This window comes from Pseudomonas sp. NPDC098740, assembly GCF_044760065.1.
Classification (GTDB): domain Bacteria; phylum Pseudomonadota; class Gammaproteobacteria; order Pseudomonadales; family Pseudomonadaceae; genus Aquipseudomonas; species Aquipseudomonas rossensis.
The window spans coordinates 1-115,343 of sequence record NZ_JBIWAM010000011.1 but is presented as its reverse complement, the minus strand read 5'-3'; the positions used below and the strand labels follow the sequence as shown (position 1 = coordinate 115,343).

82 protein-coding genes and 1 pseudogene (1 of these 83 running past the window's edge) are annotated in these 115,343 nt (G+C 58.7%); 44 read left to right on the top strand and 39 right to left on the bottom strand.

The genetic code is table 11. The features are described from left to right. Window positions 1–2,110, top strand: partial view of a response regulator gene (locus ACIQU2_RS15745; protein ID WP_347802856.1) — the 3' portion only. 665 nt of this gene lie to the left of the window's left edge; the window shows 2,110 of its 2,775 coding nt (coding positions 666–2,775); the start codon falls outside the window, past its left edge; its stop codon occupies window positions 2,108–2,110. A gap of 62 nt (window positions 2,111–2,172) precedes the next feature. Here the strand turns inward: ACIQU2_RS15745 and ACIQU2_RS15740 are convergent, their stop codons facing one another. Continuing rightward, window positions 2,173–2,871 (bottom strand): hypothetical protein, encoded by a 699-nt coding sequence (locus ACIQU2_RS15740; protein WP_403142317.1) that lies wholly within the window; start codon window positions 2,869–2,871, stop codon window positions 2,173–2,175. A gap of 61 nt (window positions 2,872–2,932) precedes the next feature. Further along, on the bottom strand, window positions 2,933–3,718 hold the full coding sequence (locus tag ACIQU2_RS15735; protein WP_347802854.1) for a hypothetical protein: 786 nt from the start codon (window positions 3,716–3,718) through the stop codon (window positions 2,933–2,935). Window positions 3,719–3,976: 258 nt separating this feature from the next. Here ACIQU2_RS15735 and ACIQU2_RS15730 point away from each other — a divergent pair, with 258 nt between their 5' ends. Next, entirely contained in the window at window positions 3,977–4,573 is a 597-nt protein-coding gene (locus tag ACIQU2_RS15730; protein ID WP_007937197.1) for a MarC family protein, read from the top strand. A 112-nt stretch (window positions 4,574–4,685) separates the two neighbouring features. On the opposite strand, the gene ACIQU2_RS15725 is transcribed toward ACIQU2_RS15730, so the two are convergent. The 6 genes from ACIQU2_RS15725 to ACIQU2_RS15700 form a co-directional block, all read right to left on the bottom strand. Continuing rightward, window positions 4,686–11,762: a TcdA/TcdB pore-forming domain-containing protein gene (locus ACIQU2_RS15725; protein WP_403142314.1), complete on the bottom strand. Its 7,077-nt coding sequence runs from the start codon at window positions 11,760–11,762 to the stop codon at window positions 4,686–4,688. A gap of 507 nt (window positions 11,763–12,269) precedes the next feature. Beyond that, complete coding sequence (gene cobJ, locus ACIQU2_RS15720) at window positions 12,270–13,973, bottom strand: precorrin-3B C(17)-methyltransferase (RefSeq protein ID WP_403142311.1); 1,704 nt, start codon at window positions 13,971–13,973, stop codon at window positions 12,270–12,272. Next, window positions 13,973–14,704 carry a precorrin-2 C(20)-methyltransferase gene (locus ACIQU2_RS15715; RefSeq protein WP_033053597.1) on the bottom strand — a complete coding sequence of 244 codons (732 nt, stop codon included), beginning with the start codon at window positions 14,702–14,704 and terminating at the stop codon, window positions 13,973–13,975. The genes cobJ and ACIQU2_RS15715 overlap by 1 nt, the downstream gene beginning before the upstream one ends. Beyond that, window positions 14,704–15,330: a precorrin-8X methylmutase gene (locus tag ACIQU2_RS15710; RefSeq protein ID WP_403142310.1), complete on the bottom strand. Its 627-nt coding sequence runs from the start codon at window positions 15,328–15,330 to the stop codon at window positions 14,704–14,706. The genes ACIQU2_RS15715 and ACIQU2_RS15710 overlap by 1 nt, the downstream gene beginning before the upstream one ends. Then, window positions 15,323–16,630 carry a precorrin-3B synthase gene (gene cobG, locus ACIQU2_RS15705; protein ID WP_403142307.1) on the bottom strand — a complete coding sequence of 436 codons (1,308 nt, stop codon included), beginning with the start codon at window positions 16,628–16,630 and terminating at the stop codon, window positions 15,323–15,325. The genes ACIQU2_RS15710 and cobG overlap by 8 nt, the downstream gene beginning before the upstream one ends. A gap of 156 nt (window positions 16,631–16,786) precedes the next feature. Further along, complete coding sequence (locus ACIQU2_RS15700; RefSeq protein ID WP_403142304.1) at window positions 16,787–17,440, bottom strand: hypothetical protein; 654 nt, start codon at window positions 17,438–17,440, stop codon at window positions 16,787–16,789. Window positions 17,441–17,689: 249 nt separating this feature from the next. Between ACIQU2_RS15700 and cbiE the strand changes: the two genes are divergently transcribed. From cbiE to ureC, 24 genes are all read left to right on the top strand, one after another. Next, complete coding sequence (gene cbiE / locus ACIQU2_RS15695) at window positions 17,690–18,901, top strand: precorrin-6y C5,15-methyltransferase (decarboxylating) subunit CbiE (protein ID WP_403142302.1); 1,212 nt, start codon at window positions 17,690–17,692, stop codon at window positions 18,899–18,901. After that, window positions 18,894–19,991: a cobalt-precorrin-5B (C(1))-methyltransferase gene (locus tag ACIQU2_RS15690; protein WP_403142300.1), complete on the top strand. Its 1,098-nt coding sequence runs from the start codon at window positions 18,894–18,896 to the stop codon at window positions 19,989–19,991. The genes cbiE and ACIQU2_RS15690 overlap by 8 nt, the downstream gene beginning before the upstream one ends. Next, window positions 19,988–20,713, top strand: a complete 726-nt coding sequence (locus tag ACIQU2_RS15685) for a cobalt-precorrin-6A reductase (protein WP_403142297.1) — start codon at window positions 19,988–19,990, stop codon at window positions 20,711–20,713. The genes ACIQU2_RS15690 and ACIQU2_RS15685 overlap by 4 nt, the downstream gene beginning before the upstream one ends. 56 nt (window positions 20,714–20,769) lie before the next feature. Next, complete coding sequence (locus ACIQU2_RS15680) at window positions 20,770–21,105, top strand: type II toxin-antitoxin system RelE/ParE family toxin (protein WP_347805644.1); 336 nt, start codon at window positions 20,770–20,772, stop codon at window positions 21,103–21,105. Between the two features lie 4 nt (window positions 21,106–21,109). Next, the gene (locus ACIQU2_RS15675; RefSeq protein ID WP_008153779.1) at window positions 21,110–21,433 is read left to right on the top strand and encodes a DNA-binding protein; all 324 of its coding nucleotides are present in this window, start codon (window positions 21,110–21,112) and stop codon (window positions 21,431–21,433) included. A gap of 117 nt (window positions 21,434–21,550) precedes the next feature. Beyond that, window positions 21,551–21,949, top strand: a complete 399-nt coding sequence (locus ACIQU2_RS15670) for a DUF2946 domain-containing protein (RefSeq protein WP_403142294.1) — start codon at window positions 21,551–21,553, stop codon at window positions 21,947–21,949. 48 nt (window positions 21,950–21,997) lie between these two features. Then, window positions 21,998–22,477 (top strand): copper chaperone PCu(A)C, encoded by a 480-nt coding sequence (locus tag ACIQU2_RS15665; protein WP_403142292.1) that lies wholly within the window; start codon window positions 21,998–22,000, stop codon window positions 22,475–22,477. Window positions 22,478–22,497: 20 nt separating this feature from the next. Next, entirely contained in the window at window positions 22,498–22,947 is a 450-nt protein-coding gene (locus tag ACIQU2_RS15660) for a DUF2946 domain-containing protein (RefSeq protein WP_403142290.1), read from the top strand. Between the two features lie 190 nt (window positions 22,948–23,137). After that, window positions 23,138–25,255 carry a TonB-dependent copper receptor gene (locus tag ACIQU2_RS15655; RefSeq protein ID WP_403142287.1) on the top strand — a complete coding sequence of 706 codons (2,118 nt, stop codon included), beginning with the start codon at window positions 23,138–23,140 and terminating at the stop codon, window positions 25,253–25,255. Window positions 25,256–25,386: 131 nt separating this feature from the next. Then, window positions 25,387–26,766, top strand: a complete 1,380-nt coding sequence (locus tag ACIQU2_RS15650; protein WP_403142286.1) for a PepSY-associated TM helix domain-containing protein — start codon at window positions 25,387–25,389, stop codon at window positions 26,764–26,766. A gap of 176 nt (window positions 26,767–26,942) precedes the next feature. After that, window positions 26,943–27,731 carry an ABC transporter ATP-binding protein gene (locus ACIQU2_RS15645; protein WP_403142285.1) on the top strand — a complete coding sequence of 263 codons (789 nt, stop codon included), beginning with the start codon at window positions 26,943–26,945 and terminating at the stop codon, window positions 27,729–27,731. Further along, window positions 27,728–28,675: an ABC transporter substrate-binding protein gene (locus ACIQU2_RS15640; protein WP_403142283.1), complete on the top strand. Its 948-nt coding sequence runs from the start codon at window positions 27,728–27,730 to the stop codon at window positions 28,673–28,675. Before ACIQU2_RS15645 ends, ACIQU2_RS15640 begins: the two co-directional genes overlap by 4 nt. Further along, window positions 28,672–29,682: an iron ABC transporter permease gene (locus ACIQU2_RS15635; RefSeq protein WP_347803749.1), complete on the top strand. Its 1,011-nt coding sequence runs from the start codon at window positions 28,672–28,674 to the stop codon at window positions 29,680–29,682. The genes ACIQU2_RS15640 and ACIQU2_RS15635 overlap by 4 nt, the downstream gene beginning before the upstream one ends. A gap of 253 nt (window positions 29,683–29,935) precedes the next feature. Further along, entirely contained in the window at window positions 29,936–31,201 is a 1,266-nt protein-coding gene (gene urtA, locus ACIQU2_RS15630) for an urea ABC transporter substrate-binding protein (protein WP_403142281.1), read from the top strand. Between the two features lie 159 nt (window positions 31,202–31,360). Beyond that, complete coding sequence (gene urtB, locus ACIQU2_RS15625; protein ID WP_403142278.1) at window positions 31,361–32,863, top strand: urea ABC transporter permease subunit UrtB; 1,503 nt, start codon at window positions 31,361–31,363, stop codon at window positions 32,861–32,863. Beyond that, entirely contained in the window at window positions 32,863–33,942 is a 1,080-nt protein-coding gene (gene urtC, locus ACIQU2_RS15620; protein WP_403142276.1) for an urea ABC transporter permease subunit UrtC, read from the top strand. The genes urtB and urtC overlap by 1 nt, the downstream gene beginning before the upstream one ends. Then, entirely contained in the window at window positions 33,939–34,811 is an 873-nt protein-coding gene (urtD, locus tag ACIQU2_RS15615) for an urea ABC transporter ATP-binding protein UrtD (RefSeq protein ID WP_008146480.1), read from the top strand. Before urtC ends, urtD begins: the two co-directional genes overlap by 4 nt. A 175-nt stretch (window positions 34,812–34,986) precedes the next feature. Then, window positions 34,987–35,685: an urea ABC transporter ATP-binding subunit UrtE gene (gene urtE, locus ACIQU2_RS15610; RefSeq protein ID WP_403142272.1), complete on the top strand. Its 699-nt coding sequence runs from the start codon at window positions 34,987–34,989 to the stop codon at window positions 35,683–35,685. Between the two features lie 30 nt (window positions 35,686–35,715). Beyond that, window positions 35,716–36,555: an urease accessory protein UreD gene (locus tag ACIQU2_RS15605; RefSeq protein WP_403142270.1), complete on the top strand. Its 840-nt coding sequence runs from the start codon at window positions 35,716–35,718 to the stop codon at window positions 36,553–36,555. Between the two features lie 164 nt (window positions 36,556–36,719). After that, window positions 36,720–37,022: an urease subunit gamma gene (ureA, locus tag ACIQU2_RS15600; protein ID WP_123367600.1), complete on the top strand. Its 303-nt coding sequence runs from the start codon at window positions 36,720–36,722 to the stop codon at window positions 37,020–37,022. A 9-nt stretch (window positions 37,023–37,031) separates the two neighbouring features. Next, complete coding sequence (locus tag ACIQU2_RS15595; RefSeq protein WP_403142265.1) at window positions 37,032–37,565, top strand: GNAT family N-acetyltransferase; 534 nt, start codon at window positions 37,032–37,034, stop codon at window positions 37,563–37,565. Window positions 37,566–37,571: 6 nt separating this feature from the next. Further along, the gene (locus tag ACIQU2_RS15590; protein WP_095127352.1) at window positions 37,572–38,105 is read left to right on the top strand and encodes a GNAT family N-acetyltransferase; all 534 of its coding nucleotides are present in this window, start codon (window positions 37,572–37,574) and stop codon (window positions 38,103–38,105) included. Next, the gene (locus ACIQU2_RS15585; protein WP_008011171.1) at window positions 38,105–38,413 is read left to right on the top strand and encodes an urease subunit beta; all 309 of its coding nucleotides are present in this window, start codon (window positions 38,105–38,107) and stop codon (window positions 38,411–38,413) included. The genes ACIQU2_RS15590 and ACIQU2_RS15585 overlap by 1 nt, the downstream gene beginning before the upstream one ends. Before the next feature lie 172 nt (window positions 38,414–38,585). After that, window positions 38,586–40,286 carry an urease subunit alpha gene (ureC, locus tag ACIQU2_RS15580; protein WP_347803743.1) on the top strand — a complete coding sequence of 567 codons (1,701 nt, stop codon included), beginning with the start codon at window positions 38,586–38,588 and terminating at the stop codon, window positions 40,284–40,286. An 82-nt stretch (window positions 40,287–40,368) separates the two neighbouring features. Here the strand turns inward: ureC and ACIQU2_RS15575 are convergent, their stop codons facing one another. The 3 genes from ACIQU2_RS15575 to ACIQU2_RS15565 form a co-directional block, all read right to left on the bottom strand. Then, window positions 40,369–46,437, bottom strand: coding sequence for an NEL-type E3 ubiquitin ligase domain-containing protein (locus tag ACIQU2_RS15575; RefSeq protein WP_403142260.1), 6,069 nt, complete (start codon window positions 46,435–46,437; stop codon window positions 40,369–40,371). A 91-nt stretch (window positions 46,438–46,528) separates the two neighbouring features. Next, the gene (locus ACIQU2_RS15570) at window positions 46,529–51,685 is read right to left on the bottom strand and encodes an NEL-type E3 ubiquitin ligase domain-containing protein (RefSeq protein WP_403142257.1); all 5,157 of its coding nucleotides are present in this window, start codon (window positions 51,683–51,685) and stop codon (window positions 46,529–46,531) included. A gap of 443 nt (window positions 51,686–52,128) precedes the next feature. Further along, window positions 52,129–56,946, bottom strand: a complete 4,818-nt coding sequence (locus tag ACIQU2_RS15565) for an NEL-type E3 ubiquitin ligase domain-containing protein (RefSeq protein ID WP_403142254.1) — start codon at window positions 56,944–56,946, stop codon at window positions 52,129–52,131. Between the two features lie 427 nt (window positions 56,947–57,373). Between ACIQU2_RS15565 and ACIQU2_RS15560 the strand changes: the two are divergent. Continuing rightward, window positions 57,374–57,849, top strand: a pseudogene (locus tag ACIQU2_RS15560) (sensor histidine kinase); the annotation flags it as partial. A gap of 87 nt (window positions 57,850–57,936) precedes the next feature. Here the strand turns inward: ACIQU2_RS15560 and ACIQU2_RS15555 are convergent. Both ACIQU2_RS15555 and ACIQU2_RS15550 read right to left on the bottom strand, forming a co-directional pair. After that, a complete protein-coding gene (locus tag ACIQU2_RS15555; RefSeq protein WP_140677264.1) occupies window positions 57,937–58,242 on the bottom strand; it encodes a chaperone modulator CbpM in 306 nt (101 codons plus the stop codon). Between the two features lie 23 nt (window positions 58,243–58,265). Then, complete coding sequence (locus ACIQU2_RS15550) at window positions 58,266–59,213, bottom strand: DnaJ C-terminal domain-containing protein (RefSeq protein ID WP_403142252.1); 948 nt, start codon at window positions 59,211–59,213, stop codon at window positions 58,266–58,268. Window positions 59,214–59,668: 455 nt separating this feature from the next. Here ACIQU2_RS15550 and ACIQU2_RS15545 point away from each other — a divergent pair, with 455 nt between their 5' ends. After that, complete coding sequence (locus ACIQU2_RS15545; protein ID WP_347803738.1) at window positions 59,669–60,943, top strand: Hsp70 family protein; 1,275 nt, start codon at window positions 59,669–59,671, stop codon at window positions 60,941–60,943. A 117-nt stretch (window positions 60,944–61,060) separates the two neighbouring features. On the opposite strand, the gene ACIQU2_RS15540 is transcribed toward ACIQU2_RS15545, so the two are convergent. From ACIQU2_RS15540 to ACIQU2_RS15525, 4 genes are all read right to left on the bottom strand, one after another. Next, complete coding sequence (locus ACIQU2_RS15540) at window positions 61,061–62,074, bottom strand: hypothetical protein (protein WP_347803737.1); 1,014 nt, start codon at window positions 62,072–62,074, stop codon at window positions 61,061–61,063. Window positions 62,075–62,298: 224 nt separating this feature from the next. Beyond that, window positions 62,299–62,604 carry a PsiF family protein gene (locus ACIQU2_RS15535; protein WP_347803736.1) on the bottom strand — a complete coding sequence of 102 codons (306 nt, stop codon included), beginning with the start codon at window positions 62,602–62,604 and terminating at the stop codon, window positions 62,299–62,301. Window positions 62,605–62,689: 85 nt separating this feature from the next. After that, window positions 62,690–67,117: a dermonecrotic toxin domain-containing protein gene (locus tag ACIQU2_RS15530; protein WP_403142246.1), complete on the bottom strand. Its 4,428-nt coding sequence runs from the start codon at window positions 67,115–67,117 to the stop codon at window positions 62,690–62,692. A 208-nt stretch (window positions 67,118–67,325) separates the two neighbouring features. After that, a complete protein-coding gene (locus ACIQU2_RS15525) occupies window positions 67,326–68,108 on the bottom strand; it encodes a helix-turn-helix transcriptional regulator (protein WP_347803734.1) in 783 nt (260 codons plus the stop codon). A gap of 96 nt (window positions 68,109–68,204) precedes the next feature. Here ACIQU2_RS15525 and ACIQU2_RS15520 point away from each other — a divergent pair, with 96 nt between their 5' ends. Continuing rightward, window positions 68,205–69,092, top strand: coding sequence for a DMT family transporter (locus ACIQU2_RS15520; RefSeq protein WP_347803733.1), 888 nt, complete (start codon window positions 68,205–68,207; stop codon window positions 69,090–69,092). 84 nt (window positions 69,093–69,176) lie between these two features. On the opposite strand, the gene ACIQU2_RS15515 is transcribed toward ACIQU2_RS15520, so the two are convergent. From ACIQU2_RS15515 to ACIQU2_RS15505, 3 genes are all read right to left on the bottom strand, one after another. Further along, window positions 69,177–70,067, bottom strand: coding sequence for an alpha/beta fold hydrolase (locus ACIQU2_RS15515; RefSeq protein WP_403142242.1), 891 nt, complete (start codon window positions 70,065–70,067; stop codon window positions 69,177–69,179). A gap of 109 nt (window positions 70,068–70,176) precedes the next feature. Next, window positions 70,177–70,482, bottom strand: a complete 306-nt coding sequence (locus tag ACIQU2_RS15510; protein ID WP_347803731.1) for a multidrug efflux SMR transporter — start codon at window positions 70,480–70,482, stop codon at window positions 70,177–70,179. Continuing rightward, entirely contained in the window at window positions 70,483–71,121 is a 639-nt protein-coding gene (locus tag ACIQU2_RS15505) for an FMN-dependent NADH-azoreductase (RefSeq protein WP_403142236.1), read from the bottom strand. Between the two features lie 110 nt (window positions 71,122–71,231). On the opposite strand from ACIQU2_RS15505, the gene ACIQU2_RS15500 reads away from it, so the two are divergent. Next, window positions 71,232–72,188, top strand: coding sequence for a LysR substrate-binding domain-containing protein (locus tag ACIQU2_RS15500; RefSeq protein ID WP_403142233.1), 957 nt, complete (start codon window positions 71,232–71,234; stop codon window positions 72,186–72,188). 73 nt (window positions 72,189–72,261) lie between these two features. Here ACIQU2_RS15500 and ACIQU2_RS15495 read toward each other — a convergent pair whose 3' ends face one another. Then, complete coding sequence (locus ACIQU2_RS15495; protein ID WP_403142230.1) at window positions 72,262–74,337, bottom strand: AsmA family protein; 2,076 nt, start codon at window positions 74,335–74,337, stop codon at window positions 72,262–72,264. Between the two features lie 387 nt (window positions 74,338–74,724). On the opposite strand from ACIQU2_RS15495, the gene ACIQU2_RS15490 reads away from it, so the two are divergent. The 7 genes from ACIQU2_RS15490 (at window position 74,725) to ACIQU2_RS15460 (ending at window position 80,060) form a co-directional block, all read left to right on the top strand. Further along, window positions 74,725–75,279, top strand: coding sequence for a hypothetical protein (locus ACIQU2_RS15490; RefSeq protein WP_347806295.1), 555 nt, complete (start codon window positions 74,725–74,727; stop codon window positions 75,277–75,279). Window positions 75,280–75,435: 156 nt separating this feature from the next. Then, entirely contained in the window at window positions 75,436–76,068 is a 633-nt protein-coding gene (locus tag ACIQU2_RS15485) for a TetR family transcriptional regulator (protein WP_046044801.1), read from the top strand. A 251-nt stretch (window positions 76,069–76,319) separates the two neighbouring features. After that, entirely contained in the window at window positions 76,320–76,820 is a 501-nt protein-coding gene (gene ureE / locus ACIQU2_RS15480) for an urease accessory protein UreE (protein ID WP_403142226.1), read from the top strand. Next, entirely contained in the window at window positions 76,817–77,491 is a 675-nt protein-coding gene (locus ACIQU2_RS15475) for an urease accessory protein UreF (protein WP_403142223.1), read from the top strand. Before ureE ends, ACIQU2_RS15475 begins: the two co-directional genes overlap by 4 nt. 36 nt (window positions 77,492–77,527) lie before the next feature. Further along, window positions 77,528–78,142 (top strand): urease accessory protein UreG, encoded by a 615-nt coding sequence (gene ureG, locus ACIQU2_RS15470; RefSeq protein WP_403142221.1) that lies wholly within the window; start codon window positions 77,528–77,530, stop codon window positions 78,140–78,142. 35 nt (window positions 78,143–78,177) lie between these two features. Continuing rightward, window positions 78,178–78,750, top strand: coding sequence for a HupE/UreJ family protein (locus ACIQU2_RS15465; RefSeq protein ID WP_403142219.1), 573 nt, complete (start codon window positions 78,178–78,180; stop codon window positions 78,748–78,750). A 176-nt stretch (window positions 78,751–78,926) separates the two neighbouring features. Beyond that, window positions 78,927–80,060 (top strand): AGE family epimerase/isomerase, encoded by a 1,134-nt coding sequence (locus ACIQU2_RS15460; protein ID WP_403142217.1) that lies wholly within the window; start codon window positions 78,927–78,929, stop codon window positions 80,058–80,060. A 119-nt stretch (window positions 80,061–80,179) separates the two neighbouring features. Here ACIQU2_RS15460 and ACIQU2_RS15455 read toward each other — a convergent pair whose 3' ends face one another. From ACIQU2_RS15455 to ACIQU2_RS15420, 8 genes are all read right to left on the bottom strand, one after another. Then, complete coding sequence (locus ACIQU2_RS15455) at window positions 80,180–80,947, bottom strand: SDR family oxidoreductase (RefSeq protein ID WP_056746308.1); 768 nt, start codon at window positions 80,945–80,947, stop codon at window positions 80,180–80,182. Window positions 80,948–81,694: 747 nt separating this feature from the next. Next, the gene (locus ACIQU2_RS15450; protein WP_149631975.1) at window positions 81,695–82,411 is read right to left on the bottom strand and encodes an ABC transporter ATP-binding protein; all 717 of its coding nucleotides are present in this window, start codon (window positions 82,409–82,411) and stop codon (window positions 81,695–81,697) included. Further along, window positions 82,408–83,283 (bottom strand): ATP-binding cassette domain-containing protein, encoded by an 876-nt coding sequence (locus ACIQU2_RS15445; RefSeq protein ID WP_347804593.1) that lies wholly within the window; start codon window positions 83,281–83,283, stop codon window positions 82,408–82,410. The genes ACIQU2_RS15450 and ACIQU2_RS15445 overlap by 4 nt, the downstream gene beginning before the upstream one ends. Continuing rightward, entirely contained in the window at window positions 83,280–84,563 is a 1,284-nt protein-coding gene (livM, locus tag ACIQU2_RS15440; RefSeq protein ID WP_403142212.1) for a high-affinity branched-chain amino acid ABC transporter permease LivM, read from the bottom strand. Before livM ends, ACIQU2_RS15445 begins: the two co-directional genes overlap by 4 nt. Before the next feature lie 3 nt (window positions 84,564–84,566). Then, entirely contained in the window at window positions 84,567–85,481 is a 915-nt protein-coding gene (locus ACIQU2_RS15435) for a branched-chain amino acid ABC transporter permease LivH (protein ID WP_403142210.1), read from the bottom strand. Window positions 85,482–85,650: 169 nt separating this feature from the next. Further along, on the bottom strand, window positions 85,651–86,784 hold the full coding sequence (locus ACIQU2_RS15430; protein ID WP_403142207.1) for an ABC transporter substrate-binding protein: 1,134 nt from the start codon (window positions 86,782–86,784) through the stop codon (window positions 85,651–85,653). A 364-nt stretch (window positions 86,785–87,148) separates the two neighbouring features. Beyond that, complete coding sequence (locus ACIQU2_RS15425) at window positions 87,149–88,432, bottom strand: FAD-binding oxidoreductase (protein ID WP_008153371.1); 1,284 nt, start codon at window positions 88,430–88,432, stop codon at window positions 87,149–87,151. A 158-nt stretch (window positions 88,433–88,590) separates the two neighbouring features. Next, window positions 88,591–90,081: an aldehyde dehydrogenase family protein gene (locus tag ACIQU2_RS15420; RefSeq protein ID WP_347804597.1), complete on the bottom strand. Its 1,491-nt coding sequence runs from the start codon at window positions 90,079–90,081 to the stop codon at window positions 88,591–88,593. A 174-nt stretch (window positions 90,082–90,255) separates the two neighbouring features. Here ACIQU2_RS15420 and ACIQU2_RS15415 point away from each other — a divergent pair, with 174 nt between their 5' ends. Next, window positions 90,256–91,167 (top strand): LysR substrate-binding domain-containing protein, encoded by a 912-nt coding sequence (locus tag ACIQU2_RS15415; protein ID WP_347804598.1) that lies wholly within the window; start codon window positions 90,256–90,258, stop codon window positions 91,165–91,167. A gap of 91 nt (window positions 91,168–91,258) precedes the next feature. Here the strand turns inward: ACIQU2_RS15415 and ACIQU2_RS15410 are convergent, their stop codons facing one another. After that, window positions 91,259–92,068: a helix-turn-helix domain-containing protein gene (locus ACIQU2_RS15410; RefSeq protein WP_403142202.1), complete on the bottom strand. Its 810-nt coding sequence runs from the start codon at window positions 92,066–92,068 to the stop codon at window positions 91,259–91,261. 184 nt (window positions 92,069–92,252) lie between these two features. Here ACIQU2_RS15410 and ACIQU2_RS15405 point away from each other — a divergent pair, with 184 nt between their 5' ends. From ACIQU2_RS15405 to nadE, 3 genes are all read left to right on the top strand, one after another. Continuing rightward, the gene (locus ACIQU2_RS15405; RefSeq protein ID WP_403142199.1) at window positions 92,253–93,713 is read left to right on the top strand and encodes an alanine/glycine:cation symporter family protein; all 1,461 of its coding nucleotides are present in this window, start codon (window positions 92,253–92,255) and stop codon (window positions 93,711–93,713) included. A gap of 802 nt (window positions 93,714–94,515) precedes the next feature. Further along, window positions 94,516–95,751 (top strand): nicotinate phosphoribosyltransferase, encoded by a 1,236-nt coding sequence (pncB, locus tag ACIQU2_RS15400; protein WP_347804602.1) that lies wholly within the window; start codon window positions 94,516–94,518, stop codon window positions 95,749–95,751. A 4-nt stretch (window positions 95,752–95,755) separates the two neighbouring features. Next, window positions 95,756–96,583 carry an ammonia-dependent NAD(+) synthetase gene (gene nadE, locus ACIQU2_RS15395; RefSeq protein ID WP_403142195.1) on the top strand — a complete coding sequence of 276 codons (828 nt, stop codon included), beginning with the start codon at window positions 95,756–95,758 and terminating at the stop codon, window positions 96,581–96,583. 194 nt (window positions 96,584–96,777) lie between these two features. Here the strand turns inward: nadE and azu are convergent, their stop codons facing one another. After that, window positions 96,778–97,224 (bottom strand): azurin, encoded by a 447-nt coding sequence (gene azu, locus ACIQU2_RS15390; RefSeq protein WP_403142192.1) that lies wholly within the window; start codon window positions 97,222–97,224, stop codon window positions 96,778–96,780. Window positions 97,225–97,567: 343 nt separating this feature from the next. Here azu and ACIQU2_RS15385 point away from each other — a divergent pair, with 343 nt between their 5' ends. Both ACIQU2_RS15385 and ACIQU2_RS15380 read left to right on the top strand, forming a co-directional pair. Beyond that, window positions 97,568–98,155, top strand: a complete 588-nt coding sequence (locus ACIQU2_RS15385) for a TIGR00730 family Rossman fold protein (RefSeq protein ID WP_149631985.1) — start codon at window positions 97,568–97,570, stop codon at window positions 98,153–98,155. A 68-nt stretch (window positions 98,156–98,223) separates the two neighbouring features. Then, complete coding sequence (locus ACIQU2_RS15380; RefSeq protein WP_347804604.1) at window positions 98,224–98,415, top strand: hypothetical protein; 192 nt, start codon at window positions 98,224–98,226, stop codon at window positions 98,413–98,415. Between the two features lie 220 nt (window positions 98,416–98,635). On the opposite strand, the gene ACIQU2_RS15375 is transcribed toward ACIQU2_RS15380, so the two are convergent. The 4 genes from ACIQU2_RS15375 to ACIQU2_RS15360 form a co-directional block, all read right to left on the bottom strand. Beyond that, window positions 98,636–99,526: a transglutaminase N-terminal domain-containing protein gene (locus ACIQU2_RS15375; protein ID WP_403142187.1), complete on the bottom strand. Its 891-nt coding sequence runs from the start codon at window positions 99,524–99,526 to the stop codon at window positions 98,636–98,638. Further along, a complete protein-coding gene (locus ACIQU2_RS15370) occupies window positions 99,526–102,012 on the bottom strand; it encodes a circularly permuted type 2 ATP-grasp protein (RefSeq protein ID WP_403142184.1) in 2,487 nt (828 codons plus the stop codon). Before ACIQU2_RS15370 ends, ACIQU2_RS15375 begins: the two co-directional genes overlap by 1 nt. An 88-nt stretch (window positions 102,013–102,100) precedes the next feature. Beyond that, window positions 102,101–105,376: a DUF2126 domain-containing protein gene (locus ACIQU2_RS15365; protein ID WP_403142181.1), complete on the bottom strand. Its 3,276-nt coding sequence runs from the start codon at window positions 105,374–105,376 to the stop codon at window positions 102,101–102,103. Between the two features lie 387 nt (window positions 105,377–105,763). After that, window positions 105,764–108,079 carry a YgiQ family radical SAM protein gene (locus ACIQU2_RS15360; RefSeq protein ID WP_347804608.1) on the bottom strand — a complete coding sequence of 772 codons (2,316 nt, stop codon included), beginning with the start codon at window positions 108,077–108,079 and terminating at the stop codon, window positions 105,764–105,766. A 225-nt stretch (window positions 108,080–108,304) separates the two neighbouring features. Between ACIQU2_RS15360 and ACIQU2_RS15355 the strand changes: the two genes are divergently transcribed. Beyond that, on the top strand, window positions 108,305–112,270 hold the full coding sequence (locus tag ACIQU2_RS15355) for a dermonecrotic toxin domain-containing protein (protein WP_403142178.1): 3,966 nt from the start codon (window positions 108,305–108,307) through the stop codon (window positions 112,268–112,270). A 32-nt stretch (window positions 112,271–112,302) separates the two neighbouring features. Here the strand turns inward: ACIQU2_RS15355 and dnaB are convergent, their stop codons facing one another. From dnaB to rpsR, 4 genes are all read right to left on the bottom strand, one after another. Next, entirely contained in the window at window positions 112,303–113,697 is a 1,395-nt protein-coding gene (dnaB, locus tag ACIQU2_RS15350) for a replicative DNA helicase (protein ID WP_140677215.1), read from the bottom strand. Between the two features lie 121 nt (window positions 113,698–113,818). After that, window positions 113,819–114,265, bottom strand: coding sequence for a 50S ribosomal protein L9 (gene rplI / locus ACIQU2_RS15345; protein WP_003197251.1), 447 nt, complete (start codon window positions 114,263–114,265; stop codon window positions 113,819–113,821). A gap of 19 nt (window positions 114,266–114,284) precedes the next feature. Beyond that, a complete protein-coding gene (locus ACIQU2_RS15340) occupies window positions 114,285–115,178 on the bottom strand; it encodes a hypothetical protein (RefSeq protein WP_403142174.1) in 894 nt (297 codons plus the stop codon). Between the two features lie 36 nt (window positions 115,179–115,214). Continuing rightward, a partial coding sequence (gene rpsR / locus ACIQU2_RS15335; RefSeq protein ID WP_403142466.1) for a 30S ribosomal protein S18 occupies window positions 115,215–115,343 on the bottom strand: 129 nt, incomplete at its 5' end.

Genomic DNA, 115,343 nt, shown 5'->3' with positions numbered 1-115,343 from the left:
CCCGTGGTTGCCGGACTGGCATGCGGTCCAGACACCGGGCGCTTACCTCGCCCTGCTGCTGACGGCACCCTGCGGCCTTATGTTCGCCTACCGGTTCTTCGCCCCGCTCGGCCCGCACCCGCTGAACAAGCTGCTGCTGGGCGACATCCTGTTCATCAGTGTCTGCGGCTTGCTGCTGTTGTTCGTCAACACGCTGCCGCTGAACATCATCACCTACGCGCTGGTCGCCCTCGCGGGACTGACCATGTTGTTCGTCAGCGCCTATCACTGGCAAAAAGGCTATCGCCCGGCGCGTCTTTTCGTGGCGGCAATGGTGGTGTTCAACGCCGGTACGCTGATTATCCTGCCCGCCCTGCTGGGGCTGACCCTGGTGGAGCCTCAAGGCCTGATCACCACGTTGCTGGTGTTCATCTGTATCAGCGGCCTGTTGATGAGCATTGCCTTGAGCGAACGTCAGCGCAGCATCACCGAAGACCGTTTCAGCGTCAGCCGCGACCTGGCCGCCAGCAACGCCGAGATCAACGCCAAGGCCGAATTCCTGGCAAAAATCAGCCACGAAATCCGCACCCCGATGAATGGCGTGCTGGGCATGACCGAGCTGCTGCTGGGCACGCCGCTCTCGGTCAAGCAGCGCGACTATGTACAGACCATCCACAGTGCCGGCAACGAACTGCTGACACTGATCAACGAGATTCTCGACATCTCCAAGCTCGAATCCGGGCAGATCGAACTGGACGATGTGCAGTTCGACCTCAACGCGCTGATCGAAGACTGCCTGAGCATCTTCCGCGCCAAGGCCGAACAGCAGAACGTCGAGCTGATCAGCTTTATCCAGCCGCAAGTGCCGCGCGTCATCAGCGGTGACCCGACGCGCCTGCGTCAGACCTTGCTGAGCCTGCTGGAAAACGCCCTGAAGAAAACCGACGAAGGCGAAATCCTGATCGTCGTCGCGCTCGATGAGCGCAGTGCCAAACCGCGCTTGCGCATTGCCGTGCAGGACAGCGGTGAGCCGATGGACGCCGAAGAGCGCGACGCATTGATGCACGCCGAACTGCACAGTAAGCACTTCCTCTCGGCCACCCGCTTGGGAGGCAACCTGGGGCTGGTGATCGCCCGTCAGCTGATTCGCTTGATGCAAGGGGAGTTCGGCATCAAGAGCGGTGCCAACCAGGGCAGCACCTTGTGGCTGACCCTGCCGCTGGACCCTGACCGCCTCGAACACCCGACGTCTGACCTTGATGGCCCACTGCAGGGTGCACGGGTATTGGTGGTGGACGATAACGACACGTGTCGCAAAGTGCTGGTGCAGCAGTGCAGCGCCTGGGGTCTGAATGTCAGCGCCGTACCCTCCGGCAAGGAAGCGCTGGCGCTGCTGCGCACCAAGGCTCACTTGCGCGATTACTTCGACGTGGTCCTGCTGGACCAGAACATGCCTGGCATGACCGGCATGCAACTGGCCGCCAAGATCAAGGAAGACCCGAGCCTGAACCACGACATCCTGCTGATCATGCTCACCGGCATCAGCAATGCGCCCAGCAAGATCATCGCGCGCAACTCCGGGATCAAACGCATCCTCGCCAAACCGGTGGCCGGCTATACCCTCAAGACGACGTTGGCCGATGAGCTGAACCAGCGGAACAAGGGCCTTTCCATCTCGCAGCACCTGACCATCGGCCCCACTTTACCGGTGAAAGTGCCAAGCGATTTCCGCATCCTGGTGGCCGAAGACAACAGCATTTCGACCAAGGTGATTCGCGGCATGCTAGGCAAGCTCAACCTGCAACCGGATACCGCCAGCAATGGCGAAGAAGCCTTGCAGGCGATGAAAGCCCAGCGGTATGACCTGGTCCTGATGGACTGCGAAATGCCGATCCTCGACGGCTTCTCCGCGACTCAGCAATTACGTGCCTGGGAAGTCGGTAATCAGCGGATTCGCACGCCGGTGGTGGCACTGACCGCGCACATCCTCGCCGAGCACAAAGAACGTGCACGCCAGGCCGGTATGGACGGGCACATGGCCAAACCGGTCGAGCTGTCGCAACTGCGCGACCTGATCGAGCATTGGGTTGCGCAGCGCGATCAGCAGAACCGCACGGCCTCTACGTTTTGAGCAAGCGGGTATAGCCGCCTTAGCGCCATGACCTGATCAGGCATCGAGCGATGAGGGCGGCACTAGAAAGCAATATCGGCAGTTTTTACCAGCGTCGTCACGTGGTCAGGCAATCGATCCCTGATCTTCAGGGCAAGCGTCTCGCGGGCGAACGCGTAAAGAGTTTCGGACAGATTGGCCCGTGCGTAACGCACACAGACGGGGCCTTGCATTTCTTCGACCTTCAGGCGCTGCGACCATGGGTTCGGAGTCAGCTCCTGCCGAGTCTGAAAGTCGACATACACGCTCGTGAACGACGTCGGATTTTGCGCCAGGATCGCGAGCAAGCGCACAGCCTTCAGGGGTGGGCGAGGCGACACATCTTCTTCACCGGAATACTCCTGCGCGTTGTCACACAGAACATTGATCGCGGGTACAGAGCGCGGTATCCGGGCTGCGTACCGCAAAAAATTATCGAAAGTCTGATCTTGCGCACCGCTGCCCTGCATGGCGGCAACTACCCACTCCAGCGGCGAGGCGTCAGGATTACTTTCAAGCGATAAATCCAGACGAAACTTCAAGTTGCGTATCCAGAAGTCGTCAAGCACGCCCACATAAGCGTCATACCACTGATCCGCTGTTTTGTTCTCGATCTTTTTATTGGCCACCAGTTGCGCAAGCAGAGTTGAGTTAATGAGATCATCATACATTTCACGCCCTTCAACTTTCGAGACAGCAACAACTGCATTACCAACAGCCATTAAAGTACATTGACGTACCATAAACATTCCTTGACTGAAAAAAGGGCCGCCGTGTAAACGGCCGCCCTTTAAACACAGCGAATCAAATATCGTAGTTATCGATCTTGGTTTTTGCGTTCAAACCCAATTTCGTGAGAATAGTCGCACGGGTCTGTTCCACCAATGCAGGGACTTTCCTGAAGACCGAATCGCCGCGATACAGTTTCACTTCGCGTGAATCCCAATCCGCGAACAGCACTTGCGTTGCGGTGTTTTTGCGAATGAAACGGACAGTGCCTAGCGCCAGGGTGACTTCATTATTGATTTCGGTACACGTGCCGGCAGCAATACCGCCCACGCCGTGCTCCAGCAGGTTGCGCTCATAAAGGGTCAAGGCAGTTTCACGTTTTTTCAGCGCGGTGATGGCGTCCCCTGCCACCTTCAGCATCAAGGCGGAAGTCGAGCCCGGCACGGCGATACCGGCAATGACGCCACCCAGAATTTCCAGCACCAGTTGATCCATCCGCACGGTGTTGCCGCCGATGTTCATGTCGTTGTAATACTTCTGGGTCGGTAGCCAGCCCGCATCGGTCAAGACTTGCACAAACAGGTAATACCATTCTTTACCCTGATACTCGTATGGGTATTTCTTGTTCGCTACCAGCGTTGCAAAAAGAAAGGCATGCTGAACATCTTCCCGGTTTTGATCACTCAGATTTCCGGTGAACGACAAGATACCTTCACCGACAACGGAGCCTTTGGCAGGCGCTTCAATAACAGGCGCCGAAAAACTGCGTACACGAAGGGCGGAAACATTATCCACTTCATAGCCTTCCAGACGGCGTACACACTCAGCAATTTTACACTCTTCAATATTATGAACAATCATTATCAATCCTTATTAATTAGACGAGTTCCTCTTGAACCCGCGAGAAAACAATATCCAAACAGAACAGAAACCTCAAACAAGAACATGTAACATTATTAATGTAAGCAATCAAACAACTAATACTTCACCCCCCCCTAAAACTTAATACTGACACTTCAAGACCACGAAACAAATAGAGCGATTTCTCAGTTCACCGCCCCAAAGATTAATTCGACTGATAGACTCCGCTACAACCCTCTCATGCCGCGAGTCGAAACCATGCTCCACGTATTGTTCAGCGTTTACCTGAAGATGCTGGTGCTCTACAGCCCGTTCTTCGTATTGTCCTGCTTCATCAGTCTGACCCGTGGTTATTCGCGCAAGGAACAACGTCGACTGGCCTGGAAAGTGGCGACTGCCACCCTGGTCTCCAGCGTCTTGCTGTACCTGTTCGGGAGGGTGATTTTCAGTGTCTTCGGCATCACCGTGGACGCGTTCCGCATCGGCGCCGGCAGTGTGTTGTTTATCTCGGCGCTGGGCATGGCACAGGGCAAGTCGGCGGTGCAAACCGACAACGTGCAGCAGGACGTAACCATCGTCCCGCTGACCATTCCCCTGACGGTCGGCCCCGGCACCATCGGCGCCTTGCTGGTGATGGGCGTGAGTCAGCCTCATTGGGACGACAAACTCACGGCCATTCTCAGTATTGCCCTAGCCAGTTTCACCGTCGGCGTAGTGCTTTATCTGTCCAACCGCATCGAGCGCATTCTCGGTGACCAGGGCTTGCAGATCGTCAGCCGGTTGATGGGGTTGTTCGTCTGCGCGTTGGCGGCGCAGATCATCTTTACCGGGGTGAAGGGCTATCTGGTTCCGTGACACCCACCTTCGTCATTAGCGCGGCAAGCTGCCTGTCCTCGTCCTTTAGAAAAAAAGAGCCGATAGCCACTCACACATCGAACAGGCGCAATGTGTCAGTGGCTGTCAGAACTCAACCTTCTATTTTTTCAACTATTGCGGTGGGCAAAATATCTTTGAGTAACACACTGCCCTTCCTGGCCAGGGCACTCACCAGTGTTGACACCGCGAAGGACTGATAGCCGCTCATCGTCAGAAATACGTTCCGTTGCAAAACGACATCGCTCGAGAATACGTCGCGAAAGATCAAACTGTGTCCGCTGTCCGCATCCACAATCACCAAGTGCTCATCGACCCGGCTCGCCCACAACTGATCCGCAACCACGATATCCCAGATCAGTTTTCCCGGAACCGAGGGCGAGTGGTCGAGCGAATGGCGGCAATCGACAATGACCGATTCAAGTTTCAACCACGCGGCTCTGGTAAGCCGACAGGTCGTTGAACCTTGACCCAGTTTGAGCACCAGGATGCTGACATCATCGGCAATCAACGGGAGCAGGTCCGTACGCGTTTTCGCCCCCTCGACCACCAGTACTTCGGCGTTTCGCTGGACATAGTCGAGCGGCCCGACCCTGTTGTTTTGCGGATAGGTGTGCAAAAAACCACCCCTGCGGTCATGCAGCATCACATTGGTTTGATGCTGGGTGCCGACGAGTGTGAATTGCGCAGCAATAGCGGTCTTCGGAATGCGGATCAACCGTCCGGTCCGGACCACGAACCATTGTTGGTAGTCAGGGTCTTTGACGGACAGAAAATCGGCGCATCGATGTTCGTTCGCCAGCGCCGCCAGGCCCTCACTCAATTCACCTTCCAGTGCAGCGACCCAATGGCTGTCAACGCCCGTAATCCGTACCGGTTCGTTGTGCTGTAAATCCACCTCCACACCTTCAAGCGTCGTTGCCCTCAGGCCAGAGCCTTCCACTGTTACGTCGCTAAAGGTCCAGCTCGCCCATTCCTGCGTCGGGGCTGGCAATGCCTCAGCCAGTAACAGTTTCGTTCCCTGGGCAAATGCCGTGCTCAAGTGGTCTGGATCGATAAAACCCTGACGGACAATCTTGCCGGTTGAAAGATCAAACAGCCAGGTGGCCTGATTGTCTGGAGTCATACTCAGCAACCGTACTTCTTTGCCGTGCCCCATTTCAGCGAGCAGCAGCCGACCACCCAAGTACCAGGCGCACAAACCGGCCTTGAAACCGGTCAAACCCAGGATGGCAAAACTCGGCACCGGGTATTGCAACGCAACCGTTTCCAGCGCCGACCACCACTGGGTTTTGCCCTTGAACCAGTGCTCGGTCAGCCCGCCGAGTCTCAGATTCCCGTCCGGCATAATGTCAAAGAACAGACCAGAGTCGGTCAGGGCGAGATAGTCCCGCCCAACGGCGACAACATTTTTCAGCCCAGGGGGGGAGATGTTGCTGGACGACCAGTGTGCGCGACCCTCCACCATCGATCTTTGCAGACGCATGAGGCTTCGGCCAGGCCTGTCGTAGGTAACGAACACTTCGCCCTCGACACCGGCGGGAGCGATGAGCAGAAGCTCATTCAAGGCCTTGATCGAATCTGCCCATCCCCGCATATAGTGACGCCTGGCAGGTGCACGAATAATCAACCCATCACTGCTGCGCACCCAGACCAGATCCCGCCACTTGTCATTGATCTGCCAACAAATCGAAACCAGTGCACCGGGACGCCAGTTCACTGTATTGGCGGACTCTGCCAGCACCACATAGTCGCCCAGTACCTGTTTCCAGTCCGTCAGCGTGTCAGCCTCCAAAACAGCCTGCAGTGCAGGATCCTGACTGCGGGTAATCGAGCTGAGCAACACGGCCCGATCATGGATCACATAGGTCAGTTCATCGCGCTGACCGTCCTTTCCAGGGAGCTGCTGCACGATCTGAATGCCGCCATTGGTCACAGCCTCGAAGCGGACAATCGCCAGGCCATCTCTATAAAGCAAACGATAGTGCTGAACCAGCGTCCCGGTGATCGCATCGACCTGCCAGACATTGAAACTCTCGGGGTGATAGAAGTAAGCCGAACCCTCCAACACCGCGCCCAATATCACCTCATCGGACACCAGGACATTCGGGTCGCGGATGTACAGAAAACGATCCTGTGCCGAGTCGTAATACGCGACGACCGTCCTGGGTTCGTCCGGCTTTTCGAACGGCACCACGAAGTTGCGAACGGGGGTGTAAGACGTGGCCAGGCGATGTTCATGGGTCAGTGTCTTGAAGTGATCCAGCAACGCTTGTTCTCCGAGGGCCGGATCGGCCTCTTCTTCGACAACCTCCAGCCGCCGGTCAGCAAGATCTACACGCACGATTTTGTTTTTCGACAGCTTGAGCAACACATGGTGAACGCCACCGCCACTGAACGTCACATCCAGCGTCCCCGAGACAAGGCGCCCCCCGGCTTCTATCCGGATGTCTGTCTCCTCCAGCCATGGAGTCCGCAGCACCCAGAGCATGGCCGTGTGACCGGGCGCGACGAGTTCGAGGCTCACTCCAGGATTGAGCAACAGGGAACATTGAGCCCCTGCGCCTTCTACCCGGTAGGACACCAGCCCGTGCCACACCTTCGGCAGCGCAGGTACCGCCAGTGAACGCTCGACGTTATCGAGACGAACATTGAATACCGTTGGCTTGTAGACCGGGTTCAGCCGGTTGACCACGTACTCACCGGGAAACGAGTAGAACGAAAACAGAAACTGCCATTGCCCCTGTTCGTTCTTTTTCTCCAGTCGACGTGCCGTGTCGTACCCGCCGGCATGACGAAACGTGACAAACGGCAGCAACTTGTATTCGTAGCCGAACCAGGTCTTGGGTCTGCAGGGCAGAACGATTGTCTGCCCTGCCTGTGGTGAAAAACGCGCCGAGTCCGGCAACTCAAGGCCCTGGCGAATATCGACGGCGCGGTTGTAATCCACATCGAAATCCGGAACCCCGAAATGGTCCCGCAGCGGGAACAGTTTCGGACTGTCGAAATGGACGGTGGATGCGCGCAAATCCACTCCGCTGAATACCAGCAAGGGATGCGCAAACCAGGCATTCGCCGCCTTGTCCAGGTGATAGCCGCCTTGTAAATACGCCTTTTCCAGCCCATCAAAAAACCGCGCGACCTCCTTGGCTTCCTCCGCAATGGTCGCAAAACCTTCGGCCAGCGCCGTAACGCCCACCGCCAGCCCGCCAAGAATCACCCCGGCGCCCCCCAGCACCGCGGCCACCGTACCCGCGCCAGCCAGGGCTGCCCCCAGACCAGCTGCGCCTACCACCACACTCGCGGAGTCAAAGGCCAACTGCGTTCCGAACTGCGCCTTTTCAATGTCATTGGTGGCGTGACTTAACTGATAAATATCAAACCCGACATTCACCAGCCCCAGCACAGTACCGACGCCTTCATTGGCGATATGCCCCAAGGCCTTTTGCACCAACGGTGCGCTGGTGCGGGCGATCAGCTTTTCATCGTCCAGTGCCTGACGCACCAGTTTCACAACGCCAATCAAATCCACCACGTTGCCATGGGCCAGCTGGGCATAGTTCACGTAGGCATGCAGGCGAATGGCGGTGGTCAGGGCCTTGTCACCACCGTTCGCTGCACTCTCGTGACGACGCAGTACGTTCATCAAGGCTTGTACGGTGAACCCGGCATTGAGCGTATGAACGCTGCCGGCGTCCGTCGGATCAAGCGGATTGACCGGCGCACGCGGGCGAGCGGCCAATGAATGGAAGGTTTCGGAGAGGAAGTTTTTAATTCTCAGGAAACGGTGATCGCTGGTGGTGACACGCTCAATGGTCTGCCCGGCATCGGTGTTGACGAGACTGATTTTGTATTCCCCTGTTGGGGTTATCTCCAGTGTCTCGAACAACGCAACCGAATCCGACGCCAGCCCGTGTTGCTCCTGCAACTGTCGTGTCGCCTGCGCGATCTGCCCGCCCCACCAGTGCGCGTCCAATGCCAGCAATGAACTGCCCAGCGCCGCGTTGTTGACCAGCGACTGCCCCCGGGCACTGGCCAGCCGTTGCCGAACCCTGGGCAGCGCTTGTTCAGGTAAAGCACCTGGTTCGGACAGGCTTGATACCTCACTGCCGGAGGCAAGCACCATCTTGTTCAGTCTGGCACCATCGAGCTCGATCAGATCAAAGGTCGGCCGTTGCGCATCGCCAAAGGCTGCGTAATGCATGGCCATTTTTTTGCGCAGGAAAAAGCGCGTCAACGCGTCACTGAACGCCAACGACGTGACAACCTGGAAGATCCCAAAATTCGGGTCGTATAGCAGATAAATGCTGTGCTCGCCTTCGAAGATTTTCGCCACCAGCATCGAGTGGTTGTCCGAATTGAGCATCACGGTCGTGCTGGCCGTTTTTGCTTCCAGTAGCGCTACGACCTGAGCCAGATCAGAGCGCATCAATGGCTTGCCTATGTCATTGACCGGCGCGTCACGCAACTCCTCGATCATGCTCACAAACGCCTTTGAGTCCGCGGCCTCTGGCTCGATGACGGCCAGGTAAAAGCGTTCTCTCAAAGTGTTTGCCGCATTGTTGCCTTTGTGGAGCGCTGCGGCCATGGCCAGCGCCAATGGGTAACAGCGTCCGGCAACCCGGTCGCCCGCGCCTTCGAGCAACAAGTCCTGCGGCACCGTTTTGAAACTGTCGAGATCGAAGCTCTCCAGCACCTCATCGATTCGTTCTTTGATCCGGTCGAGGTATTCGAGCTTCGCCACGTGCTGAATTCTGGCGACCAAACGCCCCCATTCCACCAGCGTCAGCGGGCGTTCGAGTGCCTGCTTCTTGAGCTCGACGCTGGTTTCGGACAAGGCCACGGGCGGGTTGGAAGCACTCGTCAACCCGGCAAGGAAAGCCGGATGACTTTGCTTGAACAGCTCCCGTTCAATGGCCCCGTAACGGTGGATGACCCCCAACTCCGACATCGTATTGGCAAGGTTTTCAAGCGTTGCACTGGCGGCATCAAAATGCCGGTTATCCAGGATATTGACCCCCAATAGCCCACCCAGCAACAGACGTTGCAGCGGGTTTAGTTTCACGGTGAGCAGTGGGTCTTTGGGGACCCGGCTCAGCAGTTCATCCACCGACAGGTTTTGTATTTCCGCGTCCAAGGGGGGAGTCGGGGGGTGGATGCGGGCATCCTGAGCGATGATCGCTTGCCGGTCATCGAAGCTCAGGGACAACGGCTTTTCAAACGTCACGTTGCCGTTGTGGCGCTGACGCATTGCCTGGCGAAACGGTTCACCGAGATCATCGGCCAGTTGCTGCAACAGATCGGTGATCAACACATGACGACCTTCGATCACCGGCCAGCCTTCTTCGAAATCAATACTCTGGAACTTGAGCAGCTGTGTGACATCGCCGGCATAGCGGGTTTTGAACTTCCCGGCCTCCCAACGCTGCTTTTCTCTATTCAGCCATTGAGCCGTGTCGCTCTCGTTCTCCTTCCAAGAGTGATCCAGTTCCTCCTCGGTCGCCCGGTTGACGGTTGCGATGGCGGGTATGGCGACTTCAGCTCTCGAAGCTTCAGCGCCCCGTGGGGTGAAATGCATCTTCTCGTAATCCGCCAGCCCATCGCGCATCGCAGCAGGCCCGGTCAGATAAATGGTCACTTCACTCTGTGGACGGATTCCGTCGCTGTAGTAAGCAGCGGCAGCTTCAACCAAAAACCTGACCGCTATTTCTTCCTCCATCGACAGTTCATGCAAGGGCCCGAACCGTTTCTCAACCAGCTCCTCGGCAACGTCACTGACTGCCTGGGCATCGATAAGCGCGATCTTTCTTTCAATGGCTAACCGGGCGGTGGCATCCACCACCTCATAGTTGAACCTGAAACGGTCAAGAACAGCCTTGAGCATCGCTGACCCTGAATGAGCCATCATGAACGCGTTACTCAACGTGCTTTGCTCGGCGACGGCACGCAGTCCATCCGGTCGCACCTGGCGCTCTACCGGGCGCCGGAAAACACTGCTGATATCAGGGCTGCTCTTGGCAAAATTCTCCAGCGCCTCACGGTGCTCCAGGGGAATTTGCTCGAAATAGTTTGTGTACCTGCTGCGTATAACCTGCCGCCCCGGCATCCACTCAGGACGGTGGTCAAGTATCAACTGCAAAACCCCCAGGCGTGCATCCGAGCCAAACTGGCTAATATCCACCCCGCCCAGGTTTTCTAACAGCGGAGGCAGGTTATCCACGTCTGCATAACTGCCACCGTCGCCGAACAGCGCCTCGGCGCGGACAATATCGGAGGCGGCAGCAAAGTTGCCACGCAAGCTGATTTCTCGCTCATAGATGTCCTGCAAGTACAACGGTGTCGCCTCGGTGGCGAGATCGCGAAGAACAATAGCGCCCTCGCCCAACGACAACAGACTCTGACGGTTCTTTTCCCTTAGTAACTTCAACCGTCCTTCATCTTGGCTATAGGCTCGAACCAACAGATCGATCCTGGCGTCGTCGGCGCTCTCACCGTGTTCTACCGCTTTATTAATGTGCGCAAACATCTGCTGCTTGAGCGCGATGACCCGCTCTTCATACTTGTCGCCCAATTCAATAGCCGTGTTATTGGCCTGCCCGCCATTAAGCATGGCGTCAGCCTTGGCTGACTCGACAATAATCCGATTGGTTTCGTAGGCCAGCAATGCATCGCTGTCGTACCAGAGTTTGAGGGTGTAACCCTGCCCAGACAGTGTCTGCTTCCAGATATTGATGTAGTCGCGCTGGATATCGCCCATACCACCGCCGAGCCAGACGAAGTGCAGATTGTCAGGAACGTTTGTTTTGGGAATTAGCAACTGCTGCGTACCGTTCGACAAACGAGCCTCGAAACCTTCGAGCCGTTCGTAGAGGTCAGTTACGTCGGGGCCAGTACTCTCGGGAGGAAGCGACTCAGTCGTTCGTCGTTGTCGACCGGCAGGCCCCGCAGGCCCGGCAAAAGATGCCAAAGCCTGCTTCAACAGGCCCAGCGGCTCCAGCATCCTGGGCGAGCCGAGCAAGTCTATGCAGCCTGAGTAATACCTGAAGACGGCGTCATACTCGTCGGTACCTTTGTGCGAAATTAACGCCTGTTCAAGATCTTTAAGATTAAAGAGTTTTGCGAACTTTACATATTCACCGACATACGGAACATCCAAAAGACTATTAGACAAGACACTCTCCAGCTTCAATATATGCAATTAAATTCTGTCAGCCAGCCGCGCAAATACCGCTCGACGACAACGTCAAACATTCCGTATTTTTGAACGAGACCAGATCAATACGTGAAGCAACCACTTCACAGGAGACAAAACTAAATCGTAAAAGCGGGCACTTCAAACCCGAAGAAATTCAATTAATTTCATTACAATCAAATTTGAAAAAATAAAAACCTTATATTGCCGACTCAAATAAGCGCACTTAGGCAAACAAAATCGTTGGGACCATCAGCAAACAGGCGGCGTTGTGACTCATCGCAACGCCGAAGTTTTCGACTGCAAAAAAAGCACTGGATAAAGGAAGAAAGCAGCGACAGAAAACAGTATTAATTCTTCGTGGCGAGAGTCATAAACCCCACAACGATTGGTGAAATAGATGACGCATCAACGCCAGGGCGAAAGTGCCGACCAGCAGGCGGGAGTCTATTCAGTGACAAACGGCCCACGCGGGGCCGCCAAGGTTCAGGAGGCAGGCTTGATGCCATACCAACGAGGCGTATACACCCACTCACCACCCTCGGCACGAGGGAACACGCAGGTGGTGGAGGAACCGATCAGCACCATGGTGCGCATGTCGACCTGGTCGGGGGTCAGTTCGCCGAGCGTGGTAACCCGTAGCGTCTGACCAGGACGGCCAATGTCGCGACCCAGCACCACCACTGTTTCCGGCGTGCGATGCCGGCCGACGATTTCCAGCGCCTGGCCCAGTTGCCACGGCCGCGCACGGGAGATCGGGTTGTAGAACGCCAACGCCAGATCAGCTTCGGCGGCCAGGTCCAGGCGCTTCTCGATGATCGCCCAAGGCTTGAGGTTGTCCGACAGCGACATCACGCAGAAGTCATGGCCCAAGGGCGCGCCTGCTTGAGCAGCCGTCGCCAGTGACGCGGAAACACCTGGAAGGATCTCCAGATCAACGCTGTGCCAGCTCGGCTCGCTCGACTCATGCAACGCTTCAAGCACCGCCGCCGCCATGGCGAACACACCGGGGTCACCGGACGAAACCACAATCACCGAACGGCCTTGCGCCGCCAGTTCAAAAGCGTGGCGGGCACGCTGCATCTCTTCGCGGTTATCGGTGCAATGCAGCACCTGATCGTCGCGGAACGGCCCGGCCATGCGCACGTAGGTTTCGTAGCCGAGTACGTCGGTGGCCCTGGCCAGTTCGGCCTTGACCGCTGGCACCATCAGCTCGGCGGCGCCAGGGCCCAGACCGATTACCGCCAAACGACCGCGTGCACGGCCGATCTGCGCAACGTCTAGCGGCTGACGGGCTACCGCGATGGTGATGCCGATGTCAGTCGAGACGACGCTCGCATTCGGCACGGCGTGACGAGCCAGCTCGCGAAGCTCTCCGGTAGCGGATGTGAAACGCAGCGCAACGCCCAGTTCAAGCGCTGCTTCGCGTAACGCCGCACTGGCCATGTCCAGATCGCTGGCCAACAGGCACGCCAGCGATTGCACGGCGATGTTCGCCTGATGCAAGGCTGAGCGAATGGCGCCTGGCAGATCCGCGACCTCGGCGCTCACCGCCACCAGCACATTGCGCGGGTAGATCATCAATTCATTGGCCGCAGGCGCACGCTCGGCATGGCCGACATGGATCGACAGCTGCGCGTGAGGATCTTGCGGCAACTGCGCTTGCGCCAGCCACGGCGCAGCACCTTCGACGCGTACGCTTTGGCCAGCGAGCAAATCCGAGACGAAGCGCTTGCCCAGTTCCAGATCGCCGAGGGCGTAACCGCTGGGTGGATTGAGCAGGCAGGTGCCGAAGCGCAATTCACCGCTGGTGGTGATCGCCGCAGCAACCTCGAGACCGGCAGCAATCTCTCGCGCCATGACGTTCACCCCGCCGAGACCGCCGAGCAGCGGCACCACGGCGCTGCCGTCTTCGGCCACGGCCAGCACCGGCGGCTCGGCGCCTTTTTCCAGCAGAAGCGGGGCCAGCGTTCGGATCACGATACCCGCAGCGCACAACGCGATGATCGGCGTGTCCTGTTGATAGAACTCACGCAGGGTGGCACCGAACTCGTGATAGACGCGGTCCGCGCCCTCCACCCGTTCGGCCAGACCATGGATCAATGCGCCAGGGTACAGCTGCGCAATCTTGCGCGCGGTCGCGAGGCTGCCATTGCCCAGAATGACAATCGCCGGAACTGGACGGGCCATCAGCCTTGCCACCTTTCGCCGGGCACAATGATCAGCGAGAAGTACGGCGAGGACATCGGCTCGACCTGATCCAGCGGGACGATTTTCTGGTTGGCCATGGTCGCGCGCTCAACGTACAACGCACGCTCCGCCAGCCCGAGTTCTTCGAGCACCTGACGGACCTTGGGAAAGTTGCGCCCCAGCTTCATGATCACGGCGGCATCGGCATCGGCCAGACGACGCTTGAGATCGTCGGCAGGCAATACGCCCGACAGCACTGACAAACTCTGATTGCGATACACCAGCGGCGCACCCAGCACCGAAGCGCCGCCGAGCATCGAGCAAACGCCCGGCACGACTTCGGCTTCGTAGCGCTCGGCCAGTCGATCGTGCAGGTACATGTAGGAGCCGTAGAAGAACGGATCACCCTCGCAGATCACCGCCACGTCACGGCCAGCGTCCAGGTGCGCGGCCAGTTCTTCGCCGGCCGCATCGTAGAAATCGCTGATCACTTGCTCGTATGACAGCGGCGCCGGCAACGCTTCGGTGGTCACCGGATACACCAGCGGCAGCAGCGTTTGCGCGTCCTGCAAATGCGCCTCGATGATGCCGAACGCGTTGCCCTTTTTGCCCTTGGCGACGAAGTACGCCACCACCGGCGATTCGCGCAGCAGGCGCAGGGCTTTGACGGTAATCAGTTCCGGATCACCGGGGCCGACACCCAGGCCGATCAAACGTCCAGGTTGCTGCATCATTCGATCTCCGTGGCAAGGGCATTGACGGCGGCGGCGGCCATGGCGCTGCCGCCCAGCCGGCCTTGCATGATGACGAAGGGCACGCCGCGACTGTCTGCCGCAAGCATCGCCTTGGATTCGGCGGCGCCGACGAAGCCTACCGGGAAGCCGAGGATCAGTGCCGGTTTCGGCGCGCCAGCGTCGAGCATCTCCAACAGATAGAACAGTGCGGTCGGCGCGTTGCCGATCACCACCACGCTGCCTCCCAGGTGCGGGCGCCACAGTTCCAGCGCAGCAGCGGAACGGGTGTTGCCCAACTCACGGGCCAGTTCCGGAACGCTGTCATCGCGCAGGGTGCAGATGACCTCATTGTTCGCTGGCAAACGCGTGCGGGTCACGCCTTCACTGACCATCCGCGCGTCGCACAGAATCGGCGCACCGGCGGCCAGCGCATCACGCCCGGCCTTGCCCGCGCCGTCGGAAAATTGCAGGCCTTCGATGGCGTCGACCATGCCGCAAGCATGGATCACACGGACCGCGAGTTTTTCCAGGTCGGTCGGAATACGCTCGAGGTTAGCCTCGGCACGAATGATCGCGAAGGAGTTGCGATAGATCTCCTGACCGTCGCGGATGTAATCAAGCATCAAGGGGGCTCCGTGAGCGGGCGTCGAGCAAGGCTGCGACCGCTTCAATAGTAAGGTTGCGTGCGTGCAGCGCGCCGAAACCCGGCTGCGCTGCATCGCGAAAATAGAGGTCGTAGTGACCGGGAGAAACCGCCAGCAATGTGACCGGCGCACTGTGCGCGGCCGCACAGGAACGCGGGCAACCGGACAGGTGCACGTTCAGTGTCTGGCCGTGGCGTTGCAGCAGCGCCGCCAGTTGTCGGGCATCGCCCTTGGTGTCGGCCAGGCCTTTCCCGCAACCCGTCGAGCCGGTGCAGGCGATCAGATGCGCCAAGGCATCGTCGGCCGAGCAACGCAGGCCCAGTTGTTCAAGGTTGTGGATAACTTGCGGCGCATCGTCGACATGGACACCGGGTAACAACAGACTTTGCCAAGGTGTGAAACGCAGGCTGCCGTCGCCCTGATCACGTGCCAGTTGTGCGACGCCTCTGAGCATCGCGGGATTGAGGCGGCCCAGCGGCGGCACGGCGCCGATATACACACGCTCGGCCTCACGCTGTGGATGAGCGCCGATGTGCAAGACACTCGGACTTACCTTGCGCTGCCAACCCGTGATGGGCATCAACGGCACACGTTCGGCCAGACGAGCGAGAAACTCGTCGAGCGAGCACTCAGCCAGCAAATGCCGCATACGTGTCTGATCGGGACGCGCCAGGTCGAGAAACAATTCAAGCACCGCGACCACCAGCGCATGGCCCTGCTCCAGTGACACCGCGCCCGCAGGCGAGTCCACAGGGCAACCTGCCAGACCAAATGCAAAAACCAGTTCGCCGCCTCGCTCAGTGGCGGACAACCACAGGTCATGGGAGTGTTCGAGCATCGCCAAACTTTCACCGCCATCGAGTTGCACCGCAAACTTGGCGCTGAGGTCGTGGAATCGTTCATGGCTTTGCAGCGTGACGAGGATCTGTTCGGCCAGCGGGCGCGTGTCGAACAGCCTCTGCTGATCGATCCCGGCGCTGGGGCTGAGCATCAAATTGCGCACATCGTCGCCAGCGGCGGTGCTTGGCCCCAACCCGGCAGCCATCAGGCCATCGATCAAGGCGTCATGTTCACTGCCGACCCCGCGGATTTGCAGGTTAGCGCGGTTGGTCGCCTCGATCACACCGCCGGCAAAGCGCTCGGCCGCATCGGCCACCGCCCCGGCCTGATCGGCCGTGATCGAACCACCGTTGAGTTTGATCCGACAGATGCCGCCATCCAGCGCCTGGACAATACGCAGCAACCCCGGACAGGCCGAGGGGCGTAAAGCGGTGGACATCGGGCGTTCGTTCAATGAGTGACCGGCTGACTGGATGCACGTGAAGGGCGAAGGGCTGCCATTATGCCTGCTTTGCCCGAGCGCATGAAAAGTCTGCCGGTCGGAAACGCTGTCGAAGTATCAATCAAGCAAAAGAAGGCTTCAGCCTGAGTGGAATCAGAGTGCGTACTCGATGGACTTGAGCGCCAGGGCTACAACGTCTTCTTCCACGTTTTGTCGAATGGCGTCCATGTCCCGACGCTTGATCTCCAACCGCCGAATCCGGATATCCAATTGAGAAAGACTCTGGTCTATTGTCCAGAACAGGTAGGGTGTAGAGATGCCCGACTTGATCAACCTGACATGACTAACCACCATTTCCAGATCTCCGTTGGGCTTATAACTGACCGGCACGATATTGAATCCGAATATTTTCCCACTTAAGCCCGCAAATTTCGTCAGCAACTTGGCGTCACGCTCCAGCTTTCCAAGTACTGCTTCAACCTGTGCTATTTGAGCGCTCGTGAGGTAGGGACGCGCCACATTCAACCAAGCCTGTTTCAAACTGCCCGAGAACTGCGGCTTGATGTACTCGACCGGCTCGGCGAGCTTCCAATCCATTGACCAAAACATACCGGCGTAATGATCGAACCAAGGCCCCGGCTGCGTCTCGCTCTTCGCGACTTTATCCGCGCCATGCTGGGCCAGAAAAATGCAGTTTTTGACAAAATCATTGTCGGCAATAGTCTGGCCGGCAACGCCCGTCAGCAGCACATTATTTATCATCAGCGCATCACGTTCGATGACACCTTTAGCTAAACCGTTATCCATATAAGTTTATTTCATCCTTGATATTGTCGCAGCCAACACCAACTATTGGCCGAACATTTAACACGCATAAGATTGCGCAACCAAAATAAAAACAAAACTACCAAAACTATCATTCCAACAAACAATTTTTCCTCAACATTAAGTGTCTGCAACTCGGAGCTCTCCTGTCCCGGCCATAGATCCGCGTCAGATGACAGAAGCCGCGCTATCATGCCGCCTTTGAACATGACCATTGGATTGAGGAACAACATGGCCTCCTGGCTGACAGTAGTGGGAATCGGCGAAGACGGCTTCAAGGGCCTGGGCAAAAATGCCCGACACGCCCTGCTGCGCGCTTCGCGGATCATTGGCGGCCAGCGACAACTGGATTTGCTGCCGGCCTGCATCCGTGGCGAGCGGCAGCAGTGGCCGAGTCCTTTCTCCCTTGAACCGGTTTTGGCGTTGCGTGGCGAACCTGTCTGTGTGCTGGCCAGCGGCGATCCGATGTTCTTCGGTGTAGGCGCAAGCCTGGCCCGGCAGCTGTCCGGTGATGAAACGCTGATACTGCCGGCGCCCTCCTCTTGCTCGCTGGCGGCGGCGCGAATGGGCTGGCCGTTGCAGGAGGTGGTCACGCTTTCAGTGGTTGCGCGGCCCATCGCCGCACTCAATGCGCAGTTGTTCAGTGGTGTTCGCTTGCTGGTGTTGAGCAACGACGGCAGGAGTCCGGCCGCCATCGCGACGTTATTGCGTGAGCGCGGTTTCGGGGCGAGTCGCCTCACCGTGCTGGAACATCTGGGCGGTGCCGCCGAACGACGCATCGAGGGTGTCGCCAATGACTGGAACAATCCTGTGATCGCCGACCTGAACCTGATCGCCATCGAGTGCATCGCTGAACCCAACACGCCGCGCCTCTCCCGATTGGCCGGCCTGCCGGACTCAGCCTTCAAGCACGACGGGCAACTGACCAAGCGCGACGTGCGCGCCATCACGCTCGCGCGTCTCGCTCCGATTCCCGGTGAACTCTTGTGGGACGTCGGCGCCGGCAGCGGTTCGATCGGCATCGAGTGGATGCGCGCCCATCCGAGTTGCCGCGCATTAGCCATCGAAGCCGATGAAGGCCGACAGTTACTAATCGAACACAACCGCGATGCTCTCGGCGTGCCCGGCCTGCAACTGATTCGCGGCAGTGCACCGCAAGCCTTGGCCGGGCTCGAGCGTCCGGATGCGATTTTCATCGGCGGCGGCGTCACCCGCGAGGGCGTGCTCGAAACCTGCTGGGCACAACTCAAACCCGGCGGTCGACTGATCGCCAACGCGGTCACGTTGCAAAGTGAAATGACCTTGATGGCCTGGCGCGAGCAGCACGGCGGCGAGCTGACGCGCATTCATATCGCTCAGGCGCAACCGTTGGGAGACTTCGATACCTGGCGTCAAGCGTTGCCGATTACCTTGCTGGAAGTGACGAAGCCTTTCGATGCGTGACGAAACCGCCGAACAACCCGCACCGCTGCGCAGTGGCCTGACCACCGGCAGCTGCGCCACCGCCACCAGCCTTGCGGCTGCACGTTTGTTGTTGGAAGGCACGCATTCGGACGCGGTTGACATCGTCCTGCCCAAGGGCAAGCACGTGCAGATGCGCCTGGAGTTCTGTCGGTTGATGGATGACGGCGCCGAGGCCGGAACCATCAAGGACGCCGGGGACGACCCGGACGTGACCCACGGCGCCCTGCTCTACTCCCACGTGCGCCTGAATGCCCGACCGGGTATTCGCTTCAATGCCGGTCGCGGTGTCGGCACGGTGACCCGGCCGGGGCTGGTGCTGGGCGTCGGTGAACCCGCGATCAACCCGGTGCCACGCAAGATGATCACCGATCACTTGACCCTGCTGGCCGAGGAACTCGATTACCGCGGCGGTTTCGACGTCACGCTGAACGTCGAAGGCGGTGAAGCGCTAGCCTTGAAAACCATGAACCCGCGCCTGGGGATTCTCGGCGGTTTGTCGATTCTCGGCACCAGCGGCATCGTCCGGCCGTTTTCCTGCGCGGCCTACATTGCCTCGATCCATCAGGGCATCGACGTGGCAAAAACCAACGGCTACCTACACATCGCCGCATGCACCGGCAATGCCAGTGAAGACACCATGCGCCGGGTCTACGACTTGCCGGAAATCGCCCTGATCGAAATGGGCGACTTCGTCGGCGCAGTGCTCAAACATCTGCGCAAAGTGCCTGTGGATAAACTCAGCCTGTGCGGCGGCTTCGGCAAGATCAGTAAACTGGCGGCCGGGCACATGGATTTGCACAGCCGGCATTCGAGCATCGACCTGCCGCAACTGGCCGAGTGGGCGGCGGTGATTGGTGCCGATGAGGCGTTGCAGCAAGGGATTCTCGAGGCCAATACCAGCCAGCAAGCCTTGGCAATGGCCAGCGCTGCCGGGATCGCCCTGGGTGATGCGGTGTGTCAGCACGCGCTGGACTTTGCCCGCAGCGTGGTGCCGACACAGGTTCAGATTGAAGTATTTGCCATCGATCGCCAGGGCGGGATTGTCGGCCATGCGGGAGCTTTTCAATGAAGCGCGTGTTGTTGCTGGGTGGCGTGACAGAAGCCTTGGCCATCGCCCGGTCCCTCGGGCCGGAACACATCTATAGCCTGGCCGGCGTGGGGCGTGTGCCGACAGATCTGACCTGTCAGGTTCGCGTGGGCGGTTACGGCGGTGCCGAAGGGCTGGCGCAGTTCATTCGGGATGAAAGGATCGAACTGCTGCTGGACGCCACCCACCCCTACGCTGCACAAATCAGCCAGAACGCCGCCACCGCTGCGCGGTTGAGCGGTGTTGCATGCTGGGCGTTAAGGCGCCCGGCCTGGCAACCACAGGCCGGGGATGACTGGCGCGAAGTCAGCGACTGGGCCGAGCTGATCGAAGCGCTGAAACCGTTCCGGCGTCCGCTGTTCACCCTCGGCCGCGAACCATTGCAACATCTGCATGAAATCCCGCCAGAGCAATTCTGGACCTTGCGTGCACTGGACGTTTACCCCGGCAACGAACGCTGCGAAGTGATTGGCGCGCGTGGGCCGTTTCTGATCGAGGATGAACGTGCGCTGTTTGAACGTCGGCAGATTGATGTGCTGATCAGCAAGAACAGCGGCAGCACCGCGACCGAGCCGAAGCTGGAAGTGGCACGGGAGCGTGGGGTGCCGGTGCTTGTTTTGCAGCGACCGGTGTTGCCGGGGGTTGATCGGGAGTTTGTGACGCTTGAAGAAACACTTGATGCGTTGGCGACCTTTGCTCAGTAAGGCAGGATCATCGGCTTGCATGAACAGTAACCTATTTGTTACCTTCAGGGCCGCCTGTGATCACACTCGAAGAATACTTGCAGGAAAACGATACAAGCCCCTTTGGGCGCTGGTTTTCCACCTTAAATGCTCAGGCAGCGCTTAAGGTATCCAACGCATTGGTCCGGCTAGAGCTAGGCCATAGCTCCAACATCAAGTGGTTCGAAGGTCTCGGCGAATACCGAATAAATTGGGGGCCGGGCTACAGAATCTATCTTGTGCAAGAAGGGAAACGCCTGATCATCCTTTTTGGTGGAGGCGATAAGTCCACTCAGAAAGCCGACATTAAAAAGGCAAAAATACTGATAGCTGAATTTCGAACCCGCAAAAAAGCCGAACGACCCCGGAGATAAAGTCATGGCGCTCACCCGAAGCTACAAACACACCATTGCCGAGCGTGCCCAACGTGACCCCGAGTTCGCCCAGGCGTTGTTGGATGAGGCTGCTACTCTGTTTCTTAATGGTGAACCTGAAATGGCCAGGATCATTTTGCGTGACCTAGTCAACGCTACCGTAGGTTTCGAAGAATTGGCGAAAGAAACAGCAAAACCTAGCAAAAGTCTCCATCGAATGTTGTCTGCCAAGGGCAACCCAAGCATGGACAACCTGGCTGCGATATTCGCCGTCATTCGCGCTACGCTTGGAGTCGATATGGAAGTACATGTGGTACGTGCGCACTGATGGCGTAGAAACAAACAGTTTTAACTGCGACACCACACCGCACACCGCTTTTTTACTTATCGGCCCTGATCAGGCTAAATAGCCGCGCCTGATCGCCCACCCAACCGGATTTGTCCCATGTCCCGACAACGGCTCGCATTTGCCTGGATCGCCTGCTTCGCAGTGCTGTTCAACATGCTCGCCATGCCGATGACGGGAGCGATGGCGCAGACGGCGAAATCGCCTGCCGAGCAGTTGTTGTGGGGCAGTTTCTGTTCGTCCAGCGGCACCAAGATGGTGGCGATTTCCCTGGGCGATATCGAACAGAAAACCCCGCAGAGTGACGATCACTCCAACATGCAACATTGCTGGTGCTGCTCAGGTTCCGCGCCACTGGTGGCGTTACCCGGGCATGTGCCGCAACTGTATTTCGCGCGTTTCGAGGCCAATCGAAGCCTGCCTCGTGCGTCTCTCGATACACCGACACCGCGCCAGCAATGGCCGAACCTCAACCCCCGCGCTTCCCCTCTGGTGTGATTCCTTCTCGCAATTGACCTGCGTTTTGAATCGTTCTGGAGAACTGCCATGTTGAACAAACTCATCGTCCTGGCTGTGTTGCTGCTGCCTGCCTGTTTTGCCAATGCCCACGAATACAAGGCCGGGGAGCTGGAAATCGCGCATCCGTGGTCGCAAGAGTTGCCGCCAAACGCGCCAACGGTCGCGGCGTATTTCGTGATTCACAACAACGGTAAAACGGCCGACCGACTGCTCAGCGTCGACTCGCCGATTGCAGGCGAAGCCCAGTTGCACGAGCACGTAATGCAAAACGACCTGATGAAAATGCAGCAGGTGCCGAGCGTCGACATTCCTGCCGGTGGCAACGTCACTTTTGCGCCGATGGCCTACCACGTGATGCTGGTAAACCTGAAAGACCGCAGCCTGCTGAGCGACGGCAAACGCTTCCCGCTGACGATGCATTTCGAGAAGTCCGGTGACGTGACGGTCGACGTCTCGGTGCAGAAGAAGCCGCCGGAAGGCATGCAGATGCACGTCCACGCCCAGTAAGCGACTGAGCAAAAAACGCCATGCGCCTGCTTAGCGCCAGGTCATCCGCACACCGTCGTCAGCCGTTAAGCCTGACGCGCGGTAGCTGGATCAGCCTGTTCGCCATGTTGATGATCTTTATCGGCCCGCTGATTTCTCAGTCGATTCCGATGGATCAACGCGCCTCCTCGATGACCATGAGCATGTCGATGGACATGAGCATGGACATGTCGACGATGGAGCACGCCGACCACAGCGCGCAAACCACCGCCGAACACTGCCCGCCAAAAGCCTCACATCACGCGCTCTGGGAAAAATGCGGCTATTGCAGCCTGCTGTTCAGTTGCCCGGCGCTGACCGGCGGCCAGTCCTTCGTCGCATTCGACACGCCAACAGCCACCACCTTCACCACACCTTCCCCTCGCCTGGGCCACGCCCGGCAAACCTTCTTCCCCGGCGCCCGCACCCGCGCCCCACCCATCGCCGCGTAAACACCCACCTCCGACCTCACACAGTCCGAAGACAGCCAAAGCTACCTGTGGGAGCGAGCTTGCTCGCGATCGCGATGGGTCATTCAACATTGATGTTGGCTGCCCCTCCCTCATCGCGAGCAAGCTCCCTCCCACATGGATTGCGCAGGCTGCCGGCCGTGTCGTTTACGACTGTTCGATGGAAATTGTCATGCCCAGGTTTTCTGCTGACACACGCTTGAGCGCTGCCCAAGCTTCTTTTGCCCCGAACGAATCCAATATTCGTTTCAGGCACGCCACCGCCTTCCTTTGCGGTGCACTGCTGACACCCATGGTGCTGGCCGATGAACACGCCGGTCACAGTGAAGAACTGAGCCCGACGGTGATCACCGCCATCGCGCCGAGTTCGCCGCTGACCATCGTCACCAACCCCAAGGACCCGCGCCAACCGGTGCCGGCCAGCGACGGTGGCGATTACCTGAAAACCATCCCCGGCTTCGCCCTGGTGCGCAACGGCGGCACCAACGGCGACCCGGTGCTGCGCGGCATGTTCGGCTCGCGGCTGAACATCCTCACCAACGGCGGCCAGTTGCTCGGCGCCTGCCCCGGCCGAATGGACGCACCGACCTCGTACATCTCGCCGGAAACCTACGACAAACTCACCGTGATCAAAGGCCCGCAAACCGTGCTCTGGGGACCGGGCGCGTCGGCCGGGACCATCCTCTTCGACCGTGAGCCGGAAAGCTTCGGCGAACTCGGCACGCGGGTGAACGCCAGCGTGCTGGCTGGCTCCAACGGCCGTTTCGACAAAGTGGTGGACGCTGCTGCCGGCGGGCCATTGGGTTACGTGCGAGTGATCGGCAACACCGCGCATGCCGACGACTACCAGGACGGCAACAACGACACCGTGCCGTCGCGCTATGACAAATGGAACGGCGATGTGGCGGTTGGCTGGACCCCGGACGCTGACACCCTGCTGGAACTGACCGCCGGCAAGGGCGATGGCGAAGCCCGTTACGCCGGGCGCGGCATGGACGGTTCGCAGTTCAAGCGCGAAAGCCTGGGCCTGCGGTTCGAGAAGTCGAACATCGGCGATGTGCTGGATAAGGTCGAGGCGCAGATCTACTACAACTACGCCGACCACGTGATGGACAACTACACCCTGCGCACGCCGTCCGGCACCGGAATGATGGCAGGTCCCATGGCCTCCAACGTCGACCGTCGAACCCTCGGCGCACGGATCAAAGCCACCTGGCGCTGGGCCGATGTGCAGTTGATCAGCGGCATCGATGCGCAGACCAGCGAACATCGCCAACGCAGCGCCATGGGCATCGACGTCTACAAGGAATTGCCGCGCAACAAGGACGCCGACTTCCACAACTACGGTGTGTTCAGCGAATTGACCTGGTACGCCGCCGACCGTGACCGGCTGATTACCGGCGCGCGACTGGACCGCGCTTCGGCCAAGGATTTCCGGCAGACCACTGGCTCCGGGATGATGGCGCGCCCTAACCCGACCGCCGACGACACCCGCGCCGACACCCTGCCAAGCGGCTTCGTCCGTTACGAGCATGATCTGGCGGACAGCCCGACCACGTTGTATGCCGGTCTCGGTCACACCCAGCGTTTCCCGGATTACTGGGAGCTGTTTTCACCCAAGTCCGGCCCCGCCGGCTCGGTGAATGCCTTCGACTCGATCAAGCCTGAAAAAACCACCCAGCTCGACTTCGGCCTGCAATACAAGACCGAAGACCTCGAAGCCTGGGCCTCGGGCTACGTCGGACAGGTGCGCGACTACATCCTGTTCAACTACACGCCAACAATGATGGGCATGACCTCGCAAGCACAGAACATCGACGCGCGGATCATGGGCGGCGAATTGGGTGCGGCCTACAAGCTGACCAGCCATTGGAAAGCCGATGCGACCCTGGCCTACGCCTGGGGCAAAAACAGAAGCGACGGCAACGCACTGCCGCAAATGCCGCCGCTGGACGCACGTTTCGGCCTGACCTACAGCGAAGACAACTGGAGCGCCGGTGCCTTGTGGCGGGTGGTCGCGGCGCAAAACCGCATCGACCAGAACAAGGGCAACGTCGTTGGCAAGGACTTCGACAGGACCTCGGGTTTTGGCGTGTTCTCGCTCAATGGCGCCTACCGGATTAACAAAAACTGGAAGGTCAGCACCGGCGTCGACAACCTCTTCGGCAAGGCGTATGCCGAGCATTTGAACCTGGCCGGCAACGCCGGTTTCGGCTACCCGGCCAATGACCCGCAAGCGATAAAAGAACCGGGGCGCACGCTCTGGACCAAAGTGGACATGAGTTTCTAACAAGAAAAGTCAAAAGATCGCAGGCTACGCCAGCTCCTACATTGGAACACGTACCCCCTGTAGGAGCTGTCGAGTGAAACGAGGCTGCGATCTTTCCAAGACAATTGAATCGCCAAAGCGGAGCACAACCGATGAAACAGCCCAAAGTGAATTTCTACAACCTGGCCTGGCGCTGGCATTTCTATGCCGGTCTGTTCGTCGCGCCTTTCATGGTGATGCTGGCCCTGACCGGCATCATTTACCTGTTCAAGCCGCAACTCGACCCGTTGATGTACGGCAGCCTGCTGAATGTCCCGGCCGGGCATCACAGCGTCCCGGCCGATGACCTGCTCAAGCGGGTGAAAGAGGCTTATCCACAAGCCACGATCAAGCAGTATTTGCCACCGGTCAACGCCGAACGCAGCGCGCAATTTGTCGTGCTCAATGGCGGTAACGAGCTCAACGTATTCGTCGATCCCTATCACGCTGACATCCTCGGCGAGCAAGACGCCAAAAAGAATCTGCAAGCCGTTGCGCGAGCGATTCATGGCGAATTGATGATCGGCACCGTCGGTGATCGACTGATCGAACTGGCCGCCGGTTGGGGCGTGGTGTTAGTGGTCTCCGGCGTCTTTCTGTGGTGGCCGCGTGGCCAGGCGGCCGGCATCCTGTGGCCACGCTTGAGCAGTCGCGGTCGAGTGCTTTGGCGTGACCTGCACGCGGTGACCGGGTTCTGGGGCGCGTCGTTGCTGCTGGTGATGCTGCTCAGCGGCATGACCTGGACCGGGTTCTGGGGCAAGCAATACGCCGAAGTGTGGAATGTCTTTCCGGCAGCGATGTGGGATGACGTGCCCAAGTCCGATGTCGAGGCCCGCAGCCTCAACACCGCCACCCGCCAGACCGTGCCTTGGGCGATGGAAAACACACCGATGCCGATGTCCGGCGACCACGCCGAACACATGGCCCACGGTAGCGCACAAGCTGGCCCCGCCGCGCCGACCATCAGCTTGCAGGACGTGCAGAACATCGCCGTGCAACGCCAGGTCGAACCGGGCTACAGCATCACCTTGCCGACCACGGCGACTGGCGTGTTCACCATCGCCGTGTTCGCCGACGACCCGCGCAACGACGCCACGCTGCATGTGGATCAGTACACCGGCGACGTCCTCGCCGACGTGCGCTACGCACAATACGGCACCGTCGCCCGTGCGACGGAAATCGGCGTGATGCTGCACGAAGGCAAGATGTTCGGTGTGTTCAATCAGATCATCGTGCTGCTGATCTGCCTGATGATTCTGCTCAGCGCCGTCAGCGGCGTGGTGATCTGGTGGAAGCGCCGTCCACAAGGAAAATTCGGTGCTCCGCCGCTGCGCCACGACCTGCCGAAATGGAAAACCGCAATGGTCATCATGTTCGGTCTGGCGGTGGCGTTTCCGTTGGTGGGCGCTTCGCTGGTGGTGGTCTGGCTGCTGGATCGGGTGCTGCTGTCGCGATTCAATCGGCAAACTGAATCGGCCTCACCTTCATCATGAAACAGGCGAGATGCGCGATTTAGAGGGATCTGTAGACTTCCCGCGCTTATCTCCCGGTCGGCTACAGGGGCCTCATCGCGAGCAAGCTCGCTCCCACATTGAAATGCGATCAACTGTGGGAGCGAGCCTGCTCGCGAAAGCGTCATCAGCAACACCGAATATTTCAGAGTAAATGCATGACCTCGCTGAATCTCACAAACCTCGCCTGGACACCCCTGGGCCACGGCCATTGCCATCACCAGTTCCAACTGCGGGATGCAACCTTGCACGTGCTCCCCGGTGAGTTCGTCGGTCTGATCGGCCCCAACGGCAGCGGCAAAACCAGCCTGCTGCGCTGTGCCTGGCGTTTCAGCAAACCCGAGCGCGGCGAGGTCAAGCTCGACCACCACAACGTCTGGAAGCAATCCTCACGCTGGTGCGCGCAACGCATCGCCGTGGTCCTGCAGGAATTCCCCGACGCCTTCGGCCTCACCGTCGACGAAGTCGTCGCCATGGGCCGCACACCGCACAAAGGTCTGTTCGACGGCGATACCCTCGAAGACAGAAATCTCGCGACCCAGGCCCTCGAATCAGTCGGCCTCAAAGGCTTCGAGGATCATGCCTTCGCCACCCTCTCCGGCGGTGAAAAACAGCGCGTGATCCTTGCCCGCGCCCTGGCTCAGCAACCGCAAATGCTGATCCTCGACGAGCCGACCAATCACCTCGACCCGCGCTATCAGCTCGAACTGCTGCAACTGGTCAAACGCCTGAAGATCGGCACCCTGGCGAGCATTCACGACCTCAACCTCGCAGCCGCTTTCTGCGATCGGTTGTACGTGATCAACCACGGCCGCATCGTCGACAGCGGCACACCCAAAGAAGTCCTGACCGCACCACTGCTGCGCGACGTGTTCGGCGTCGAAGCGCTGATCGATGAACATCCCTTGCACGGCTACCCACGAATTACCTGGATAACCCAACCATGACTTTGCGTTCCCTGCTTTGCGCCGCTCTGTTGCTGGGCAATGCCCAAGCATTTGCCGAGGCCACTCACTACCCGTTGACCGTGCAGAGCTGCAACCGCGAAGTCACCTTCCAGCAAGCGCCGAAACACGCGGTCAGCCACGACATCAACATGACCCAAATGATGCTCGCCCTCGGCCTGAAACCCAGCATGGCCGGGTATAGCGGTGTGACCGGCTGGAAGTCGGTCACGCCCCGGATGCAGACCATCCTTGATGGCTTGCCGGAGCTGGCGGCCAAGTACCCGTCGGTGGAAACCCTGCTCAACGCCAACGTCGATTTTTTCTTCGCCGGCTGGGATTACGGCATGCGCGTGGGTGGTGACCTGACGCCGCAAACGTTGCAGCCGCTGGGCATCAACGTCTACGAGCTGACCGAGTCCTGTGCGTTCGTGATGAAGCGTCCGCCGGCCAGTCTGGAAGACACTTACAACGACCTGCGCAACCTCGGCAAAATCTTTGACGTGCAGGATCGCGCCAACGCCTTGATCGCCCAGATGCAGGCGCAAGTCGCCGAAGTGCGCAAGGATCTGCCGGCAGACAAACCTCGCGTGTTCCTCTATGACAGCGGTGAAGACCGCGCCATGACTTCCGGCCGTCTCGGTATGCCGCAAGCGCTGATCGACGCCGCTGGCGGGCGCAATATTCTCGACGACGTCGACGCAAGCTGGACCCGGGTCAACTGGGAGAACGTGGTCGAACGCAATCCGCAGGTGATCGTCATCGTCGACTACGGCGAAGTCACCGCCGAACAGAAAGAGCAATTTCTGCTCAACAACCAGGCGCTGCAATCGGTGGACGCGATCAAGAACCAGCGCTTCATCGTGATTCCGTATGTGCAGGCCACGCCCGGGATCGACAATGTGCTGGCGGTTGAAACCCTGGCCAAGGGTTTCCACGGCGAATGATCAATCGTCGTTACGCCTTGTTGCTGGTTGCCCTCGGCGCGTTGTTGCTGGTGTCGTGCGTGGTGTCGCTGGGTTTCGGTCCGGCGCGGGTGCCGGTGGACGTGGTGTGGCGGATTTTGCTGCACAAGATTTTCGGTTTCGGCGTGCCGGACTGGGCCGCCGGGCAGGAACACATCGTCTGGCTGATTCGTGTGCCGCGCATGTTGCTTGGCGCGTTGGTGGGTGCCGGGTTGGCGCTGATCGGGGCGGTGCTGCAAGCGGTGACGCGCAATCCGCTGGCCGACCCGCATTTGCTTGGAGTCACCTCCGGCGCGACCCTCGGTGCCGTGATCGTGGTGCTGCATGTCGGTGAAATCGTTGGCCTGCTGACCTTGCCGATCGCGGCGTTTATCGGCGCGTTGCTGAGCATGCTGATCGTGCTGATGATCGCCAACCGCAACGGGCGGCTGGACAGTGACCGGCTGCTGCTGTGCGGCGTGGCGGTGTCCTTCGTGATGATGGCGATCGCCAATCTGCTGCTGTTTCTCGGCGATCACCGCGCGAGTTCGGCGGTGATGTTCTGGATGCTCGGTGGGCTCGGGTTGGCGCGCTGGGAATTGCTGGCAGTACCGGCGGCCAGCGTGTTGCTCGGGTTGGTGTTGTTGCTGGGAATGGCTCGGCCACTGAATGCGTTGATGGCGGGTGAGCAGACGGCCGTGACCCTCGGGCTCAACGCTCGTACCGTGCGGTTGCGGGTGTTTTTGATTGCGTCGCTGATGACCGGGGTGTTGGTGTCGATCAGCGGGTCTATCGGGTTTGTCGGGCTGATGGTGCCGCACATTGCGCGCCGGTTGGTCGGGGCTGAACACCGTCGCTTGCTGCCGGTGTGCGTGTTGCTGGGCAGTGTTTTTCTGGTGTGGGTCGATGTCGCCGCCCGCACCCTGATCGCCCCCGAAGACTTGCCCATCGGCGTCGCCACCGCCGCCATCGGCGGCCTGTTCTTCATCGGCCTCATGCGCCGCCGCTAATCCTGCCGGATCTACACAATCCCCTGTACTCCTACAGAAAATGTGATCGGGCTCCAACTCCTCGCCCCGATGTGGCGCATCCTGACGCACCACCGCCCCGACCCCGTCCCCTTATGGTGCGCCGCAAAACCGCGCAACCGCTCTAATACGACATTTCCCTGCCTTTTGCCGACCAGGCACAGCCCTTGCTAAAGACCCTTCAGTAGTCCGCATCTGCCACCAAGAAAATTCATAAGTTCATGGAGATCGCACAATGAAGCGTCGCAGCTTGATCAAGGCTTTCACACTTTCGGCAAGCATTGCCGCGATGGGCATGACCTGGAGCCTCCAGGCCGCCGAGACCATCAAGGTCGGTATTCTGCATTCGTTGTCCGGCACCATGGCGATCTCCGAAACGTCGCTCAAAGACATGGCGCTGATGACCATCGACGAGATCAACGCCAAGGGCGGCGTCAACGGCAAGATGCTGGAGCCTGTGGTCGTCGACCCGGCATCGAACTGGCCACTGTTCGCCGAAAAGGGTCGTCAACTGCTGACTCAGGACAAGGTGGCGGTGGTGTTCGGTTGCTGGACATCGGTGTCGCGTAAATCGGTGTTACCGGTGTTCGAAGAGCTCAACGGCCTGCTGTTCTACCCGGTGCAATACGAAGGTGAAGAGATGTCGCCGAACGTGTTCTACACCGGCGCCGCGCCGAACCAGCAAGCGATCCCGGCGGTGGAATACCTGATGAGCGAAGAAGGCGGCAGCGCCAAGCGTTACTTCCTGTTGGGCACCGACTACGTCTACCCGCGCACCACCAACAAAATCCTGCGCTCGTTCCTGCACTCCAAAGGTGTGGCGGACAAGGACATCGAAGAGGTCTACACCCCGTTCGGCCACAGCGACTATCAAACCATCGTGGCCAACATCAAGAAATTCTCGGCCGGTGGCAAGACAGCGGTCATCTCCACCGTCAACGGCGACTCCAACGTGCCGTTCTATAAAGAGCTGGCTAACCAGGGTTTGAAAGCCACTGACGTTCCGGTCGTGGCGTTCTCGGTCGGCGAAGAAGAGCTGCGCGGCATCGACACCAAACCGCTGGTAGGCAACCTCGCGGCATGGAATTACTTCGAATCGGTCGAGAACCCGGCGAACAAGAAATTCGTCACTGACTGGAAAGCCTACGCCAAGAAACACAACCTGCCGGGTGCCGACAAAGCGGTGACCAACGACCCGATGGAAGCCACGTACGTGGGCATCCACATGTGGGCGCAAGCGGCTGAGAAAGCCAAGTCCACCGACGTCGACAAAGTCCGCGAAGCCCTCGCCGGCCAGACCTTTGCCGCGCCGTCCGGGTACACCCTGACCATGGACAAGACCAATCACCACCTGCACAAACCGGTGATGATCGGCGAGATTCAGGCGGACGGTCAGTTCAACGTGGTGTGGCAGACCGAAGGGCCGATCCGTGCCGAGCCGTGGAGCCCGTTCATTTCGGGTAACGACAAGAAGCCGGATTATGCGGTGAAGAGCAACTAAGCCACTGGATGTCTGGCCTGAGCACACAGCTAAGGACCGACACAACTCCTGTGGGAGCTGGCTTGCCTGCGATGGCATCACCTCGGTGCATCAGATACACCGAGTCGCCTGCATCGCAGGCAAGCCAGCTCCCACATAGTCCGCGCAAGGCGACTCTCTATGCCCACTGCCCTTTACCGGTTATTCCTCGTCATCGCACTTTTGCTGCCGATGACCACCCACGCCGGCGACGCCGAAGACTTCGTCGCGGCCAATCCCGTGCAACAAGCCAAGCTTCTGGAAGCCTGGGCAGCGCAGCCCGATCCGGCCCGTATCGGGCTGATCAACGCCCTGCAACAAGGCGAGCTGACCGTCGACGGCCAACCGAAAACCCTGCGCCTGAACAACCGCCTGCGGGGTCTGATCGACACCGCTAGGGCCAGCCACCAATTGCTCGCCAGCGACGCCAAAACCCGTCTGGCCGCCGCGCAGCAATTACAGAAAAGCGCCAAACCGGCGCAGTTGAAATTTCTCGACCAGCAACTGGCTGGCGAACAAGACGAAAGCGTTCACGCCGCCCTGAGCCTGGCGCTGGCCAATCTGCAACTGGTGGACACCGACCCGGCCGTACGCCTTGCCGCTGTGCGTCTGCTCGGTGAAACCGGCGACCCACTGGCTCGCACCCGCCTCGAAAGCCTGCTGCAACCCGGTGTCGAAGCCGACGCAGGCGTACGCACCGCTGCCGAAACCAGCCTCGCTCAGGTCAAACGCAAATTGCTGATCGGCGAGATCCTCGGCCAGGCCTTCAGCGGCATGTCCCTCGGTTCGATCCTGTTGCTTGCCGCACTCGGTCTGGCGATCACCTTCGGCCTGCTCGGCGTGATCAACATGGCTCATGGAGAGATGCTGATGCTCGGCGCGTACTCGACGTACGTGGTGCAGCTGATGTTCCAACGCTTCGCCCCGCAAGCCATCGAGTTCTATCCGCTGATCGCGTTGCCGGTGGCGTTTTTCGTCACCGCCGCCATCGGCATGGCGCTGGAACGTACGGTGATTCGCCACCTTTACGGCCGCCCGCTGGAAACCCTGCTCGCCACGTGGGGCATCAGCCTCATGCTGATTCAACTGGTGCGATTGGTGTTCGGTGCGCAAAACGTCGAAGTGGCCAACCCAGCGTGGTTGTCGGGCGGGATTCAAGTGCTGCCCAACCTGGTGCTGCCGTACAACCGCATCGTGATCATCGCCTTCGCGCTGTTTGTGGTGGTGCTCACCTGGTTGCTGCTGAACAAGACTCGCCTCGGTTTGAACGTGCGCGCCGTCACCCAGAACCGCAACATGGCCGCCTGCTGTGGCGTGCCGACCGGACGCGTGGACATGCTCGCGTTCGGCCTCGGCTCGGGCATTGCCGGACTTGGTGGCGTAGCGCTGAGTCAAATCGGCAACGTCGGCCCGGACCTCGGACAGAGCTACATCATCGACTCGTTCCTGGTGGTGGTGCTCGGCGGTGTCGGGCAGTTGGCCGGTAGCGTGCTGGCTGCCTTCGGTCTGGGTATCGCCAACAAAATTCTCGAACCGCAGATCGGCGCCGTGCTCGGCAAGATCCTGATCCTCGCGCTGATCATTCTGTTTATCCAGAAACGTCCGCAAGGCCTCTTCGCACTGAAAGGACGGGTGATCGACTGATGAACCAGCCCCTGATGCTCACGGCCACGCAAAAGGCCGGCCCCAAAGTCACGATCGCCGTCGGCGCGGTGATCCTCGTTCTGCTGCTGACGTTGCCGTTGCTGTCGTTGTTGTCGCCGGACAGCGCGTTTCACGTCTCGGCCTACACGCTGACGCTGGTGGGCAAGATTCTTTGCTACGCGATTGTCGCGCTGGCCCTCGATCTGGTTTGGGGTTACGCCGGTCTGCTGTCCCTTGGTCACGGTTTGTTCTTCGCCCTCGGCGGCTATGCGATGGGCATGTACCTGATGCGCCAGGCCTCGGGCGACGGCTTGCCAGCGTTCATGACCTTTCTGTCGTGGACTGAATTGCCATGGTATTGGACCGGCACCAGCAGTTTCCTCTGGTCGATGTGTCTGGTGGTGTTGGCGCCGGGGTTGCTGGCGCTGGTGTTCGGCTTCTTCGCCTTCCGCTCGCGGATCAAGGGCGTGTATTTCTCGATCATGACCCAGGCCCTGACCTTCGCCGGGATGCTGCTGTTCTTTCGCAACGAAACCGGGTTTGGCGGTAATAACGGCTTCACCAACTTCCGCACCATTCTCGGCTTCGGCATCACTGAACCTGAGACTCGCGCGGTGTTGTTTTTCGCCACGGTGGTGTTGCTGGTGGCGAGCCTGCTCATCGGTTGGCGCCTGGCGCAAAGCAAATTTGGCCGGGTGCTGACCGCGTTACGCGATGCCGAAAACCGCCTGATGTTCTGCGGCTACGATCCACGCGGTTTCAAGCTGTTTGTCTGGGTGTTGAGCGCAGTGTTGTGCGGCCTGGCCGGCGCGCTGTATGTGCCGCTAGTCGGGATCATTAACCCGAGTGAAATGTCGCCGACCAACTCCATCGAGGCCGCCGTTTGGGTGGCGCTGGGTGGTCGCGGCACGCTGATCGGCCCGCTGCTCGGTGCCGGCGTGGTCAACGGAATGAAGAGCTGGTTTACCGTGGCTTTCCCGGAATACTGGCTGTTCTTCCTCGGCGCGCTGTTCATCGTCGTGACCTTGTACCTGCCCAAAGGCGTGATCGGTTTGCTGAAAAAAAGGGGTGAGCAATGAGAGTGACTGCGACGGCTGAATTCATGCTCGAACCGGCGTTTTTTCCGCCACTGGAACCCAACCGGGACGCCGGCAGCAGCCGCGACGCCATCGGCCTCGGTCAACGCGTCGGCCCCGGCCTGAACACTCGCCACGGCACGATCCTGACCCTGGAAGACATCAGCGTCAGCTTCGATGGTTTCAAGGCGCTGAACGATCTGAACCTGTACATCGGCGTCGGCGAACTGCGCTGCATCATCGGCCCCAACGGCGCGGGCAAGACCACGCTGATGGACGTGATCACCGGCAAGACTCGCCCCAGTCACGGCAAAGCCTGGTTCGGCGAAACCCTCGACCTGACGCAGATGAGCGAAGTGCAAATCGCCCAGGCCGGCATCGGTCGCAAGTTCCAGAAGCCGACAGTGTTCGAAGCCTTGAGCGTTTTTGAAAACCTGGAGCTGGCGCAGAAAACCGACAAATCGGTGTGGGCCAGCCTGCGGGCTCGCCTGAGTGGCGAACAGAAAGATCGCATCAGCGAGGTGCTGGACACCATTCGCCTGACCACTTCGGTCAATCGTCCGGCGGGTTTGTTGTCCCATGGTCAGAAGCAGTTTCTGGAAATCGGCATGTTGCTGATGCAGGACCCGCAACTGCTGCTGCTCGACGAGCCGGTAGCGGGCATGACCGACGCCGAAACCGAATTCACCGCCGAACTGTTCAAGAGCCTGGCGGGCAAGCATTCGCTGATGGTGGTGGAACACGACATGGGCTTCGTCGGCTCCATCGCCGACCACGTCACCGTATTGCACCAGGGCAGCGTTCTGGCCGAAGGGTCGCTGGAGCAGGTACAGGACAACGAGCGCGTGATCGAGGTGTATTTAGGCCGATAGCCGACCGCCCCGTAGGAGCTGTCGAGTGAAACGAGGCTGCGATCTTTTGATCTCCAGCGGAGCCAGGAAAGAGCAAGATCAAAAGATCGCAGCCTCGTTTCACTCGACAGCTCCTACAAAAGCAGATCAAGCGCAGATCAAGCGCGGGATGGTGTGCAACAGAAGGAATTTTAAGATGCTGCAAGTCGACAAGCTGCACCAGTATTACGGCGGTAGCCACATCCTGCGGGGCCTGACGTTTGACGTGAAAGTCGGGGAAGTCACCTGCCTGCTCGGGCGCAACGGCGTGGGCAAGACCACGCTGCTCAAGTGCCTGATGGGTTTGTTGCCGGCCAAAGAAGGCGCGGTGAACTGGGAAGGCAAATCAATCACCGCGTTCAAGCCACACCAGCGGGTTCACGCCGGGATCGCTTACGTGCCTCAGGGTCGGGAAATTTTCGGCCGGCTGACCGTAGAAGAAAACCTGTTGATGGGCCTGTCGCGATTTCCCGGTGCTGAAGCCAAGGAAGTCCCGGCGTTCATCTACGAACTGTTTCCGGTGCTGCTGCAGATGAAGCAGCGCCGCGGCGGCGACCTGTCCGGTGGCCAACAGCAGCAATTGGCGATCGGCCGAGCGTTGGCCAGCCGTCCACGCCTGCTGATTCTCGACGAGCCCACCGAAGGCATCCAGCCATCGGTGATCAAGGAAATCGGCGTGGTGATCAAGAAGCTCGCAGCCCGTGGCGACATGGCAATTCTGCTGGTAGAGCAGTTCTACGATTTCGCCGCCGAACTGGCCGATCAGTACCTGGTGATGTCCCGGGGCGAAATCGTGCAACAGGGTCGCGGAGAAAATATGGAGGCCGAGGGTGTTCGCGGTCTGGTTACGATCTAATCTGTAGCGTCCTGACGATAATTAGACATCATGAATTTACCTGTCCCCACTGCCCTGTTTACCCCGAGCTGGCACGCCGAGCTGGAACTCGGCTACGCCCGATTCGGCGACAGCACCCGCCCGGTTCAGCGCCGCCACAAAGGCCCGCTGCGGGTGCAGAAGCACCTGTATGCCGAAGGGCCGGAGGTTTGCCAGCACATCATCGTGCACCCGCCGGGCGGGATTGCCGGGGGTGATCGGCTGGACATCTCGGCCAGTGTCGGCCGCGATGCCTGGGCGCAAATCACCAGCCCCGGTGCGGCCAAGTGGTATCGCGCAGCGGGGCCCGCTTATCAGCAGCTGGATTTGAAAGTGGCGACCGGCGCGACACTTGAATGGCTGCCACAGGAAACCATTATTTTCAGCGCCGCTCAGGCTGAGCTCAGCACCTCGATTGATCTGGAAGGCGATGCGCGGTTGTTTTACTGGGATGTGGTGGCGCTGGGCCGGCCGGCCAGCGGCGAGCGTTTCGACCTCGGGCATTTTCAGGCGCAACTGGACATCCGCCGTGACGGTCAGTTGCTCTGGCATGAACGCCAGCGCATTGTCGGAGGCGATGGTTTGCTTGATTCGCCGATTGGCCTGGATGGGCAACCGGTGTTTGCGACGTTGTTGGTGACGGGGGAGATCGACAGTGATTTGCTGGAGCGTTGCCGTTCGCTGCCCAACGAGGTGCTCGGGGATCTGACGCAATTGCCAGGGCTTCTGGTTGCACGGTGCCTGGCCAGTGAAGCGCTGTTGGCGCGGGGCTGGCTGATTGATTTGTGGCGATTGCTTCGGCCTGCGTTGCTTGGCCGAGAAGCTGTCCCCCCAAGAATATGGAGCACCTGAACACATCCCCCTGTAGGAGCTGTCGAGTGAAACGAGGCTGCGATCTTTTATCGACGCAGCTGAAGATCAGGATCAAAAGATCGCAGCCTCGTTTCACTCGACAGCTCCTACAAAGAGGGTGCAAGACATTCGATTTTCATTCTGCCAACAATGGATTCCAAACGATGGACCTGACCCCACGCGAAAAAGACAAGCTGCTGATCTTCACCGCCGGCCTCGTGGCCGAGCGGCGTTTGGCGCGCGGCGTGAAACTCAACTACCCGGAAGCCATGGCTTACATTTGCGCAGCGCTGCTCGAAGGCGCGCGCGACGGCCAGACTGTGGCCGAGTTGATGCACTTCGGCACCACCCTGCTCAGCCGCGAACAAGTGATGGAAGGCATCCCGGAAATGATCCCGGAGATCCAGGTTGAAGCGACCTTTCCCGACGGCACCAAACTGGTCACCGTTCACCAACCGATCGCCTGAGGCCGCTCCATGACCTACCACATCCGCGATGCAGCGCACGCCGACCTGCCGGCGATCCGCGACATTTACAACGACGCCGTGCTCAACACCACGGCCATCTGGAATGAACAGGCCGTGGACCTGGGTAACCGCCAGGCCTGGTTCAGCGCCCGGCAATCCCAGGGCTACCCGATTCTGGTGATCGTCGACGGCGACAACACGGTGCTGGGCTACGCTTCATTTGGTGACTGGCGGCCGTTCGACGGGTTCCGTCACACCGTCGAGCACTCGGTTTACGTGCGCAGCGACCAGCGTGGCAATGGTCTCGGCCCGCAATTGATAACCGCATTGATCGAGCGCGCCAAAGGCTGCGACAAACACGTGATGGTCGCCGCCATCGAAAGCGGTAACGCCGCGTCTATTCGCCTGCATGAACGAGCCGGTTTCGTGACGACCGGCCAGATGCCTCAGGTGGGCACCAAGTTCGGTCGCTGGCTGGACCTGACTTTTATGCAACTGACCCTCAATCCTGGCGCGGAGCCGCCGACTGCCAACAAGGAGTAATTGCCCATGAACGCCGCCCAACTACGCCGCGTCAATGTTGAAAGCTTTGCGCACTATCGTCAGGGTTTGATTGATCTGCTGCTCGACGCCGTCGGCTATGGCGCCAGTGTCGGGTTCATGGCCAATCTTGACGCCACTCAAGCCCGAGCCTATTTCGATGATGTCCAGGAGAACCTGAACAAGGGCAACGTGCTGCTGTGGGTGGTGGTCAAGGACGAGCAAGTGCAGGCCAGTGTGCAACTGACCCTGTGCCAGAAAGCCAATGGCCTGAACCGCGCCGAAGTGCAAAAACTGCTGGTGCGTGAACATGCGCGTCGCCGGGGCCTGGGCCAACAGTTGATGAGCGCGCTGGAAACGGCCGCCCTCCAGCACAAACGCGGCATGCTCTACCTCGACACCGAGGCCGGCTCCCCTGCCGAAGACTTCTACAAAGCCCTGGGTTACACCCGCGCCGGCGAAATCCCCGACTATGCCTGCGACCCGAGCGGTCGCTACAAACCGACCGCCCTCTATTACAAAATTCTCCAAGGAGCCCATTGATGATTCCCGGTGAATACCAGATCCAGCCCGGTGACATCGAACTCAACGTTGGACGCCGCACCCTCAGCCTGAAGGTGGCCAACAGCGGCGACCGCCCGATCCAGGTCGGCTCGCATTACCACTTCTTCGAAACCAACGACGCCCTGACCTTCGACCGCGCCGCCAGCCGCGGCATGCGCCTGAACATCCCCGCCGGCACCGCCGTGCGCTTCGAGCCGGGACAGAGCCGTGAGGTCGAGTTGGTAGACCTGGCCGGACACCGTCGGGTGTTCGGGTTTGCCGGGCGGATCATGGGTGACCTCGACTGATTTCTGCGGTGCTTCGAAAAGATCGCAGCCTCGTTTCACTCGACAGCTCCTACAGGGGGCGAGAGCAATCGGAAACTTGAGTGAACACCTGTAGGAGCTGTCGAGCGAAGCGAGGCTGCGATAGCGAGCTACGCGAGCGGTCTCAAAATTAATTGAATCCCAAGGCATGCGCATGAAAATCTCAAGACAAGCCTACGCCGACATGTTCGGCCCCACCGTCGGTGACAAGGTCCGCCTGGCCGACACCGAGCTGTGGATCGAGGTCGAGAAAGACTTCACCACCTACGGCGAAGAAGTGAAATTCGGCGGCGGCAAAGTCATCCGCGACGGCCAGGGCCAAAGCCAATTACTCGCTGCAGAGGTCGTCGACACCCTGATCACCAACGCACTGATCATCGACCACTGGGGCATCGTCAAGGCCGATGTCGGCCTCAAGGACGGGCGCATCGCCGCCATCGGCAAGGCCGGTAACCCGGACATCCAGCCGAACGTCACCATCGCGGTCGGTGCCAGCACCGAAGTCATCGCCGGTGAAGGCATGATCCTCACCGCGGGCGGCATCGACACGCACATCCATTTCATTTGCCCGCAGCAGATCGAAGAAGCATTGATGAGCGGCGTCACCACCATGATCGGCGGCGGTACCGGCCCGGCCACGGGCACCAATGCAACCACCTGCACGTCCGGACCGTGGCACCTGGCGCGCATGCTCCAGGCCGCCGATGCGTTCCCGATGAACATCGGTTTCACCGGCAAGGGCAACGCCAGCCTGCCGGAACCGTTGATCGAGCAGGTCAAGGCCGGTGCCATCGGCCTCAAGTTGCACGAGGATTGGGGCACCACGCCTGCCAGCATCGACAACTGCCTGAACGTCGCCGACCAGTACGATGTACAAGTGGCGATCCATACCGACACGCTCAACGAATCCGGTTTCGTCGAGACCACCCTCGCCGCTTTCAAGGGCCGCACCATCCACACCTATCACACCGAAGGTGCGGGCGGCGGTCATGCCCCGGACATCATCAAGGCCTGCGGCTTTGCCAACGTGCTGCCGAGCTCGACCAACCCGACCCGGCCGTTCACCCGCAACACCATCGACGAACACCTCGACATGCTGATGGTCTGCCATCACCTGGACCCGAGCATTGCCGAAGACGTGGCCTTCGCCGAAAGCCGCATCCGTCGCGAAACCATCGCCGCCGAAGACATCCTCCACGACCTCGGCGCGTTCTCGATGATCAGCTCCGACAGCCAGGCCATGGGCCGCGTTGGCGAAGTGATCACGCGTACCTGGCAGACCGCCGACAAGATGAAAAAACAGCGCGGCCCATTGCCCGGTGACGGCGAAGGCAACGACAACTTCCGCGCCAAACGCTACATCGCCAAATACACCATCAACCCGGCCATCACCCACGGCATCAGCCATGAAGTGGGCTCTATCGAAGTCGGTAAATGGGCCGACCTGGTGCTCTGGCGCCCGGCGTTCTTCGGCGTGAAACCGACGCTGATCCTCAAGGGCGGCGCGATTGCCGCCAGCCTGATGGGCGACGCCAATGCCTCGATCCCGACGCCGCAACCGGTGCACTACCGCCCGATGTTCGCCAGTTACGGGGGCTCGCTGCATGCCACCAGCCTGACCTTCATCAGCCAGGCAGCACAGGAGGCAGGCCTTCCCGAAGCCCTGGGTTTGAAGAAGAAAATCGCCGTGGTCAAAGGTTGCCGCGAGGTGCAGAAAACCGACCTGATCCACAACGACTACCTGCCGAACATAGATGTCGATCCACAGACTTATCAGGTCAAGGCCGATGGGGTTTTGCTGTGGTGTGAACCGGCGGATGTGCTGCCGATGGCTCAGCGTTACTTTCTGTTCTGACCCGTCTTCCGCATAAAAAAAGCCCCAAGTGCATACCGCGTACTTGGGGCTTTTTGCCTTTTTTGGGTGGCTCAGTGATTGATCAGAAGGGGGTCTGCGCCAGCTCTTGATGGGTCAGTTCCTGGACCAGCGCCGCTTCCTCGATCTGCAGCTGGGCATCCAGATCCAACGATTTCTGCTCATACGCAGCTTGCGAAAGTTCTTGCGCGGCATGCGCCTGGTACAGACTGAGTTGACGCTCAAGGTAAGGCGCCTGCCGAGCCTCGAATTGCGCCTGGTATTTACTGGCCAGATAACGCTTCCAGAATCCGCGCTCCACCAGCGCCTGGATCTCCTCGGGAGAGTTGTCCAGTGCCAGAACCTGAGCTTGCGCACTGTCGAGCATTTCGCTCGAAACATCGCCCAGACGAATAAACCGCACACGCTGGGGTTGACCAGGCAAGCCAAGCCGATCCTTGAGACCAAAGCGATAAGCCAGCTTGATCTCGACCTCTTCCAGCAACGCAATTCGCTGTGCCTTTTGAGCCGAGGTCAGGCCTTCTGTGGCATTGATCGCCGCTGTACGTCGGCCGATATCGGCCAGCGCGATCCTTTCAACGTTATCCAGACGAAACAGCCCTCTGGATAATTTCAGGAGCACAGCGCCTTGCTGCCCCTCCTGTGCCAGGCGGCCAGCCCGGTAGACCATGGCCATGACTTCCAGATTGCTGAACGACAAGGCGGCGCGATCACAACAGGCCGGTCTTGCCGCCCACTCGAACATGTCTTTACGCAGTTGCTCGGACTCTGCGTTGGGTTCAGAGAGGGAATCGATCACCTCCCACACACGTTGCTGCAGGTCCATGGCGCCGGCGCCAGCAGGCTCCAGGTCGGCCAGTACTTTAAAGAACAGCGTTGACTCTTCCAGACTGTAGAGTTTGTCCCACTGGGTTTTCCTGAGCGCCGCTTGATCCGCCGGCAGGCCCAGGATCCAACGCTGCAGAGCGGCTTGCCCATCAGCCGCGACACCCGCTGCCCCGCCCTGACCTGCACCTGGCACTCCAGGCGCCTGATATTCGAACACTCGCGGTTGTTGTCGAAGCTCCGCCCACAAATAGGGGCGTTCACGTACAAGGCGTGCCCAATACTCATCCAGTTGACGCTGGGCCTGTGTCGAAAACGGGTTGCCCTGAATGTGAGTGACGTTGTTTAGGCGGGCTGCCTGCTCCAGGTGTTCAGCGGGCGGCGCGATGACACTGTCCGGGATTGTGACGAGCCGGTTGTGACTCAGGTCGATGACGTCCAGCGCAGGTTGTTCGGCGAGCCCGGTTGGCCAGGTTTCAATGCCGGTCGATCCGAGCGACAGGCTGCGCAAATCCACCATCTGACTGAAGTCAGGCGTTATGCCCAAAGGGTTGTCAAACAGACTCAAGGCTCGCAGCGTCGTCCTCCCTGCCAGGACTTGAGCCGTTTCAGGGGTCAGGCGAATGCGGTTGTGCTGCAAAAACAAACGCGTCAATCCCTCCATTTCACCCAGTGCCTGGGGGACTTCTGTCAGCCGGTTTCCCGACAGATCGAGCCAGCGAACACCACGGTTGCGTCGCAAGAACGCTTCCGGCGTGACGGTCAGCCCCATGTTGCTCAAGTTAAGGGAGCCGACATGACTGAAATCGGCATCCAGTTCCGGCAGGTTCGGTAACCCCAGACCACTGAGGTCCAGTTCAATGCCAATCGGGCTGCCGTCACGCGCGAGTACCTGGGGGGTGCGCAGTTGCCAGCATCTGCGAATGCGCTCGGCGGCCAGGTAACGATGATCCCTGAAATTGCGATTGGCTCTATTGTTTACATGTACATATCGCCCCTGCTGCTCGCCCGAGTACGCCCACTCGGACAACTGACTGTCCAGCCTGGCCTGCTCTGCTTCACGCCCGCTGACCAGCGATTCGATTGCACCCTCGGAGGCAAAACCGCGAAAAAACGCCTCGGTCTGGCCAAACGTTGTGTCGGGGTACAACTGGCGATAACGACGATACAAGGGTGGGTTCACTTCAAAGGCACCCTCGAGCCCACTTTCCCACAGCTCGGGACGTGCCTGTAACAACTGCTGTCGATAGTCCCAGAGCCGAAGCGCACTCGCCCGGGAGAATGGATTGCCCTCCAACAGCGTGACCCGGTTGACCTTGCCAACGGCCTCAACCTGATCCTCTGGCGGGGATAAAAACGCCTCAGGTACTTGGGTCAACTGGTTGTCGCGTAAATCCACACTGCGTAAGCCAGGTTGATTCCGCAAACCTTCAGGCCATTGGTCGATGCCCGTCCAACTCAAGTCAACTTCCCTCAACCGGGGCATAGCGCTGAAATCCGGTAATCGACCGAGCGGATTGAAGTGCAACTTAAGCACTTCAAGGGTACTCAACCCGCCAAGCATGCTGGCGCTGTGCTCGGTCAACACGATAGCGTTCACGCTGAGATCCAGATGGGTCAGGCCGTGCATCTGGCCGATGATGTCGGGCACGAAGGTGAGACGCGTCCGACCGCGGCTAATGGTCAATCGCTTGAGGTTGTCAAACCCCTTGAGGAACGAGTCAGGCGTCTCCTTGAACCATGGGCCCTTGAGTTCAAGCGCCTCGACATGACTGAAACTGGCGCTTAACGCCGGCAGTTCTACATCGCTGTCGATTCTCAGCCTTGCCGCTGTCTGTCGGCGCCAGCAGCGCTTGAGAAGGTTGGCTACCTCGGTGTGAGCCGTTGTTCCTCTCTGAGTATCTGGCGAGCGGTGCTCATGCACCCAACTCTTCAGCTCACGTTTCAAGGTGACATACTCGGCTTCAAGTCGCCTCAGTGAATCTCGCGGGTCGGCCCCCAGCGATTGCACAAACGCCTCTATATCGGTGTCCTTGAAATCGGGATACAACTTGCGAACCCGTGCCCGGTTGGCGCGAAAGAAACTGGCGATCTCCTGCCGGGTTGGCAACGAGTAACCCGCCCCGCCCAATAGTTTGACGCCTGGCGCGAAACTGGGTCGCAACTCACGATGCTTCAGCAATGCCGTCCTGAACGCCTCGCGATTCATGGGTCGTTGTCGCACCGCTTGCTTGAGCCGTGACGCCTCTTGCGCGGTGAACCCCAGCGACACGTGCTCGTCAGGCGACAGCGCCTGCAACACCGCCCAGTAGATATCTGCCGAAGGCTGCTCTCCATAGAGGCCGTTTTCGCCGAACACCACAACCTTGCGCACCGACGCATCCTCACCTCCGATCGAGTCCAGCAAGCGCCCCGTCGCCGAGTATTCACGCAGTTCGACACGGATGCCCGTAGGCCAGCCCGGCAGATTCTCCAGGCTGTGAAGCGCCAGCCGTTCGCTGTCCAGGCGGGCGGATGCATCCAGATAGAACCCTTCATACGCCCGTGCCACGCGTACTTCCTGCTGACACCAACGAGCTTGCTCATAGATACTTTGCGGCAACGGCCCGGGTTTACCGATTTCGCTCAGTTGCTCGGCGCTCATGCCCTCGACGATTCGTCGTGCGACGACAGCGGGCAATTCGGGAAAGAAATACCTGATCCGTTGCTCGGCAGGGTTGGTGGTGGTGTCTTGCGCTCGATAGAGAGACTCGAACAACGTGGTCTTTCGGTTGTTCGCCGCATGGGCGATCTCCTTGCGTAATGCCGCGGCTCGGCTCCCTATCGAGGAACCCGGCCCACCCGATACGTGGGTGAGATCGACACCTTCCATCTCAAGGACCTCCAGCAGCACGTCACGCAACTCGCCCCTGGCCAGTTCCTGATCAGTCAGCACGATGTCCACTCGCCTGGAGGATGCGTCGGACGGCAGCGGGTCCTCCCAGAACACGTTCGAGTGGCGGTCCATCACCCGCAATGGCGGGGTGTCGGGTAGCAGGCCTTGCGCGCGTATGATCTGCAACTGCAAGCGCGGGTCAGCCTTGGAAAATTCGTATCGATCGTCACTGCTGATCTGTTTCTTGAAGGTCTCGATGTCCTGATCGATGCGAAAGCGGGTGAGCGAATCGGCCAGCAGCGCCGAGGGCGGTTCCTGGTCGACATGGGTGCGCCGCAATTGATCATGCTCGACACCGCTTGTCAGGCGAATCTGCTCCAGTTGCGAATCGCTGAAAGCGTTGGTGGAGTAACCCAGTCGCCGCATCAACGTCGGACCTTCCCAGGCCAGTGGTTCTTCACCTTCATGAGCCCAGGCGCCTGCGCCATTGTCCTCGACCACCGGGGTGTAGGCGTCGGGGCGATCGGGGTGCTGGATCCGTCGCTCACCCGACAGCGGGTCTTGCTTGACCACATAGAGTTGATCGGCCAGTGGCAACACGTCCTGACCGGCCACCGCGTGCAAGCCCAGTTCGTTCGGCACCGAGCCCACCGGCAGCCGGACTTTTGCCTGATACGGGGTCAGGTCGGGCTTCCACAGTCGGGTTGTGCCATCCGGCAGCCGAACCGGTTTCAGGCTGTCGACAAAGGGAGAGGCCTTCACCCCTTTCAGCACCCGCCCCCCAACGGCCATCACCCCCATCAGGGCAAGGTTCTCCGCCACATCGATCAGATGAGCCCAGGCCGCTTCGCGGTCGCCTTCGCCCCACTCGACGGCGCCCTCCAGCGTTTCATACATCAGCTGGCCCGCCATCACCGCGAGCATGACTTCGCCCAATACAGGCACGAACATCGAGACCCCGTTGAGCAGCGCCATGGCGCCCTCGAGCAGATGCGCGATCCGGTCGGCACGGGTCTTGGCGTCAGCATCGGCGGTCGGCACCGCCTGGCTGCGAGCGTCGGAAAAGAGCTTGTCCCGCGACCGTTGATAACACTGCGCCCACAGATCACCGTTCTCGGCCCACAGCCCTTCACGGCTGCCATAGCTCACACGCATATCCAGCTCGGTCAGTGGCTCACGCGGCGCCGTTTTTGCGGGGGGAAGTTCATTGGGCAGCAGCAGGGAGCCCCACGATCCTGCCACTATAGGAAGAACAAAATCGGAGACGATCGGTGGCCGAACCACAGCCAACGGATCGGCAGGCGCGTCAGCGACTTTCTGTGTGAAGCGATTGAAAAAATCGGGACGGTCCTTGTAGTCAATGAACTGACTCAGAAACTGTTGATAGCGGGTTGGACGGCCATCGATGTTCTCGGCCGACGTGTCCGGTGCCAGCAACCGTCGGGTCCATTGCTCCTCCATGGCCTTCACGTCCCGGTATTTCTTCAACGGATGTTCAGGATCGTGAGGAATGTAAAGAATGATCTCATCAATCCCATAGGTGTACTTTTTGATCGTCGAGAAGGCCAGGCAACCGGTGAGTCTGCGGCCCATCACCCTGGGTTCCCAGAACCAGACCGGGGTGTTGCCATTCATGATTTTTTGATCGCCGGCTATCGCCGAGAGAATGATCTTGTAATCGTTCTGGTCAATGTCCTTTTTGACCAGCGCTATATTGGCGGCCGAGTGCAACGCGGCCTTCTGGCACGCGATATACGTGGTTGACAACACAGCCTCGGCGCCAGGTTCGTCAGGCTTCAGGATTGATGTGAGGTGGTCCTGATATTTTTGTCCGATATCCAGCGTTCGGCACAGGGTGGTAAAACGCTCGACCGTCAACGGGGTTACGATCGGCTCAAAGCTTGCGCCGGGGTTCGCTTTGATCCCGAAACCCGACGAAGCATCGAACGCCAAGGCTTTGCACTCGAACGCTTCGAAGTTATGCAGGGCCGCGTCCAGCAGCGACAAGGTCATCACCTCAAAGGTGCTGACCTTGACGTTGAAAGCTCCCAGCGCCAATGGTTTATTGAGCCTCAGGAAGGTTGTCTTGACGTCCAGGTGCACGTTGTACTGTTCGGCCAAGGCCTTGATCAACAACGGTTCGGCAAACGCCTTGAGCTCGTCCACGCGGCTCATGATAGTGTCCAGCGCATTCTGCGAGCTGAGGCTCGCCTCGGTCAGGCGCTTCATTTCCTGGCGCTGCTCGGTCGAAGCGTTCGCGTACCAGGGCGGAACCTCCAAAGAGGTGGCTCGTAATGCTGCGCGCCGCTCGGGGGTGGCCTTGATCAGCCAGGCCGGAATGGCATTTTTTATGATGTCGGTATTGGGTCCGTGTTCTTCAGCAGTCAGTGACGCCGAATGATCGGCACCGTTGCTTCCTTGCAACGTAGTCATCAGATAACCCTCAAATATATTGTTTATCGATCGCATCAACGTCCTCAATGCGAAGCATGACGCCTTCGCATTGAGGCTGAACGTGCAGTGATCAGTTGCCCGCGTCGACCGTGAAAGGTATCTCCACCCGATTCAATTTGGCCCGATCCATGGCGTTCTGAGTCAATTGCAGCAACAAGGCTTCACGCTCGCCTCTAATCAAGGCCAGCTCTTGTTCATAGGTCTCGTCCGTCATGACCTGGCCCAGAGCGATAGCACTTTCCGGCTGGCCGAGTTCAGCGGCGAGGACGCGGATTTGCTCTTTCAATCCGGCTTTCTCCTCCGGTGACAAGTTCGCGCTGCGCGCTCTTGCATCCAGGGCTTCCTTGAACTCGGTCGTGGCAACTGTCTTGCGATCGATAGCTCGGAAGCGTGCCCGGTTGGAACTCTCGACAAAAGAATTCCAGAATGGCTGCTCGGCAATCGAATCACGCAGCAAATGGCCCTCCTCCAGCCCCAGAATCCTCTGATAGGCATCTTCGATCATTTCACTGGTGACGCCTGCCATATTGCGAAACTGCATGCCGCGGGCCTGCCACGGCAGGTCCAGCCGTTCTGCCAGATCCGTCATAAAGGCCAGGTGAACCTCGACCTCATCAATCGTTCCGGTGATATCACCGGCGGCATTTTCACGTCTGTATCGCTCCCCCGCCGCCTCTCGGGCCTCGATATGACGCCTGGCGATTCTCCCAAGCTCGTCCAGCCGTGACTTGCCTTTTGCCAGGCTCACCAGCTCAGCTTCGATCAAACCGTTGTTGCCCAGTTTTTTCGCTTCTTGAACCAGCACATCCACACCCAGGACGTTGAAAAGCTGTGTAGCACCGTCGACGCAGCTGGATCGTGCGTTGGCCTCCCTGAAAAACTTTTCCCTCAATGAGGCGTCCTCAGCCATGGTCTCCAGCATTCGCCAAACCTTGGCCGTCAAATCGGCCCGATAGGCGCTGCTGGCGGTGAAGTCTTTAGACCGGGTAAGGATTTCGATCTCTTCGAAAAAATCGAGCGAATTGAATTCATCCTCAACCTCGTTCCAGAGCTCTTGCTTCGCTACCCACTCAGGCCGGCTCATGCCTGCCTCCCAATGGATGCTGCCGCGCACACCTCGGGGCGGGTACGCACGATCAGGATCCATGCCCGCCGACCGAACATAATCTTTGAGGATTTCCAGGTTTTCAGCTGACATCCATCTGGGTTCGCGGCTGAGCCACGTACGCCCCAACAGCTCGGCATCCCATGTCCCCCGAACCACCTGCGGAATCTCCGTCAACGGGTTGTTGCGCAGATCCAGGAAAAAATGCCGAAACCGTGGCCAGGTAAACGTCCCAGGCGGCCAGGTACTGGCCCCTGTGCCCGACAATATCAGGGTATGCAAATCGGGCATGCGACTGATGTCCGGCAACAACCCCAGCGGGTTGTCAGCCAGACTTAAAGACGTCAGTCGAGTACGGTTCCTGAGCATTGCGACGTCCGCGGGCCGCAGCACGATTCGGTTTCTCGTGAGGTCCAGGTCGGTCAAGTGCGGCATCTGGGTAATACTCTGCGGCAGCGCCGTCAGGGAATTACGCGCCACGTCCAGCGTTTGCACGTTGCGAAAGGACTCAAGAAACGGTTGCTCGATATTTGATAACCCTGTGTTGCGTAACCACAGACGCGTGACGTGATCGAAGTTGGCCTCCAGCTTGGGCATGCGATCGATGTGCAGGTGCAAATTGAAGTTACTCAGGTCCAGTGTCTGACCAAGAACGTTCCCATACGCATCTATATGCCTGGGGCCGCTGCGCTGCCAACACCGCCTGATTTTTGCGGCGATGGTGTTCCTGGCGCTCCACTCGGCAACGCCACTGGGACCGAAACGAAAATCCCGGGTCGGCCCGTTCACCCACCGGTCCAGCGTTGAAACCATTTGGTCGAATTCGATCTCAAGCGCATGAATCTGTGGGCCCAGCGATGAGTTTCGCTGGCTCAGGGCCTCAATGAACGTATCGAGTTCTGTATCGGTGAGCCTTGGATAAAGGTTACGCACGCGAAGCCGTGCAGTACTTTCCCCTGCAGCGCGTTGGTAACCGTCCATACCCCCGAGCAGCTTCATGGTTTGCGGGTCGTAAGTCGGCTTACGAATCGGATGCTCAAGCAATGTCGGGGCGAGCTGATCATGGCTCAGGGGTGAGCGATGTACATCAGCCTTGAGTCGTGCGCCATCGTGAATGCCATACCCCAGCGCGTCACGCTGCGCATCCGGCAAGGCGTGCAAGACTGAAGCGTAGAACTCATCGGTACCGTGCAGGTGCTCATCTTCGGCGTCCCGCGTCTGGTAGCGCCCGTCCTCGTCGAGAATCAGTACTTTGCGGATGGGCGCATCTTCCGGCCCCACGCTGGCATGCAGCTTCCCGTCGAATCCCAGCTCGCGAATTTCGATGCGCACCTGGTCGGACCAACCTGGCAGGTTGGCCAGCGAGCCCAGCTCGAGTCTGCGCGAGTCGGCACCGGCCAGTTCCTCAAGATAGAGGCCCTCATACGCACGGTTCAACCGCACCCGGTCGCGCAGGTGTCGGGCCTGTTGGCGCAAACGCAGCGAGAGGCGCTGTTTTTCGGTCAGGTGTCGCAGATCTTCCGGTTCGGCCTGTTCCAGCAGTTCCTGAGCTGAGCTGGCCGGCAGCTCCGGAACCTCATTGAGCACTCGCTGCACACGAGGATCGCTGGAAACGTCGCGCTTTTTATAAAGTGCTTCGAACAGGCTTTTTTTCTGTTTGCCTGCCTGCATGGCCATCTGCTGGTGTAGCGTTTGGATACGCGTCGGTTTATCGAGTGCGACCTCATGGCCCAGCAGGTTGCGAGTTTCGGCTTCATTCAACGACTCAAGCACCCGCTCCGGCAGTTTCCCGGCCGCCAGCTCGGAATGGCTGATCTTGATCGTCATCGGGTCAGTGGCCATTGCATTGCCGTGTCTGACCGAAGGTCCGGTGCGATTCTCTGCCTGAAACACTTCAATGGCGCGACGCTCAGGCCAGCGCGGCAATTCGACCATGGCAGCAGCTTCAACGCCAATCATCTCGTCCGGCACCTGATTGGCCAGGATTTTCTGCGGCAACTGTTCCGCCTCGCCGTAGACGTCGAAACGGGTGACGGTATCGCGCAGCAACGCGGGTGGGGCTTCATGTTCGACATGCAGCCTGCGCAGCACGTTTTCATGAACACCGCTCACTCGCTGAATCTTGGCCAGCGTTTGCGCGGAGTGGTTGGCGAGTCGGCTGTTCATGCGCCGCATCACCCCCTCCGCGTCCCATTCCAGCGGTTGCTCGGTTTCGACCTTCCAGGCGCCGGCGTCGTTGTGTTCCACCCGCGGTTTGTAGGCCGTGGGGCGCTCCGGGTGTTCCAGCCGATGCTGACCGGTCACGGGGTCCTGGCTCACCTCGTAGTGCTTGTCCTCCATGGGCAGCCATTGCTTGGCGTCCTGCTCAATCAGGCCGATGGCATTGGGTTTGGCATTGGCGGGCAGTTCTACCCGCTGCGCATAAGGTGCAACGTCGGGTTTCCACAGGCGGGTCTTGCCGTCGGGCATCTCCACCGGTTTGAGACGGTCCATCAGGGGGCTGGGTTTGATCGCCCTGACTCCCCGAGGCAGGACGTGACCGACCCCCATCAGCGCCAACTGGGCAGAATTGATCAACACACTGTTGATGTGAGACGCGGCCTCTTCCCGATCCCCTTTGCTCCAGTCTTCGATGCCTTCCACCAGCTCATCGACGATTTGCGCAACCATCACCCCCAGCAGGACTTCCCCCAGCACGGGCACCAACATTCCGACAAAGTTGAACACGTTCCAGCCGATGTTCAGATAAGAACTCAGGCGCTTCCACCGTGCGGCCTCATCCTCGTCCCCTGTCGGCACCGCGATGACCCGCGCATCGGCAATGGCTTTGTCGCGTTTGTCGACACACAGCCACTGCCACACGTCATCGGCAATCAGGTTGGTGATAGGCTCGGCATTGGGGTTTTCAAGCGCGGTTTCCCGCCACCAGGGGCCCATGTCCAACGGCTCGCGTTGCTGCCAGACGACACGCGACAAGCGCTCGTTGACCCGCGCGAAGAACTTTCCTTTGTCCTTTTGCCTCACGAAACGGCTGAAATACTCCTGATAGGGCTTACCGCGAAGCTGGCCGAGCAGTCCCTTCATGAAGTCGGCAAGGGAGTTGTACTCTTTCAAGGGGTGCAGCGGATCGTCTGGCACGTAGGCAATCAGCGGTCCGTCGAGACGGCTTTGCTGATAAAGGTCCTCGCGACGCATCATGTCCTCCTGGACGCCGGAAGGACCATTGGTGAAAAACGACAACAGCAGTTTGAACTTCCCGTAATGATCTCCTGGCATCACTGGCGCGCGATGCGAAAAGTCGCTCAAGAATTTAATTTCATCCGCCGTCAATGCGTCGACCAGCAATTTCAGCCTGGACGGCTGGCTGACGGCGCTGAACAGCACGATGCCGTGCAACGGAAAGCCCATCAGCGTTAACCGATGCGGGTGCAGCGGCTGGCCATGGAAATTGATCCCACGCTCGCCATCGTGCACCCGCTGAAGGATGTTATATGAATTCATGCTGATGTCTTTTTTAACGTACGCCATCAGCGCCGCCAGATTGAAACTGGCTTTTTCCGCCGCCAACAAATCCCGTTCCAATAACTTCCTGGCGTTAAAGTCGGGCGGTATCAGGATATTTTTTATATGGGCTTGATACTTCGCACCCACGTCCAGGGTCCGACATAAGGTGGTAACTTTCTCGACAGTCATGGTGCTTTCAAGCTGCAACTCCCCTCTGGCATCCGTCGAATACACACCGGAGCCCGTCCTGAAATAATCCTCAGCGGTTTCGGAGGCTTCAAAGTTATGCAATGCGGCTTCCAGCAGCGAGTAATTGCGCTGATAACTGGCGCCCCCGTCGATGAACTGGAGAATCGTGTCCGGCACATACAGCTTCAGCGTCAGCTTGCTGACGTCGGCACTTGAGTTGAAATTCAAGCGGATCGCCTCGGCCAGCAAAGGCTTGGCAAACGCCTGTATGTCGTGCTCCAGGTCTTTCAGGGAAGCGTCCACCTTGTCTTGCAACCGCCAGCGCACGTCAATCAGCTTTTTGAGCAGTTGCCGATGGGTGCTGGACATTTCCAGATACCAATCGGGGAATTGCGGACTTGCAATGTCCAGCGACAACAGACGGCTCATCGGCGCTTGCGTTATCGCGCGGGGCAGTGACTGGACAATAAGTTCGCGGGGCAGTTTTTTATCAACGCCCGGACGGATCACCGTCAAACCAGCAATTTTATTCAACTCTAATTCAGACATTAGATATAACCCAACCATAACAATAGGAGCGAACAGCTTAAATCGTACCCTCTAAAACAAAAGACTAAAAAACTGCTCGACCGCCCGCAAAAAAACAGAGTGACCGTTCGAATATTGAAGTGCTAAATATATATATATAACGCCATGCATCTGCGCTGCCGTTGCTCATATGCTCCGCAAGGCTGACCGCACTCTGCTTGATAGTGCTTAACGCCCGACGAGCATTAAAAAAGCCCCATACACTGCACAATTGGCAACATATGGGGCAAATCAAGGAAACCCGTATTTATTAGAACGCGACTCGTATCAACCCTGCCGCAGCTTCACTGTCCTGCGTTCAGTTGGGGTAATTCCACCTTTGTCTTGCGCTCAATGAATGTTTGCTCCATCGCGTTGAACTCGCTCTTGAGTTCGTCGCTTTTGAGCTTGTACTCCTGACTCGTCATGCCTTGTTGTGCGTCATCCAACGCATCCTGACGTACCCGCAGTGGCCCTTGATCCAGCAGCAGTTCATCGGTGTATTTGTTTTTCAGGAACGCTCTCCAGAAATCACGCTGAGTGGTCGCCAAAAACTCCTGCGCGGAGTTGTCCAGATTCATTACCCGCTGCTCTGCGGCATCAAGCATCGGCGTCGACACATTGGCAATCCCTGTGAACATGGCCTGTCCAGGTTGCCCAGGCAAGCCCAACCGATCCTTCAAACCGATGCGATAGGCAAGTCGGATCTCCACTCTATCGACCTGCAAGGCTCGTTCAACTTTCTTCAGGAGGGTATCGTTTGATTGCGCAATGACACGAATGCGAGCGTCTATATCCTGCTGCGCGATTCGCTCGACTTCATCCAGTCTGAACAGTCCTTTTGCCAAGGTCGAAAGCTCCTCTTTGGCCTGCACGGCATTGACGCTCTTCAAGCCTTCGTTGGCGAGGTTCCTGACCTCCAACCGACTGAAAATCAAACTGGCCCCATCGGCGCAAGTCTCTACATCTCCTGCCAGATGGAACAAGTCGGTACGCAGTTCCTCGGATTGTGTGGCGGCATCCAGAATCTTCCATACGCGGGCCTGCAAATCCGGGTAGGCATTGCGGTATTCGGCCGTTTCCCCCATGTCCTCCAACAACTTGAAGAACTCGTTCGCATTGTCTTGCGTCTGTTCCAAAAGCTGCCATTGCTCCTCCCTCATTGCACGCTCGCTGTCTGGAATGTCTCGCATCCAGCGCTCAAGCCTCGCACTGGAATTGGCCAGGGGGTCGCGAATCCCATTCGCTGCCATTGGCACATGCATCTCGGGCGGCCGGGAAAGGCGCATCCAGGTCTGTGCATAGTCATCCAGGGCGGAAGGCGTGAGCGGGTTACCGTCCAGAGTGGTGCGTCTAAATGCCCGCGCGGCAGCGGCTGCATGCTCGTCAACAGGGTTAAGGATGTCGGCTGGAACCCGGGTGATCAGGTTATCGCGCAGATCGACGCGTTGCAGATTCGGCAAGGCATCCAGCCCCGCCGGCCACTCGGTGAGCGCAGTGCGGCGCAGGTTGATTTGCTGTAGCGTCGGCATGCGATGGAAATCAGGCACCCGCCCAAGTGGATTACCGCGCAAGTACAATTGCTGTAATGCAGGGCACTCTTCGAGTACCGCAACGGTCTGCGACGTTAACGCAATCTGGTTGTTGGACGCGTCAAAGGCCTCGAGCCAGCGCATATTGCGCAGTGCCGTTGGCAAACCGGTGAGTTGATTATTCTCCAGGTTGAGTTGGCGCATGCGGGGGAACGCGTCCAGAAAAGCATCCGGCACCGCCCTAAGCGCCATACCACTGAGGTCTAACGCCGGGACATGAAAAAACAGCATCATGGATAACTCTGGAAGTTCGCCAACCCGCAGATCGCCCAGGCTGAGCAATCCCTCGGCATAGAAACCCGCCCCCGCCCCTTCCGGTACTGCCACTCTTTGCCAGCATTTGCGGAGCAAGTCCGCCACTCGCTGTTTGTCCTGCAGGCGAACCACCTCAGTTCGACCATCGGGCAAGACGTACGTACTGGGCGTCTCCACCCAGGTTTGCACCTCACTTTTCAGGCGTTCCAGCTCAAGCTCAAGATTGTGCAGATATGCATCAATCGTGAGCGGGAAAGAGGGATGCGCCTGCGCATTCGCCGCCTGCGCCAGAACAGATTCGATGTCTGCGTTGCCATAGGAGGGGTACAGCCTGCGAACCCTTTCACGGCGCTCGGCAAGCAACCTGTGCACATTTTGCCCACGGCCGCTCAACGGATACCCGAAACGGCCATCGCCCTCACGCATCGGCTTCTTGAGGAAGGGTTTGACCGGCTGCATCTTTAGCGCCTGGCGCAGCCCGCTACGTGGCAGGGCATGCTGTCGGATCAGCTGCTTGAGCTGCGGCCCCTGCCCCACATGAGGCAAGCCCAACGCTTTGCGGTGGGCATCCGGCAAGGCATGTTGCAGTGCCGCATACAGGTCGTCGTCGCCATGCAGATGGTTATCCTCACCATCACGGGTTTCGTAGCGCCCATCGTCCTTGCGCAACAGAACCTTGCGCTCGGCACCCTCCTCGGGCCCGACGCTGGCGCGCAGTTCCCCGTGCAAGGAACCCTCCCGGACTTCAATGCGCAAGTTGCCTGGCCACCCCGGCAATGCTTCCAGGGTGTTGAGGGCAAGGCACTCGGTGTCCCGGGTCAGCAGCGCATCCAGATAAAGCCCCTCATAGGCCCGCGACAGACGCACTTCACGTTGAGCGTTGCGTAACGCCTCTGCCAGACGCAGCGGGATGGGCTTGGTTTGTCGAGTGTCCGCAAAGTCCCATTTGGCCATTTGTTCGCGCTCCGCACTCGATGCACCGGCCAACAGGTCTTCGACCATACGGGTGGGGATACCGGTGAAACGGCTTTTAATCAGATTGACCTGTGGGTCTGCGCTCGCGTGCTGGCTGACATAGCGATCATTGAACAGCTCACGCTTTCTGCTCGCGGTAACCGTTGCAGACTCATCGCTGTTCATCTGAGCGATCAAGCGCTCGGTCTGTTTATAGGCGTCAAATCGGCTGAGCGTATCGGCCAACAGCGGCGGCACAGGTTCGTTTTCGACGTGCATTTTGCGCAACACGCCCTCATGTGTGCCGCTGATGTCCAGGATCTGCGCAAGCTCGGCATCGCTGAACGCGTCCGCCGAGTAACCCAGGCGCCGCATCAACCGCTTCGCGTCCCATTCCAGCGGTTGCTCGGTCTCCACCTTCCAGGCGCCGGCGTTGTTGTGTTCCACCCGCGGTTTGTAGGCCGTGCGGCGCTGCGGATGCTCCAGTCGGTGCTGCCCCGTCACCGGGTCCTGGCTCACCTGATAGTTCTTTTCCTCCAGCCGCAGCCACGGCTTGCCGCCGTGCTCATACAGGCCGATGTCGTTGGGCACGGCATTGGCCGGCAGCGCCACCGGGTGCTCGTAAGGCCCGACGTCGGGCTTCCACAGGCGGGATTTACCACCGGGGAGCTCCACCGGTTTGAGGCTGTCGATCAGCGCGCTGGGCTTTACTGCGGCGGCACCCCGGGGCAGTACATGCCCGACGCCCATCAGCGCCAACTGGGCAAAATTGATCAGCACCCCGTTAATATGGGACGCCGCCTCGTCCCGATCGCCCTTGCTCCAGTCTTCGATGCCTTCCAGCAGTTCATCGGCGATCTGCGCCACCATTACGCCCAACAGCACTTCACCCACGCCCGGAATCAACATCCCGACAAAGTTGAACACATTCCAGCCGATGTCCAGGTAGCTGGTCAGACGCTTCCAGCGTGTCGTAGCGTCCTCATCGCCGGTTGGCACCGCAATGACCCGCGCATCGGCGATGGCTTTATCTCGTTTGTCGACATACAACCATTGCCACAGATCTCCGGCAATCAGGTTGGTGATGGGCTCGGCATTGGGGTTTTCGACTGCGGTTTCCCGCCACCAGGGGCCCATGTCCAACGGCTCGCGTTGCTGCCAGACAACACGCGACAGGCGTTCGTTGACCCGGGCAAAGAATTTGCCCTTGTCCTTTTGCCTCACGAAGCGACTGAAAAACGCCTGATACTGCGCATCGCGCAATTGGCCAAGCAGCTCTTTCATGAAGTCGGCGAGGGAGTTGTACTCTTTCAACGGATGCAGGGGATCGTCCGGCACGTAGGCAATCACCGGCCCATCCAGACGGTTTTGCTGATAAATATCCTCGCGACGCAGCATGTCCTCATGGACTTTGGAAGGACCGTTGGTGAAGAACGACCGCAACAGTTTGAACTTCCCGTAATAATCTCCTGGCATCACTGGTGCGCGATGTGACAAGTCGCTCAAGAATTTAACTTCATCCGCCGTTAATGCGTCGACCAGCGGCTTGAGCCGGGACGGCTGGCTCACGGCACTGAACAACACGATGCCGTGCAACGGGAAGCCCATCAGCGACAGTCGATGCCGGTGCAGCGGCTGATCATGAAAGGTGATATCGCTTTTGTTATCGCGCACCTGCTGAAGTTTGTTGTACGCATCCTCGCTGATATCTTTTTTCAAGTAAGCCGTTAACGCATCCAGGTTAAAGGACGCCTTCTGCGCGGCCACCGCATTATCTTGCAATAACTGCCTGGCGTTTGGATCGGACGGTAGCAGAATGCTTTTTATATGGGTTTGATACTGTGCACCCAGGTTCAACCGCCGACACAGGGTGGCGATCTTGGTGATCGTCATTGCTTTCACAAGTTTCAGTTCACCCCTGAAGTTCTTCGAATACACACCGGAACCGGTCCCGAAATGATCGTTTGCGGTTTCCGGTTCTTCGAAGTTATGCAACGCCGCCTCCAGCAGGGTGGATTCACGCAGATAACTGGCGCCACGGTCGATCACCAGCAGAATCCTGTCCGGCACATACAGCTTCACCTTCAACTCGCTGACATCGACATCGAAGTTGAAATTTGACCAGATGAGCAAGGAAAGCAAGGGTTTGGCAAACGCCTGGATGTCCTGCTGCAAGTCTTTCAGAGGGGCATCCACCTTCGCCTGCAACCGCCAGCGCTCATCAACCAGCGCCTTTAGGCGCTGCCGATCGAGGCTGGACGCATTTATGTACCAATCGGGGAACGCTGGACTTGCAATGTCCAGTGATAACAGGCGGCTCATGGGTGCTTCTGTTATTGCGCGGGGCAGTGCCTGGACAATACGTTCATGGTGAGGGCCTTTATGGGTCACTGGATTAACCGGCGCTTGTTCAACACCTTCCAACCCTTTTAATTCAGACATTATGTAACAACCAAAGATAACGATAGAAGTGACCAGCTTAAGCGGCACCCCCTGAAATAAAAGACTAAAAAACTGTTCGACCGGCGGCCGATCAAGAGCGCGATCGTTCAACTATTAAAGAGTTGAACATACATATATAACACCCTTGTTTTCCATTGGTTTTATGCCCTCGCCACACGCTGTTTTACCGGCATGCCATGGCATGTTCACTCACTGGGACATGAGCCATGTGCCTCGCCGAATTCATCGTGGTACACATCGACCGTATCGTCGATGACTGGGAACAGTTCGCCCAATTCATTGCACCATCGAACCGGCACCGATGGACTTGGCCGCCGCCGCAAAAGCGGCGCTGGACGAGGCCGGCGCCGGGCAGCCGGACTGCCACTCACAACTGAACGTCGAAGGCGGCACTCACGGTATCTGGGACCGCGCGCGCCTCGACCAACTGCTACAAAACCTGGTCGGCAACGCTCTGCAGCACGGCGCGCCAATCACCGTCCGGTGACCCTGAGCATCATCGGAGAAAAAGATCAGGTGACGCTGGCCATGCACAACCATGGCGAGCCAATACCCGCCGACGCACTGCCGACGATTTTCGACCCGTTGGTGTGCAGCGCCAGCGAAGAGCTCGCCGCCCCTTCCACCAGACTTGGGTTGGGCTTGCTCATCGTCAAACAAGTGGTGGATGCGCATCAGGGCACGATCGAAGTCAGCTCCAGCGAGGCCGAGGGCACGACGTTTAGCGTGGTATTGCCGAGGGTGTCGCGGGTGGTCTCGTAGCGACGGTTCGAGACGGTATCTACGCCGAGCAGTCGAATCCATACGCAAATCCGGAGCTGCCGCAGGCTGCGATCTTTTGATGTTGAACTACTCGATCACCAACCGCCCCAACCGCTGCTTCAACATGCGGTTCTCGGCCCGCAGTTGCTGGACCTCTTCAAGCAGGTCCAGCGCCAGGGCGACGCCTTCCCATTCCAGCTCCAGATCGTGCCGCAGCTTGGCGGCACGCTTGGCCAGCGCCAGCTCATAATCGTTGAAACGCCAATCCTTGGGCTGGTTGCCCTGAGGTTCGAGGATGCCGTGCTCGACGATCTCGATCACGTAGACGTCCGACAGGTCGGTCGCCTCACAGAATTCTGCCATGTCCAGTTGAACGATCAGGGGGTTGCTCATGATGGGCTACTCCGTCTCTGGGATCAGAAGTGTTCTCTGGGGTTGAAAGCCGCTTTTTTCGCCAGCTCCTGCCACAACGCCTTGACCTCGTCGTCCGAGGTTTTAGGCATGACGGCCTTGAGTTGTACAAACAAATAACCGCGGTGACCGGCCTTGTTCATCAAACCGTGGCCCTTGGCGCGCATGCGCTGGCCGTTCTGGCTGCCGGCCGGAATCTTGAGGTTGATCTTGCCCGTCAGGGTCGGCACGGCAACTTCGGCGCCCAACGCCAACTCCCACGGAGCCAACGGCAAGGTAATGATCAGGTTTTCGCCTTCGACGTCGAACTTGGGGTGCGGCGCAAAACGAATGATCAAGAACAAGTCGCCATTGGCCCCGCCACCCGTGCCCGGTGCACCCTGGCCCTTGAGGCGGATGCGCTCGCCGTCGGCCACGCCGGCCGGGATCTTCACGTTCAGGCTTTTGCTGGTGTTGCTGACATGCTGGCCGGCAGCGTTGTACTGCGGCACCTGGAAGGTGACCTTCTTCGATTCGTTCGAGAGGGTTTCTTCCAGAAAAATCCCGAGTTCCATTTCCACGTCTTGCCCTCGACGCCCGGCGCTACGGCCCGACTGTCCACCACCAAAACCAGGGCCACGGTTGCCGAAAATCGAACTGAAGAAGTCCGAAAAATCGCCTGTGTCCTGACCACCGCCGAAACCGCCTGCGCCACGCCCCTGCCAACCCGGCGGGCCCTGGAACGGTTGGCCGTGCTGGCCGTATTTGCGCAAGTCGTCGTATTCGGCGCGCTTGTCGGCGCTTTTCAGCGCTTCATAGGCTTCCGAGGCGTCTTTGAATTTGGACTCGGCGTCCTTTTCCTTGCTGACGTCCGGGTGATACTTGCGCGCCAGCTTGCGATAGGCGGCCTTGATCGCCTTATCGTCAGCCGTCGGCTCCACACCGAGAATCTTGTAATAGTCTTTGAAGTCCATCGAGGGAATCACCATCCGTTATCGATATCGCGCCACCACCGCCAGCATGCACTCATTGCCAGCCGTCGGGTTGACCGATCTCTAGTGTCCTGCCTCGCAAATACGTTCCTCTTTTGACGAGTGGCTGTTGCTGCCAGGCAAGGCGCCGCGACGAGTCATAGCCCGCTATGGCGAGGAGCGGCAACGCAGCATGGCAGAAACAGACGCCGTCAAAAAGGAGCAGTATTTGCGAGGCAGGACACTATTGTGACCGGGTAGCGCATCAGAAGTTTATCGGCAGCGGAGGACGGTTCTTGCGACCGTCCTGTGGCTGCCAGGCCCAATGCAGACAAGTTTGGGGCGAAGGATAGTCTTTCAAGGCGCTTATAGCTGAGATTTAGCGGATAGTCGGCCTTCGAATCTGCGCCGCACTGACATACACTGCGCGGCCGTTTTTTAACCGGAACTCGAAAGACATGAAAAACGCATCTCCAGCCCGTGCCTGTGGTATCGACTTCGGCACGTCCAACTCCACCGTCGGCTGGCTGCGCCCCGGCATGGAAACGCTGATCGCGCTGGAGGACGACAAGATCACCCTGCCTTCGGTGGTCTTCTTCAACATGGAAGAACGCCGCCCGGTGTACGGCCGCCTCGCGCTGCACGAGTACCTGGAAGGTTATGAAGGCCGGCTGATGCGCTCGCTCAAGAGCCTGCTGGGCTCCAAGCTGATCAAGCACGACACCAGCGTCCTCGGCACGGCAATGCCGTTCAAGGATTTGCTTGGGCTGTTTATCGGCCAACTGAAGAAGCGCGCCGAAACCGCTGCCGGTCGCGAGTTCGAGGAAGTGGTACTGGGTCGTCCGGTGTTCTTCGTCGATGACGATGAATTGGCCGACCAGGAAGCCGAAAACACTCTGGTGGACGTGGCACGCGCCATCGGTTTCAAGGACGTTTCGTTCCAGTACGAACCGATTGCGGCGGCCTTCGACTATGAGTCGACCATCGAAAAAGAAGAGCTGGTCCTGATCGTCGACATCGGCGGTGGTACGTCAGACTTCTCGCTGGTGCGCCTGTCCCCTGAACGCCGTACCCACGACAACCGTCACGATGACATCCTCGCCACCGGCGGCGTGCACATCGGCGGGACCGATTTCGACAAGCAGCTGAGCTTGCAGGGCCTAATGCCGCTGTTCGGCTATGGCAGCCGGATGAAGAGCGGCGCTTACATGCCGACCAGCCACCACATGAACCTGGCGACCTGGCACACCATCAACTCGGTGTATTCGCAGAAGTCGACCCTGGCGCTGGGCAGCATGCGCTACGACATCGAAGACACCGGCGGCATCGATCGCCTGTTCAAGCTGATCGACCAGCGCGCCGGCCACTGGCTGGCCATGGAAGTGGAAGAAACCAAGATCCAGCTGACCCACGCCGACAGCCGCCATGTGCCGCTGGATCGCATCGAACCGGGTTTGAGCGTGGAGTTGAGCCGGGCACTGTTCGAATCGGCCATCGACAACCTGCTGGAGCGCGTGCGCAACAGCGTCACGCAAATGCTGAACGACGCTAACGTACGCGTTGATCAGGTGGACACGGTGTTTTTCACCGGTGGTTCGAGCGGAATTCCGGCACTGCGCAACAGCGTCTCGGCGATGTTGCCGAACGCGCAGCATGTGGAAGGGAACATCTTCGGCAGCATCGGCAGTGGCTTGGCGATTGAAGCGATGAAGCGCTACGGCAACATGGACTGATCCGAAACCGAGGCGCACCCTTCGCGAGCAGGCTCGCTCCCACATTGGAAATGCGTTCCCCTGTGGGTGCGAGCCTGCTCGCGAAGGGGTCAGATCAGGCAATACATACGTACCTGATCAAACCATCCCCACCTGCCTCAACTCACTCTTCAGATACGCGTAATAAATCGGCCCTGCCACCACCCCCGGCAGGCCGAACGCGGCCTCGAACACCAGCATCGCCAGCAGCAACTCCCACGACTTGGCACTGATCTGCCCGCCGACAATGCGCGCGTTGAGGAAGTATTCGAGCTTGTGGATAACAATCAGGTAACCCAGCGCCGCCACGGCGACCCAGATCGACAGCGACAAACCGACGATGGTGATCAGGGTGTTCGATATCAGGTTGCCGATCACCGGCAGCAGGCCGAGCAGGAAGGTCAGTACGATCAGGGTTTTGGTCAACGGCAGCTTGATCCCGAACATCGGCAGGACCACCGCCAGGAAAATCCCGGTGAAGAAGGTGTTGAGCAGGGAAATCTTGATCTGGGCGAACACGATGTTGCGAAACGCCTGGACCAGCAGGTGCAAACGGTCGAATAGCGCGGCGGCCAATGGCTTGCGCTTGGTCACGTCCGGCACGCGCTGCAAGGCAATGATCGCCCCCAGCACCATGCCGATCAGCAGCGTCACAAACATGTGCGCCGCGTCCTTGCCCACCAGTTGCAAGTCGCTGAGGTGCTTGCTCATCCACTCGCCAATCGCCACGCGGAACTCGGCGGCACTGGCCGGCAGATAGACGTCGATGAACGGCGGCAATTGCCCGCGCGCACGGTCGACCACAACCATGAATTTGTCGAGAGAAGCGCCGGGGTTTTCCGCTTCATGCAGCAGAAAGCTGATGGCGCCGGCAAAGATCAGCGTCAACACACTGACCACTAACGTCCCCAATAACGCCACCGCCAGCCAGCGCGCCCGCCGACCTTCGATCAGCCGCTGCAATTGCGGGGTGAGCATGTTGACCAGTTCGAACACCAACAGCCCGGCCAGCAGACTGGGCAACAATCGCAGCGGGATCACCAGCAGCAAACCACCAAAGATGATGACCCAACTGATTAGCAGCAAGACTTGGCGTTGAGAAAACGTTGGCATACAGCCTCAAAACGAACGGCGTAAAAGGATTGGCAGTCTGCCAGCGTTCCGATGCCAGCACTAGGGATTGTGTAGGTCGGCGCTGGCGACTTTTTTCAGCGTCATTGCCGGCCCCTTCGCGAGCAGGCTCGCTCCCACATTTGTCCTGCGTACACAGATCCATTGTGGGAGCGAGCCTGCTCGCGAAGAGGTCCTAACGGCCCCCACATATCCCGCTCCAATGTTTATTTTTTCTTCAGGCAATCGCTCATGAAGGTTTTGCGCGCATCACCCTTGAGGGCCTGGGTGGCGGCGGTGGCGTTGCAGGTTTTCATCTTCTCTTGCTGAGGCGTCAGGGGTTTGGCGGCCTCGGTAGCCGGCGCAGCTTTGAGGCAAGTGCTCATGAAGGCTTTGCGCTCATCGCCCTTGAGGCTTTTTGCGGTAGCGTCGGCGTTGCAGGTGGTCATCTTGTTCTGTTGCTCCGTGGCGGCGAAGCCTTGGGCGCAAAGCAGCAAACCGATCATCAACAAAGGGACACGCAACATCTTCATGGAGTTTTCTCCTTGTTGCCGCGCCGAGCGGCGCGACCTCAAGGGCAGTGTAGACAAGACCTGTTACACCTTCATCCGCCAGCGATTATTCCGCGTTCTCCTGCACACGCAGGATGTCTTCGAACGCTTTCGAGTAGCGGTTATAAGCCTCAACCCGATTCTCAATGACCGAGGCAGGCAATCGCTCGAACGAAACCGGAGTGCCGCCCTCCACGCGGTAGGTTTGGCCTAACTCATTTAAGGATGTCCATTGGGCGTACGCCCCGGACTTGTACAGCTTGTTTATTTTTATCTGCCTGAACGTGTTCGGTTCGGAAACAACAGGCAACGGCGCCGGGCCTGACGGGACCTCATTGATAAACTCGTATTCAGCGACGGCCGGACCGGGCGCGAGTGTCTCCACCGGCGGCATTTCGAACTCGAAGTAGCCCTTGCTGGCCAAATGAGCCGTAGGGAACTCCGGCCAGGAATCAGCGACGACCAGAGCCTCGGGATTACCCAAGTCATCGCCAATGACCACATATTGATGGTCAAAATCAGTGGCTCTGACAATGTGAACGCTCGACGTCCGGGGCTGACTGGCGAGGATCGAAAACGTCACTTTCGAGTTTTCCGAGCAATTGCCGCCCTTGATTTCAATGGCTTTACGAGCCGCTTCAGCGATGGTCAGTTTTGCGGTGAAACCGCCTTCCTCCAGGTTCATTTCCCTAAGACCCTTGATCTTCGCAATCGCCGAACCGCCCTTTTCCCACATGCTCGGCAACTGATTGCCGGACAGGGGGATAAGCTCCTTGGTGCGGCAGATGGCACGCTGTGCCATTTTCAGGTCGGCCATGATTGGCGGCGAAACCTCAATCGGTTCGTCGGACGTCACGACACCACTGAACAGCAGCTCGCCATAGCTTTGCAAATCGGCCAATTCAGGGCTTGGCGTTACAGCGTTTTCCCGGACTGAACGTAACAGCGCCTGATACTCGTCGGTCCGTCCGGTGCGCTCCAGATTTCGGGCATTGATGGCCAGGTTGCGCACGGATTCGGGCAGCGGGATCAGGCCATCCCCGGTGAAAAGTTGCCCGAGCAATGGTTCAAATTGCTCTGGCAACATCAGTTTTTCCAGATCGGGCAACGCCTCAATGCTTTTTACGATACTTGCATTGGCCTCAGCGTCCGCGGCTGTGTTGGCTTCGACCAATGCCTGCCAAAGAGAATAAAAGCACTCATCAGGAAAGTTGTCGTCCATCAGCTTCAAGCCACGCAGGTAGTCATATCTTGCGTATGACGAGACGGAAGGATGAAACGCGCCTGCGACAAGCTCCGAATAGCGATCCGCGATTGCCTGCAACACGACCGCCTCACCTTCGCCGGTCGGAGCGCCGCCACGCAGGCGCATTACCTGGGGATCGAAAGTGAGCGGGTCAAGCGCGGGAAGGTCCGAAAGGACTTTCAGGAACCGATAAGGTTTCAATGCCCGGTTACGAATCGCCTCTTGCAGTTGCCGTCCTTGCCCTATGTGAATGTTCAGGGCATTACGCTCGGCGTCCGGTAGTGCCTGCAGGATCGATGTATAAAAGTCCGATCCGGCATTCAAGGTGTTGCCTTCATCGTCATAGGCCTGGAAGGTCAGGTCTTCACGTTCGACGATAGTGCGTCGAATGGTGGCATCTTCCTTGCCGATGCTGTCCAGCAACGCGCCTCGCAACTCGAACCGGTGAACGTCGATTCGCACGTCAGGATTCCAGCCGGGCAGGTTTTCCAGGGAGTGCAAGGCCAGCCTGCGGGTATCAGGATTGTCGACTGAATCCAGATGTAGCCCCTCATAAGCGCGGGCGCTTCGTACGTCCCGAAGGGCCCAGCGCGCGAGGTTTTCCAACCTGTCGGACAGTTTCCCTCGTGCTATATCCTGCAACTCCGGGCGGGTGGCAATCGCCAGCAACTCTTGCGCAACGGTGCCCGGCAAATCCGGCACTCGGGCCTGGATATTTCGCACCGAGGTACTCTTCGCACTTCGGGCATTTTCAAGCTGACGGTAGCGCGCTTCGAACAACGATGTACGCCTGTTTTTGGCAAGTTTCGCCAGTTCAAGCCTCAGCTTTCGCGCGTTCACATCGACGGCCAATACCGGTGCGCCGAACTCGTCGTTCATCAGTGTTTTTGTTTCGGCTTGATCAAGGTGGGCTAACAGCGTTTTAAGCAAATCACCGTCGATCAAGCGATCCTTTCGTATACGCACAGGTGACGCGTCGGCACGGCCAATAACCCCAAGGACCTGACCGTCAGCACCTACCAGTTCAATTGCCCGACCGGGCCATATGCCATCGAGCAACCGAAACTGAAAGGCGGGGTCGGCTTTTAAATAGTCCTGCGGATGATCACTGCCAATCTGCTCAATAAATGTCTGAATATCGTGGTCGATCCGGAAGCGCGTCACGGTATCGCTCAGCAAGGGTAAAGCGCGCTCCTTGTCGACATACATCCGGCGGATCGCGTTGGCGTCGCTGCGACTGACCGTTCGAATGTCACCGTACGCGTCCGCCAACCCTTCCATCGGCTGACCGAGTCGCGCCATCAACGTATCGTCATCCCACAAATGGGGCTGCTCACCTTCAATCACGAAAGCACCTTCTCCATTACTCTCGACCACCGGTTGATAGGCGTCCGGCCGGGCTGGATGCTGCACCCGGTGCTTGCCGGTCTGCAGGTCTTTGTTGAGTTCGAAGTAGCGCGTATCGAGATTGAGGATCGGCTTGCCCTCATGCCGATGCAGCCATTGATCGTCGGGTTTTGAATCGGCGGACAGCATAAGATCGCGCTGGTAGGGCTCGAGGTTCTGTCCCCACAGACGCTTGTCGCCGTTGGACAGGGTGACCGGCTTGCTCCCTTCGATGAACGACGAAAGCTTGGGCAGCACCACCTCCGATCCGAGCTTCATGCCAGCGCCGAACGTGCCCAACTGGATCAAACTTTCAACGAAGCCGATCAGGTGCTCGGCCCCCTCTAGATAAACACCTTCGGCCAGGTCAACGACGCCTTCGACCACTTCACTGACTAGCTGATAAACCATGTAAGCCATCATCGCCTCGCCCAGAAAAGGCACGAATGGCGTCACGACCAATAATGCGGCATTGAGGATGTCGGACAGCATCTTCTCCAGATTGTCGAACCAGGCCCAACGCTCCATGCGATCGGCATCGACGGTTGAAATCACCATCTCTCGTGCGTCGTTGAGGATTTTGTTTTGCTGGACCTGGTAGAGATAAACCCACAGGTCGCCATTGAAACGGGTTTCGGTATCCTCTTCGAACTTCAGGGTCCCAAAACGAAGGCGCGGGTTGTCCACGGCAGTTTCTCGCCAGACAGGCAGGTCCACGCCCCGTTCCTTTTCATGCCGGGTGATCTCGACAAGTTGACTGTTAAGCTCGGCAAAGAAATGCCCGCGGCGCTGATGGGCGACAAAGCGGCTGAAGAACTGCTGATAACTGCGCCTGTAGGGGAGGCCCTCACGAGCGGGCGCCTGGCCAGCGTCGCGTAACTGGCGGGTGAGTTCGAGCGAGAACTCGCCCAGCGACGCATACTCTTTCAACGGATGCTCGGGGTCGTTCGGCACATAGGCAATGAGTCGCCTCCCTGCACCAGGTGCGTCCAGATCACCGGTGATCAGCACAATGCCGTGCAGCCGGGTGTCCAGCATCGTCAGGTGATAATAACGAACCGGGATGCCTTCCAGTTTCAGGCCTTTAACCCCTTCGAGTATGCCCTTCACCACCCGATAGCCGTTGGCCGAGATATCTTTTCGCATCAAGGCCCAATCTGTGGCGGCGTTCAGCGCGTGTTGCTGACTTTTGATGACTTTGTTCTGCACCCATCCCTGTGCCAGGCCATCGGTGGGACGCAAATAACTTTCGAGGTGTTCCTTGTATTGAGCGCCAACATCCAGCACTCGACACACTGTCTTGAACTGCTCGATAGATATCTTGTTTCGGATGCCCAGTATTTCAAAGTGACCCAGTTCGTCAGGTCTGGAAATAAACTGCGAGTCAGGGAGAAGGACTTCATTGAGTGCAAAGTTGTGCAATGCCGCATCGAGCATGGAGACGGTTCGAGATTTGACACCGCCCGTAATGTTAAGCGCCCACGGGGACAACTTTTCCGGAGAGAACAATTTTAAATAAGTGCTTCTGACATCGACGTCGATTCCGTATTGTTTTTTCAATGCCTGATGCAGTAAGGGTTCGGCAAACGCGTAAACATCCTGCAATTCACCGAGCATTCGGTCGACATCATTTTGGGCTTTCCAACTCGCCACCATCGTTTTTTTCAGACTTGAGTGCAATGCCGAAGGCGCCTCCTTACTCCATCGAGGGATACCGGACAGCCCTAGTTTCAGCGCATGCACTCTTTCCAACGAGGCATCAGCCACCCATGCGGGCATAGCCTCTTTGATAAATTCATGATGAATACCTTTTTCTTGCGCAATTAATACGGACGGTCCGCGAACTAGAACTGAATGCCCCATGACTGACAACTCCAAAGCAAGTTAATAAATGCATACTGGAGCATACAGCGAGGCATAGAAATTTTATTGAGTGTGTTTCCGACAAAACGTGTAAGAGGCTTCGCAAAAAAATAGATGTTAATTAAACAACGCCACAAACACACGACACCGCAATATTTAATTTAACTTTCATTCAATAATTTTTAAGAAAAAATACAACTCAGGAGCATCAGCCTCCCCGGTGTCGCCGATACTGTTCCGGCGTGCACCCTGCCTGGCGTTGAAACATCGCGATAAACGCTGAACCGGTGCTGTAGCCCATGTCGAACGCGATCTCCTGAATGCTGCGGTGGCTGTCCAGCGCTTCGATCGCCGCCAGAAACCGCAACCGCTGCCGCCACTCACCAAAACTCATGCCCAACTCACGCACAAACCGCCGCGCCAGGGTGCGTTCGCTGACATGGATCTGCGCGGCCCATTCCGCCAAGGGCCGGTTATCACCGGGCTCGGCCTGCAAGGCTTCGAGTATCCCGAGCAATCCCGAGCTGCTGGCGTAGGGCAAATAACACTCGTGGATGGGCGCCTGTTGCAGCTGATCTACCAACACCTGAGCCAGACGTTTGTCAGCGTCGTGCTCGGGAATCTTCACATCGCGTGAGGCAAAGTCTTTGAGGATTGCTTTGAGGATGTCGCTGATGGCCAGGGTGCAGGCCTGTTGCGGCAGTTCCTGGCACATCAGCGGAGCCAGGCAGACCGCGCGATAGTTGATGGGCTGATGGCTATAGAAGCTGTGCTCGGTCTGCGGCGGCACCCACACCGCATATTGCGGCGGCGACATGAAGCGGCTGCCACCGATTTCCATGTGCAATACGCCGTGGGCCGAATACTCCAGCGTGCCCCATGGATGACGGTGCGCCGAGGCATAACGATGTGCATCAAAGTCGGCATAACGGAAGTACACCGGGGCAGGCAGTTCGCTGAAGTCGAGCAGATCGATGTGTTTACTGTTCATGCTGTCCGTCATCAGGGGCAGGTTGTCTGGATCGAAGTATAGGCTTGTATCCAGACAAGCGATAATCACCCCTCATTAACGCTCTGGTTTTCTCTGATGCAATACGCTTATCCCCTGCTGGCCATTTTCATTTGGGCCGGCAACACCGTGATCACCAAGATGTCGGCCGGGGCGATCTTCCCCGCCGAGATCGGCTTTTACCGCTGGCTGCTTGCCGGACTGCTGTTCACACCCTTCATGCTCAAACCGGTGATCGCCCATTGGCCAGCGATCCGCCCGAACCTGGGCAAGATCTTTGTGCTCGGCGTGCTCGGCATGGCTGTCTACCAAAGCCTGGCGTACTTCGCGGCGAGCCTGACCTCGGCCACCAACATGGGCATCATCCTGTCGCTGATGCCACTGATGTCGCTGGCCATGGCGATCATTAGCCTCGGCCAGCGCCTGACCATCGGCGCACTGGCCGGTGCGGTGCTGTCGTTCGCGGGGGTTTTGGTGGTCGTCTCATCCGGCAGCCTTGGTGCGCTGCTTGAACACGGGGTGAACCTGGGTGACGCGATGATGCTGATCGCCACCCTGGCCTACGCGATCTACAGCACGCTGCTGAAAAAATGGCAGCTGAGATTACCGCCGCTGGTGTTGCTGTACTTGCAGGTATGGGTAGCGGTGGTGGTGCTGTTTCCGCTGTTCCTTGCTTCACCGAAGATCGGCCCGACGCTGCAGAACATTCCGCTGGTGCTTTACGCCTGCCTGCTGGCCTCGATGCTTGCGCCATTGGCGTGGATGCAGGCCGTGATCCGCCTGGGGCCGAGCCGGACCACGCTGTTTTTCAATCTGCTGCCGTTGATTACTGCGCTGATTGCGGCGGTGGTGCTGCATGAGCAGTTGGCGATGTATCACCTGGTCGGCGGGATGTTGACGTTGGGTGGGGTGATTCTTTCGGAGCGCTGGACCACGGTGTTGGGCCGCAAGATCAGCGTCGCCTGATAGAAAAAGATCGCAGCCTTCGGCAGCTCCTACGGGAGAACGCATTCCAACGTAGGAGCTGCCGAAGGCTGCGATCTTTTGATCTTATAGACCCGCGGTCTTCAGCCGCGCAGCATGCTCGACAAACAACCGGACCGGCTCCGCCCCCTTCCCCACCAAACCCAACGACTGATTGACGATGTCGAAGTGATCCATCGGATACTCATCGCCGATCACTGTCCCCAGATGCGAGCTGTAACGCCCGACCATTCCGTCGCAATGCCCGACTTCTCGAACGAAGGTCCCGGCAAACAAACGACAACTGCGGTTGGTCCCATCAAACAGGTTTCGCCCACGATCGGTCTTGCCCGGCTGCAAGGTCCCGGACCAGGAGTAATACCGCACGCCGTTGACCTCTTCCGGCCCATGCCCGCCCCAGGTTTCAGGCAAGCCCTGTGGATAACGCTGGTTGAACAGCGCCACGCCTTCAGTCGTCAGTGAATGATGGGAGGCATGGATATCCACCGGCAATTTCGGTCCGCGATAACCGGTCTCCAGCAGGCTCATCAGCGCACTGATCCAGCGCAGTAAAACGCTGAGTAAACGCCCCTTGGCGCTGTCTCCCGGATAGTGCTTGTGCAGGTAATCCGCCAGCTCCGAACCGTGATTGGGCCCTGCCACCGACGTCACCGACGCCACCCGATCCGGGCGTTTGGCAGCGGCGTAACGGGCGGTGAGCGAGCCCTGGCTATGGCCGATCAGGTTAACCTTCTCGGCCCCGGTTTCCCGCAGAATCTCCTCGATCCGCGCCAGCAACTGCTCACCACGCACTTCGCTGGAATTGAGCGGAGAAACCTGTACTGCAATCACCGTAGCCCCACCGCGGCGCAACGCCGAGACGATCCCGTACCAATATGGATAAATCAGCAGACGGATAAACCCGAGCATTCCCGGGACCAGCACCAACGGGTAACGCGTGGCAGAACCTTGCGACATGGGCGAACTTCCTTGTGATCGGTGAGGTGACGCAAGGCTGAATGCAAGACATCAGCCAAGCATCGGCATCGAAGATGACAACTCGACGACCAGTCTATGACATCCCGCGCTACTTCAGCCCCACCACCCCCGCCACGATCAATCCGACCGACACCAGTTTGACCGCCGTCAGGCTTTCACCGAGCAACGCAAACCCGAGAAACACCGTGCCCAGTGAGCCGATGGCGGTCCAGATCGGGTAAGCGATGCTCACCGGCAACTCGCGCAGGGCCAGGGTCAGGAAGTAGATCCCGCCCACCGCGGCCACCACGGTGATCATCGACGGCCAGAGCCGGGTGAAGCCCTCGGCGTACTTCATGCCCATGGCAAAGGTGACTTCGAAGCCGGCGGCGATCAGCAAAAACAGCCAGGCCATCTAGAACTCCCTGGCCAGCGCCCGCAAACGCTGCTCGGCCTCGGCGGCGGAGATCTGGAAGGTGCGCGCCTCGGATTCTTCGCCTTCGGCGGCCACGACCGTGATGTCGGTGATGCCGATGAACCCCAATGCCGTTCGCAACAACGGGTCGGCATGGTTCATCGCCTCAAGTTCTCCACCGGGCCCGAAACCGAACCCGCCGCGACTGGTGACGATCAACGCCTTTTTGCCCTGCACCAGCGGCTCGTATTGAGCGACGCCATTGTCCAGGGTGTGATTGAAGGTCAACCCCAACCGCACAATCTGATCGATCCAGGCCTTGAGGCCGCTGGGCACGCTGAAGTTGTGCATCGGCGTGGAAATCACCAATAAATCGTGACCGAGTACCTCGCCCACCAATTCATCGCTGAACGCCAGGTCGGCCTGCATCGACAGCGGCCGTGCATCGGGCTCGGGGTAAAACGCGGCGGCCACAAAAGCCTCGTTGACCGGCGGAATCAACGCCCGACCGACTTCGCGACGGGTCAGGTGCGACTGCGGATTGGCCGCTTGCCAGGCTGAAAGAAACACCTCGGCCAAGCGCCGGGAGTGAGAACGGTCGCCCCGGGGGCTGGCATGCACGGCAAGAATTGTGCTCATCTGAATCTCCTGAAGGACTAAACTAAAACTGCTTGTGGCTTATAGCTTGAAGCGTGTAACCGCCCCTCTTCAAATGAACAAAAATCAGTCTGGATGAATCTATTTCATCCATGGAGCTTTCAATGTTTGCCTCGCTGCCGCTGACCGCCCTGCGCGCCTTTGAATCCGCCTCGCGCCTGCTGAGCTTCAAGGCAGCCGCCGAAGAACTCTCGGTGACGCCGACGGCGGTTTCCCATCAGATTCGTTCGCTGGAGACCTGGCTCGGTGTGCCGTTATTCGAGCGGTTGCCACGGCAAGTTCGCCTGACGGACTGCGGTGAACGGCTGTTCCACAGCTTGCACGGTGCCTTGCTGGAAGTGGCGCAAAGTGTCGACACACTGCGCCCGCAACGCAGCGGCGCGAGCCTGACGATCTCCACCACCGCTGCTTTCGCTGCGTTATGGCTGGTGCCCCGACTGGGCCGGTTCTACGCCCGGCACCCGAACATCAGCCTGCGGCTCGATACCCATTGCGAAGTCATCGATTTGCATCAGGACGCCAGCGTCGATCTGGTGCTGCGCTATAGCCTCGGTGATTACCCGAACCTTTATGGCCTGTGTCTGTTCGACGAATCCTTCGGTGTTTATGGCTCGCCGGAGCAAGTCGCCCTGGCCGCCAGCCGAACGCCGACGCTGATCAGTGTGCGCTGGCATAACTCCAAACTGTACGCCCACGGCTGGGAGGCTTGGTGCGCACAATCCGGCGAGAACTGGCTTGCGGGGCAACCAGCGGTTCGCGAATACGACGAAGAGCATTACGCCCTGCAAGCGGCGATTGCCGGGCAAGGCCTGGTGCTGGCGAGCAATATTCTGGTGTCCGAGAGCGTGGCCAGTGGTTTGCTGGTGGCTTACAAGGGGAAGGTTCAGGTCGATGGTGCCGGTTACGCTGCACTGTGCGTTCCGGGGCGCGAACGGCATCCGCCGGTCCGGGCGTTTTTTGCGTGGTTGCAGGAAGAAGCAGCGTTGTCGGGGCTATTGCCAAGATCGCGGCCTTCGGCAGCTCCTACGGGAGAACGCACTCCAAGGTAAGACATCCTGGCCCAGGAAGAAGACCGCCATCGCGAGCGAGCTTGCTCGCGATGACGTCCTTATAGGCACCTGATTACTTGTTGGGTTTAACGGTCACGGGCGCCTTGCCGGCCTTCATCTGCTCCAGCAACGGCGCGCACTGATTCGGTTCGCCACCGCTTGGTGCCACCAGCGCCAGCAACCCCGCCGCCGGCGCCGCAATCACCCCCAACGCCACCATCCCCGCCCCGCGCAGTATCAGCGGCACAGCCTTCACACCTGCATCAGGCTTGATGAACTTCCCCCGCACGTACAGCGGCGAACGCAGCGATATCAAGCGCCATCCCTTGGATTCCGGGGTGATGGTCAGGTCCAGTTGCTCAGTCGCCATATTGGCGGTGCCATCAATGTAGATGATCGCGTTTTCGGTATCGAAGACGAACAGGCGCGTAGTCGCCAGACCAGTCTTGATGTCGAAGTCGGCGGCAGCGCAGTTGATCTTCACTTCCTTGTCGCCAAAGATCTTGCTCACCACATAGTTGCCGACGTTCAGCCCGGCCAGCTCCATCAACTCACGACTGATAGCGCCATCGTTAATCAGCATCTTCAGATTGCCATTGGCGGTGCCCAGCAGTTTGGCCACCGAGTTGCCACGACCGGTGATGTCGGCATCGCCATTCAGTTCGCCGAAACTGGTTTTCATCGGCTCAAAGGTCGGGAACAGCTGCTTGAGTTTGAACTTGCGTGCGGTAAGTTTGGCCCGGCCTTCCAACGGTTCGGTTCGGCTATTGAGGCGAATCTGAGCATCCAGGTTGCCACCGGCCACGCCGAAGCGCAGGGGCTCAAGGCTCAGCACACCGTCAGTGAGTATCAGGTGGGTGTAGAGATCGTTAAACGGCAGTTTTTCGCTGTGGACGATGCGCTTGCCGGTGAACTCGACGTCAGCATCCATATCGCGCCAGCGCTCGGTTTTGAACTCTTCGACCGGCAATACCTTGTCCGCCGGCTGCTTGCTTTCACCGCCACGGGCCTTTTGTTTGGCGTTGGAATCGGCACCGATCAGCGGGGCCAGGTCGGCAAACAGCAGTTGATTGGATAGCAACGAGCCGCTGAGTTTCGGGCGCGGCTGGCTGGCAACATAGGCCAGGCTGCCATGGATGTCGCTCTGACCGATCTTGCCGTTGAATTCTTCGTAACGGAAAACCGCGCCGCCCGCTTCATTCAGCTTGGCGATCAAGTGCCCGTCAGTCTCGTACGGCGGTGTGTCCGGCAGGGTCACGCCGGTCAGCGGGTAGAGATTGCCCAGGCTGGTGCCGGCCAGTTTCAGGCGCAAATCCAGGGCACCGAGGTTCAGTGGATCGGTGAGGGTACCGGTCAGTTCGACACGGGTGTCGGCGATTTTCACTTTTGCTTGAAGCGGGAACGGTCTGGCCGCGTCCTGCAACGCCAGCAGGCCGCCGATCTTGCCTTCGCCCGCGAGTTTCTGGCCGTGGTATTGGCCTTTGACCTTCAGCGCAAACGCATAATCCTGCGGCGCGGCACCCTTCTCCGACGCGGTTTTCGCGGCTTTGTCACCGACGATGTCACTGAACGGAATCGGCTTGCCCAGCGGGTCGATGATCAAGTCGAGCTGAGTCTTCAGGTTCTGGTCGTCGAGGATCACGTGGCCTTTGTCGAAGCCGATCGCACCGATGTCCACCACCCAGCTGGATGGCTCGGCGTTCGGGTCTTTGGGGTCGAACTTGAAGGTCCAGTTGGCGCGACCGTCGGTAAGGCGCTGGAGGTCGGCATTCGGTTCGGTCAGGTCAATACGCGGGATCACCACGCGCTGCGCCAGCAAGGCCAGGGGCGAGAGGCGCAACTCGACGCGTTTGAGGGTGACCATCTTCGGCTTCTTCGACCAGTCCGGGTTGCCCAGGCTCAAGTCCTCCGCCACAACATGCGGCCACGGCACCCAGGCACGCCAGCCCCCCTCGTCGGGCTCACGCTGCCAGACCACCGCGAGGTTGCCATTGATGGCGAACGGGCGGTGCAGCTCTTCGGAAACTTTGGCGTTAAGCGGTGGTTTGATCCGGTTCCAATCGAAGAACGCGATGATCAGAACCAGTACGGCCAGCAGGACAACCAGGCTGGCGAGGGTCCAAGTAAAAACTTTACGAGTGCGCGTCATTGCACAGGGCTCCTGATACGACTGAGCGCCCTGACTGCGACGCACGTTTGAAACGTTAGGTCAGAACCGGCCTGCCATGGAGTCTAGGACTGGGAAATGGCGCGCAGGTTTAACCGAAATGCCGCTTAACGCTCAAATAATCGGTCGGCGACAGGATGCCCCCTCGATCCAGCGTTACCGGACCCGCACTTTTGCAAGGCGCAAGTGAGTGGAAAATACCCATCTCAGCGCAAAAACGTCCGCCGGAAACGCCCGATTTAGAGCCGTTTCACGGAACAATCAATTCCGTTGATTATTACCATTGCGTTTATGAACTTTTATATCGACTTATCGAGAGTAGCATTGCCCTCGTACCCACTTTATCGCCCTCCTACGGAGCACCTAATCATGAAACGCCAATTACTGCTTAGCCTTACCCTCTCAATGCTGGCCAGCACGGCTTTCGCCCTGCCAGCTGCTGACCAGGCGACCCCACAAGTCAAATCCACCCACTCGGTGTTCAGCCAAACCGTCGCCGAAGGTGGCAATGATCGCCTGAAAGAAAAAGGCCTGATCACCCAGGATGGCTCGGACCGTACTCCACAAGGTCAAACCCTGGCTGCTGACGGTTCCGATCGCACTCCACAAGGTCAGACCCTGGCTGCTGACGGTTCCGATCGCACTCCACAAGGTCAGACCCTGGCTGCTGATGGTTCCGATCGCACTCCACAAGGTCAGACCCTGGCTGCTGATGGTTCCGATCGCACTCCACAAGGTCAAACCCTGGCTGCTGACGGTTCCGATCGCACTCCACAAGGTCAGACCCTGGCTGCTGATGGTTCCGATCGCACTCCACAAGGTCAGACCCTGGCTGCTGATGGTTCCGATCGCACTCCACAAGGTCAAACCCTGGCCGAAGGTGGTGGTGACCGTGTCATCGAACGCAACAGCGCTTTGAGCTGAGCCCATGGCGGCCCTGAAAAAAAGCCCAATCTCCGGATTGGGCTTTTGACGTTATAGATGCCTCACTTCCCCGCTTGATTCCCCGATAGTCATTCGACGCCGGCAAAGCCGATTTGCTAGAGTGCGCCGCTGTCTTATCCAGAAAACACCCTTGCGATGCTGCCCCGCGCCGAACAGAAACAACAGACCCGCAACGCCCTGATGGACGCTGCCCGCCACTTGATGGAATGTGGCCGAGGATTCGGCAGCCTGAGCCTGCGCGAAGTCGCCCGAACCGCCGGGATCGTGCCCACCGGTTTCTACCGGCATTTCGCCGATATGGATGAATTGGGCCTGGTATTGGTGAGTGAAGTCGGTCAAACCTTCCGCGAAACCATTCGCCTGGTGCGCCACAACGAGTTCGTCATGGGCGGCATCATTGACGCCTCGGTGCGGATCTTTCTCGACGTGGTTACGGCCAATCGCTCGCAGTTCCTGTTTCTGGCCCGCGAGCAGTACGGCGGCTCGCTGCCGGTGCGGCTGGCCATTGGCCGCTTGCGCGAAGACATCAGCTCGGACCTGGCGGCCGACTTGTCCTTGATGCCGAAACTGCAACACCTGGACATCGCCGGCCTGAGCGTCATGGCTGATCTGATTGTTAAAAGCGTGTTCGCGACCTTGCCGGACATCATTGATCCGCCGGCGCAGGCGCTGCCCGAGCATCTGACGCCGCAAGCGAAAATTACCCAGCAGTTGCGCTTTATCTTTATCGGCCTCAAACACTGGCAAGGCTTGGGCAGCACCGAGTGACTTCTTAAAAGATCGCAGCCTTCGGCAGCTCCTACATGGATCGCATTTCCCTGTAGGAGCTGCCGAAGGCTGCGATCTTTTTTTGTGCGCCGCAATTTGGTGCGAGCAGCTCTGCACCGCACCAAATTCATCCAAATCGCCGCAGCATCCTGGATGCATTTGCTGAGCTCCGACAGGCATTTCCTACGTTTCACCCGATTGGCAAGCCCCTTGCTCTAGCCTAAGCATTGTCCATTGCTGGAAGCCTTCCGATGCTGGTGATTCATCGCAGAATCGACCCTCAACCCGTCTGGGCCGCCGAGTTGCACCTGACCTTCGAAGCCCGGAGCAAAAGCCGTTTGCGCTGTTTCAGTGCCGAGGGTGAAGACGTCGGTTTGTTTTTGGAGCGCGGTCAGCCACCGCTTTACGACGGCGAGTGCCTGCAAGCCGAAGACGGGCGCATCGTGCGCGTCTGCGCCCGGGCCGAACAATTGCTGCACGTCACTTGCGCCAATGCTTTCGAACTGACTCGCGCGGCCTATCACCTCGGCAACCGCCACGTCGCCCTGCAAATCGGCGACGGCTGGTTGCGCCTGCTCGACGACTACGTGCTCAAGGCCATGCTCGAACAGCTTGAGGCCAAGGTCGAGAACATCGAAGCGCCGTTCCAACCGGAACACGGCGCCTATGGCGGCGGCCATCATCATTCGCGCCACGGCGATGAAGACTTCAACTACCCGCCGAAACTGCACCAGTTCGGCGTGCGGCTATGAACCCGGCCTGGGCGCTGTTGCGCCTGGCCAGTCCGCAGTTGCCGATTGGCGGTTACAGCTATTCCCAAGGCCTGGAAATGGCGGTGGATAACGGCCGCGTCAGCGACTCCAATAGCGCCCGTTGCTGGATCAGTGATCAGTTGCTGCTGAACCTGGCGCGTTTCGAAGCGCCGTTGCTGCTCGCCCATTGCGTGGCCGCCTTTGATGAAAACTGGGGTGAATTGCTGCAACGCTGCGAAGAACATCGCGCCAGCCGGGAAACCCGCGAGCTGCATCAGGAGAGTCGGCAGATGGGTTATTCGTTGCAGCAACTGCTCAACGGTTTGCCGGAGCTTGATGCTCCGGCCCGCGCCTTTCTTGAACAACGTCCCGAGCCGCACCTGGCACTGGGCTGGGCACTGGCCGCTCGCGCCTGGAATATCAGCCCTCAGGACGCGCTGGCGGCGTGGCTCTGGAGTTGGCTGGAAAACCAACTGGCGGTGTTGATGAAAACCCTGCCGCTGGGTCAGCAAGCCGCGCAACGCCTGACCAGCGAACTGCTGCCGCTGCTGCAAGAGGCTCAGCAGAACGCCACCCGAATCAACCCCGAACACTATGGCAGCGCTGCATTTGGCCTGTCCCTGGCGTGCATGGCCCATGAGCGCCAGTACAGCCGTCTGTTCCGTTCCTAGGGCCTTTATTTTGGGCCTGTTATTTTGGAGTAGCACATGAACACACAACCTCTGCGCGTCGGCATCGGCGGCCCGGTCGGTTCCGGCAAAACCGCTCTGACCCTGGCTCTGTGCCTGGCCTTGCGCGACCGCTACAACCTGGCGGTGGTCACCAACGACATCTACACCCGCGAAGACGCCGACTTTCTAGTGCGCAACGAAGCGCTGGCGCCGGAGCGGATCATCGGCGTGGAAACCGGCGGCTGCCCGCACACGGCGATCCGCGAAGACGCCTCGATCAACCTCGAAGCCGTGGACCAACTGAACCGCCGCTTTCCGGGGCTGGACCTGATCCTTGTGGAATCCGGTGGTGACAACCTGTCTGCCACCTTCAGCCCGGAACTGTCCGACCTGACCCTCTACGTGATCGACGTCTCGGCAGGCGACAAACTGCCGCGCAAGGGTGGGCCGGGGATCTGCAAATCGGATCTGCTGGTGATCAATAAAGTTGACCTCGCGCCATTGGTGGGTGCGTCGCTGGAGTTGATGGACAGCGACACTAAACGCATGCGCAACGGCAAGCCATTCGTTTTCAGCAACCAGAAAACTGGCCTCGGCCTGGAAGAAATCATCGCCTTTATCGAACGCCAGGGCCTGCTGACAGCGGCGTGAACACGATCAACTATTATCAACAAGGAAGCTTATCCATGACACTTAAACGCATTCTGGGCGCCATGGCCCTGCTGCTGACCCCGGCCATCGCCTTCGCCCACCCGGGGCATGGCGACAACGGTTTGATCGCCGGCATCAGCCACCCGATCGGAGGCCTCGATCACTTGCTGGCAATGGTTGCGGTCGGTTTGTGGGCGGCGCAGCAGAAAGGCGCTGCACGCTGGGCGCTGCCGTGCACATTCGTCGGCATCATGCTGATCGGTGGATTGCTGGGGTTTGAAGGGCTGAACCTGCCGGCACTGGAGAGCGGGATTGCGGCGTCGGTGCTGGCGCTGGGTCTGGCGGTGGCTTTGGCAGTGCGTCCACCGTTGAGCCTCGCCGTTGCGGCAACCGCTTTGTTTGCGCTGTTCCATGGGGTGGCGCACGGCTTGGAATTGCCGGACATGTCTAGCCCTTGGGCGTATGCCACCGGTTTTGTCGCGGCGACAGCTGCGTTGCATGGGTTGGGTTACGCCGTCGTGCGGGTGTTGCCTCAAGCGGCGGCGCCATTGGTTCGACTGGCGGGTGCAGCGTCGGCGGCAACTGGCGTGTGGTTGTTGGCGGGCTGATTTCTTTATCGCCTGTGATGCCCTCATCGCGAGCAAGCTCGGCTCCCACAGTGGAATGCGTACTCCTGTGGGAGCCGAGCTTGCTCGCGATAGCGGTCTGACAGACACCGCATCTCTCCGGCCGGCCTCTCTGCTAACATGTCGCGCAATCAACCCTGCCGTGACGACGCCAGCCAATGCCGCCTGTTTCCCGCTCCGCCTCCCTGCCTGAACTGACCGCTCTGTTTGCCTCGGTGCAACAGCACTTCCAGGACGTGATCGTGCCGCTCTGGCAAGGTCCCGGCTGGAATGCCGACATGGCGCTGCCCTATGAGGCGCTGGACGCCGAGCACCAACCGCTGCCTCCCCAACGCTATCGGGCCATGGCCTGCGCGCGGCAGCTCTACCTGTTTTCCAGCCTGATCGGCCAGGTACCGGCCGCCGAAGAGCGCGCCGCAGCGCTGTTCCGCTCCCTGCAGCAGCATTTCCACGATGCCGAGCATGGCGGCTGGTTCTATAGCGTCGACCCGCAGGGCGCGCCTCTGGATCAGCGCAAAGACCTCTACACCCACGCCTTCATTCTGTTCGCCTGCGCCCATTACTGGGACAAGGTCCGCGAGCCGCTGGTGGAATCGGTGCTCAACGCCGTACTGGAAGTGGTCGCGCAGCGCTTCGCCACGGGCGACGGCCTGTACGAAGCCAGCCTCGACCGTGACTGGTCCTCGCTCGAGTCCGGGCCGCTGCAAAATCCCCTGATGCACTTGGCCGAAGCCTTCCTCGCCACGCTGTCGATGCGCAAAGACATCGCAGTGCAAGTCGCGCTCGTAGAGTTATGCACAGCGATGCAAAAGCGTTTTATCGACCCGCAACACGGTGTGTTGATGGAAAAACCGCTGGGCGCTGTGGATAACTGGTTTGAACCGGGGCACCAGTTCGAGTGGTATTTCCTGCTGGAATCGTCTTCGTTGCTGCGCGGTTCGGCACTGCATGCTTCTCTGGAACGTGCTTTTGCGTTCACCGAACAACTGGGCGTCGATCAACAGACCGGCGCCGTGCGGGCCATGCTCGACCTGGAACCGAACGGCCCACCTCGGGACGCTACGCAGCGAATCTGGGCTCAGGCTGAATACCTGCGTGCCCTGACCTTGCGACCAGACAGCGAGGCCGCGGTGCTGCACCAGTTGCAGGCGTTGCAACAGCGCTTTCTGCATGCGGGTGGCTGGTATGAGTGCCGTGACGAGAACGGGGATGTGACCCGTCGGGACATGCCGTCGACCACGCCTTATCACTTGGCAACCTGCTATCGCGGATTAGCCGACTATCTCGGCTGACTGAGAGATTGCTATCGCGGGCAAGCCCGGCTCCCACAAGGTTTGTGTCGTTTGCGAAACGGCGATTCAACACAAATCCTGTGGGAGCCGGGCTTGCCCGCGATGGCCGTTACGCGATCTTAAGCCTTGGCATTACGCTCAATCGCAAACCCGCTCCACGTCTGGCTCACCGGCATCAGCTCCAGGCTGTTGATATTGATGTGCGCCGGGGCATTGAGCACCCAGAAAATGGTGTCGGCAATGTCTTGCGGCTGGATTGGCTCGGCACCGGCGTAGGTCGCGTTGTAACGCTCCTGATCACCAGCAAAACGCACCAGCGAAAACTCGCTTTCGCACAGGCCCGGCTCGATATTGCTGACCCGCACACCCGTACCTTGCAGGTCGCAGCGCAGGTTCAGGGAGAACTGTTTGACGAACGCCTTGCTCGCGCCATACACATGGCTGCCCGGGTACGGGTAGTTGCCGGCGATGGAGCCGAGGTTGACGATGCCGGCGCCGCGACCGTGAGCAATCAGGCGGGGCAACAACAGACGAGTGCTGTACATCAGGCCTTTGATGTTGGTGTCGACCATGGTGTCCCAATCGTCGAGGTCGCACTTGGGCGCCGGGTCAACGCCCAGGGCCAGGCCGGCGTTGTTGATCAGCCCGCGCAGTTTGGCGAAGGATGGCGGCAGGTTGGCGATTGCCTCCTCCATGGCCTTGCGATCACGCACGTCGAGCACCAGGCCATGGACCTCAGTCTGCTTCGACAACTCGGCGCACAGCGCATTGAGGCGCTCTTCACGACGGCCGGTCAGCACCAGTTTCCAGCCGGCTTCGGCAAAACGACGGGCGCAGGCTTCACCAAAACCGGAGGTCGCGCCGGTAATAAACAGGGTGTTGGACATCGTGTTCTCCTTGCTTCGGCTGATCGACAGCCACTGGAATAGAAAATCAGCAGGCAGCATGCCCGGCCTTGCCCACAGCGGCAACTACCGCAGAAGCTGTACAAAAAAAGATCAAACGTTGCCACGCCTTGCCTGCCGTGGCTTTCAGCCATGTGCGCGCACCTTATCCACAGGCCGGTCCACAGTTTCCGGGGGCAAGTCGAAAAGCTGTAAGCCGCGGGGCACAAGGCTTTGCGGGCAAATTGGAAATTTTTTTGCTTGACCCTGGAACGCCAGCTGTGCAGCCATGGCATTTTGCACGATTGACCGGCCCCACCGACGATGGCGCCAAGCCAGTAACTACGGCCTTCAGCCGAGTCTTTCCAGAGTTTAACCACAGACTTATCCACAGGCAGCTCCACTCCATTTCGCCCTGCTTTCGTCACCAACAAAAAGGTTGACAAAGCCCGCTCGCGGTCCCGCAAAAACGCCTGATCAAAAAACAACCATAACTCTGCAAGGCACGGTTTCAAAGGCTTTCAGCCAGCTACTCCCACGTTATTCACAGCCAGCTCCACAGCAAACGGGGACAAGTCAAAACCGTGACAAAACAACTATTTGCAGCGGCTTTATGTCGCGCTTTGAGAGCTTGTGAATATTGTTTTCCACAATTTCCAGAAAGCTCGCTCCCACAGGGATTAGTGGTGTTTTGGAGGTGTAAAAAAGCCCCGGGGATTGCTCGTCGGGGCTTGTTGTTGCAGTGCAGACTCAGTGGCCGCCGAGATAGGCGTTACGCACTTCCTCGTTAACCAGCAACTCCTTGCCGGTGCCCGTGAGGCGGATCTCGCCGTTGACCATCACGTACGCCCGGTCCGACAGTTTGAGGGCGTGGTTGGCGTTCTGCTCCACCAGGAAGATGGTCATGCCGGTTTTGGCCAATTCCCGCAGAGTCGCGAAGATCTGTTTCACCACAATCGGCGCCAGACCCAGGCTCGGCTCGTCAAGCAACAGCAGTTTCGGCCGGCTCATCAGCGCACGTGCGATAGCGAGCATTTGCTGCTCGCCGCCGGACATGGTCATGGCCCGTTGGGTGCGCCGCTCTTCGAGTCGCGGGAACAACTCGAACATGCGTTGCATGTCTTCCTTGGCGTACTTGTCACCGATAGGAATGGTGCCCATCAGCAGGTTTTCCTCGACGGTCATGTCGGGGAACACCCGCCGCCCTTCCGGCGATTGAGCGATGCCGTTGGACGCGATGTAGTGGGATGATTTGTGAGTGATATCCACACCCTGATAGATGATCTGCCCATCCGCCGCCCGTGGCTGACCGAAAATCGACATCAGCAAGGTCGATTTACCGGCGCCGTTGGAGCCGATCAAGCTGACAGTTTCACCTTCATTGATGTGCAGCGAGACTTTCTTCAGAGCCTGGATCGGCCCGTAAAACACGTCCAGTTCCTTGAGTTCGAGGATGGGTTGGCTCATAGCACCACTTCCTCTTCATCGGCGCCTAGGTAGGCCGCAATCACTTTCGGATCGTTACGAATCGCATCAGGTCCGCCCTCGGCGATGACGATGCCGTGGTCCAGCACCACGATGTGGTCGGAAATGCTCATTACCATGCCCATGTCGTGTTCGATCAGCACCACGGTCAGATCGTGCTCGTCGCGCAGCAGCCGGATCATCGCGCTCAGCGCTTCGGTTTCCTGAGGGTTGAGGCCGGCGGCCGGTTCGTCGAGACAGATGATCTGCGGCCGGGTGCACATGGCCCTGGCGATTTCCAGACGGCGTTGCTGACCGTAGGACAGCTCACCGGCCAGACGGTTGGCGCAGTCCACCAGGTCCACCACTTCCAGCCAGTAGAACGCGTGGTCCAGCGCATCGCTTTCGGCTTTGCGATAACCCTTGGTGTTGAGGATACCGGCCAACATGTTGCGATTGACCCACATGTGCTGGGCCACCAGCAGGTTTTCCAGCACCGACATTTCCTTGAACAGGCGAATGTTCTGGAACGTGCGCGCCAGGCCTGCCCGGTTCACCAGGTGGGTGCCGCCGAACATCTTGTAGCGGAGCCGGGTGATGAAGCTTTTCGGCGAAACGAAATCGGTGGCTTTGAACGATTCGCCCAGCAGCTGGATGACATCGGTGCGCTCGCCACGGGTATTGAGTTCGATCTTGCCGCCGGAGGCCTTGTAGAACCCGGTCAGGCAGTTGAACACGGTGGTCTTGCCGGCGCCGTTGGGGCCGATCAGGGCGAAGATCGAGTTGCGATGCACCTTGAGGCTGACATCGCTCAACGCCTTGATGCCGCCGAAGTGCATCATCAGCTTCTCGACCGAGAGTACGACTTCGCTCATGGCGCTACTCCTTTACGCGGGGTCACACCGGTACGGCTGATCCGAATCAGGCCGCGCGGTCGCCAGATCATCATCAACACCATCAGCACGCCGAACAGCAGCACGCGATATTCCGCAAAGCCGCGTAGCAGCTCCGGCGCAACGGTCAGCACGAACGCTGCAATCACCACGCCGATGGTGGAGCCCATCCCGCCGAGTACCACGATGGCGAGGATCAGGGCCGATTCGAAGAAAGTGAACGAGGTCGGGTTGACGAAGCCTTGATAAGTGGCGAAGAACACCCCGGCCAGACCGGCCGTCGATGCACCGATGGTGAACGCCGAGAGTTTGACCAGTACGTGGTTCAGACCCATGGAGCGGCAAGCGATTTCATCTTCACGCAAGGCTTCCCAGGCGCGACCGACCGGCATGCGGGTCAAGCGGTGCTTGATGTACAGCACGGCCAGCACCACCAGGAACAACACGGCGTAGATGAAGTAGTACTTCACATCCGAGTTATAGGCGATGCCGAAAAACTCATGAAACGGCACCCCACCCTCTTTAGCCCTTTTGCCGAACTCGATGCCGAAGAAGGTTGGCAACGGAGCGGCCATACCATTCGGGCCACCGGTCAGGGACAGCCAGTTATTGAGGATCAACCGGATGATTTCACCGAAGCCCAGGGTCACGATTGCCAGGTAGTCACCGTGCAGGCGCAACACCGGAAAACCGAGAATGCAGCCGGCAAGGCCAGCGATGATCGCCGCCAGCGGCAGCACCGTCCAGAAGCCCAAGCCAAGGTATTGGTAACCGAGCGCCAACCCATAAGCACCGATGGCGTAGAACGCCACGTAACCCAGGTCGAGCAGACCGGCCAGACCGACCACGATGTTCAGCCCCAGGCCCAGCAGCACGTAGATCAGCCCGAGGATGACCACGCCCAGCAGGTAGGAGTTGGAGAAAAACGGGAACACCACGGCTACGACGATCAACACCGGAATGATCCAGCGCAACCGGGATTTGTAGTCAGGCGGCAATACATGCACCCCGGAACCGGTGCTTTCAAAGCCTTCGAGAATTCTCAGGCCCTTGGGGGTTTGCAGGAACAGGCTCAGGGCGAAGCGGCCCGCCATGACGATGGCGACAATCGCCGCCACACGGGTCGTTTCCAGGTTGAAGCCATAGCCATCGAGGACCACGCCGACAATCGGGCCGAACACAATCAGGGCGACAAGGCCGGCAAGAATCGCGTCAACCAGGCTTCTTTTGAGATCAATGGTTTTTTTAGTGGTTGAAGACATCGCTTACACCTTCGACACAAGAGGACGGCCGAGCAGGCCTTGGGGCCGAAAGACCAGAACGAGAACGAGCAGCGAGAAGCTGAAAACGTCTTTGTAGTCCGAGTTCACCAGACCTGAGAACAACGACTCGGAAATCCCGAGAATGATCCCGCCGAGCATCGCACCGGGTAGCGAGCCAATCCCGCCGAGTACCGCTGCGGTGAACGCTTTGATCCCGATGATGAAGCCGGCGTAGAAGTCGAACGTGCCGTAGTTCATGGTGATCAGCACGCCGGCCAGGGCCGCCATCGCTGCACCGATGATGAACACGTAGGAAATCACCCGATCGGTGTTGATCCCCAGAATCGAGGCCATCTTGCGATCTTGCTGGGTAGCGCGGCACATGCGGCCGAGCTTGGTGTACTTGATGACGTAGGTCAGCAGGGCCATCCCGGCAAACGCTGCGATCAGAATGAAGATTTTGGTGTAGGTCAACTGCACAAAACCTGTACCGATTTCGACGCGCCAGGCACCCGTGAGCAAGGTCGGAACCCCTTGTTGCTTCGCGCCTTGGGCGATCTGTGCATAGTTTTGCAGGATCAGCGAAATGCCGATGGCGCTGATCAGCGGTGCCAGTCGGGTGGAGTTACGCAGGGGTTTATAGGCAACCCGTTCGATGACCCAGCCATACACCGCCGTGACGATGATGGTAAAGATCAGTGTGCCAAGCATCAGCAGAGGGAAGGATTCAATACCGAAGTATGCCAGCAGAGCCAGACTGATCGCCGCCAGGTAAGCAGAGATCATGTAAACCTCGCCATGGGCGAAGTTGATCATGCCGATGATGCCGTAGACCATTGTGTAGCCGATGGCGATCAGGCCATAGACCGACCCGAGGGTCAGGCCGTTGACCAGTTGCTGCAGGAAAATACCATCCATAACGCAATCTCACGCATTTGAGAGACTGCACAGAAGCCGAGTACGACGGACCGGGGTTCAGCCGCCGACGCAAGCGGGTTGTGTGCAGCTCTACGAGAAAAGACAGGTACTGCACGGACATGTTCTTGATTGCCCGGCGCACAAGGCGCCGGGCAATCAGCCGTTCATATCACTTCTGTTTTTCCAGTTGGTGGTATTTGCCGTCCTTGTCCCACTGGTAAACCACGTAGTCGGAGACTTTCAGGTCGCCCTTGGCGTCCCAGGTCTTCTCGCCCATCACGGTTTGAACCTTGTTGGCTTTCAGCCATTTGGCAGCCTCTTCGCCCTTGTTGGACTTGGCGCCATTGAAGGCAGCCGCCAGGGTCTGGACCGAAGCGTAGGCGTACAGGGTGTAGCCTTCAGGCTCGGTACCGGCTTTCCGGAACGCGTCTACCACAGTCTTGCTGTCTGGCAGCATGCGCGGGTCAGCGCCGAAGGTCATCAGTACGCCGTCGACGAATTGCGGGCCACCAGCGGTGGTCACCAGTTCGTCGGTGACGATGCCGTCATCGGACATGAACTTGACGTCTTTGAGGCCTTGCTCACGCAGTTGGCGAACCAGAGGACCGGCTTCCGGGTGCAGACCGCCAAAGTAGACGACGTCGGCGCCAGCGCCGCGGATTTTGGTCACGATGGTGCTGAAGTCTTTCTCGCCACGGGTCAGACCTTCGTACAGCACCGGCTTAACGCCGCGTTTTTCCAGCTGGGCCTTGGTAGCGTCCGCCAGGCCTTGGCCGTAGGTGTCCTTGTCATGCAGGACGACGACTTTCTTGCCCTTGAGCACGTCGACGATATAGTCACCGGCCACGATGCCTTGCTGGTCGTCACGCCCGCACATACGGAACATGGCACTCAGGCCACGCTCGGTAACTGCCGGGTTGGTGGAGCCTGGAGTGATCGCGATGATGCCCGCTTCGTCGTAGATCTCCGAAGCCGGGATCGTCGAGGAGGAGCAGAAGTGACCGACTACGCCAGCGACTTTCTGGTTGGTCAGGTCCTTGGCGACCGTCACAGCCTGTTTCGGTTCGCAGGCGTCATCGCCTTTGACCAGTACGATTTTTTCCCCGTTTACACCGCCCGCTGCGTTGACCGCATCGGCCGCAGCCTGTGCACCCTTCATGTACTGCTCGCCAAATGCCGCGTTGGCGCCGGTCATCGGTCCCGCCACACCGATTTTCACATCAGCCTGTGCAAACGCAGAAACACCCAACGCAGTTGCCACTGCGAGGGCCAGAAAGCCTTTCTTGTAAAACGTCTGGGACATGAGGTGGTGCTCCAAGGTTTTTTTTTAGTTGGCACTGCGACTTCCTGAATGCTCAGAGCAAGGGCCGTGCCATCGGTTTTTTATTCTGAAAAAAGTCGCTGCTTTATTGTTATTTCGACTGTTTCGATCCCATTTTCATTGGGCGTGCAACCGTCTAAACCGCGGAAGGTGAAACCATTTATTTTTAAAGGCGCAACCCGAGCGCGCCATCATTGCAACCGCGGCGCCAAACGACGTGCAACCAGCCTGTAACAACGTGCGTCACCGAAGTGCACACTGCTGGTGCGGAACTGCTACAACCCGCACCTTTTACAGGCTAGTCGCTGCGCGAAAAAGCGCCGCTTTCAGCAACAAATTTCAACAATCAAATAACGATCCGCAGGCACTGGCCTGCGTGATACAGCGAGAATCCGGCCTCGTACAGACAGCTGCGCAATCCCACGCCCGCCAATGGCTGCATGGGCGCAAAGGGAATCGGCAGTGCTTGAGGATTTCCGTTACACAGATAATCGGCAAAGGCTTTGCCGACGACAGTGCCAGTAGTGACGCCCCGGCCGTTGTAACCGGTGACTGCCACCAAACCGGGCGCCGGCTCGAACAAACGCATCAAATGATCGGGGGTGAAGGCGATGCAACCGGTCCAGGTGCACTCCCATTCCACCGGTTTGAGATAAGGAAAATAGTGCTGCTGAACCCGGTCGGCCCAGGCTTTAAGGAACCAGGTCGGCTTCTGATTGCCATTACCGAGACTGCCGAGCAGCAGACGGCCGTCCTTATCTCGACGAACACTGCTGAGGACCTGGCGGGTGTCCCATGAACCCTGGCCACCCGGGAGAATTTGCTGCGCAGCCTCTTCGGTCAGCGGGACCGACGCCACTTGATAGTAATAACCGGGGAAGAAGTTGCGCCGCAATTCCGTCCAGTCACCTTCGGTGTAGGCGTTAGAGGCAATCACGACTTGCTCGGCAAGCACCGAACCCTGAGCGGTTTGTACCGACCAGCGCTGGCCCTGACGTTCGAGTCGGGTCACCGGGGAATGATCGAACAACTGACCGCCGAGACCGATGGCCGCTTTGGCCAGCCCCGTTGTGTAAGCCATTGGGTTGATCGTGCCAGCACGTCGATCGAGCAGCGCGGCGGCAATCTTTTTGGTACCCGTCGCTTGTTCGCAGGCTTGACCGGTCAGCAGTTCAACCGGCGCGCCGCGACGTTTCCATTGTTCTTCACGGCTGCGCAAGTCCGCTTCGCCACGGGCGTTGTGCGCCATGTGCAACGTGCCTTCACGGCGTAACTGGCAATCGATGTTGTACTTATCCACAAGGCTGAACACCAGGGACGGTGCCGCACCGAGCATGCGATTAAGCTGACTGCCGACCGCCTCGCCGAAACCGGCTTCGATCTCGTCCGGTGGAATCCACATCCCGGCATTGACCAGCCCGACGTTGCGCCCCGATCCGCCATGACCGGCGCGATGGGCTTCCAGTACACAGACGCTTTTGCCTTTTTCCAGCAGATGCACCGCCGCCGACAGACCGGTGAAACCGGCGCCGATGACGCAGACATCCACCGTCACTTCGCCCTTGAGCGCCGCGTTGTCAGGCCTTTGCGGCGTCAGTTTTTCCCACAGACATTCTTCGCGTAACGGCATTGCCAGACTCCAACAGAAACCTAACCAACACACCATTTCCCTGTGGGAGCGGGCTTGCCCGCGATAGCGTCAGTACATTCAACATCTAAGTGACTGATAGATTGCTATCGCGGGCAAGCCCGCTCCCACAGTGATCTTCATGGGTTCAAAGGATTTACTTAGTCGAAGGTAATCCCTTGAGCCAACGGCAACTCCAGCGAATAGTTCACGGTGTTGGTCTGACGACGCATGTAGCCGCGCCATGCATCGGAGCCGGATTCACGACCGCCGCCCGTTTCTTTCTCACCGCCAAACGCCCCGCCGATTTCCGCGCCGCTCGGGCCGATGTTGACGTTTGCGATGCCGCAGTCACTGCCCACCGCCGACATGAACTGCTCGGCTTCACGTACGTCAGTGGTGAAGATGCACGACGACAGGCCTTGTGGCACGGCGTTGTTCAGGCGCAGCGCTTCGCCGAATTCCTTGTAACCCACCACGTACAAAATCGGCGCGAAGGTTTCGCTGCAGACCACGTCGCTCTGCTCCGGCATTTCAACGATCGCCGGCGAGACGTAATAAGCGTTAGGGAATTTGTCTTCCAGCTGGCGCTTGCCGCCGAACACCCGGCCGCCTTCGCTCAAGGCCTGCTCAAGCGCATCCTGCATGTTTTCGAAGCTGTGCTTGTCGATCAGTGGACCAATCAGGTTGCCTTCCAGTGGGTTGCCGATACGCACTTTGGAGTACGCGGCCTTCAGGCGGGTGACGATTTCTTCTTTCACCGATTCATGGGCAATCAGGCGACGCAGCGTGGTGCAACGCTGACCGGCGGTGCCGACGGCGCTGAACAGGATGGCCCGTACGGCCATGTCCAGGTCGGCGCTTGGGCCGAGGATCATTGCGTTGTTGCCACCCAGTTCCAGAATGCTGCGAGCGAAACGTGCGGCGATTTTCGGTGCTACTTCGCGGCCCATGCGGGTGCTGCCGGTGGCGCTGATCAGCGCGACACGCGGGTCATCGACCAGCGCTTCGCCGGCATCACGGCCGCCGATGATGACTTGGCTCAGGTGCGGTGGCGCGTCGCTGAAGTTCTTCAGTACACGGTCGAACAACGCCTGGCAGGCCAGGGCGGTCAGCGGGGTTTTCTCCGACGGCTTCCAGATCACCGGGTTGCCGCAGACCAATGCCAGCGCGGTGTTCCAGGCCCAGACCGCAACCGGGAAGTTGAACGCGCTGATGACGCCAACGACACCCAGCGGGTGCCAGGTTTCGCGCATGTGGTGGCCAGGACGCTCGGAAGCGATGGTCAAACCGTACAGCTGACGGGACAGGCCGACGGCGAAATCGCAGATGTCGATCATTTCCTGAACTTCACCCAGACCTTCCTGGGTGATCTTGCCGGCTTCCCAAGACACCAGCTCGCCGAGGTCGGCCTTGTATTCGCGCAAGATATCGCCCAGTTGGCGGACCAGTTCGCCACGGCGCGGGGCCGGGACCTTGCGCCACAATTCGAACGCATGATCTGCACGACTGATGTGCTGCTCGACTTCAGCGGCGCCTTCCCAGTTCACGGCGGCGATCTGGCTGCCATCGATCGGCGAATGCACCGGCACTTTGCCGTTCTGGTACAGGGCCGGGTTCACACCAAGACGATCAAGCAATGCGGCAACCATGGGTCACTCCTCAAGCGGAAAACAGAAAACGTGCAGCCGGATTGATTCGGCTGGTGAGGCCTGTAGTTTTAGCGCTCCCGACGTTACCCAACAAACGACCTTTAAGAGAGATATCATTCCGTTTATTCATGCTGCGAATTGCTGGTAAGAAAGAAACAAGAAAAAGGACAACCCATGCTGAATAAACGCTACTTGCCGTCGATCACCGCGCTGCAGTGTTTTGAGGCCGTAACCCGGCATTTGAGCTTCACCCGGGCGGCTGAAGAGCTGAACCTGACCCAGAGCGCTGTCAGCAAACAGGTCGCGCAACTCGAAGAATTGCTGCAGCACCTGTTGTTCCGCCGGGTGCGCCGACGCCTGCAAATGACCCCGGCCGGTGATTTGTACCTGGTGGAGGTACGAAAAATCCTCACGCAGGTCGAGATGTCGACCCACTACCTGCGCTCCTACGGCGGTGAAACCGAAGTCCTGCGCGTCTCGACGCCTCCGACCTTCGGCGCGCGCTGGCTAGTGCCACGCTTGAAAGGCTGGCGTCTGCGCCATCCCTCGATCCATCTGGACCTGTGCAGCGAACAGGAAGCCGACGATCTGTTGCAAGGTCGCAGCGACCTGGCGTTTTATTTCGGCCAGGGCTCACGCCCCGGCACTGAATGCCTGAAGCTGTTCGGCGAAGAGTTGGTGCCGGTCTGCGCACCGGGCAGCCTGCCGAATACGCCGTTCACCGATCCTACGCAACTCACCGACCTGGTCCTGCTGCAAAACGCCTCCCGGCCCCAGGCCTGGCACGACTGGTTCGACAGTCAGGGCTACCACACCGAACACAGCTACCACGGCCCGCGTTTCGAAACCTTTTATATGTGCATCCGCGCAGCCCAGGTCGGCTGTGGTGTGGCGCTGTTGCCGCGGTTTCTGGTGGAAGAGGAATTGGCCGACGGCAAACTGGTCATACCCTGGCAGCACGCGATGCCCAGCACCGATGCCTATTACCTGGCGTATCCGGAGCATTCGGCGGAAGTGCCGAAGGTGCGGGATTTTGTGAAGTGGATGCTGGAGCAGATTGACAATCCGTATGCGCCGCAGAGTTGAGACCTGACACGACACCTGTGGCGAGGGGGCTTGCCCCCGTTGGGTCGCGACCCTATGAGCCAACAACCCGGTTGTCAGGCTCATAGTGGCGTCACGCAATACCAAAGAGGCCGTCGACGATTTTGGTTTGAGCGAGGCGTCCGCGCAGGTCCTCATCGATGGAGGGATCATCCATTCTGTACAGCCGCACCTTGCGATACGCATTGACTCGATTGATCTCCCGCCCCAAATACTCCCAAACCACCCGCGAACATGCCGGAGTGCGATGGTCGGCCGCTGAAACACCCATCTTCAAGCCATTGAGTCGAATAATCCGACTTTTATAGTTTGGAATAAGAATGGTCTGACTGATCTCGTTGGACGTCAGCGACTCATAGTCGAGCAGGAACAAGCGATCTTGTAGATAGTAGGCAACCCCCACGTATCGATACCGCTCAAATGTCCCCTCTGCCCCAACAATCTGTACCCGCTCATTTCGCTCATACACGAAATGTTGGCCCTCCTCCCTTATGTGCACCAATGAACACAGAATGCAACCTGGCTCTGTCATCGCGTAGTAGTACTCGTAGTAATAACCACAATAGGCCTTGAGCTGCGACGAAGACTGTCTGCGAAGGTGATCAAGCATGCGCTGAGGCGCTGCCATCTCGTCCGAGGGTTTGATTTTCTTGGATTTAACGCCAATGAGCGTGATGAACTGCTCTGTGGGCAAATGTATTTCGTATTCTTCAACCCCAAAAAAATCACAGATCCGTTTAAGGTTAAACGGTGTCGGAAGACTATTCCCACTCAAGTACTTATTAAACTGCCCTCGATTAATACGAAGTTTCCTACAAACCTCCGCGATAGATCGATAGTGGCTGCATAGCTGCCTTAAGTTATTTGGAAAAAATTCACGCATATCAGCTCATTACAATAGTGCTAGAAGGCTCAAACATAGCAGCAACTCGCATCATTTTTAAGCAACTCGCGAAATTGCACTCAGCGATACGATAACCGGATATTACGAGCCTTGAGGTTTTCTCAAGACAGCCAACAAAAGCCGAACAATTCGCCACTACTCTAATAACAGCAGGGAGCACTCAATGCTTGAAGTCATCAATGACTTTCTCTCCGGAAAAATCCTTATTCCATTGGTCCTTGGGTTGGGAGGCTACTTCACCATCCGATCAAGATTTGTCCAGTTTCGGTATTTTTTTCACATGCTATCGGTATTGCGCGTCAGTTGGCGCACAGGCAATCATCATCTGAGCTCGTTACAGGCATTAACCCTCAGCCTCGCAGGTCGAGTCGGGACGGGCAACATCGTTGGTGTCGGCATCGCCGTGAGCATGGGCGGGCCAGGGGCCGTGTTCTGGATGTGGATGACCGCGCTCCTGGGCATGTCGAGCAGTTTTTTCGAATGCGCTCTTGGACAACTCTACAAACGTAGCGACGGAAACGGCCTTTATCGTGGTGGTCCATCCTGGTACATCCAGCATGGTCTCGGTAAACGATGGCTAGGGATAATTGCCGCCCTCCTGTTGTTGGTGACCTTCGGTTTTGCAATCAATGGCCTGGAAGCTCATGCCGTATCGCACTCGCTTAAGGATGCTTTCGACATTTCGACCACTTGGTCGGGGTTGGCATTGTCGGTGATGCTGGCTGTTGTATTTGTGGGTGGAATCAAACGAATAGCAGCTGTCGCCGACCTGCTGGTACCGCTTAAAGTTCTCGCCTACGTCGGGGTCACGCTCTATGTAATTGTCCTGCAATCGGAGCAGGTGCCCTCGATGTTAATGACTATCGTCAAGAGCGCTTTCGGCCTGGACCAAGCGTTCGGCGGACTGCTCGGCACTGCAATAATCATGGGTGTGAGGCGCGGTGTATTTTCCAATGAAGCGGGCCTGGGCAGCGCCCCCAACGTTGCTTCGGTGGCCAAGGTCGAACATCCGATAAGCCAAGGCGTGGTGCAAGCACTGAGTGTCTTTATCGATACCTTCGTCATCTGCACCTGCACAGCATTGGTCATCCTGTTATCCGGTTTCTATACACCCGGTTTCGAAGGCGACGGCATTGCGCTTGCACAAAACTCGCTGGCAGCCATCGTTGGCGAGTGGGGTCGAATGTTTATTAGCGTGGCGCTGACATTATTTGTATTTACCGCAATGCTCTATAACTACTACTTGGGCGAAAACAGCTTGCGGTTCATGTTCGGTGAGCCCCGAAAAACCTTGCTCATCTACCGCGCACTGGTGTTGGCGCTGGTGTTCTGGGGCTCGATTGAAGACCTTTCCACCGTACTCGCATTTGCCGACATCACCATGACACTGCTTGCCTTCGTCAACCTTATAGCCATGGCCTTGCTGTTTAACATCGGCATGCGCATCTTGTACGACTATGACGAGCAACGTCGCGCAGGAGTCAAGAATCCAGTGTTCGACTCCAGCAAGTTCAAGGATCTGGATCTCGATTTTACGGCCTGGCCGGCGAAAGAGAATGACCAGAACACGTTAAAGCATCCTGCCCACCTTTCTCGTAACTGCACATCTCCGCAATCGGCATAAATGAAAAACCCTGAGCCATTGCGAACTCGCAACGGCTCAGCAGCGAAACAATTGTTGGCTATATATAAACAATAGATCTCACTATTCAAACACGATCAAAAACTCTTAAGGAGCTTGTTAATGAATCGTTATCACCCTCTTAAATCCAACACCTCCGAAGTTCCGGTACTTTGTATAGATACACACATAACCCCAAATCACCTCTTTGAAAATGCCTGCTTCAGGATTCGAACCGCTACCAGTCTTTTAGAAACACTCACCTCAATAACCATTAAACATACCGCTGACATTGATCTATTCCGACTAATACTTCCAGCTTATGTACTACTGCAGGATGGTGTCGACACACTAGAACAAATCACATTAAAAGCGGAGTGAGAATCATGGCCACCCCAGCAACCAATGAAATGCTTAAGGCTGCAATGAGAAAAGCGATTGAAACTGGCCTTATCCCTAGTTACTCGCACCTTGATGGCTACTTAAGAAGCTGGGAGAGTCTTGCGTTGGTCGTCCAAGCCGCTGTTGATGCCGCCCCGATAACTTACTCCCTTCCTACGTGTTCAAAACGGTACTGTCGAAAACTGCCATTTCCCAATGATCGCTCCAAGTGAGCAGAGGCTATTGCGATGCTCCCGAAAAAATCCCAGCCTTCGACAGCCCATGGAAATAATCCATGAAAAACCGACGTCAATGCCAAAAAAATGCTGGCAAAACGGGCAGCTGATATGCGCCACTACCCCCATTCATTGAAACAGCTGCAACGTCGCTGCCACGGGCCGCGGCCAGCCTGGAGATCCCCGTTATGAGCGAGAGCGTGTTTGGCGATCGCATCGTGCAGAACCTGCTCGACACCGACTTCTACAAACTGACGATGATGCAGGCGGTGCTGCACAACTACCCGAACGTGGAAGTCGAATGGGAGTTTCGTTGCCGTAACAGTGAAGATTTGCGCCCGTACCTGGCGGAAATCCGCTTCCAGATCGAGCGCCTTGCCGAATTGAGCCTGAGCGCCGACCAGTTGAGTTTCATGGAGCGCATCAGCTTCATGAAGCCGGATTTCCTGCGCTTTCTCGGGTTGTTCCGCTTCAATCTGCGCTACGTCCACACCGGTATCGAAAACGGCGAGCTGTTCATCCGCCTGCGCGGGCCATGGCTGCACGTGATCTTGTTCGAAGTGCCGCTGCTGTCCATCGTCAGCGAAGTGCGCAACAGATATCGCTACCGTGAAGTCGTCCTGGAACAGGCGCGTGAGCAGCTCTACCGCAAGTTCGACTGGCTCACCGCCAACGCCAGCGCGGAGGAATTGTCCGAATTGCAGGTCGCCGATTTCGGCACTCGCCGTCGCTTCTCTTACCGCGTGCAGGAGGAAGTGGTGAACGTGCTCAAGCACGATTTCCCCGGTCGTTTTGTCGGCACCAGCAACGTGCACCTTTCACGGGAGCTGGACATGAAACCGTTGGGCACCATGGCCCACGAATGGATCATGGCCCATCAGCAACTCGGCCCCCGACTGATCGACAGTCAGATTGCCGCCCTCGATTGCTGGGTCCGCGAGTACCGCGGCCTTTTGGGGATCGCCCTCACCGATTGCATTACCACGGATGCCTTTCTCAACGATTTCGACCTGTACTTCGCCAAGCTGTTTGACGGCCTGCGCCATGATTCCGGTGACCCGGTGCTCTGGGCGGAAAAGGCCATTGCCCATTACCACAAGCTCGGCATCGACCCGATGAGCAAGACGCTGGTGTTCTCCGACAGCCTGACGCTGCCCAAGTCGTTGGAGATTTTTCGGTCGCTGCGCGGTCGGATCAATGTCAGCTTTGGCATCGGCACCAACCTGACGTGCGATATTCCGGGTGTCGAACCGATGAGCATCGTGCTTAAAATGGCCGCCTGCAACGGCCAGCCCGTGGCAAAGATTTCCGATGAGCCTGGCAAGACTCACTGCAAAGACCCGAATTTCGTCGCCTATTTGCGACACGTTTTCAAAGTACCTGCCGCCCTTCCCAGTACATCCAGCATTTCTAGCAAGGAGTGAATTCATGCAAGCCGAACAGCGTGAGATTGCTGAACAGCTCAAGGTCCAGCCGCCGTTCGCCGACCAGGCCACCCTCGAGGCTGAAGTCGCCCGGCGGATTACCTTCATCCAGGACTGCCTGGTCAATTCCAGGCTCAAGACCTTGGTACTCGGCATCAGCGGCGGCGTCGACTCCCTGACCGCCGGCCTGCTGGCCCAGCGTGCCATGCGCGAACTGCGCACACGCACCGGCGACAACAGCTACAAATTCATCGCCGTGCGCCTGCCATACGAAACCCAGTTCGACGAACACGACGCCCAGGCCTCGGTGGATTTCATCGCCCCGGACGAGCGCCACACCGTGAACATCGGCCCGGCGGTCAAAGCCCTGGCGAGCGAAGTAGCGGCCTTCGAAGGCAAGCACGCGGTCTCGGTGGATTTCGTGCTCGGCAATACCAAGGCGCGGATGCGCATGGTTGCCCAATACACCATCGCCGGCGCAGCCCACGGTCTGGTGATCGGCACTGACCACGCGGCGGAAGCGGTGATGGGCTTCTTCACCAAGTTCGGTGATGGCGCCTGCGATCTGGCGCCACTGAGCGGCCTGGTGAAAAACCAGGTCCGGGACATCGCCCGCAGCTTCGGCGCGCCGGAGTCGCTGGTAGAAAAAATCCCGACGGCCGACCTCGAAGACTTGTCGCCCGGCAAGCCGGACGAAGCGTCCCACGGCGTGACCTATGCCGAGATCGACGCGTTCCTGCACGGCGAGCCGGTGCGTGAGGAAGCGTTCAAGATCATTTGTGACACGTATAAAAAGACTCATCACAAGCGAGTGATGCCGTTCGCGCCTTGACTCTGCCCCTGTAGAAACTTGTAGGAGCTGTCGAGTGAAACGAGGCTGCGATCTTTTGATTGTGATCTTAAAAGCAAGATCAAAAGATCGCAGCCTCGTTTCACTCGACAGCTCCTACAAGGATTCGGGCTGACCCAAAAATGAGCAAAAAAAAGCGTCCCTCGCAGGACGCTTTTTTTATGCGTTCGATTCGATTACTTCAGGACAACAGTGCCTTTCATCATCGAGATGTGGCCAGGGAACGAGCAGAAGAAACCGTACTTCTCGCCAGCATCGAGCTTCGACACGTCGAAGGTCACCGACTCGGTTTCCTTGGCGCCGATGATTTTGGTGTGGGCGATGACGCGTGCGTCGCCTTCAGGCAGGTAACTCTTCTCGATGCCAGCGGCCAGGCCAGCGGTGGCGATCGGCTGCATGTCAGCTTCTTTGCTCAGCACCCAGTTATGACCCATGACGTTTTTCGGCAGGTTGCCGGAGTGTTTCAGCTCCACGGTGAACGTCTTGCAGCTCTTGTCGATGCTGATTTCCTTGGTATCGAAGGACATCTGGTCAGTCGAGTCGACAGTGACCTTGCACTCGGCAGCCATCAATTGGCTGCTGGCCAGTGTCAGCAGGGATACTGCAACAAGTTTGGCAAACATGGTGAATCTCCAAGGCAGGGTTAACAAAAGTGCGAATGGACAGAAGACTGCCTGAAAACTTCGCAAGTTCCTATGACCTGAATCAAAAATTGTATACAACTTTCGGGCTATGACACCTATCGAAACAATCTACCAGCCAGACGTCTAGGGCGGCCCTATCATCAAGCCGTCATCAATCATCTGGAGCGCCAGTCATGTCCCTTAACAGCCTGTTGCGCAGTTTGCTCGCCGCCTACGCCTGTGGCGCCAGCGGTACCTGTGAAACACCTGAACGTGAAGTGTAGACCTTGGAACGCCGCGTGCCTGCCTTTACTCTGTGGTCATCCTGACCATGGAGTAAGGCATGTCTTTAGCGTCCGTTTGTGTATTTTGCGGTGCCAGCACTGGTACCAACCCGGCTTATCGTGAAGCGGCTGTCGCCTTGGGGCGAGCATTGGCCGAGCGTAAGCTGACTCTGGTCTATGGCGGCGGCGCCGTCGGGCTGATGGGCATCGTCGCCGATGCTGCGCTGGCGGCCGGCGGTGAAGTGATCGGGATCATCCCGCAAAGCCTCAAAGACAAGGAAATCGGTCACAGCGGCCTGACTCGCCTGGAAGTGGTCGACGGCATGCATGCGCGCAAGGCGCGGATGGCCGAACTCAGTGACGCCTTTATCGCCCTGCCCGGCGGGCTGGGCACGCTGGAAGAACTGTTCGAAGTCTGGACCTGGGGCCAACTCGGCTACCACGGCAAACCGCTGGGGCTGCTGGAAGTGAACGGGTTCTACAGCAAATTGACGTCTTTTCTCGATCATATCGTCGGCGAAGGCTTCGTTCGCGAACCGCACCGTGACATGCTGCAAGTGAGCGAATCGCCGCAAACCCTGCTCGATGTATTGGACGCCTGGCAGCCGACAGTGGTGCCAAAGTGGATCGAGCAAAAACCCAGCTAACGGCTGGGCATCGATACAGGGCAGAATACGCGCCGCTCAACCTCACCTTCGACCCCAGAGGATCGCCCATGGCTAAACCCAATTATTCCTTCGCCAAACGTCAGAGAGACTTGGCCAAGGAGCAGAAGAAAGAGGAAAAGCTTCAGCGCAAGAAAGCTACAGCTGAAGAAGAAGCCGCCGCACTGAACCCGGATGCAGAAGGTGAAGTGGCCGCAAAAGATGATGTTGAAGCACCGAAAGATCAGGCGCCCGACGCCTGAGACCCTCAGGGCCCGATGATCTGATCAGGCCCACCGGATCTGTGTCCAGGGTCAGCAACGATGTTGCTGACCCTCACAGGCCAATCTGAAATACCCCTCCAGAAAGCACTGCACATCACCTGTGGGAGCGAGCTTGCTCGCGATGACGGCTGTACATCCAATATTTGTGTGACTGAAAGTCCGCTATCGCGAGCAAGCTCGCTCCCACATGGGATCTCTATTACTCCAGTGGCATCACTGTGACGCGGACTTCGGGATCATGGCTGCCGCCCCCCAGAATCACCCCACGCAACGGCGAAACATCGGAGAAATCCCGGCCCCAGGCCAGGGTTATGTGTTCGAGTGTCGGTTGTACGTTGTTGGTCGGGTCAAAATCGACCCAGCCCAGTATCGGGCAAAACACCGAGACCCAGGCGTGAGACGCGTCCGCGCCGATCAATCGAGGCTGCCCGGGTGGTGGCTGGGTCAGCAGGTAGCCACTGATGTACCGCGCCGCCAACCCACGGGAGCGTACGCAGGCGAGCATCAGGTGAGCGAAGTCCTGACAAACACCGCGCCGGCGCTCCAGCACTTCCACCAGCGGCGTCGCCACTTGGGTCGCCTCGGCATCGAAGGTGAACTCGCTGAAGATCTTCTCCATCAGCGCCTGAACACCCAACAGCAGCGGCCGACCCGATGGAAAACAGCTTTCGGAAAACTCGACGAAGTTGCGCTTCAAATGCACGTAGGGTGATTCGAACCGGTAACGACACGCTTCCAGCAATTCGGGGGAAAGCGGCTGACTGGTGTAAGTCAGCGCGTTACAGGTTTCTTCCCACGCGGGGGATTGATTGAAATCCAGCGCAGGCCGGGCCAGCACTTCGACGGTGAGCCGGGCATTGACCAGCAATTCATCATGCGGCCGCTCGAACGCCAACCGGGTCAGCGGATTACCGAACACATCCAGTTCATCGCGGCGCGAAGTCGGATCGGGACTGATCTGCAATTGCTGCTCGGTGCAGCGCTGCCAGGCACATGCACGCGGCCACAGGTGCGCGAGCTGCTGAGCCAGGGACACCGGGCTGTCGTAGTGATAATGGGTGTCGTGGAGAATCTGGTAATGGGCGCTCATCAGACGGACACCGTGCGCTGGCTGACGTCATCGACATGGGCGAAATGGCGCAAGGCCAGACGATCCGACACTTGCCCGCTAGCGTCGGCGATCTCTTGCAACAGGTCGGCCAGCCCCTCAATGGCTGCCCGAACACTGGTTTCGCCGAACAGCGAGTTCTCCAGGCATCCCAGATCGAACTGCGCCAAGCGTTCCACCAATTGCGGCAACCCCGCTTCGCGAGGCACGCCGAAGTCGTCATTCAAGCGTTTCAAGGTACGAGTCACCAGTTTCAACTGAAACAGCACGGCGTGGGGGTTCTGCTCGTCGAGCAGCAACAGGTCAAGCACCGGGATCAGTTGCGCCACCGCCAGATACCGCGAACGGTAAGTGATGCTGCTGTTGCCCAGCTCCAGCAGCCATTCCAATCCGGCCTGATCGAAAGCACCGGTACCGCGCAGAAATGCCGCCAGGCTGGCGCTGAGAAATTGCAGACGTTCGATCCGGCGGCCGATCATCAGGAAGCGCCAGCCTTCGTCCCGGGTCATGTCGTCGAGGGCGAAACCGGATAACGCCGCCAGGGACATCACCAAACGGTTGAGGAAATCCAGCAATTCGCCGAAATCCGGCTCTTCGGCTTCCAGCTCCAAGGCCTCGCGCTGCAGCTCCACCAGCGCTTGCCAGTTTTCCCGCGAGAGCTTGCCGCGCACCTGCGAGGCCGCCCACTGCAAACGCTGAAGGTTGGAGCGCAGGCTGAACGACCAGTCGTCGCCGAGCAATGCCGCCAGCAAACGCTCCGGCAACTCGCCTTCATCGGGTAACAACATCAACCGTTCGCCCAGATCGACCGCCGCCTCCAGGGCTTGCGGGTCATCGCCATCGACATAACGCGCCAGCATGATTCGCAGCAGCCGCGCGCTGTCATCACAGCGCTCGCAGTAACGCCCGAACCAGAACAGGTTTTCCACCACGCGCGAAGGCAGATACGGATCCCGTCGCACCAGGTCGTGCACACCGATCGTACGCTGGGTTTTCCATTGCTCACCGCTCGGAGGGCGATCGCCCAATACCCAGGTGTCTTTGCTCGCGCCACCGCGCTGCATCGACACCACTTCGGCGTCAGCCTCGGCGGCAACCCGGGTAAGGCCGCCGGGCAGAACCCGATAGCCCTCACGACTGGCCACTGCATACACGCGCATGCCAATGGCCCGAGGTTGCAGATGCCCCTCTTCAGCCTGCCAGATCGGGGCTTGAGAGAGCTGAGCCAATTCTTGCGCGACATAGGCGTAAGGCCGGGCCTGCATGCGTTCAGCCAGTTCCTGACGCTGTTTTTCACTCAAATCGCGCCCAAATACCGGAGTGAAGCTCTGTGACGGGAAAGCCGGTTTGATCAACAACTCCGGCAATTTTTCCAGGGCCTGAGCCAGTACCGGTGCTTCACCGCACCACCAGGTCGCGATGGAGGGCAGAATCAGTTCTTCGCCGAACAGGAATTGATTGATCTTCGGCAGGAAGCCCAACAATCCCGGCGACTCCAGCACGCCGCTGCCGAGGGCGTTGGCCACCAGCACCCGCCCTCGGCGTACGGCTTCCAGCAATCCCGGCACGCCAAGGGCCGAGTCAGTGCGCAGCTCCAGCGGATCGCAGAAGTCATCGTCGAGCCGCCGCATGATTGCGTGGACCCGACGCAGTCCGCTCAAGGTTTTCAGGTAGACCGTGGCATCCCGGACGGTCAGGTCGCCGCCCTCTACCAGCGGATAACCGAGCTGGCGCGCCAGATAGAGGTGTTCGAAGTAGCTTTCGTTGAAACGTCCCGGTGTGAGCAGCACGATCAGCGGCGCTTCGTCATCACTCGGTGCCTGACGGGCCAGGGTTTCCTGAAGCGTGCGGAAGAACCCGGCCAGGTGCTGCACTTTCAAATCGCGGTACAACTCGGGAAAGGCCCGGGACACGATGGTGCGGTTTTCCAGGGCGTAACCGGCACCGGATGGCGCTTGCGTCCGATCCGCCGTCACCCACCAGCGACCGTCAGGCGTGCGTGCCAGATCCACCGCATACAGATGCAGAAAAGCCCCGTCGGGCGGCGTGATGCCCTGACAGGGCCAGAGGAAGTTGTTGTGACCGAAAACCAGCTCAGCCGGGAGTAGACCTTCGGCGATCAACCGTTGCGGGCCGTACAAATCTGCGAGTACGGCATTGAGCAAGCGTGCCCGCTGGGCGATCCCGGCCGATAACTGCTGCCATTCATCCGCAGCAATCACGTGCGGCAACAGATCGAGTTCCCACGGCCGATCGGCACCCTTAGGGTCGGCGTAGACGTTGTAAGTCACGCCGTTTTCCTGGATCTGCCGGGTCAGCAGCGCCTGACGCTGCACCAATTGCGTTGGTGTGCTGCGTTGCAATTGGTCGAACAACCGACGCCAGTGCGGGCGCACCGCGCCGCTGTCGTCGAGCAGTTCGTGATAAGTGCCCGCCGTCAGCGGGTAGCGGTCAAGCAGGTCAGGCATGGAAAGCTCGGCAGACAGCAAAGAACGGTCAGACTAACGCAGGCTCATGACGCCCGGATATACGAAAAATCCGAGCGTCGCGTACGGTTTAGTAACGTCGTAAATCGAGTGTCATCGGCAGCTCGTCGTTCACTTCCACATTCGGTATAGGAAGTTTCCCAGGACTGTGTCCGATGCGGAAAAAACGCGCCATCCGCCGGCTCTCCGCCTCATTGGCGTTCACCGGCAAGCTGTCGTAGTTACGCCCGCCCGGATGGGCAACGTGGTACTGGCAGCCACCCAGCGAGCGCTGCATCCAGGTGTCGAGCAGGTCGAACACCAGTGGCGCGTGGACCGGGATGGTCGGCTGCAGGCAGTTGGCCGGTTGCCAGGCGCGGAAACGCACGCCGGCCACAAATTCGCCGACCCGCCCGGTGGGTTGCAATGGCACCGGAATGCCATTGCAGGTCAGAAGAAAACGCTGCGGCGGCAGACCCGTGAGCTTGACCTGCAAGCGCTCCAGCGACGAATCCACATAACGCACCGTGCCGCCGACTGCGCCCTCCTCGCCCAGCACATGCCAGGGCTCCAGCGCTTGACGCAATTCCAGCTCGATCCCGCTGACGGCGTAATCGCCTACCTTGGGAAAACGGAACTCCAGATGCGCCGCAAACCACTCGGCGCGCACGGGATAACCGGCGGCATTGAGGTCGACGATGACGTCGGCGAAATCCTGTTCGATAAAGTGTGGCAACAGGAAACGATCGTGCAGCTCTGTACCCCAGCGCGCCAGCTTCGGCGGTGCATAGGGCTCGCGCCAGAACCGCGCCACCAACGCCCGCAACAACAACTGCTGCGCCAGGCTCATGCGCGCATGGGGCGGCATTTCAAAGGCGCGCAATTCGAGCAACCCCAGACGCCCCGTCGCGCCATCCGGTGAATAAAGCTTGTCTATGCAGAACTCGGCACGGTGCGTGTTGCCGGTCACGTCGATCAGCAGGTTGCGCAGCAGCCGATCCACCAGCCACGGTGCGCATTCCTCACCCGGCTCAGGCATCTGGGCAAAGGCGATTTCCAGTTCATACAACGCATCATTGCGCGCTTCATCAACCCGTGGCGCCTGAGACGTCGGGCCGATGAACAATCCGGAAAACAGGTAGGACAAGGACGGGTGGTTATGCCAGTAGCTGATCAGGCTGCGCAGCAGATCGGGGCGGCGTAGAAACGGTGAGTCAGCCGGTGTCGCGCCGCCCAGTACGAAATGGTTACCGCCGCCGGTGCCGGTGTGCCGACCGTCGATCATGAATTTCTCGGTGGTCAGTCGGGTCTGGCGTGCCTCTTCGTAAAGAAACTCGGTGCGCTCGACCAGTTCATCCCACGTGGCGGATGGCTGCACGTTGACCTCGATCACACCCGGATCGGGCGTGATACGGAAGTTGTTCAGCCGCGGATCGCTCGGCGGCTCATAGCCTTCCAGCAACACCGGGCAATGCAGCTCCTCGGCGGTCGCTTCGATGGCGCTGACCAGTTCCAGATAATCCTCGACCCGTTCCAGCGGCGGCATGAACAGGTACAACCGCCCCTCTCGCGCTTCGGCGCAGAACGCCGTGCGGGTCAGCCAGTCGGCGGATTCGTCGATCTTTGGCGTGCGTTCATCAGCAACCGCAGGCTCGCCTTGGCTCTGAAGTTGTGCAGTGTCGGGCAGTGCAGGGAAATCCTGATTCGGGTCCGCAGGATGAATGAACGGGTACTCCGACGCTTTCACCCAAGGCTGCGAGCCGAGCGGCAAGCGATAGCCCAGCGGCGAATCCCCCGGCACCAGTCGGCAATGCTCGTCGCGCAGATACCAACGGCCGCTTTGCCACTGATCACCCTTGGCGGTGCGCGCCAGCGGCAGGACCTGACCGATGACTTTGTCCAGACCCTGGCTGAAGACTTTGCGCAGGCGCGCCCGCTCCAAAGGTTCTTCAAGACGCGAGTCTTCGGCGCTGACGTTCTGCGGCAACGTGCCTTCGCGCCAGAGGTAATAGAAATTGTCTTCGTAGGCCGGAAATACAAAGCGTGTCGGAATTTTCAGGCGCTCGGCGACACTCGCCAGAAAGCGTCCGGCCAACTCGCCATTGGCACCGTAGTCTTGCTGCTCATCGGCAATCAGCGCGCTGTTGTGCCAGATCGGTACATCGTCGCGGCGCCAGTAGCAGTTCAGCGACCAGCGCGGCAATTGCTCGCCGGGGTACCACTTGCCCTGACCGAAATGCACCAGGCCTTTGGGGGCATAGTGTTTGCGCATGCGCTGGAACAGTTCGGCGGACAGACGCCGCTTGTCTGGCCCAAGTGCCGCCGTGTTCCACTCGGCGCCGTCTGGATCGTCGATGGAAACAAACGTCGGTTCACCGCCCATGGTCAGGCGCACGTCACCCTCCAACAGGTCGGCATCGATCTGCCGCCCCAACGCCTGGATCGCCAGCCATTGGTCTTCGGTGTAGGGCTTCGTTACCCGTGGCGCTTCCCAAATCCGCTCCACGGACATTTCATGGGTGAATTCGCACTCGCACGGTTCAACCAAGCCACTGATCGGTGCCGCAGAGCCCGGATCGGGGCTACAGGCCAACGGAATGTGTCCTTCACCGGCAAACAGCCCTGACGTCGCGTCCAGGCCGATCCAGCCTGCACCGGGCAAATAAACCTCACACCAGGCGTGCAGGTCGGTGAAGTCCACGTCAGTGCCCGACGGGCCGTCGAGGCTTTTGACGTCGGCGGTCAGTTGAATCAGGTAGCCGGAGACGAAACGCGCCGCCAGACCGAGGTTGCGCAACAGTTGCACCAGCAACCACGCGGAGTCGCGGCAGGAACCGGAGGCATGTTCGAGGGTGTGTTCGGGCGTTTGCACGCCCGGCTCCATGCGGATCAGGTAGCCAATGTCTTCACTCAGGCGCTGATTGAGTGCGACGAGGAAATCCACACTAGGCAGTGGCGTGCGGTCGATGCCATCCAGGTACGCCTTGAACTTCGGTGTCAGGGGCAAGGTTTCCAGGTACGGCGCCAGCTCCTTGCGCTCATCCGCGGCGTAGGCGAACGGGATCTTTTCCGCGTAGGGTTCAAGGAAGAAATCGAACGGATTGAAGACCGCCATCTCTGCCAGCAGATCGACTTCGATCCGCAGCTCATCGGTTTTTTCCGGGAACACCAATCGCGCCAGGTAATTGCCCTGGGGATCCTGCTGCCAGTTGATGAAGTGCTGCTCGGGCGACACTTTCAGCGCGTAGGACAGTATCCGCGTGCGACTGTGGGCGGCCGGGCGCAGGCGAACGATCTGCGGACCGAGCTCGACGGCGCGGTCGTAGCGGTAATGCGTGACGTGGTGCAATGCGACATGAATCGACACGGCGTGCCTCCTGCGAGCCTTAAGCGTTATCGAAAGCGCGCAAGACTTATGCCATCCAGCAGCGCTGGCGCTTTCTCCGGTTGCTTGAGGCAGTACAGCACCAAAATCGGGCGATGCGGGAATTTGGTTTGCATCGATTGCACGGATTTGTGGCGTTCAGCTGCATAGTCGCCACCAACACCGGCCTCTTCGCGGGCAAGCCCGCTCCCACAGTGTTCGAGGTTGTCTCCGGTTCTGTGTTCACAGCAGATCCCTGTGGGAGCGGGCTTGCCCGCGAAGAGGCCGGTTGCCCCAACACAGCTTCCGACCCAGCGCCCCAGTTTTCCGTGGCGCAGAAACGCAAAACGCCAACCCGAAGGTTGGCGTTCTGTTCAGAGCTAGCGAGGTTTAGCGCGGCACTACCGGCTTGCGCGCAGGTTTCGGCCCCTTGCCTTTGGCCGCGTCCTTGCGATCCTTGGCCGCCTGCTGGTTGCGGGCGAACGCCGCTGCCTTGGCCTGTTCACGCTTGTCCCACGGGTTGCCGCCATCACTGGCGCGCGGTGGCAGGCCCGTGTGCTGGGTCAGGATCTTGGTGGTCTTTTCCCCTGCCACTTTATGGCTGCCGGCCGGTGTCGAGTTCTTGCGACGGGCGCTCTGGTAGCTGTCGGTCGCCGGCTGGTGCAGCGGGATCAACTGGTTCTTGCCCGGCCCGATCAGGTCGGCGCGGCCCATGCGGGTCAGCGCTTCACGCAGCATCGGCCAGCCTTTCGGATCGTGATAACGCAAGAACGCCTTGTGCAGACGACGCTGCTCTTCGCTCTTGACGATGGTCACGGCGTCACTCTTGTAAGTGACTTTGCGCAGCGGGTTCTTGCCCGAGTGGTACATCGCGGTGGCGGTGGCCATCGGCGACGGGTAGAACGCTTGCACCTGGTCGGCACGGAAGCCGTTGCCCTTGAGCCACAAGGCCAGGTTCATCATGTCTTCGTCGGTGGTGCCCGGGTGCGCGGCGATGAAGTACGGAATCAGGTACTGCTCTTTCCCGGCTTCCTTGGAGTACTTCTCGAACATGCGCTTGAACTTGTCATAGCTGCCGATGCCCGGTTTCATCATCTGGTTGAGCGGACCTTCCTCGGTATGTTCCGGGGCGATCTTCAGGTAACCACCAACGTGGTGGGTCACCAGCTCTTTGACGTACTCCGGCGACTCGACCGCGAGGTCGTAGCGCAGACCGGAAGCGATCAGGATCTTCTTCACACCCGGCAAGGCACGGGCGCTGCGGTACAGCTGGATCAGCGACGAGTGATCGGTGTTCAGGTTCGGGCAAATGCCCGGGAACACACACGAAGGCTTGCGGCACGCGGATTCGATTTCCGGGGTCTTGCAGGCGATACGGTACATGTTCGCGGTCGGGCCGCCGAGGTCGGAAATGACGCCGGTGAAGCCGGGGACCTTGTCGCGGATCTCTTCGATTTCGCGAATGATCGACTCTTCGGAACGGTTCTGGATGATCCGGCCTTCGTGCTCGGTGATAGAGCAGAAGGTACAGCCGCCGAAGCAGCCACGCATGATGTTCACCGAGAAGCGGATCATGTCGTAGGCAGGGATCTTTTCCTTGCCGTACGCCGGGTGCGGAATGCGCGCATAGGGCATGCCGAACACGTAGTCCATTTCTTCGGTGGTCATCGGAATTGGAGGCGGGTTGAACCAGACGTCGACTTCGCCGTGCTTCTGCACCAGCGCACGGGCGTTGCCCGGGTTGGTTTCCAGGTGAAGCACGCGGTTGGCGTGAGCATAAAGAACCGCGTCACCACGGACTTTCTCAACCGAAGGCAGACGAATCACGGTCTTGTCGCGAGTCATCTTCGGGCTCGCCAGAATCTGCACGACCTTGGCTTCGCTCGGGTCTTCTGCACTTGAAAAAGTCGCACCCTTTTCCTGCTCGATGGTGCACGCCGCAGTGTCCTGGGTGTTCACGTACGGGTTGATGATCTTGTCGATCTTGCCCGGACGGTCGATGCGCGTGGAATCGACTTCGTACCAGTCTTTCGGCGTGTCGCGACGAATGAACGCGGTACCGCGCACGTCGGTGATGTCTTCGATCTTGTGACCGTAGGACAGACGCTGGGCGACTTCGACGATCGCACGCTCGGCGTTGCCGTAGAGCAGGATGTCGGCGCAGGCGTCGATCAGGATCGAGTTGCGAACCCGGTCCTGCCAGTAATCGTAGTGGGCGATGCGGCGCAGGGAAGCTTCGATGCCACCGAGAACGATCGGCACGTTCTTGTAGGCTTCCTTGCAACGCTGGCTGTAAACCAGGCTCGCGCGATCCGGACGTTTGCCCGCCATGCCACCAGGAGTGTAGGCGTCATCTGAGCGGATTTTTTTGTCGGCGGTGTAGCGGTTGATCATCGAGTCCATGTTGCCGGCCGCGACGCCGAAGAACAGGTTCGGCTCGCCGAGCTTCATGAAGTCGTCTTTGGACTGCCAGTTTGGCTGGGCAATGATCCCGACGCGGAAGCCTTGCGACTCCAGCAGCCGGCCGATGATTGCCATGCCGAACGACGGATGGTCAACGTACGCATCACCGGTGACGATGATGATGTCGCATGAATCCCAGCCAAGCTGATCCATCTCCTCCCTGCTCATCGGCAGGAATGGCGCTGGACCGAAACATTCGGCCCAGTACTTGGGATAGTCAAATAACGGCTTGGCTGTTTGCATGACGATGACCGGTGTTGAGATGAAAAATCGCGGGCGCGGAATATAGCACAAAAATTAACCAATTCCGACAATAGCGGTCGGCTTTTACCATCAGGTCTGCCCTTGACCGATACATCACATTTCGCTGAGCACATGTCGCTACATAGATATTCTTCAAGAAAAAAACCCGCGAGTAGTCTGGCGCTTCAACTACCAGACTGGCTTATCCAGAGCCACGGAGCTCCCTTGAACGATTCGACTTTACTCAATACAGTCCTCGCACCTACCCCGCCGCCCCTATCTGCTCATGCAAGCTTCATCCAGAGCAAGCTGCCTGGCTGGCTAGTCGAGGGATCACCTGAACAGCGCAAAACGTTTCGCGCCTGCCTGCTCAAAAGCAATGCAGCCAGGCAGGCGTTGGCCCCCGTCTTCGAAGATCTGAAAAACCCCTTGAACTTTGCCCGAACCTTGTTGAGCGAAAAGCTCACAGGACACCTGGGATCGCTGGACGCTGAAAAATCCACACTGCTACGCGAATGGAAGAACTCCCACCTCTTGGGGCTGATCAAAACACACCATAAAACCACCGAACAAACGCTTGTAGACGCCGCTCTGCAGAACTTCGAACCTTCCGAAGCCCTGAGCGGTGGTTTTGAAGCGGGATCGGCCCTCTATTTGTCCGGGTACGACGAAAAGAAAAAAAGCGCTGTCAGCCCAGAGCACTTCGCCGGGGTTTGTCGCGAGCTGGACATCGGCATGCGGTACCAGAGACACATCAGCGAAATACTGGAACCTTCTGCGACTGCGGGAACAACCGCCACTCGCTCGGCAAACCAGATAAAAGCCCTGATCAGGAACGACGACCAAAATACCTTTGAGGCGGCGATCCACATCGCCCTGATGAAGAAATCCATCAGCACAGATCTTTACGCACTATTACTCGAACTGAGCCACGCCGGCAGCCACAAGGACTTGATCTGTTCACACCTGACCCTGGACGGCATAGCCCTTCCGGGCATCGTGGTACTTCGGGATAAATGGCCTCAGATTAAACACGTTCTTTACATCCCCGATGATCCCGATGACGCAATCAAACGATATGACTCGTATAACGCTCTTCAAACAGCCCTGGCAATTAAACTGGACACACCCTCCTACCGGAAATTCTTCAATCGCTTCATTCCGTTTGAGCGCCAGGGAACGCCGCTGACCACAGGCACTTTGTGGTCAGGCGCAAACCGCCGTAGTAATGCGTCTTTTGCCAAACCCTTGGTGCGCGTGGATATTGCCGGTGACGTCTATGAAACGGTCTTCAAGCAACGCATTGCCCACCTGAAAGCTGACGCACGTGTGCTGGCGGTCCCCACGGCAGATGCCAACACCGCCGGCAGCTTGAAAAAACGTCAGGAGCTCGAGGCATCAGGGGAGTCGCTGTTATTTTTCGCCGCGTCCTTCATACCGATCATCGGTGAAGTGATGTTGGCGGTAACAGCCTTGCAGTTACTCAACTCGGTCTATCACGGCGTTGCCGCCTGGAGTCGTGGCGATACCGATGAAGCCCTGAATGATCTGCTGGATGTCGCAGACGCCGCGGCCCTGGGCATCATCACGGCCGGCGCAATAAAAACCACCGGGATCGCCACCAACCTGGTGAAAATTAGGTTGCGCGACAATAGCGAACGACTCTGGCACCCCGATCTGACGCCCTATCGGACGGCACTTCAACTCCCTGAAAATATCCACCCCAACGCTCAAGGGTTGTATAACCACAACGCAAAAACCTATGTAGCACTGGAAGACCATTTCTATGAAGTAAAGGTCGACATCGCCACCCGGCAGTGGGAACTGCAACACCCTTCTGACCCAAACGGGCATACCCCACAGATGTTACAAAACGATGCCGCCGGATGGCGCCATCTGCACGAGGACCCAAGCACTTGGGATGGATTGAAACTGATCAGGCGTCTTGGCACTGTCGCACGCAATATCCGCCAAGAAGCCGTTGAGCCCATTCTGCTGGTCAGCGGATTAGACAGATTGGCTCTCATTGAACTTCATCAGAGCACCCAACGTCCGCCGGCCCTGCTGACCGATGTATTGAAGCGCTTTGATTTGAGGCAGGAAATAAAAGATTTCAAGATAGAACGTAGCAAAGGCACTAAAACCGGCCCTTACTCACCGTTCATCTTGCTGCACCTGCTCACCACACTGAGCGGCTGGCCAACCACTCGACGCCTGACCGTCGTCGATGGGACTGAAACGCTCTTTGCTTTTGGTGACTCCGCCAATGCAACACTGCCCGAACTTAGATTGACCTACGCCCAACTCAGAAACGGTGAACTGACAGACGCTGTTATCGAGAAGTTGAGAACTGAAGAGCTCAGTGAGCTGTTCAAAGGGCTGGCGCCATCCTCTGCCTCTAACGCAGAGCGCCTGGCGCAGTGTCTTGAGACCCACCTTGCGGCAACAAAAGACCTGCTGTTCCCAAAAACTTATGCGCTGACCGATCAACCGGAAAACCCGATAGAGCAACACATTCGCACGAAGTATCCAACGCTGCCAAAAAGTTATCTACAGCAGTTGACACTCAGCCTCAGCGCACTGGAAAAGCAGCAAATCGTGCGGGAAAAGCAGTTGTTGCCACTCATGGAAAAGGAAGCAGCCGAATATTCCAAAGAAGTTGAAACAGCACGTACTTATGAGGGGCTTTATCTTGATTCCGCCCGCCCTCTTGACACCGACCAACTCATCCTCATGAACTTCAGGCACTTGCCCAACTGGGCCGACTCGGTGCACATCGAAATGCGTGATGCAACCCTCAACGGCACATTGCTGAGCAGCGTCGGCAGTGACACAGCCGCTCATCGCAGAGTTCTGGTTCGAGAAGGCGCGCAGTACAGGGCTTACGATGCTGCGGGAAATCCGCTTAATGGACTGGCCGATCTCTACACCTCGATCAAAGCGGTCCTGCCTGAACCCGAGCGCTTTGCCGCAGCCAATAATTGGTCTGACCGTGTAAAAACCGCGCTCAACAACGTCATAGAGCGTTTGCACAAACAACCTCTGGCTATTCGGGAAGCTGGTGCGTCATGGGCTACCGAGCCCGCAACCCCAGGCTTCCCCCTTGATACCCATTTTGCCCGGAAAGAAACACCGACGAACCTGTCGCTGCGCGCAGACGGCGTTTATGAACAGCGCCCCCTACAAGGTGGCACGTACATGTATTACGTGCTGGAAAACCGCCTGTACTATCAAGTGCAATACGCCAAACCGGGCTGGCAAGTCATTGATGCGCGCAGCCCCTATCGAGCGTACAAGCCCTACGTGCGGCAAAAGGCTGGAGGTGGTTGGGAGATCGATACCGATAGCGGGTTACCGGGCGGCACGCCGGGCGTTGGCTCGTCAAGACACCTCGATATCCCGGAGGAGGCAAGCGGCAGCTATCACAGCGCCACCGAGTACGTCATGCCTGTGCCATTCACTGCCGCCGAACGCGACCGCATGTCCAGCATCAGATCCTTTCAACAGACCTCCAACACACGCGGTAACTATGATCGTGCCAACAACGGCCGCTACCCCCTCAGGGACCTGAAGGGGCAACCGTTACGCATCAAAAAAATTCAGCGGCAGGCCAAATCTGCTGATGGCGGTACCCACTACGAGGCCGCGGCAATCAAACCATACATTCAATGGGAGGGCTTCGAAGGCGTTGCCAACCTGTACGAAGAAAAACTGGCGCTACGCACATTCACCGCCGCCGACTGCAAGGTGCCTGAGGAAAGGACCTTGATCGGGCAAGACATGGTGAGCAGCAAAAAGCCGCTGGTTAAAGGGGAGATTCTTGGGGTTTATGGTGGAGGATTGATACACGGTCATGTCGGTCGCGCCAGACAGGACCCGTTCCTCATCAATGTACTGCCTCGGAAACTGTCCACCCACGCCAGCCCCCCTCCCGTTCTGTTGTCCGGAGACAATGTGCTGTCCCGAATAAATACCCTCTTCGAGTACGAACAGGGCAAGCCGGCACGACAGGCAACAACGGGTTACAACGTCGAAGCCGTGCCGTTTGATGTGGAGGTTCAAGCCCAAGGCGGGGGCAAGGAAAAATACCTGCTGTATGCACTCTTTGCCATTGACGACATTCCCGTCGACAACGAGCTACGCTGGAATTATGGCTACGCCGAGCAAACGATCAAAGACCTGTTCGCCTGAAACACAGCTATCAACCGTCGACACCCTCGACGTTACTCGTCGTCGAAGTTGTAGCTGCCCGGCGCCAGGTTTTCGAAGCGGGTGTACTTGCCGATGAACGCCAGTCGTGACGTGCCGATCGGGCCGTTCCGCTGCTTGCCGATGATGATCTCGGCGATGCCTTTGTGCTCAGTTTCCGGGTGATACACCTCGTCCCGGTACACGAACATGATCACGTCAGCATCCTGCTCGATCGCTCCGGATTCCCGCAAGTCGGAGTTGATCGGTCGTTTGTTCGGTCGTTGCTCCAGGGAGCGGTTGAGCTGGGACAGCGCCACCACCGGGCAGTTGAATTCCTTGGCCAGGGCCTTCAAGGAGCGGGAGATTTCAGAAATCTCGTTGGTCCGGTTGTCGCCGCTCGAACCCGGGATCTGCATCAATTGCAGGTAGTCGATCATAATCAGGCCAACCTCGCCATGCTCACGCACCAGGCGTCGAGTCCGCGCACGCATTTCCGACGGGCTGATACCGGCCGTATCGTCAATGAACAGCTTGCGATCGTTGAGCAAGTTGACCGCCGAGGTCAGGCGCGGCCAATCGTCGTCTTCCAGGCGACCGGCACGAACCTTGGTCTGATCGATCCGGCCGAGGGACGACAACATACGCATGATCAGCGATTCGCCTGGCATCTCCAGCGAGTAAACCAATACGCATTTGTCGCTGCGCAGCACGGCGTTTTCCACCAGGTTCATCGCAAAAGTGGTTTTACCCATGGATGGACGGCCGGCGACGATGATCAGGTCGGACGGCTGCAAGCCGCTGGTCATGCCGTCGAGATCGGTATAACCGGTAGAGAGGCCCGTAATCGCGTTGTCAGTGTTGAACAGCGTATCGATACGGTCGATGGCCTTGGTCAACAGATCATTCACGCTCACCGGGCCGCCGGTTTTTGGCCGGGCCTCGGCGATCTGGAAAATCTGGCGTTCGGCTTCGTCGAGAATCTCTTCAGCCGAGCGGCCTTCCGGGTTGAAGGCGCTGTCGGCGATTTCGGTGGCGATGCCGATCAGTTGGCGCAAGGTCGCCCGCGCGCGGACAATCTGGGCATAAGCCTTGATGTTGGCGACGGACGGCGTGTTTTTTGCCAGTTCGCCAAGGTATCCGAGGCCGCCGACTTGCGAGGTCTGACCTTCCTTGTCCAATTGCTCGGCAAGGGTCACGACGTCGATCGGCGAGTTCTGGTCGGCGAGCTTGGCGATCGCACGGAAGATCAGGCGGTGGTCATGTCGATAGAAATCGCCGTCCGACACCTGATCAAGCACGCGTTCCCAGGCGTTGTTGTCCAGCATCAAACCACCGAGCACAGCCTGTTCGGCCTCGATGGAATGCGGCGGCACCTTCAGGGCAGCGGTTTGCAGATCGTATTGCTCAGGAGCGGAGATATCGTTCATGGCCACTTGAATAGTTTTGTGAAAATCAGGAACTGCAGAAAGACAAAGGGCACGACCTGTAAACAGGATCGTGCCCGATGTTACCGGCAAGCACCCGAGGGTGCCAGCCGACAAGTGCTGCTTAAGCTGCTACCACGACAACGCGTACGGTGGCTTCAACTTCGGCGTGCAGGTGCACGGCTACGTCGAATTCGCCTACGTTGCGGATGGTGCCGTTCGGCAGACGAACTTCGCTTTTTGCAACTTCAACGCCAGAGGCGGTCAGTGCATCAGCGATGTCGTGAGTACCGATCGAACCGAACAGCTTGCCTTCGTCACCGGCAGTGGCAGTGATAGTCACTTCCAGCTCAGCCAGTTGGGCGGCACGGCTTTCAGCCGAAGTTTTACGGTCTGCTGCGGCTTTTTCCAGCTCAGCGCGACGCTCTTCGAACGCGGCCAGGTTGGCAGCGGTCGCAGCGGTAGCTTTGCCGTAAGGCAGCAGGTAGTTACGACCGTAACCAGCCTTAACGTTCACTTTGTCACCCAGGTTGCCCAGGTTGGTGACTTTTTCCAGAAGGATCAGTTGCATGTGAAAATCCTCTTAACTTTTAACCTTCACCGTTCGCGCTATCGACGTCTTTCGGCGTCGAACGACCGCGAAAATCAATCAGGCTGTCGACGATGGCCAAGACCACCAGCAACGGATAGATCAGCTGCATGAACAGCAACAGCGTGACGTACAACCCCACCAGCCAGAACCCGGCCAGTCGCTTTTGCGCCACCAGCCCGTGAATCAGGGCCAGCCCGGCGAACACCAGCGGTACACTGCACAACGGCGTCAACATGGCCATCTGCGGACCGATGTTAGGCCCCAGAAGCATGAACGCCAGCAGTAACATCGCCAGCCCCAGCGGGAATCGGATGGCGCGAAACTCGCGACCAAAACCACCCGGGTTGTACAACAACGCCTGCCAGTAGCGCCCGACAAGCAGGCTCAGCACACTGACGATTTGCAATAAGGCCGCAATCAGGCCGGTCAGGACCGGTGCGATCAGGGACGCAAAATGCGCCTGCTCGTCTACCGACAACTTCTGGTAGACATCACCGAGTAGCGACGGCATGACTTTTATCAAAGCCTGCGCCAACATCTCGATTTGAGGACCAAAAGCCGTCCCCAGCACCACTGAAAACACCACTCCCATCGCTATGCTGACCAGCAGCACGCGGTTCCAGGACTCGCTTGCGCGCAAAACCAACGCAAGGCTCCAAGACCCCAGCAGCACCAGAAGTGCCCGTGGGTCATCGGAGTAAAGCCACCAGATCAACGCCGGCAGCAGTCCCAGAGCAAGAACGCCCAGGGCGTCCTTCAATCCGCGCCGCAGGAGCACAAGGCAACCCGCGGCAGCACCCAACCAATACAACAGCGGCAATGTTGCGCATCCGGCCACTACGAGAGTGGCCTGCATACGGCCGCGCATGATGAACTCAGCTATGGCACGCATGCTTTCAATCCTTTGCTACGTGTCGACTGCCCGGTCTCAGCGGCCGTGGCTGTCGGTGTAGGCCAGCAGGGCCAGGAAGCGGGCGCGCTTGATAGCGGTGGCCAGCTGACGCTGATAACGTGCTTTGGTACCGGTGATGCGGCTTGGAACGATTTTGCCGGTATC

What these genes read in the sequence shown, in the direction of transcription:
- ACIQU2_RS15515 (WP_403142242.1), bottom strand. Translation starts at nt 70,067, where the DNA reads ATGTCGCAAGGTTCTGCCACGCGTTACCCGTTGGTGCTGGTCCCGGGA.
- ACIQU2_RS15585 (WP_008011171.1), top strand. Translation starts at nt 38,105, where the DNA reads ATGATTCCCGGTGAATACCAGATCCAGCCCGGTGACATCGAACTCAAC.
- ACIQU2_RS15550 (WP_403142252.1), bottom strand. Translation starts at nt 59,213, where the DNA reads ATGGACTTCAAAGACTATTACAAGATTCTCGGTGTGGAGCCGACGGCT.
- ACIQU2_RS15460 (WP_403142217.1), top strand. Translation starts at nt 78,927, where the DNA reads ATGCCGCCTGTTTCCCGCTCCGCCTCCCTGCCTGAACTGACCGCTCTG.
- ACIQU2_RS15575 (WP_403142260.1), bottom strand. Translation starts at nt 46,437, where the DNA reads ATGACTACGTTGCAAGGAAGCAACGGTGCCGATCATTCGGCGTCACTG.
- ACIQU2_RS15475 (WP_403142223.1), top strand. Translation starts at nt 76,817, where the DNA reads ATGAACCCGGCCTGGGCGCTGTTGCGCCTGGCCAGTCCGCAGTTGCCG.
- ACIQU2_RS15665 (WP_403142292.1), top strand. Translation starts at nt 21,998, where the DNA reads ATGTTGAACAAACTCATCGTCCTGGCTGTGTTGCTGCTGCCTGCCTGT.
- ACIQU2_RS15645 (WP_403142285.1), top strand. Translation starts at nt 26,943, where the DNA reads ATGACCTCGCTGAATCTCACAAACCTCGCCTGGACACCCCTGGGCCAC.
- ACIQU2_RS15735 (WP_347802854.1), bottom strand. Translation starts at nt 3,718, where the DNA reads ATGATTGTTCATAATATTGAAGAGTGTAAAATTGCTGAGTGTGTACGC.
- ACIQU2_RS15670 (WP_403142294.1), top strand. Translation starts at nt 21,551, where the DNA reads ATGTCCCGACAACGGCTCGCATTTGCCTGGATCGCCTGCTTCGCAGTG.
- ACIQU2_RS15565 (WP_403142254.1), bottom strand. Translation starts at nt 56,946, where the DNA reads ATGAGCCGCCTGTTATCACTGGACATTGCAAGTCCAGCGTTCCCCGAT.
- ACIQU2_RS15340 (WP_403142174.1), bottom strand. Translation starts at nt 115,178, where the DNA reads ATGCGTGCCATAGCTGAGTTCATCATGCGCGGCCGTATGCAGGCCACT.
- ACIQU2_RS15495 (WP_403142230.1), bottom strand. Translation starts at nt 74,337, where the DNA reads ATGACGCGCACTCGTAAAGTTTTTACTTGGACCCTCGCCAGCCTGGTT.
- ACIQU2_RS15635 (WP_347803749.1), top strand. Translation starts at nt 28,672, where the DNA reads ATGATCAATCGTCGTTACGCCTTGTTGCTGGTTGCCCTCGGCGCGTTG.
- cobJ (WP_403142311.1), bottom strand. Translation starts at nt 13,973, where the DNA reads ATGGCCCGTCCAGTTCCGGCGATTGTCATTCTGGGCAATGGCAGCCTC.
- ACIQU2_RS15375 (WP_403142187.1), bottom strand. Translation starts at nt 99,526, where the DNA reads ATGAGCGCCCATTACCAGATTCTCCACGACACCCATTATCACTACGAC.
- ACIQU2_RS15415 (WP_347804598.1), top strand. Translation starts at nt 90,256, where the DNA reads ATGCTGAATAAACGCTACTTGCCGTCGATCACCGCGCTGCAGTGTTTT.
- ACIQU2_RS15710 (WP_403142310.1), bottom strand. Translation starts at nt 15,330, where the DNA reads ATGCTTGATTACATCCGCGACGGTCAGGAGATCTATCGCAACTCCTTC.
- ACIQU2_RS15540 (WP_347803737.1), bottom strand. Translation starts at nt 62,074, where the DNA reads ATGCCAACGTTTTCTCAACGCCAAGTCTTGCTGCTAATCAGTTGGGTC.
- ACIQU2_RS15655 (WP_403142287.1), top strand. Translation starts at nt 23,138, where the DNA reads ATGCCCAGGTTTTCTGCTGACACACGCTTGAGCGCTGCCCAAGCTTCT.
- ureG (WP_403142221.1), top strand. Translation starts at nt 77,528, where the DNA reads ATGAACACACAACCTCTGCGCGTCGGCATCGGCGGCCCGGTCGGTTCC.
- ACIQU2_RS15660 (WP_403142290.1), top strand. Translation starts at nt 22,498, where the DNA reads ATGCGCCTGCTTAGCGCCAGGTCATCCGCACACCGTCGTCAGCCGTTA.
- dnaB (WP_140677215.1), bottom strand. Translation starts at nt 113,697, where the DNA reads ATGAACGATATCTCCGCTCCTGAGCAATACGATCTGCAAACCGCTGCC.
- urtC (WP_403142276.1), top strand. Translation starts at nt 32,863, where the DNA reads ATGAACCAGCCCCTGATGCTCACGGCCACGCAAAAGGCCGGCCCCAAA.
- ACIQU2_RS15360 (WP_347804608.1), bottom strand. Translation starts at nt 108,079, where the DNA reads ATGCAAACAGCCAAGCCGTTATTTGACTATCCCAAGTACTGGGCCGAA.
- ACIQU2_RS15590 (WP_095127352.1), top strand. Translation starts at nt 37,572, where the DNA reads ATGAACGCCGCCCAACTACGCCGCGTCAATGTTGAAAGCTTTGCGCAC.
- ACIQU2_RS15605 (WP_403142270.1), top strand. Translation starts at nt 35,716, where the DNA reads ATGAATTTACCTGTCCCCACTGCCCTGTTTACCCCGAGCTGGCACGCC.
- rplI (WP_003197251.1), bottom strand. Translation starts at nt 114,265, where the DNA reads ATGCAACTGATCCTTCTGGAAAAAGTCACCAACCTGGGCAACCTGGGT.
- ACIQU2_RS15505 (WP_403142236.1), bottom strand. Translation starts at nt 71,121, where the DNA reads ATGAGCACAATTCTTGCCGTGCATGCCAGCCCCCGGGGCGACCGTTCT.
- ACIQU2_RS15425 (WP_008153371.1), bottom strand. Translation starts at nt 88,432, where the DNA reads ATGCCGTTACGCGAAGAATGTCTGTGGGAAAAACTGACGCCGCAAAGG.
- ACIQU2_RS15715 (WP_033053597.1), bottom strand. Translation starts at nt 14,704, where the DNA reads ATGCAGCAACCTGGACGTTTGATCGGCCTGGGTGTCGGCCCCGGTGAT.
- ACIQU2_RS15595 (WP_403142265.1), top strand. Translation starts at nt 37,032, where the DNA reads ATGACCTACCACATCCGCGATGCAGCGCACGCCGACCTGCCGGCGATC.
- urtB (WP_403142278.1), top strand. Translation starts at nt 31,361, where the DNA reads ATGCCCACTGCCCTTTACCGGTTATTCCTCGTCATCGCACTTTTGCTG.
- ACIQU2_RS15520 (WP_347803733.1), top strand. Translation starts at nt 68,205, where the DNA reads ATGCAATACGCTTATCCCCTGCTGGCCATTTTCATTTGGGCCGGCAAC.
- ACIQU2_RS15490 (WP_347806295.1), top strand. Translation starts at nt 74,725, where the DNA reads ATGAAACGCCAATTACTGCTTAGCCTTACCCTCTCAATGCTGGCCAGC.
- ACIQU2_RS15445 (WP_347804593.1), bottom strand. Translation starts at nt 83,283, where the DNA reads ATGAGCGAAGTCGTACTCTCGGTCGAGAAGCTGATGATGCACTTCGGC.
- ACIQU2_RS15430 (WP_403142207.1), bottom strand. Translation starts at nt 86,784, where the DNA reads ATGTCCCAGACGTTTTACAAGAAAGGCTTTCTGGCCCTCGCAGTGGCA.
- ACIQU2_RS15485 (WP_046044801.1), top strand. Translation starts at nt 75,436, where the DNA reads ATGCTGCCCCGCGCCGAACAGAAACAACAGACCCGCAACGCCCTGATG.
- ACIQU2_RS15525 (WP_347803734.1), bottom strand. Translation starts at nt 68,108, where the DNA reads ATGAACAGTAAACACATCGATCTGCTCGACTTCAGCGAACTGCCTGCC.
- ACIQU2_RS15700 (WP_403142304.1), bottom strand. Translation starts at nt 17,440, where the DNA reads ATGGATAACGGTTTAGCTAAAGGTGTCATCGAACGTGATGCGCTGATG.
- ACIQU2_RS15690 (WP_403142300.1), top strand. Translation starts at nt 18,894, where the DNA reads ATGCGTGACGAAACCGCCGAACAACCCGCACCGCTGCGCAGTGGCCTG.
- cbiE (WP_403142302.1), top strand. Translation starts at nt 17,690, where the DNA reads ATGGCCTCCTGGCTGACAGTAGTGGGAATCGGCGAAGACGGCTTCAAG.
- pncB (WP_347804602.1), top strand. Translation starts at nt 94,516, where the DNA reads ATGAGCGAGAGCGTGTTTGGCGATCGCATCGTGCAGAACCTGCTCGAC.
- ACIQU2_RS15570 (WP_403142257.1), bottom strand. Translation starts at nt 51,685, where the DNA reads ATGAGCCGTCTGTTGTCGCTGGACATTGCAAGTCCGCAATTCCCCGAT.
- ACIQU2_RS15380 (WP_347804604.1), top strand. Translation starts at nt 98,224, where the DNA reads ATGGCTAAACCCAATTATTCCTTCGCCAAACGTCAGAGAGACTTGGCC.
- ACIQU2_RS15740 (WP_403142317.1), bottom strand. Translation starts at nt 2,871, where the DNA reads ATGGTACGTCAATGTACTTTAATGGCTGTTGGTAATGCAGTTGTTGCT.
- ACIQU2_RS15675 (WP_008153779.1), top strand. Translation starts at nt 21,110, where the DNA reads ATGGCGCTCACCCGAAGCTACAAACACACCATTGCCGAGCGTGCCCAA.
- ACIQU2_RS15500 (WP_403142233.1), top strand. Translation starts at nt 71,232, where the DNA reads ATGGAGCTTTCAATGTTTGCCTCGCTGCCGCTGACCGCCCTGCGCGCC.
- azu (WP_403142192.1), bottom strand. Translation starts at nt 97,224, where the DNA reads ATGTTTGCCAAACTTGTTGCAGTATCCCTGCTGACACTGGCCAGCAGC.
- ACIQU2_RS15450 (WP_149631975.1), bottom strand. Translation starts at nt 82,411, where the DNA reads ATGAGCCAACCCATCCTCGAACTCAAGGAACTGGACGTGTTTTACGGG.
- ACIQU2_RS15435 (WP_403142210.1), bottom strand. Translation starts at nt 85,481, where the DNA reads ATGGATGGTATTTTCCTGCAGCAACTGGTCAACGGCCTGACCCTCGGG.
- ACIQU2_RS15370 (WP_403142184.1), bottom strand. Translation starts at nt 102,012, where the DNA reads ATGCCTGACCTGCTTGACCGCTACCCGCTGACGGCGGGCACTTATCAC.
- ACIQU2_RS15410 (WP_403142202.1), bottom strand. Translation starts at nt 92,068, where the DNA reads ATGCGTGAATTTTTTCCAAATAACTTAAGGCAGCTATGCAGCCACTAT.
- ACIQU2_RS15545 (WP_347803738.1), top strand. Translation starts at nt 59,669, where the DNA reads ATGAAAAACGCATCTCCAGCCCGTGCCTGTGGTATCGACTTCGGCACG.
- ACIQU2_RS15650 (WP_403142286.1), top strand. Translation starts at nt 25,387, where the DNA reads ATGAAACAGCCCAAAGTGAATTTCTACAACCTGGCCTGGCGCTGGCAT.
- urtD (WP_008146480.1), top strand. Translation starts at nt 33,939, where the DNA reads ATGAGAGTGACTGCGACGGCTGAATTCATGCTCGAACCGGCGTTTTTT.
- ureA (WP_123367600.1), top strand. Translation starts at nt 36,720, where the DNA reads ATGGACCTGACCCCACGCGAAAAAGACAAGCTGCTGATCTTCACCGCC.
- urtA (WP_403142281.1), top strand. Translation starts at nt 29,936, where the DNA reads ATGAAGCGTCGCAGCTTGATCAAGGCTTTCACACTTTCGGCAAGCATT.
- ACIQU2_RS15420 (WP_347804597.1), bottom strand. Translation starts at nt 90,081, where the DNA reads ATGGTTGCCGCATTGCTTGATCGTCTTGGTGTGAACCCGGCCCTGTAC.
- nadE (WP_403142195.1), top strand. Translation starts at nt 95,756, where the DNA reads ATGCAAGCCGAACAGCGTGAGATTGCTGAACAGCTCAAGGTCCAGCCG.
- ACIQU2_RS15455 (WP_056746308.1), bottom strand. Translation starts at nt 80,947, where the DNA reads ATGTCCAACACCCTGTTTATTACCGGCGCGACCTCCGGTTTTGGTGAA.
- ACIQU2_RS15465 (WP_403142219.1), top strand. Translation starts at nt 78,178, where the DNA reads ATGACACTTAAACGCATTCTGGGCGCCATGGCCCTGCTGCTGACCCCG.
- livM (WP_403142212.1), bottom strand. Translation starts at nt 84,563, where the DNA reads ATGTCTTCAACCACTAAAAAAACCATTGATCTCAAAAGAAGCCTGGTT.
- ACIQU2_RS15535 (WP_347803736.1), bottom strand. Translation starts at nt 62,604, where the DNA reads ATGAAGATGTTGCGTGTCCCTTTGTTGATGATCGGTTTGCTGCTTTGC.
- ureC (WP_347803743.1), top strand. Translation starts at nt 38,586, where the DNA reads ATGAAAATCTCAAGACAAGCCTACGCCGACATGTTCGGCCCCACCGTC.
- ACIQU2_RS15405 (WP_403142199.1), top strand. Translation starts at nt 92,253, where the DNA reads ATGCTTGAAGTCATCAATGACTTTCTCTCCGGAAAAATCCTTATTCCA.
- ureE (WP_403142226.1), top strand. Translation starts at nt 76,320, where the DNA reads ATGCTGGTGATTCATCGCAGAATCGACCCTCAACCCGTCTGGGCCGCC.
- ACIQU2_RS15555 (WP_140677264.1), bottom strand. Translation starts at nt 58,242, where the DNA reads ATGAGCAACCCCCTGATCGTTCAACTGGACATGGCAGAATTCTGTGAG.
- urtE (WP_403142272.1), top strand. Translation starts at nt 34,987, where the DNA reads ATGCTGCAAGTCGACAAGCTGCACCAGTATTACGGCGGTAGCCACATC.
- cobG (WP_403142307.1), bottom strand. Translation starts at nt 16,630, where the DNA reads ATGTCCACCGCTTTACGCCCCTCGGCCTGTCCGGGGTTGCTGCGTATT.
- ACIQU2_RS15530 (WP_403142246.1), bottom strand. Translation starts at nt 67,117, where the DNA reads ATGGGGCATTCAGTTCTAGTTCGCGGACCGTCCGTATTAATTGCGCAA.
- ACIQU2_RS15510 (WP_347803731.1), bottom strand. Translation starts at nt 70,482, where the DNA reads ATGGCCTGGCTGTTTTTGCTGATCGCCGCCGGCTTCGAAGTCACCTTT.
- ACIQU2_RS15685 (WP_403142297.1), top strand. Translation starts at nt 19,988, where the DNA reads ATGAAGCGCGTGTTGTTGCTGGGTGGCGTGACAGAAGCCTTGGCCATC.
- ACIQU2_RS15640 (WP_403142283.1), top strand. Translation starts at nt 27,728, where the DNA reads ATGACTTTGCGTTCCCTGCTTTGCGCCGCTCTGTTGCTGGGCAATGCC.
- ACIQU2_RS15730 (WP_007937197.1), top strand. Translation starts at nt 3,977, where the DNA reads ATGCTCCACGTATTGTTCAGCGTTTACCTGAAGATGCTGGTGCTCTAC.
- ACIQU2_RS15385 (WP_149631985.1), top strand. Translation starts at nt 97,568, where the DNA reads ATGTCTTTAGCGTCCGTTTGTGTATTTTGCGGTGCCAGCACTGGTACC.